The organism is Microbacterium aurantiacum, from assembly GCF_021654035.1.
GTDB lineage: Bacteria > Actinomycetota > Actinomycetes > Actinomycetales > Microbacteriaceae > Microbacterium > Microbacterium aurantiacum.
The window spans coordinates 114,298-226,241 of sequence record NZ_JAJPDW010000002.1 but is presented as its reverse complement, the minus strand read 5'-3'; the positions used below and the strand labels follow the sequence as shown (position 1 = coordinate 226,241).

104 protein-coding genes, 4 tRNA genes and 4 pseudogenes (2 of these 112 only partly in view) are annotated in these 111,944 nt (G+C 70.5%); 44 read left to right on the top strand and 68 right to left on the bottom strand.

Annotated elements, in window-relative coordinates:
- On the bottom strand, window positions 1–580 hold the 5' portion of the coding sequence (locus tag LTL01_RS06555) for an RNA polymerase sigma factor (RefSeq protein WP_236967899.1). 26 nt of this gene lie to the left of the window's left edge; 580 of the gene's 606 nt are visible here — the first part of the coding sequence; its start codon is at window positions 578–580; the stop codon falls past the left edge of the window.
- Window positions 581–682: 102 nt separating this feature from the next.
- On the opposite strand from LTL01_RS06555, the gene LTL01_RS06550 reads away from it, so the two are divergent.
- A complete protein-coding gene (locus LTL01_RS06550) occupies window positions 683–1,423 on the top strand; it encodes a type 1 glutamine amidotransferase family protein (protein WP_236967898.1) in 741 nt (246 codons plus the stop codon).
- A 33-nt stretch (window positions 1,424–1,456) separates the two neighbouring features.
- Here LTL01_RS06550 and LTL01_RS06545 read toward each other — a convergent pair whose 3' ends face one another.
- From LTL01_RS06545 to xylA, 7 genes are all read right to left on the bottom strand, one after another.
- The gene (locus tag LTL01_RS06545) at window positions 1,457–2,260 is read right to left on the bottom strand and encodes a TspO-related membrane protein (RefSeq protein WP_236967897.1); all 804 of its coding nucleotides are present in this window, start codon (window positions 2,258–2,260) and stop codon (window positions 1,457–1,459) included.
- Between the two features lie 63 nt (window positions 2,261–2,323).
- Window positions 2,324–2,824 (bottom strand): glutaminase, encoded by a 501-nt coding sequence (locus LTL01_RS06540; RefSeq protein WP_236967896.1) that lies wholly within the window; start codon window positions 2,822–2,824, stop codon window positions 2,324–2,326.
- A complete protein-coding gene (locus LTL01_RS06535; protein WP_236967895.1) occupies window positions 2,821–4,023 on the bottom strand; it encodes a cation:proton antiporter in 1,203 nt (400 codons plus the stop codon). Before LTL01_RS06535 ends, LTL01_RS06540 begins: the two co-directional genes overlap by 4 nt.
- 30 nt (window positions 4,024–4,053) lie before the next feature.
- On the bottom strand, window positions 4,054–4,752 hold the full coding sequence (locus LTL01_RS06530; protein WP_236967894.1) for a GTP pyrophosphokinase: 699 nt from the start codon (window positions 4,750–4,752) through the stop codon (window positions 4,054–4,056).
- Between the two features lie 23 nt (window positions 4,753–4,775).
- Entirely contained in the window at window positions 4,776–5,657 is an 882-nt protein-coding gene (locus LTL01_RS06525; RefSeq protein WP_236967893.1) for a transposase, read from the bottom strand.
- 78 nt (window positions 5,658–5,735) lie between these two features.
- Window positions 5,736–7,049, bottom strand: a complete 1,314-nt coding sequence (gene xylB, locus LTL01_RS06520; protein WP_236967892.1) for a xylulokinase — start codon at window positions 7,047–7,049, stop codon at window positions 5,736–5,738.
- A 1-nt stretch (window position 7,050) separates the two neighbouring features.
- Complete coding sequence (gene xylA / locus LTL01_RS06515; RefSeq protein WP_236967891.1) at window positions 7,051–8,259, bottom strand: xylose isomerase; 1,209 nt, start codon at window positions 8,257–8,259, stop codon at window positions 7,051–7,053.
- Between the two features lie 116 nt (window positions 8,260–8,375).
- Here xylA and LTL01_RS06510 point away from each other — a divergent pair, with 116 nt between their 5' ends.
- Window positions 8,376–9,380: a LacI family DNA-binding transcriptional regulator gene (locus tag LTL01_RS06510; protein ID WP_236967890.1), complete on the top strand. Its 1,005-nt coding sequence runs from the start codon at window positions 8,376–8,378 to the stop codon at window positions 9,378–9,380.
- 92 nt (window positions 9,381–9,472) lie between these two features.
- Here the strand turns inward: LTL01_RS06510 and LTL01_RS06505 are convergent, their stop codons facing one another.
- Window positions 9,473–9,766 carry a cupin domain-containing protein gene (locus tag LTL01_RS06505; RefSeq protein WP_236967889.1) on the bottom strand — a complete coding sequence of 98 codons (294 nt, stop codon included), beginning with the start codon at window positions 9,764–9,766 and terminating at the stop codon, window positions 9,473–9,475.
- A gap of 178 nt (window positions 9,767–9,944) precedes the next feature.
- Between LTL01_RS06505 and LTL01_RS06500 the strand changes: the two genes are divergently transcribed.
- Both LTL01_RS06500 and LTL01_RS06495 read left to right on the top strand, forming a co-directional pair.
- Window positions 9,945–13,322 carry an endo-1,4-beta-xylanase gene (locus LTL01_RS06500; RefSeq protein ID WP_236967888.1) on the top strand — a complete coding sequence of 1,126 codons (3,378 nt, stop codon included), beginning with the start codon at window positions 9,945–9,947 and terminating at the stop codon, window positions 13,320–13,322.
- A gap of 59 nt (window positions 13,323–13,381) precedes the next feature.
- A complete protein-coding gene (locus tag LTL01_RS06495; protein WP_236967887.1) occupies window positions 13,382–14,611 on the top strand; it encodes an ROK family protein in 1,230 nt (409 codons plus the stop codon).
- On the opposite strand, the gene LTL01_RS06490 is transcribed toward LTL01_RS06495, so the two are convergent.
- Entirely contained in the window at window positions 14,583–15,581 is a 999-nt protein-coding gene (locus LTL01_RS06490) for a LacI family DNA-binding transcriptional regulator (RefSeq protein WP_236967886.1), read from the bottom strand. The two genes, LTL01_RS06495 and LTL01_RS06490, sit on opposite strands and share 29 nt — an antisense overlap.
- A gap of 168 nt (window positions 15,582–15,749) precedes the next feature.
- On the opposite strand from LTL01_RS06490, the gene LTL01_RS06485 reads away from it, so the two are divergent.
- The 6 genes and pseudogenes from LTL01_RS06485 to LTL01_RS06460 all read left to right on the top strand — a co-directional run.
- Window positions 15,750–17,042, top strand: a complete 1,293-nt coding sequence (locus LTL01_RS06485) for an ABC transporter substrate-binding protein (RefSeq protein WP_236967885.1) — start codon at window positions 15,750–15,752, stop codon at window positions 17,040–17,042.
- Window positions 17,043–17,044: 2 nt separating this feature from the next.
- Window positions 17,045–18,058 (top strand): carbohydrate ABC transporter permease, encoded by a 1,014-nt coding sequence (locus LTL01_RS06480; RefSeq protein WP_372461306.1) that lies wholly within the window; start codon window positions 17,045–17,047, stop codon window positions 18,056–18,058.
- A 5-nt stretch (window positions 18,059–18,063) separates the two neighbouring features.
- Window positions 18,064–18,948 (top strand): carbohydrate ABC transporter permease, encoded by an 885-nt coding sequence (locus LTL01_RS06475; RefSeq protein WP_236968185.1) that lies wholly within the window; start codon window positions 18,064–18,066, stop codon window positions 18,946–18,948.
- A 49-nt stretch (window positions 18,949–18,997) separates the two neighbouring features.
- Window positions 18,998–21,346: a beta-xylosidase/alpha-l-arabinosidase gene (locus LTL01_RS06470; RefSeq protein WP_505187744.1), complete on the top strand. Its 2,349-nt coding sequence runs from the start codon at window positions 18,998–19,000 to the stop codon at window positions 21,344–21,346.
- 126 nt (window positions 21,347–21,472) lie between these two features.
- Window positions 21,473–22,876, top strand: a complete 1,404-nt coding sequence (locus LTL01_RS06465; protein WP_236967883.1) for an aspartate aminotransferase family protein — start codon at window positions 21,473–21,475, stop codon at window positions 22,874–22,876.
- A gap of 74 nt (window positions 22,877–22,950) precedes the next feature.
- Window positions 22,951–23,253 (top strand): annotated as a pseudogene (locus LTL01_RS06460) (DUF7882 family protein); the annotation flags it as partial.
- A 183-nt stretch (window positions 23,254–23,436) separates the two neighbouring features.
- Here LTL01_RS06460 and LTL01_RS06455 read toward each other — a convergent pair.
- Entirely contained in the window at window positions 23,437–23,754 is a 318-nt protein-coding gene (locus LTL01_RS06455) for a DUF7882 family protein (protein ID WP_053546461.1), read from the bottom strand.
- 125 nt (window positions 23,755–23,879) lie between these two features.
- Between LTL01_RS06455 and LTL01_RS06450 the strand changes: the two genes are divergently transcribed.
- Window positions 23,880–24,956: an SDR family NAD(P)-dependent oxidoreductase gene (locus tag LTL01_RS06450; RefSeq protein WP_236967882.1), complete on the top strand. Its 1,077-nt coding sequence runs from the start codon at window positions 23,880–23,882 to the stop codon at window positions 24,954–24,956.
- A gap of 16 nt (window positions 24,957–24,972) precedes the next feature.
- On the opposite strand, the gene LTL01_RS06445 is transcribed toward LTL01_RS06450, so the two are convergent.
- The 9 genes and pseudogenes from LTL01_RS06445 to LTL01_RS06405 all read right to left on the bottom strand — a co-directional run bounded on the left by LTL01_RS06445 (window position 24,973) and on the right by LTL01_RS06405 (window position 32,459).
- Window positions 24,973–26,535, bottom strand: a complete 1,563-nt coding sequence (locus LTL01_RS06445; RefSeq protein ID WP_053546463.1) for an SLC13 family permease — start codon at window positions 26,533–26,535, stop codon at window positions 24,973–24,975.
- Between the two features lie 93 nt (window positions 26,536–26,628).
- Window positions 26,629–27,801: a cystathionine gamma-synthase gene (locus LTL01_RS06440; RefSeq protein ID WP_236967881.1), complete on the bottom strand. Its 1,173-nt coding sequence runs from the start codon at window positions 27,799–27,801 to the stop codon at window positions 26,629–26,631.
- A 41-nt stretch (window positions 27,802–27,842) separates the two neighbouring features.
- Window positions 27,843–28,859: pseudogene (locus LTL01_RS06435) on the bottom strand (PLP-dependent cysteine synthase family protein); the annotation flags it as partial.
- 482 nt (window positions 28,860–29,341) lie between these two features.
- A complete protein-coding gene (locus LTL01_RS06430; RefSeq protein WP_236967880.1) occupies window positions 29,342–29,557 on the bottom strand; it encodes a hypothetical protein in 216 nt (71 codons plus the stop codon).
- A gap of 86 nt (window positions 29,558–29,643) precedes the next feature.
- Window positions 29,644–29,907 carry a hypothetical protein gene (locus tag LTL01_RS06425; protein WP_236967879.1) on the bottom strand — a complete coding sequence of 88 codons (264 nt, stop codon included), beginning with the start codon at window positions 29,905–29,907 and terminating at the stop codon, window positions 29,644–29,646.
- The gene (locus LTL01_RS06420) at window positions 29,894–30,226 is read right to left on the bottom strand and encodes a DUF7882 family protein (protein ID WP_236967878.1); all 333 of its coding nucleotides are present in this window, start codon (window positions 30,224–30,226) and stop codon (window positions 29,894–29,896) included. The genes LTL01_RS06425 and LTL01_RS06420 overlap by 14 nt, the downstream gene beginning before the upstream one ends.
- A gap of 163 nt (window positions 30,227–30,389) precedes the next feature.
- Window positions 30,390–30,692 (bottom strand): hypothetical protein, encoded by a 303-nt coding sequence (locus LTL01_RS06415; RefSeq protein ID WP_236967877.1) that lies wholly within the window; start codon window positions 30,690–30,692, stop codon window positions 30,390–30,392.
- Between the two features lie 7 nt (window positions 30,693–30,699).
- A complete protein-coding gene (locus LTL01_RS06410) occupies window positions 30,700–31,875 on the bottom strand; it encodes an alcohol dehydrogenase catalytic domain-containing protein (protein ID WP_236967876.1) in 1,176 nt (391 codons plus the stop codon).
- 131 nt (window positions 31,876–32,006) lie between these two features.
- Window positions 32,007–32,459, bottom strand: coding sequence for an SRPBCC family protein (locus LTL01_RS06405; protein ID WP_236967875.1), 453 nt, complete (start codon window positions 32,457–32,459; stop codon window positions 32,007–32,009).
- Window positions 32,460–32,656: 197 nt separating this feature from the next.
- On the opposite strand from LTL01_RS06405, the gene LTL01_RS06400 reads away from it, so the two are divergent.
- Together LTL01_RS06400 and LTL01_RS06395 are read left to right on the top strand one after the other, a co-directional pair.
- Window positions 32,657–32,968, top strand: a complete 312-nt coding sequence (locus LTL01_RS06400; protein ID WP_053546474.1) for a hypothetical protein — start codon at window positions 32,657–32,659, stop codon at window positions 32,966–32,968.
- Between the two features lie 41 nt (window positions 32,969–33,009).
- The gene (locus LTL01_RS06395; protein ID WP_236967874.1) at window positions 33,010–33,213 is read left to right on the top strand and encodes a hypothetical protein; all 204 of its coding nucleotides are present in this window, start codon (window positions 33,010–33,012) and stop codon (window positions 33,211–33,213) included.
- Window positions 33,214–33,247: 34 nt separating this feature from the next.
- Here the strand turns inward: LTL01_RS06395 and LTL01_RS06390 are convergent, their stop codons facing one another.
- Together LTL01_RS06390 and msuE are read right to left on the bottom strand one after the other, a co-directional pair.
- Window positions 33,248–34,207, bottom strand: coding sequence for an intradiol ring-cleavage dioxygenase (locus LTL01_RS06390; protein ID WP_236967873.1), 960 nt, complete (start codon window positions 34,205–34,207; stop codon window positions 33,248–33,250).
- Between the two features lie 114 nt (window positions 34,208–34,321).
- Window positions 34,322–34,951 carry an FMN reductase gene (msuE, locus tag LTL01_RS06385; RefSeq protein WP_236967872.1) on the bottom strand — a complete coding sequence of 210 codons (630 nt, stop codon included), beginning with the start codon at window positions 34,949–34,951 and terminating at the stop codon, window positions 34,322–34,324.
- Window positions 34,952–35,168: 217 nt separating this feature from the next.
- Here msuE and LTL01_RS06380 point away from each other — a divergent pair, with 217 nt between their 5' ends.
- On the top strand, window positions 35,169–35,513 hold the full coding sequence (locus tag LTL01_RS06380) for a hypothetical protein (RefSeq protein WP_236967871.1): 345 nt from the start codon (window positions 35,169–35,171) through the stop codon (window positions 35,511–35,513).
- A 44-nt stretch (window positions 35,514–35,557) separates the two neighbouring features.
- Here the strand turns inward: LTL01_RS06380 and LTL01_RS06375 are convergent, their stop codons facing one another.
- Window positions 35,558–36,379 carry an ABC transporter permease gene (locus LTL01_RS06375; protein WP_236968183.1) on the bottom strand — a complete coding sequence of 274 codons (822 nt, stop codon included), beginning with the start codon at window positions 36,377–36,379 and terminating at the stop codon, window positions 35,558–35,560.
- 65 nt (window positions 36,380–36,444) lie between these two features.
- Window positions 36,445–37,419 carry an ATP-binding cassette domain-containing protein gene (locus tag LTL01_RS06370; RefSeq protein WP_236967870.1) on the bottom strand — a complete coding sequence of 325 codons (975 nt, stop codon included), beginning with the start codon at window positions 37,417–37,419 and terminating at the stop codon, window positions 36,445–36,447.
- 145 nt (window positions 37,420–37,564) lie between these two features.
- On the opposite strand from LTL01_RS06370, the gene LTL01_RS06365 reads away from it, so the two are divergent.
- Complete coding sequence (locus LTL01_RS06365; protein WP_053546478.1) at window positions 37,565–38,134, top strand: NADPH-dependent FMN reductase; 570 nt, start codon at window positions 37,565–37,567, stop codon at window positions 38,132–38,134.
- 14 nt (window positions 38,135–38,148) lie between these two features.
- Window positions 38,149–38,505 carry a TraR/DksA family transcriptional regulator gene (locus LTL01_RS06360; protein WP_236967869.1) on the top strand — a complete coding sequence of 119 codons (357 nt, stop codon included), beginning with the start codon at window positions 38,149–38,151 and terminating at the stop codon, window positions 38,503–38,505.
- Window positions 38,506–38,564: 59 nt separating this feature from the next.
- Here LTL01_RS06360 and LTL01_RS06355 read toward each other — a convergent pair whose 3' ends face one another.
- Window positions 38,565–39,743 (bottom strand): MalY/PatB family protein, encoded by a 1,179-nt coding sequence (locus LTL01_RS06355; protein WP_236967868.1) that lies wholly within the window; start codon window positions 39,741–39,743, stop codon window positions 38,565–38,567.
- A gap of 259 nt (window positions 39,744–40,002) precedes the next feature.
- Between LTL01_RS06355 and LTL01_RS06350 the strand changes: the two genes are divergently transcribed.
- On the top strand, window positions 40,003–41,442 hold the full coding sequence (locus LTL01_RS06350; RefSeq protein WP_236967867.1) for an LLM class flavin-dependent oxidoreductase: 1,440 nt from the start codon (window positions 40,003–40,005) through the stop codon (window positions 41,440–41,442).
- Between the two features lie 51 nt (window positions 41,443–41,493).
- Here the strand turns inward: LTL01_RS06350 and LTL01_RS06345 are convergent, their stop codons facing one another.
- The 9 genes and pseudogenes from LTL01_RS06345 to LTL01_RS06305 all read right to left on the bottom strand — a co-directional run bounded on the left by LTL01_RS06345 (window position 41,494) and on the right by LTL01_RS06305 (window position 51,930).
- Window positions 41,494–43,053 (bottom strand): glycoside hydrolase family 32 protein, encoded by a 1,560-nt coding sequence (locus tag LTL01_RS06345; RefSeq protein ID WP_236967866.1) that lies wholly within the window; start codon window positions 43,051–43,053, stop codon window positions 41,494–41,496.
- A 38-nt stretch (window positions 43,054–43,091) separates the two neighbouring features.
- Entirely contained in the window at window positions 43,092–44,522 is a 1,431-nt protein-coding gene (locus tag LTL01_RS14840) for a glycoside hydrolase family 32 protein (protein WP_308195174.1), read from the bottom strand.
- Window positions 44,519–45,508 (bottom strand): LacI family DNA-binding transcriptional regulator, encoded by a 990-nt coding sequence (locus LTL01_RS06335; RefSeq protein WP_236967864.1) that lies wholly within the window; start codon window positions 45,506–45,508, stop codon window positions 44,519–44,521. The genes LTL01_RS14840 and LTL01_RS06335 overlap by 4 nt, the downstream gene beginning before the upstream one ends.
- 15 nt (window positions 45,509–45,523) lie before the next feature.
- Window positions 45,524–46,432: a carbohydrate ABC transporter permease gene (locus tag LTL01_RS06330; RefSeq protein WP_372461305.1), complete on the bottom strand. Its 909-nt coding sequence runs from the start codon at window positions 46,430–46,432 to the stop codon at window positions 45,524–45,526.
- Window positions 46,432–47,310 carry a carbohydrate ABC transporter permease gene (locus tag LTL01_RS06325; protein ID WP_236968182.1) on the bottom strand — a complete coding sequence of 293 codons (879 nt, stop codon included), beginning with the start codon at window positions 47,308–47,310 and terminating at the stop codon, window positions 46,432–46,434. The genes LTL01_RS06330 and LTL01_RS06325 overlap by 1 nt, the downstream gene beginning before the upstream one ends.
- Before the next feature lie 97 nt (window positions 47,311–47,407).
- Window positions 47,408–48,741 (bottom strand): annotated as a pseudogene (locus LTL01_RS06320) (ABC transporter substrate-binding protein).
- A gap of 91 nt (window positions 48,742–48,832) precedes the next feature.
- Window positions 48,833–50,305 (bottom strand): glycoside hydrolase family protein, encoded by a 1,473-nt coding sequence (locus LTL01_RS06315; RefSeq protein ID WP_236967862.1) that lies wholly within the window; start codon window positions 50,303–50,305, stop codon window positions 48,833–48,835.
- 791 nt (window positions 50,306–51,096) lie between these two features.
- On the bottom strand, window positions 51,097–51,246 hold the full coding sequence (locus LTL01_RS06310; protein ID WP_236967861.1) for a hypothetical protein: 150 nt from the start codon (window positions 51,244–51,246) through the stop codon (window positions 51,097–51,099).
- A 60-nt stretch (window positions 51,247–51,306) separates the two neighbouring features.
- Window positions 51,307–51,930 (bottom strand): TetR/AcrR family transcriptional regulator C-terminal domain-containing protein, encoded by a 624-nt coding sequence (locus LTL01_RS06305; protein WP_236967860.1) that lies wholly within the window; start codon window positions 51,928–51,930, stop codon window positions 51,307–51,309.
- Window positions 51,931–52,050: 120 nt separating this feature from the next.
- On the opposite strand from LTL01_RS06305, the gene LTL01_RS06300 reads away from it, so the two are divergent.
- The 4 genes and pseudogenes from LTL01_RS06300 to LTL01_RS06285 form a co-directional block, all read left to right on the top strand.
- Window positions 52,051–52,518, top strand: a complete 468-nt coding sequence (locus LTL01_RS06300) for a DUF6326 family protein (protein ID WP_236967859.1) — start codon at window positions 52,051–52,053, stop codon at window positions 52,516–52,518.
- Between the two features lie 8 nt (window positions 52,519–52,526).
- Window positions 52,527–53,732 carry a CPBP family glutamic-type intramembrane protease gene (locus tag LTL01_RS06295; protein WP_236967858.1) on the top strand — a complete coding sequence of 402 codons (1,206 nt, stop codon included), beginning with the start codon at window positions 52,527–52,529 and terminating at the stop codon, window positions 53,730–53,732.
- Window positions 53,733–53,791: 59 nt separating this feature from the next.
- Complete coding sequence (locus tag LTL01_RS06290) at window positions 53,792–54,529, top strand: CPBP family intramembrane glutamic endopeptidase (RefSeq protein WP_236967857.1); 738 nt, start codon at window positions 53,792–53,794, stop codon at window positions 54,527–54,529.
- Window positions 54,530–54,650: 121 nt separating this feature from the next.
- Window positions 54,651–54,899, top strand: a pseudogene (locus LTL01_RS06285) (hypothetical protein); the annotation flags it as partial.
- 137 nt (window positions 54,900–55,036) lie between these two features.
- Here LTL01_RS06285 and LTL01_RS06280 read toward each other — a convergent pair.
- Together LTL01_RS06280 and LTL01_RS06275 are read right to left on the bottom strand one after the other, a co-directional pair.
- A tRNA-Ser gene (locus LTL01_RS06280) sits at window positions 55,037–55,127 on the bottom strand.
- 101 nt (window positions 55,128–55,228) lie between these two features.
- The gene (locus tag LTL01_RS06275; protein WP_236967856.1) at window positions 55,229–55,753 is read right to left on the bottom strand and encodes a pyridoxamine 5'-phosphate oxidase family protein; all 525 of its coding nucleotides are present in this window, start codon (window positions 55,751–55,753) and stop codon (window positions 55,229–55,231) included.
- A 122-nt stretch (window positions 55,754–55,875) separates the two neighbouring features.
- Between LTL01_RS06275 and LTL01_RS06270 the strand changes: the two genes are divergently transcribed.
- From LTL01_RS06270 to LTL01_RS06260, 3 genes are all read left to right on the top strand, one after another.
- Window positions 55,876–56,694: a universal stress protein gene (locus LTL01_RS06270; RefSeq protein WP_236967855.1), complete on the top strand. Its 819-nt coding sequence runs from the start codon at window positions 55,876–55,878 to the stop codon at window positions 56,692–56,694.
- Between the two features lie 94 nt (window positions 56,695–56,788).
- Window positions 56,789–58,423: a sensor histidine kinase gene (locus tag LTL01_RS06265; protein ID WP_236967854.1), complete on the top strand. Its 1,635-nt coding sequence runs from the start codon at window positions 56,789–56,791 to the stop codon at window positions 58,421–58,423.
- Complete coding sequence (locus LTL01_RS06260) at window positions 58,420–59,067, top strand: response regulator (protein ID WP_236967853.1); 648 nt, start codon at window positions 58,420–58,422, stop codon at window positions 59,065–59,067. The genes LTL01_RS06265 and LTL01_RS06260 overlap by 4 nt, the downstream gene beginning before the upstream one ends.
- Window positions 59,068–59,097: 30 nt before the next feature.
- On the opposite strand, the gene pdxH is transcribed toward LTL01_RS06260, so the two are convergent.
- The gene (gene pdxH, locus LTL01_RS06255) at window positions 59,098–59,748 is read right to left on the bottom strand and encodes a pyridoxamine 5'-phosphate oxidase (RefSeq protein ID WP_236967852.1); all 651 of its coding nucleotides are present in this window, start codon (window positions 59,746–59,748) and stop codon (window positions 59,098–59,100) included.
- 145 nt (window positions 59,749–59,893) lie between these two features.
- Between pdxH and LTL01_RS06250 the strand changes: the two genes are divergently transcribed.
- Both LTL01_RS06250 and radA read left to right on the top strand, forming a co-directional pair.
- Window positions 59,894–60,844, top strand: a complete 951-nt coding sequence (locus tag LTL01_RS06250; RefSeq protein WP_053546515.1) for an L-lactate dehydrogenase — start codon at window positions 59,894–59,896, stop codon at window positions 60,842–60,844.
- 46 nt (window positions 60,845–60,890) lie between these two features.
- Complete coding sequence (gene radA / locus LTL01_RS06245; protein ID WP_236967851.1) at window positions 60,891–62,255, top strand: DNA repair protein RadA; 1,365 nt, start codon at window positions 60,891–60,893, stop codon at window positions 62,253–62,255.
- Window positions 62,256–62,516: 261 nt separating this feature from the next.
- Here the strand turns inward: radA and LTL01_RS06240 are convergent, their stop codons facing one another.
- The 4 genes from LTL01_RS06240 to LTL01_RS06225 form a co-directional block, all read right to left on the bottom strand.
- Window positions 62,517–62,921 (bottom strand): dehydrogenase, encoded by a 405-nt coding sequence (locus LTL01_RS06240; protein WP_236967850.1) that lies wholly within the window; start codon window positions 62,919–62,921, stop codon window positions 62,517–62,519.
- A 54-nt stretch (window positions 62,922–62,975) separates the two neighbouring features.
- On the bottom strand, window positions 62,976–63,653 hold the full coding sequence (locus tag LTL01_RS06235) for a hypothetical protein (protein WP_236967849.1): 678 nt from the start codon (window positions 63,651–63,653) through the stop codon (window positions 62,976–62,978).
- A 55-nt stretch (window positions 63,654–63,708) separates the two neighbouring features.
- The gene (locus LTL01_RS06230) at window positions 63,709–64,212 is read right to left on the bottom strand and encodes an amino-acid N-acetyltransferase (RefSeq protein ID WP_053546522.1); all 504 of its coding nucleotides are present in this window, start codon (window positions 64,210–64,212) and stop codon (window positions 63,709–63,711) included.
- A 79-nt stretch (window positions 64,213–64,291) separates the two neighbouring features.
- Window positions 64,292–66,820, bottom strand: a complete 2,529-nt coding sequence (locus LTL01_RS06225) for an ATP-dependent Clp protease ATP-binding subunit (RefSeq protein ID WP_236967848.1) — start codon at window positions 66,818–66,820, stop codon at window positions 64,292–64,294.
- A 204-nt stretch (window positions 66,821–67,024) separates the two neighbouring features.
- Here LTL01_RS06225 and LTL01_RS06220 point away from each other — a divergent pair, with 204 nt between their 5' ends.
- Window positions 67,025–67,645 carry a hypothetical protein gene (locus LTL01_RS06220; protein WP_236967847.1) on the top strand — a complete coding sequence of 207 codons (621 nt, stop codon included), beginning with the start codon at window positions 67,025–67,027 and terminating at the stop codon, window positions 67,643–67,645.
- Window positions 67,642–67,869: a helix-turn-helix domain-containing protein gene (locus LTL01_RS06215; RefSeq protein WP_236967846.1), complete on the top strand. Its 228-nt coding sequence runs from the start codon at window positions 67,642–67,644 to the stop codon at window positions 67,867–67,869. Before LTL01_RS06220 ends, LTL01_RS06215 begins: the two co-directional genes overlap by 4 nt.
- A 112-nt stretch (window positions 67,870–67,981) precedes the next feature.
- Here the strand turns inward: LTL01_RS06215 and LTL01_RS06210 are convergent, their stop codons facing one another.
- From LTL01_RS06210 to LTL01_RS06195, 4 genes are all read right to left on the bottom strand, one after another.
- Entirely contained in the window at window positions 67,982–68,959 is a 978-nt protein-coding gene (locus tag LTL01_RS06210) for a putative endonuclease domain-containing protein (protein ID WP_236967845.1), read from the bottom strand.
- A gap of 269 nt (window positions 68,960–69,228) precedes the next feature.
- The gene (locus LTL01_RS06205) at window positions 69,229–69,975 is read right to left on the bottom strand and encodes a hypothetical protein (RefSeq protein WP_236967844.1); all 747 of its coding nucleotides are present in this window, start codon (window positions 69,973–69,975) and stop codon (window positions 69,229–69,231) included.
- A 79-nt stretch (window positions 69,976–70,054) separates the two neighbouring features.
- Window positions 70,055–71,521, bottom strand: coding sequence for a cardiolipin synthase (gene cls, locus LTL01_RS06200; protein WP_236967843.1), 1,467 nt, complete (start codon window positions 71,519–71,521; stop codon window positions 70,055–70,057).
- A gap of 52 nt (window positions 71,522–71,573) precedes the next feature.
- Complete coding sequence (locus tag LTL01_RS06195; RefSeq protein WP_236967842.1) at window positions 71,574–71,777, bottom strand: hypothetical protein; 204 nt, start codon at window positions 71,775–71,777, stop codon at window positions 71,574–71,576.
- A 119-nt stretch (window positions 71,778–71,896) separates the two neighbouring features.
- Between LTL01_RS06195 and LTL01_RS06190 the strand changes: the two genes are divergently transcribed.
- Window positions 71,897–73,066 (top strand): DUF4192 family protein, encoded by a 1,170-nt coding sequence (locus tag LTL01_RS06190; protein ID WP_236967841.1) that lies wholly within the window; start codon window positions 71,897–71,899, stop codon window positions 73,064–73,066.
- Between the two features lie 19 nt (window positions 73,067–73,085).
- On the opposite strand, the gene lysS is transcribed toward LTL01_RS06190, so the two are convergent.
- From lysS to tilS, 12 genes are all read right to left on the bottom strand, one after another.
- Window positions 73,086–74,612: a lysine--tRNA ligase gene (lysS, locus tag LTL01_RS06185; RefSeq protein ID WP_236967840.1), complete on the bottom strand. Its 1,527-nt coding sequence runs from the start codon at window positions 74,610–74,612 to the stop codon at window positions 73,086–73,088.
- Between the two features lie 82 nt (window positions 74,613–74,694).
- The gene (locus tag LTL01_RS06180; protein ID WP_236967839.1) at window positions 74,695–75,402 is read right to left on the bottom strand and encodes a DUF2520 domain-containing protein; all 708 of its coding nucleotides are present in this window, start codon (window positions 75,400–75,402) and stop codon (window positions 74,695–74,697) included.
- Window positions 75,399–77,096: a PH domain-containing protein gene (locus LTL01_RS06175; RefSeq protein ID WP_236967838.1), complete on the bottom strand. Its 1,698-nt coding sequence runs from the start codon at window positions 77,094–77,096 to the stop codon at window positions 75,399–75,401. Before LTL01_RS06175 ends, LTL01_RS06180 begins: the two co-directional genes overlap by 4 nt.
- Window positions 77,093–77,650 (bottom strand): PH domain-containing protein, encoded by a 558-nt coding sequence (locus tag LTL01_RS06170; protein ID WP_236967837.1) that lies wholly within the window; start codon window positions 77,648–77,650, stop codon window positions 77,093–77,095. Before LTL01_RS06170 ends, LTL01_RS06175 begins: the two co-directional genes overlap by 4 nt.
- Window positions 77,651–77,657: 7 nt before the next feature.
- A complete protein-coding gene (locus tag LTL01_RS06165) occupies window positions 77,658–78,173 on the bottom strand; it encodes a DUF3180 domain-containing protein (protein WP_236967836.1) in 516 nt (171 codons plus the stop codon).
- Entirely contained in the window at window positions 78,170–78,703 is a 534-nt protein-coding gene (gene folK / locus LTL01_RS06160) for a 2-amino-4-hydroxy-6-hydroxymethyldihydropteridine diphosphokinase (protein WP_236967835.1), read from the bottom strand. The genes LTL01_RS06165 and folK overlap by 4 nt, the downstream gene beginning before the upstream one ends.
- Window positions 78,700–79,074 carry a dihydroneopterin aldolase gene (gene folB, locus LTL01_RS06155; protein ID WP_236967834.1) on the bottom strand — a complete coding sequence of 125 codons (375 nt, stop codon included), beginning with the start codon at window positions 79,072–79,074 and terminating at the stop codon, window positions 78,700–78,702. Before folB ends, folK begins: the two co-directional genes overlap by 4 nt.
- The gene (folP, locus tag LTL01_RS06150) at window positions 79,047–79,868 is read right to left on the bottom strand and encodes a dihydropteroate synthase (protein ID WP_272877850.1); all 822 of its coding nucleotides are present in this window, start codon (window positions 79,866–79,868) and stop codon (window positions 79,047–79,049) included. Before folP ends, folB begins: the two co-directional genes overlap by 28 nt.
- A gap of 11 nt (window positions 79,869–79,879) precedes the next feature.
- A complete protein-coding gene (gene folE, locus LTL01_RS06145; RefSeq protein ID WP_236967832.1) occupies window positions 79,880–80,467 on the bottom strand; it encodes a GTP cyclohydrolase I in 588 nt (195 codons plus the stop codon).
- Window positions 80,468–80,476: 9 nt separating this feature from the next.
- A complete protein-coding gene (ftsH, locus tag LTL01_RS06140; RefSeq protein ID WP_053546536.1) occupies window positions 80,477–82,486 on the bottom strand; it encodes an ATP-dependent zinc metalloprotease FtsH in 2,010 nt (669 codons plus the stop codon).
- Between the two features lie 168 nt (window positions 82,487–82,654).
- The gene (gene hpt, locus LTL01_RS06135) at window positions 82,655–83,206 is read right to left on the bottom strand and encodes a hypoxanthine phosphoribosyltransferase (protein ID WP_053546537.1); all 552 of its coding nucleotides are present in this window, start codon (window positions 83,204–83,206) and stop codon (window positions 82,655–82,657) included.
- A 45-nt stretch (window positions 83,207–83,251) separates the two neighbouring features.
- Window positions 83,252–84,247, bottom strand: a complete 996-nt coding sequence (tilS, locus tag LTL01_RS06130; protein WP_236967831.1) for a tRNA lysidine(34) synthetase TilS — start codon at window positions 84,245–84,247, stop codon at window positions 83,252–83,254.
- Window positions 84,248–84,406: 159 nt separating this feature from the next.
- Here tilS and ppa point away from each other — a divergent pair, with 159 nt between their 5' ends.
- Complete coding sequence (ppa, locus tag LTL01_RS06125; RefSeq protein ID WP_053546539.1) at window positions 84,407–84,940, top strand: inorganic diphosphatase; 534 nt, start codon at window positions 84,407–84,409, stop codon at window positions 84,938–84,940.
- Window positions 84,941–85,037: 97 nt separating this feature from the next.
- Here ppa and LTL01_RS06120 read toward each other — a convergent pair whose 3' ends face one another.
- The gene (locus tag LTL01_RS06120; RefSeq protein ID WP_236967830.1) at window positions 85,038–86,504 is read right to left on the bottom strand and encodes a M23 family metallopeptidase; all 1,467 of its coding nucleotides are present in this window, start codon (window positions 86,502–86,504) and stop codon (window positions 85,038–85,040) included.
- Window positions 86,505–86,724: 220 nt separating this feature from the next.
- Here LTL01_RS06120 and LTL01_RS06115 point away from each other — a divergent pair.
- The 3 genes from LTL01_RS06115 to LTL01_RS06105 all read left to right on the top strand — a co-directional run bounded on the left by LTL01_RS06115 (window position 86,725) and on the right by LTL01_RS06105 (window position 87,054).
- Window positions 86,725–86,797, top strand: a tRNA-Glu gene (locus LTL01_RS06115).
- A gap of 28 nt (window positions 86,798–86,825) precedes the next feature.
- Window positions 86,826–86,899: transfer RNA gene (locus LTL01_RS06110), tRNA-Asp, on the top strand.
- 82 nt (window positions 86,900–86,981) lie between these two features.
- Window positions 86,982–87,054: transfer RNA gene (locus tag LTL01_RS06105), tRNA-Phe, on the top strand.
- A 44-nt stretch (window positions 87,055–87,098) separates the two neighbouring features.
- On the opposite strand, the gene LTL01_RS06100 is transcribed toward LTL01_RS06105, so the two are convergent.
- The gene (locus LTL01_RS06100) at window positions 87,099–88,148 is read right to left on the bottom strand and encodes an alpha/beta fold hydrolase (RefSeq protein ID WP_236967829.1); all 1,050 of its coding nucleotides are present in this window, start codon (window positions 88,146–88,148) and stop codon (window positions 87,099–87,101) included.
- Between the two features lie 150 nt (window positions 88,149–88,298).
- Between LTL01_RS06100 and LTL01_RS06095 the strand changes: the two genes are divergently transcribed.
- On the top strand, window positions 88,299–89,105 hold the full coding sequence (locus tag LTL01_RS06095) for a siderophore-interacting protein (protein WP_236967828.1): 807 nt from the start codon (window positions 88,299–88,301) through the stop codon (window positions 89,103–89,105).
- Window positions 89,106–89,112: 7 nt separating this feature from the next.
- Here the strand turns inward: LTL01_RS06095 and LTL01_RS06090 are convergent, their stop codons facing one another.
- The 3 genes from LTL01_RS06090 to LTL01_RS06080 form a co-directional block, all read right to left on the bottom strand.
- Complete coding sequence (locus LTL01_RS06090; protein ID WP_236967827.1) at window positions 89,113–90,192, bottom strand: NADH:flavin oxidoreductase/NADH oxidase; 1,080 nt, start codon at window positions 90,190–90,192, stop codon at window positions 89,113–89,115.
- A 65-nt stretch (window positions 90,193–90,257) separates the two neighbouring features.
- Complete coding sequence (tatA, locus tag LTL01_RS06085) at window positions 90,258–90,509, bottom strand: twin-arginine translocase TatA/TatE family subunit (RefSeq protein WP_053546544.1); 252 nt, start codon at window positions 90,507–90,509, stop codon at window positions 90,258–90,260.
- A gap of 258 nt (window positions 90,510–90,767) precedes the next feature.
- A complete protein-coding gene (locus LTL01_RS06080) occupies window positions 90,768–91,283 on the bottom strand; it encodes a glycine cleavage system transcriptional repressor (protein ID WP_236967826.1) in 516 nt (171 codons plus the stop codon).
- Window positions 91,284–91,346: 63 nt separating this feature from the next.
- On the opposite strand from LTL01_RS06080, the gene LTL01_RS06075 reads away from it, so the two are divergent.
- The gene (locus LTL01_RS06075) at window positions 91,347–92,501 is read left to right on the top strand and encodes a xylanase (protein ID WP_236967825.1); all 1,155 of its coding nucleotides are present in this window, start codon (window positions 91,347–91,349) and stop codon (window positions 92,499–92,501) included.
- Window positions 92,502–92,556: 55 nt separating this feature from the next.
- Here the strand turns inward: LTL01_RS06075 and LTL01_RS06070 are convergent, their stop codons facing one another.
- Window positions 92,557–93,699 (bottom strand): glycosyltransferase, encoded by a 1,143-nt coding sequence (locus LTL01_RS06070; RefSeq protein ID WP_236967824.1) that lies wholly within the window; start codon window positions 93,697–93,699, stop codon window positions 92,557–92,559.
- Between the two features lie 64 nt (window positions 93,700–93,763).
- Here LTL01_RS06070 and LTL01_RS06065 point away from each other — a divergent pair, with 64 nt between their 5' ends.
- On the top strand, window positions 93,764–94,018 hold the full coding sequence (locus LTL01_RS06065) for a glutaredoxin domain-containing protein (RefSeq protein WP_236967823.1): 255 nt from the start codon (window positions 93,764–93,766) through the stop codon (window positions 94,016–94,018).
- Between the two features lie 68 nt (window positions 94,019–94,086).
- A complete protein-coding gene (gene kynA / locus LTL01_RS06060; RefSeq protein WP_236967822.1) occupies window positions 94,087–94,935 on the top strand; it encodes a tryptophan 2,3-dioxygenase in 849 nt (282 codons plus the stop codon).
- A 106-nt stretch (window positions 94,936–95,041) separates the two neighbouring features.
- Here the strand turns inward: kynA and LTL01_RS14660 are convergent, their stop codons facing one another.
- On the bottom strand, window positions 95,042–98,185 hold the full coding sequence (locus tag LTL01_RS14660) for a S8 family peptidase (RefSeq protein WP_272877814.1): 3,144 nt from the start codon (window positions 98,183–98,185) through the stop codon (window positions 95,042–95,044).
- A gap of 158 nt (window positions 98,186–98,343) precedes the next feature.
- On the opposite strand from LTL01_RS14660, the gene LTL01_RS06050 reads away from it, so the two are divergent.
- From LTL01_RS06050 to LTL01_RS06035, 4 genes are all read left to right on the top strand, one after another.
- A complete protein-coding gene (locus tag LTL01_RS06050; RefSeq protein ID WP_236967821.1) occupies window positions 98,344–99,216 on the top strand; it encodes an amidohydrolase family protein in 873 nt (290 codons plus the stop codon).
- A 7-nt stretch (window positions 99,217–99,223) separates the two neighbouring features.
- On the top strand, window positions 99,224–100,489 hold the full coding sequence (locus tag LTL01_RS06045) for a kynureninase (protein ID WP_372461303.1): 1,266 nt from the start codon (window positions 99,224–99,226) through the stop codon (window positions 100,487–100,489).
- Window positions 100,490–100,569: 80 nt separating this feature from the next.
- A complete protein-coding gene (locus LTL01_RS06040; RefSeq protein WP_236967820.1) occupies window positions 100,570–102,363 on the top strand; it encodes an aldehyde dehydrogenase family protein in 1,794 nt (597 codons plus the stop codon).
- Complete coding sequence (locus LTL01_RS06035; RefSeq protein ID WP_236967819.1) at window positions 102,360–104,000, top strand: GMC family oxidoreductase; 1,641 nt, start codon at window positions 102,360–102,362, stop codon at window positions 103,998–104,000. The genes LTL01_RS06040 and LTL01_RS06035 overlap by 4 nt, the downstream gene beginning before the upstream one ends.
- A gap of 83 nt (window positions 104,001–104,083) precedes the next feature.
- On the opposite strand, the gene LTL01_RS06030 is transcribed toward LTL01_RS06035, so the two are convergent.
- The 3 genes from LTL01_RS06030 to ypfJ all read right to left on the bottom strand — a co-directional run bounded on the left by LTL01_RS06030 (window position 104,084) and on the right by ypfJ (window position 107,776).
- Complete coding sequence (locus LTL01_RS06030; protein WP_236967818.1) at window positions 104,084–105,610, bottom strand: DEAD/DEAH box helicase; 1,527 nt, start codon at window positions 105,608–105,610, stop codon at window positions 104,084–104,086.
- Window positions 105,611–105,917: 307 nt separating this feature from the next.
- A complete protein-coding gene (gene pip / locus LTL01_RS06025) occupies window positions 105,918–106,910 on the bottom strand; it encodes a prolyl aminopeptidase (RefSeq protein WP_236967817.1) in 993 nt (330 codons plus the stop codon).
- Window positions 106,907–107,776, bottom strand: a complete 870-nt coding sequence (gene ypfJ, locus LTL01_RS06020; protein ID WP_236967815.1) for a KPN_02809 family neutral zinc metallopeptidase — start codon at window positions 107,774–107,776, stop codon at window positions 106,907–106,909. Before ypfJ ends, pip begins: the two co-directional genes overlap by 4 nt.
- Before the next feature lie 75 nt (window positions 107,777–107,851).
- On the opposite strand from ypfJ, the gene LTL01_RS06015 reads away from it, so the two are divergent.
- From LTL01_RS06015 to LTL01_RS06005, 3 genes are all read left to right on the top strand, one after another.
- Window positions 107,852–108,892, top strand: coding sequence for a malate dehydrogenase (locus LTL01_RS06015; RefSeq protein ID WP_236967814.1), 1,041 nt, complete (start codon window positions 107,852–107,854; stop codon window positions 108,890–108,892).
- Window positions 108,893–110,638 carry a cation:proton antiporter gene (locus LTL01_RS06010; protein ID WP_053546556.1) on the top strand — a complete coding sequence of 582 codons (1,746 nt, stop codon included), beginning with the start codon at window positions 108,893–108,895 and terminating at the stop codon, window positions 110,636–110,638.
- 66 nt (window positions 110,639–110,704) lie between these two features.
- Complete coding sequence (locus LTL01_RS06005) at window positions 110,705–111,232, top strand: recombinase family protein (RefSeq protein ID WP_236967813.1); 528 nt, start codon at window positions 110,705–110,707, stop codon at window positions 111,230–111,232.
- 9 nt (window positions 111,233–111,241) lie between these two features.
- On the opposite strand, the gene LTL01_RS06000 is transcribed toward LTL01_RS06005, so the two are convergent.
- Window positions 111,242–111,944, bottom strand: partial view of an ATP-binding cassette domain-containing protein gene (locus LTL01_RS06000; protein WP_236967812.1) — the end only. Its footprint extends 1,652 nt past the window's final position; the window shows 703 of its 2,355 coding nt (coding positions 1,653–2,355); its start codon lies beyond the right edge, outside the window — the gene reads right to left on this strand; the stop codon is at window positions 111,242–111,244.

Sequence of the window (111,944 nt, the reverse complement as noted above, 5' to 3'; positions counted from 1 at the left end):
CCAGCGACGAGCGGAGTTTGGTCAGGCACCGGCCGCGGGTGGGGCCGATGGATCCGATGGGCATCGCGAGGTCTTTCGCGATGCGTGCGTAGTCAGGGCGGTCGTCGAACGCGATGATGCGCAGCAGCCTGCGGCACCGTTCGTCGAGGGTCGCGAGAGCGCGCCACAGCCGCCGCGAACGGTCGGCGTCGACGGCGACGTCCTCGGCGGAGTCCGCCACGGGCAGCCGCTCCTCGAGCGCCGGCGCGTCGGTGGCGTCGGCTCGGCCGTGGGCCTTGCCGACCTTCCACGCCTCGCGTCGAGCGCACATGGCGAGCCACCCCGAGATCGCCTGCGGGTCCTGGATCGACGCGTGGGTGCGCACGAGCGTCAGCCACGTCGTCTGCACGACGTCCTGAGCGAGGGCGTGGTCGAGGCCGTAGGAGCGCACGATGTGCCACAGCGGCGGGGTCATGAGCCGGACGAGGTCGTCCATCGCCCGCGCGTCGCCGTCTCGCCACCGCACGAACAGCGCGGCGGCGCGTTGCCACCGAGCGGGTTCCGCAGGGTCGACGGAGGTCTCGGCGCCGGGTTGCGTCATGACGACCATTGTGTCCACACGACCACAGAGAGCGGAAGGCGCGGACTGATACATGACACCCCCGAGGATTTCCCGGCACCGCGCCGACCTAGACTTTCAGGCATGACCTCCGCGAAGCTCCTCTACGTGTGCGTGCGTCCGCAGGCGGATGCCGCGGCGGCGGAGTACGAGTCGTTCCGTAGCGCGATGCGCCTGCCGCCGGAGCACCTCGATCGCGTCGACCTCGTGCGCGAGCTGCTTCCCGACGATGTGGTCGACCGGTACGCGGGATTCGTCGTCGGCGGGAGCCCCTACAACGTCGCCGACCCGGAGGAGACGAAGACCGAGCAGCAGCGCGCCGTCGAGGCGGGCCTCGAGCACCTCGCGCAGGCCGCCGCCGATGCGCGTCTCGCCGGCATGTTCACGTGCTTCGGCATCGGGGTGGTCACGCGCCTCCTCGGGGGCGACGTCACCCGCGCCTACCCCGAGGGCACCGGTCCGGTCGCGGTCGAGGTGACCGATGCCGGCCGTCGCGACCCGCTCTTCGGCCCGCTCGCCTCCCGCTTCACCGCGCTCACCGCGCACAAGGAGGGGACGGGCGCTCCCCCGCCGGATGCCGTGCTCCTCGCTACCGGTGAGGCATGCCCGGTGCAGGCCTACCGGGTCGGGACGCACCTCTACGCGACGCAGTTCCACCCCGAACCGACTCCGGCCGACTTCGTCGAGCGGATGAAGGTGTACCGGAACGACGGCTACTTCGACGCCGACGCGTTCGACGCGACCGCGGACCGCGTGCTCGCGGCATCCGTCACCGAACCCCTGCGACTGCTCCACGCGTTCGCGAAGGCGTTCGGCGAGGCCTGACGCGGGCCTGACGCCGCGCACCGGCGGAGCCGATCAGGCGCCGGCGTTGCTCACCTGGGCGGCGCGGTCGATGACCGTTCCGACGAGCGGCACCGCGATCACGATGACCGCGACGACGATCGCGGCGATCCCGACGACGACGGACTGCGGTTCCGTCAGCAGCCGCCCGACGGCGAGCCACGACAGTCCCCACGACAGCGCCAGCCCCGGGGCGATGCGCCAGCGGCTCGCCCACGCGATCCCGACGCCGATGACGGCGACGACCGCCAGCACGGCCACCGCGACGATCTCGCCGGCGGCCTCCCACTCGGCCGGCGCGGTCACGGTCAGCCACGCGGTGGTGTTGGCGACGGTGGCCAGCGACACCCAGCCGAGGTGGAGCCCCGTCCCGCCGTCGATGAGCAGGGAGTCGAGCACGCCGCGACCCGGCTCGGTCACGGTGCGGCGGAAGGTCACGCACAGCGCCACGAGCAGCAGCACGATGCCGGCGACGGTGAGCGGCAGCGTCGTGAACTGCGCGAGCACCAGCCACAGGCCGTTCAGCACCGCCGTGATCGCAACGAGCCACCCGATCGCGCGCTGACGGTCACGCGTGCGCTGGGAGGGCAGGGCCTGCCAGATCGCGTAGGCGATGAGGAGGATGTAGATGACGCTCCAGATCGAGAACGCCGGCGTCGCCGGGGCGAGGAGCGAGGCATCCGCGTCGAGGGCGCCGTCCTGGAGGTCCTGCACCGGGGTGCCGCCGAAGGCGCCCGTTCCCACCGCCGCGGCGATCAGCATGAAGACGACCGCAGCGATCACGACGATCTGGCGGAGGAGGTCGCGAGGGGCGTTCATTCCCTGAGAGTACGAACGGATGCCGCCCCCGCACGCCCCTTGACAATGCGACGCCCGAAGGGATCAGACGTTGCCGGCGGCTCCGGGCGGGTCCAGCAGCAGGCCGATGCGGTCGGAGAGGTAGGTCTCGAGCGGCATCCATCCCCCGGCGGCACTCCACCGGATGCTAGGGATGCCGTCGCGCATCGCGAGCGGTCCCGACGCCCCTCCGGCCTCGACCGCGGCGAGGTCGATCGGGATGTAGTCGATGTGCAGCGTCGCGCCCTCAGCGAAGCCGCCCCGGAAAGCGGCGGCCTGGAGGGCGGCGCGCTCGCGCTGCGCCTCGGCGGTGAACCCGCGCCGCACTTCGGCGCGGGAGCGGAGGATGTCGCCGACCGCCGCGACCTCGCGGTCGCCGATGAGCAGCGTCCCGACGTGCCAGGCCTCCCCGCGCGGGACGATGCGCGGCGCCCTCCCCACACCGAGGAACCGCTTCGGGATGATCAGCTCCCCGAGGCCGTCCCGCGGGATCGGCGCCAGACGCTCGCGAGCGCGGTCGAAGAGCGCGTCGACGGAGACGGTCACAGGAGGTCGTCCTCGACCGGCGCGGTGGCGCGCCGCACCCGCTGGCCGCGTACCGCCATGCCGATGAGGGGGAAGAGGAGGACGGTGAGCATGCCGGCGCCGATGAACATCGCGGCCTGCCCCGAGGTGAGCACGCCCTCGTCGACGCCGATGCCCATCACAGCGACGATGATCGGAAGACCCGTCGCGCCGAAGAACCCGACGGCGACGCGCTCCCGCCGATCCGCCTCGGCCGGGGCCGCGAGCGAGGCGGGAAGTCCCCGCACGATCAGGAGCGCCAGCGCGATCGCCGGGACGCCGAGGAGCAGGATCGGCTGTTGGAGCAGAGCCTGCAGATCGAAGGTCACCCCGGTGTAGACGAAGAACACTGGGATCAGGAGGCCGAAGGCGACGGCCTCGACCTTGCTCTCCACCGCCTCGCGGGCCGGCTCCGCGGCATCCCGCATGATCAGCTGCCAGACGATGCCGGCGGTGAACGCGCCGAGCAGGATGTCGAGGTCGAGCACGATGCTGACGGCCACGAGCGCGGCGAGGATCAGGAAGATCACCCGGATCGCGAACTGGCCCGACGTGTGCAGCGTCGCGTCGACGAAGCGGTGCATCGCCCCGCGCGGGAGGCGGAAAGCCAGCCAGATGGCGAGGGCCGCGAGCAGGGCGAACACCGCGAGGACCACGGTGGACAGTCCCGGGTCGCGCCCCCCGAGGAAGATCGAGATGGCGATCAGCGGCCCGAACTCCCCCACCGCGCCGATGGCGCCGATCGACCGCCCGAACGGGGTGCGGAGGTCGCCGCTGTCGCGGAGGATCGGCAGCAGCGCCCCGAGCGCCGTCGACGACAGGGCGATGCCGATGACGATCGCCGCCTCGCCGGGGTCGAGCGTCCAGCCCAGGGCGACGCCGAGTCCGAGGCTCAGGAGCCACCCGAGGCCGGCGCGACGACCGATGCGCCCGCGGAAGGATCCGAACGCGATCTCGGTGCCCGCGACGAAGAAGAGCATCGCGAGGCCGAACTCCGCCAGCGCCGCGATGTAGGGGCCGGGAACGGCCCAGCCGAGCAGACTCGGTCCGATCAGGATGCCGAGCATGAGCTCGAACACGACGATGGGGATCCGCACCCACCGGCCGAGACCGCGAGCGATCAGCGGCGCGAGCACCGCGACCAGCGGGATCAGCAGCAGCGTCGGCTCGAGGTCGTCCACGCGTTCAGAGTAGCGACCGCGAGGTTGCCGTCACACCGTGTGCACGGGCCCGATGCCACCGCCGCGGATCTCGCGGTGGAGCCGCTCCATCCGCGCGTCGAGTTCCGCGGCGCTGTGCGCGGCATCCCGCAGGCTCTCGGAGAGCTCGGACGGGATCTGCGCGTCGTACTTGTAGTAGATCTTGTGCTCGAGGCTCGCCCAGAAGTCCATCGCGATGGTGCGGAACTGCACCTCCACCGGCACGTCGAGGCGTCCGGTGGAGAGGTAGACCGGCACCGAGACGATCGCATGGAGGCTCTTGTACCCGTTGGCCTTGGGCTGGGCGATGTAGTCCTTCACCTCGACGAGGTGCACGTCGTCCTGCGCGGTGAGCAGGTCGAACAGGCGGTAGGCGTCGGCGGTGAAGCTGCAGGTGATCCGGACGCCGGCGATGTCGGTGATCGCCCGGCGGATGGAGTCGAAGTCGGCCTCCACGCCCTTCCGCTGCACCTTCTCGACGAGGCTGTCGGGGCTCTTCACGCGCGAGGTCACGTGCTCGATCGGGTTGTAGTCGTGGAGGAGGAGGAACTCCTCGCGGAGGATCGCGATCTTCGTCTCGATCTCACGGAGCCCGAAGCGGTACCCCATGAGGAAGCGCTGCAGCTCGTCGCGCATCTCGCGGAGCTCCGCCGGAGAGATGGTGAGGGTCGTGTGGTCGGGGTCGAACGCGTTCACCGCGGGGCTCGCCATGCCTCCCACGCTACGGATGCCGGCTACGAACCCGCTGGGAGCGCCTCGCGCGCGGCCTCCGCAGCGCGGGCGGCGCGCGTGACGGCGGTGGTCAGCTCCGCGTGCTCGGCTTCGGCCTCTTCCGTCTCCGCGCGGGCGACCTCGGTCTGCGCCTCAACGTCGTCCAGGCTCCGCCGGAGCTCGTCGGCGCGCTCGCGGAGGTGCGCGAGTCGGGTGCGACGCCGCTCGAGGTCGGCCTCGGCCGCGGCGAGACGGCGCTCGGCGTCCGCCTGGGCGCGGTCTGCCTCGCGCGCGGCGCGCTCGGCGGCCTTCCGCGCCCGACGCTCGGCGAGATCGTCAGGAGGCGGCGGCGCCGGCGCGACTCCTGGGAGGGATCCCCCGACCGCATCGGCGAGGTCGGCGGGATCGAACCCGCCCGCCACCAGCGGGCGGACGAGGCGTCCCGTCATCACCGCCGTGGCGGCCGCGGCATCCATCACGGCGGCGTTGATCGTGGCGGCGATGTCGTCGCGCGCACTCGCGCTGACGGTCACCCCCGCGTCCTCCGCGAGCGTCACGGCTTCGCCGGCGAGGGCCTGGACGAGGCGGCGACGCTGACGGCCGAGTTCGGCGAGGGCGGCGGCATCCGCGTCGTCCTGCGCTTCGCGGAGCGCCGCCGACAGGGTGATCGCCTCGGCGAGACGTCCGTCGCGGACGGCGAGGGAGACCACCCACGCGGCGACGGTGGGCTTCCGGAGCTCCCGCACGCGGGCGGCATCCGCGCGTCCGAGGTGTGCCGCACGATCGTTGCGGGCGGCGGTGAAGCGCTCAGGTGGGAGGGCGTAGAGCTCGGCGGCGATGGCGTCGATGTCGGCCCCGGACGCGGCGTCACCGGAGTCGGTGTCGGCATCGCGGGTGCGGGGCATGGTCCCATTCTGCGCGGCGGCGCCGCGCCTGACCACCCCCGCCCGGTCACCCTCGCGGATGCCGGGCGGGGACGATGGTCAGTCCTGAAGGACCGCGGCGGCCTGCCGCGCGGCGCCCAGCGCGACGTACTCGCCCGGGTCGGGCACCTCGACGGGCACGCCGAGGACGAGGGGGGCGATGCGGCGGACGGCCTCGGACTGCGCCCCGCCGCCGACGAGCAGCGCCCGCTCGATCGGGACGCCGAGGGCGCGGAGGGCGTCCATTCCGGCCGACAGACCCGACAGCATCCCCTCGACCGCCGCGCGCGCGAGGTTCTCGCGCGTCGTGGAGGCCAGCGTCATCCCGGTGAGCGACGCGGTCGCGTCCGGGAGGTTAGGGGTGCGCTCGCCTTCGAAGTACGGCACGAGCGCGAGTCCGCCGGCGCCGGGCTCGGCGGCGAGCGCGAGGCGCGAGAGCTCGGCGTGGTCGACCGCGAGGAGGCCCGCGATCGCGTCGAGCACCCGCGCGGCATTGAGCGTCGCCACGAGCGGGAGGTAGCGGCCGGTGCAGTCGGCGAAGCCGGCGACCGTCCCGGAGGGATCGATCGTCCGTTCCTCGCTGACGGCGAAGACCGTGCCGCTCGTTCCGATCGACACCACGGCGTCGCCGGGGCGGGCGTTCAGGCCGAGGGCGGCGCCGGCGTTGTCTCCGGCTCCTCCGCCGACGCGTCGGCCGGCGGCATCCGTCACCCATTCGGTCGGTCCGAGCACGCGCGGCAGCTGCGCGTCCCGCCCGAGAGCCGCCACGAGCAGGTCGCGGTCGTACTCATCGCCGACGGATGCCGCGGGCCGGAAGTATCCTGTGCCCGAGGCGTCCGAGCGGTCGGTGACGAGCTCGGAGAGGTCGGGGCCGCGCGGCGACTCATCGACCGGACCGAAGCCGCGCAGGCGCCACGTCAGCCAGTCGTGCGGAAGCGCGACGGCGGCGACGCGGGCGGCATTGTCGGGCTCGGTGTCACGGAGCCACCGGAGCTTCGTGATCGTGAACGACGCGACCGGCACGAGGCCGGTGCGCTCGGCGAGCGCCTCGGCCCCGAACTCGGCGATCAGGTCGGTCGCGGCCTGCGCGGAGCGGGTGTCGTTCCAGATCAGCGCAGGGCGGATGACCCGCCCCTCGGCGTCGAGGACGACCATGCCGTGCTGCTGACCGCCGATCGCCCACGCGGCGATGTCGGCGTCACCGCCGGCATCCGCGATGGCCGCTTCCAGGGCGCGCCACCACGCGGCGGGGTCGACCTCGGTGCCGGGCGGGTGCGACGCGCGTCCTTCGCGCACGATCGCACCCGTCTCGGCATCCGTGATGACGACCTTGCATGACTGGGTCGACGAATCGACCCCCATCACGAGCGTCATGTCAGCCGCGTGCTCCCATGAGGTGCTCGGTCGCCAGCTGCTGCAGGCGGACGAACCCGAAGCCCTTGCCGCCGAGGTAGACCGACGGGTCGAAGTCCTCGTAGGCGGAGCGGTCGGCGAGGAAGTCGTCGTACGACTCGCCCTCGTTCAGGGTCGGGACCGACAGCTCGTCGACGCGGGCGGCGGCGAGCGCCTCCTGCACCTCGGGGTCGGCGCGGAAGGCCGCGGCGCGCTCCTTGAGCAGCAGGTAGGTGCGCATGTTGGCCGCGGCCGAGTCCCACACGCCGGTCTCGTCCTCGGTGCGCGAGGGCTTGTAGTCGAAGTGACGGGGGCCGTCGTAGGCGGGGACGCCGCCGGGGCCGCCGTTCTCGAGCAGGTCGACCAGCGAGAAGGCGTTGTGCAGGTCACCGTGACCGAACACGAGGTCCTGGTCGTACTTGATGCCGCGCTGGCCGTTGAGGTCGATGTGGAAGAGCTTGCCGTGGAACAGCGCCTGCGCGATGCCCGCGGTGAAGTTCAGTCCCGCCATCTGCTCGTGGCCTACCTCGGGGTTCAGGCCCACGAGTTCGGGGCGCTCGAGCGAGTCGATGAACGCGATCGCGTGGCCGAGGGTCGGCAGCAGGATGTCACCGCGGGGCTCGTTGGGCTTCGGCTCGATGGCGAAGCGGATGTCGTAGCCCTTGTCGGTGACGTAGTCGCCGAGGAGGTTGACGGCCTCGCGGTAGCGCTCGAGGGCCGCCCGGATGTCCTTCGCGGAGTCGTACTCGGCGCCCTCGCGGCCCCCCCACATGACGAAGGTCTTGGCGCCGAGCTCGGCACCGAGGTCGAGCTGACGGAAGACCTTGCGCAGCGCGAAGCGACGCACGCCGCGGTCGTTGGAGGTGAAGCCGCCGTCCTTGAAGACGGGGGCCGAGAAGAGGTTGGTGGTCACCATCGGCACGGTCATACCGGTGTCGGCGAGAGCGCCCTTCAGGCGATCGATCTGCGTCTGACGCTCGGCGTCGCTCGAGCCGAAGGCGAAGAGGTCGTCGTCGTGGAAGGTGAGTCCGTACGCGCCGAGCTCGGCGAGCTTCTCGACCGCGTGGACGACGTCGAGGGCGGGGCGGGTCGGCCCGCCGAACGGGTCGGCTCCGTTGTAGCCGACGGTCCACAGACCGAAGGTGAACTTGTCGGCGGGGGTCGGGACAGGGCCCGAAGCCTGGGTGGTCATGGCGCTCCTTCGCGGTAATTGTTGCGGTTAACAACGTATCTCACGATCGGCTTCGCGTCCATCCCTGTTCCCACGCGGGTTCGGGGCTCGGATACCGCCGGGGCTAGCATTCTTAGATGCCCGAGAAGACGCGCGTGACCCTCGCCGCGATCGCGGCCGAGGCGGGCGTCTCCCTCGCGACGGTGTCGAAGGTTCTCAACGGGCGCGCGGACGTCTCCGCCGCCACCCGCGAGCGCCTCGAGGAGCATCTGCGGCGGAACGGCTACACACGGCGCAACGCCAGCCAGCGCTCCGAGTACATCGAGCTCGTCTTCCATGAACTCGAGCCGAGCTGGTCGGTCGCTGTCATCGAGGGCGTCGAGGAAGTCGCGGATGCCGCGGGCCTGTCCGTGGTGCTCAGCGTCAGCGGTGACCGCCACTCGCCGGCATCCGACTGGATCGACGGTGTGCTCCGCCGGCGTCCGCTCGCCGTCGTGCTGGTCTTCAGCGACATCCCTCCGCGCTATCGCGAGAAGCTGCGTTCACGCGGAATCCCGTTCGTCATCCTCGACCCCGCAGGCGATCCGGCATCCGACGTCCCCGCGGTGGGATCGGCGAACTGGGCGGGCGGACTCGCCGCCACCCGGCACCTCATCGAGCTCGGGCACACCCGGATCGCCGCGATCACCGGACCCGAAGACATGATGTGCTCCCTCGCCCGCGTCGACGGCTACCGCTCGGCGATGAATGCCGCGGGGCTCGAGATCGACCCCGACCACATCCGCTTCGGCGACTTCCTCCCCGGCGAGGGCGAGCGCCACGGCGCCGAGCTGCTCGCCGGCCCGAATCCGCCGACGGCAATCTTCGCCGGCAGCGACCTTCAGGCGCTCGGGGTGATCGCTGCCGCCGCAGCGCGGGGTCTTTCCGTGCCCCGCGATCTTTCGGTCGTCGGCTACGACGACATCGCCCTCGCGAAGTGGATGAGCCCCCAGCTGACCACCGTGCACCAGCCCCTCCGCCGCATGGGCGAGGAGGCGGCACGCCTGGCCCTCCGCATCGCCGACGGTGAGCAGGCCGACACGATGCGCATGGACCTCGCCACGCACCTCATCGTGCGCGGCAGCACCGCCCCTCCGGCCTGACGGCCCGGCGGGAAACACGTCGGCGGTCGTCTGGACGCGGCACGGGTGCCGGTCGATCTCGTTCCGTCCGCCAGGGCCGAGCGAGCGAGAGGTCAGTTCTGGCGGATGATCGTCAACATCATCCTCGACGGCTCGGTGGCGCGCACGGCATGAGGCACCCGGGCGTCGAGGTGGATGAGACCGCCGGGCAGGAGCTCGACGGTCTCCTCCTTGGTCGAGAACTCCAGGCGACCGGCGAGTCCCTGCACGAGGATCGGGCCGGGCGCGGTGTGCTCGGCGAGCTCGGCGCCGGTATCGAGAGCGAAGACGATGACCCTCGCGCCGGTGCCTGCAACGGCAAGCTTCGAGGTGCGTCTGCCGGCCTCGATCTCCACCAGATCATTCACGTTCGCAATGACAGATAGTCCCATGGCACCCATCGTGCGGGTTCGGTGCCGCATCGACAACCGTCGCGATCTTTCGAAACTTGCGGGGCGTTTTCGTAACAGTTCCGTAACGGGGTGCCGTCGACGCCGCCTCGCGGATTAGTTTGCGAAGACCACAAACTACGCGAAGGAGCGTTCTGTGAATCGACATCGGGTTCGATGGGGCGTCGCCGCCACTCTCACCACCGCCGCCCTGATCGTCGCCCCCCTCGTACCCGCCGCCGCGGAGGACTCCGTCCTCTCGGCCGTGGACTTCGAGGACGGCACGATCGGGGAGTGGGTTGCGAGTGGAGGAGACGACTCCACCCTTTCCGTGATCGACCTCGACGGCAGCAAAGTGCTGCAGGTCGCCGATCGCAACGCCGACTTCGTCGGCATCCAAAGCCCCCTCGGCATCTTCGAGGCCGGCGCCACCTACGACCTGTCCGCCCGCGTGAAGCTCGCCCCCGAGACGCCGGCCACCTCGGCCCGCCTGGTGATGAAGCCCGCGTACGAGTGGATCGGCAACACCCCGGTCTCGGCCGACGCGTGGACGACCATCGAGGGCAGCTACACCGTGCCCGAGGGCGCCGACACGTCCGAGCTGCAGCTCTACATCGGCACGAGCGACATCACCGACGTCCCCGCCTACACCTACTACGTCGACGACCTCGAGATCGTCCACGTCGGTGGCGACACCGGCGGCGGCGATGACGGGGGCGGCGACGGCGGAACCCCGCCGAGCGACACCGCCCTGTCAAACGACTTCGAAGAGGGACTCGGCGGATGGGGCCCCCGCGACAGCGGCAGCGGCGCACCCGTCGTCACCCTCGTGGACGACCCGGTGTTCGCCGGCACCGGCGCGGCCGCCCTCACGGAGCGCACCTCGCAGGGCTCGGGCTTCGGACACGACATCGCGTCGCTTGAGGCCGAGACGACCTACGAAGTCTCGGCGCAGGTACGCTTCGGTGCGGGTCAGCCCGCGGCCCCGGTGTGGATGACGCTCGAGCGCACCTTCGAGGGCGCGACGACGTACGCCACGCTGGCGCAGTTCACCTCGGTGACGAACTCCGGCTGGACCGAGGTGCGGGCATCCTTCCCGCTCTCCGCGTTCGACAGCGGCCGGCTCTACTTCGAGACCGACTACAACGGCACGAACACCTCCGACCTGTACTTCGACGACATCGTCGTCTCGGTGCCGGAGCCGGCGGTCATCGAAGACATCACGCCGCTGATGGACACCCTCGACATGCCGGTGGGCGTCGCGATCGACCGTCGCGAGACCACGGGCGTGGCGTCCGAGCTGCTGCTCTGTCACTTCGATCAGGTCTCGGCCGAGAACCACATGAAGCCGGATGCCTGGTACGACGCCGAGGGCAACTTCCGCGCCAACCCCGAGGCGGACGCGATCATGCGCTTCGCGGCGGACAACGACCTGGACGTCTACGGCCACGTGCTCGTGTGGCACAGCCAGACCCCGGCGTTCTTCTTCCAGGCCGAGGACGGCTCGCCCCTCACCACCAGTGAGACCGACCGCCAGATCCTCCGCGACCGGATGCGCACGCACATCTTCAACATCGCCGAATACCTGGCTGACACGTACGGCGCCTACGGCGGGGGCAACCCCATCACGGCGTGGGACGTCGTCAACGAGGTCGTCTCGGACAGCTCGGAGTTCGAAGACGGTCTGCGCCGCAGCGAGTGGTACCGCATCCTGGGTGAAGAGTTCATCGACCTGTCGTTCCAGTACGCCGACGAGGCGTTCAACGAGGAGTTCGCCGCCCCCGGCAGCGACCGCCCGGTGACGCTGTTCATCAACGACTACAACACCGAGCAGTCGGGCAAGCAGACGCGCTACCTCGCTCTCATCGAGCGGATGCTGTCGCGCGGCGTGCCGATCGACGGTGTCGGCCACCAGTTCCACGTCAGCCTCGCGATGCCGGTCTCGGCGCTCGAGGGTGCGCTGGAGCGCTTCACGGGCCTGGGCCTCACCCAGGCGGTCACCGAGCTCGACGTCACCACCGGAACCCCGGTGAACGACGCGCTCCTGGTGGAGCAGGGCTACTACTACCGCGACGCGTTCCGCGTGTTCCGCGACTACACCGACGAGCTGTTCAGCGTCACCGTGTGGGGCCTCACCGACGGCCGCAGCTGGCGCTCGGGCAACGGCGCACCGCTGCTGTTCGACGACCGCTACCTCGGCAAGCCCGCCTACTACGGCGCGGTGGACGAGGAGCTCCCCGCCCGTCAGCGGAGCGCCTTCGTCTTCGGCGGCTCGGTGCCGCTGACCGACGACGCGGCATCCGCTCTGGAGTGGTCGCTGCTGCCGCTGCTGCCGGTGGAGTCGATCGCGCAGTTCCAGATGCGCTGGGAGCCCGACGAGGCGACCGTGCTGGTGAAGGTCGACGACACCACGGTGCAGGATGCCGACGGCATCGACCTGCAGCTCGGCGACACGGTGTACTCCGTCGCACGATCGGGCGAAGGCGACCGCGAGGCCGTCGTCACCGAGCGCGAGGGCGGCTACGACGTCGTCACCACCGTACCGCTCGAGGGTGCACAGGAGGGCGACACGCTCGCCTTCGACGTGCGGGTGCGTGACGGCGAGGCGACGCAGGGCTGGAACACCACGGGCCAGACCGGCATCATGACGCTGGTCGAGCCGGTGTCGTACCTGGCGATCCCCGAAGCCGCCGAGACTCCGGTCATCGACGGCGAGATCGAGGCCGGATGGGATGCCGCACCGTCGGTCTCCACCGACCGCCAGGTCTCGGGCACGGGCGGGGCGACCGCCGAGGTGCGCACGCTCTGGCAGGGCAACAACCTGTTCGTCCTCGCCGAGGTCACCGACCCGATCGTGGACGTCACGGGCTCGGACCCGTGGATCCAGGACTCGGTGGAGTTCTACCTCGACGCCGGCAACGTCAAGAACGGTTCCTACCGCTACGACGACATGCAGGTGCGCATCAACGCCGACAACACGCTGTCGTTCGGCACGGGAGACGAGCCGTTCCAGCGCGCACGCGTGGAGTCGACAGCGGTCCGGGTCGACGGCGGGTACGTCATCGAAGCGCGTCTGAGCCTGCTGGATTCCGGCGGCGAGGGCACGTTCCACGGCCTGGACTTCCAGGTCAACGACGCCTCCGAGGGCGCACGCACCGGCATCCGCAACTGGGCCGACCCGACGGGAGCGGGCTACCAGTCCACCGCCCGCTGGGGCGTGGCGCAGCTCGTGGCCGCCGACAGCGTCGACCCGACGGATCCCACGGACCCGACGGATCCGACCGACCCGGTCGACCCGGTCGACCCGGTCGACCCGACGGACCCGACCGACCCGGGCACGCCCGGCACCCCCGGTGGCTCGGATGACGGCCCGGCGGTCACCTCCCCGGGCTCCGGCTCCGGCTCCGGCTCGCACCTCGCCACCACCGGCGTGGAGCTGCCCTGGGCCCTGGCCCTGCTGGCCGCCCTGTCGCTCCTCACCGTCGGCGGCATCGCCGTCCGGCGCGGGACGACGCTCCGGCGGATGACCAGCTGACCCGGTCATCGGGCCCGGCGAGACACGTGCTCGCCGGGCCCGATGCCTACACTGGTGCGATGAATCTCATGGGGCCGGGCGGCCGCCAGCGGAACCTGGCGTCGGTGCTGGGCCTCCTCCACCGGAACGGCCCCCTCTCCCGCGCGGCCCTGACCGACGCCACGGGCCTGAACCGCTCCACCATCGCCGACCTCGTCGGCGAGCTCTCCCGCTCGGGCATCGTCGAAGAGCGCGCCCCCGATCCTGCCCGCCGCGTCGGACGCCCCTCCCCCATCGTCGCGATCGATCCGCGCGTAGTCGCCGTCGCGGTCAACCCCGAGGTCGATGCGATCACCCTCGCCGTCGTCCGGCTCGATCAGAGCATCGTCCTCCGCGAGCGCCACGAGGTCCCCCGCGCCCCCGCGCCGGAGGAGACCGCGCGCCTCATCGCCGATCGCGTCGCCCACTGGCGCGCGAACACCATCCCCGACGCGCTGATCGTGGGCATCGGCCTCGCCGTTCCCGGCCTCGTGCGGGCCTCCGACGGCCTCGTCCGCGATGCCCCGCACCTGCACTGGCGCGACACACCGCTCCGCGAACTGGTCGAGGATGCCGCGGGCCTTCCCACCCGCGTCGGCAACGACGCGAGCCTCGGCGCCATGGCCGAGCACCTCTTCGGCGCGGCGCGCGACGTCGGCGACGTCGTGTACCTGAACGGCGGCGCGAGCGGCATCGGCGGCGGACTCATCATCGGCGGCATCCCCGTGGGCGGAGCCGACGGGTACGCCGGCGAGTTCGGCCAGAATCGCCCCGGCATCGCCGACGAGAACGACCGCCGCGCCACCGGCGGCGTCCTCGAGGACGAGGTGAGCCGCGCTCGGCTCCTCGACGCCGTCGGCCTCGAGTCGGCCGACGAGCCGACGCTCGCCGCCGCCGTGGCCGCCGCGGTGGCCGGAGACGACCCCGACGACCCGATCCGCTGCGAGGTCGAGCGGCAGCGCCGCATCCTGGCGACAGCGCTCGGCAACGCGGTGAACGTGCTGAACCCGTCGGTCGTGGTCCTCGGCGGCTTCCTCGCCACCCTCGCCGAGGTCGACGTCGCCGACCTGCGCGATCGCGTGCGGGGGCAGGCCATGCCCGCCTCCACCGAGTCCCTCGAGCTGCGGTCTGCGTGCCTCGCCGAAGACCGCCTGCTCATCGGGGCCGCCGAGCTCGCCTTCGCCAGCATCCTCGCCGATCCGGCTCTGCCGACCAGCGCGGAGGATGCCGAGCGAGACCTCGTCAGCGGGGCGGCGCCGTCGTCTCCCTGACGATCAACCGCGTCGCCAGTCCGATGTGGGTCGATTCGGGCGTCTCGCCGTTCATGAGCGCGACGAGGAGACCGGTGGCGGTGGCACCGAGAGCCTGCATGGGCTGACGCACGGTCGTGAGCGCGAGCGACCCCTGCGTGGCGTCGGGGATGTCATCGAAACCGACCACCGAGAGATCCCGCGGCACGGCGATGCCCAGGCGCGCGGCGACCTCGATCACCGCGAGGGCGGACAGATCGTTCGCCGCGAAGACCGCCGTCGGGCGATCGGCGGATTCGAGCAGCAGCCGCGCCTGCTCCCGCACCGTCTCGGGGTGGTACATGCCCACCCGCACCAGTGCGGGGTCGTACGCGATGCCGGCATCCGAGAGCGCCCGACGGTAGCCGGCATCGCGCAGGATCGACGACCGCAGATCCGGGCGTCCGGCGATGAACCCGATCCGCCGGTGCCCGAGCTCGATGAGGTACCGCGTCGCCTCGCGCGCCCCGGTGAAGCTGTCGGACTCGACGGTGGGCAGGTCGGCACGGCCGGTGTGCGGGTCGACGGCCACGATCGGCACCTCCGCGGTGACCCCGAGCACGGTGGGCGTCACCATGATGACCCCGTCGATGAGGGTGCCGCTCAGGCGACTGAGCGAGCGATGCTCCCACCCCTCGCCGTTCGGCTGCCGGGAGCCGCTGTAGGCGAGGAGGTCGTAGTGGGTGTCGCGGAGAGCGCGTCCCACGCCCTTCATGATCTCGGCACTGAACGGCTCGAAGTCGGCCACGAGCACGCCGATGACCCCGGTGCGCCGCGAGCGCATGCTGCTCGCCACGAGGCTCGATTCGTACCCGAGCTCGGCGACGACACGGAGCACGCGCTCGACGGTGTCGGCGGCGACGCCGTAGCGGCCGTTGACCGCCTTGGACACGGTCGCCGGCGAGACACCGGCCGCCTTGGCGACGTCGGTGATGGTGGGACGCATACTCATGAACGCTGATCGTAGCCCGGATTGAAAATGATTTCGAAAACGTTTGACATTGTTGGAAAGCCCGCGAAAAATGAGATCCGCCCGAGGGGTCCACCCACAGCAATCGGGCGTTCGCAGCGCACCTCGAGGATCGAGCGTGCACCTCAACGAAGAGAACAGGTGAGTCACATGAAGGCCAGAAGATTCGCAGCGGGCGCCGTGTCCCTGCTCGCCGGCGCGCTCGTATTGAGCGCCTGCACCGGCGGCGGCGGAGACGGGGATGCCGGTGACGGCAGCGTCAGCATGACCCTGTGGCAGAACTCCACGACCGGTCCCGGTCAGGCGTTCTGGCAGAACGCGATCGACACGTTCATGGAAGAGAACCCGGGCGTCACGATCGAGATGCAGTCGGTCCAGAACGAAGACATGGACGGCCTGCTCCAGACCGCCCTCAACGCCGGCGACCCGCCGGACATCTTCCTCCAGCGCGGTGGCGGAAAGCTCGCCGACATGGTCAACGCCGGTCAGCTGAAGGACCTCACGGACCTCATCTCCGACGATGTCCGCGCCGAGATCCCCGAGGGCTCCTTCGCCGCGGAGACCTACCAGGGCCAGGTCTGGGCGATGCCGCTGTCGGTTCTGCCCGGAGGCTTCTTCTACAGCGAGGACGCGTTCGCCGCGGCCGGCATCGAGGAGACCCCCGAGACGATCGCCGAGCTCGAGGACGCCGTCGAGGCCATCAAGGGCACCGGCATGGAGCCGATCGCCCTGGGTGCTCAGGACGCGTGGCCCGCCGCGCACTGGTACTACTTCTTCGCGATCCGCGAGTGCAGCCCCGAGGTCATCGAGGAGACCGGCGACAGCAAGGACTTCAGCGACGAGTGCTGGACGCGCGCCGCCGAAGACCTGCAGGAGTTCGCCGCGATCGAGCCGTTCAACCAGGGCTTCCTGACCACCCCGGCCCAGCAGGGCGCCGGCAGCTCGGCGGGTCTCATCGCGAACCGTCAGGCCGCGATGGAGCTCATGGGCGCGTGGAACCCCGGCGTCATCGCCTCGCTCACGCCCGACGAGCAGCCCCTCCCCGACCTCGCCTGGTTCCCCTTCCCCGAGATCGAGGGTGGCGAAGGCCTCCCCGGCTCGATGATGGGTGGCGTCGACGGCTACTCGTGCGCCGCACAGGCTCCGGACGAGTGCGCCGACTTCCTGAACTTCGTCGCCAGCGCCGAGCAGCAGGAGCTCTACTACGAGGCCTTCCAGTCGCCGCCGGTGAACACCGTCGCCCAGGAGGCCGTCACCGAGCCCTACCTGCAGCAGATCCTCGAGGCGTACAACAACGCCCCGTTCGTCTCGCAGTGGCTCGACACCGTCCTCGGCCAGAACGTCGGCAACGCCCTGAACGTGGCGGTCGTCGACATGCTCGCCGGGAACAGTGACCCCGAGCGCTTCCTCCAGACCGTCAACGCGGCGGGCGCGCAGGGCTGAGCATGTCCACACGCGAGATGTCCTCCACGGACTCCGATCTCGCGCAGCACGACGGGGGCGGCGTCACGTCGCCCCCGTCCGTGCGGCGGGGTAAGAGTCGTCCACGCGGCCTGGGTTGGTCCGGTCGCCTGGAAGTCCTCCTCATGGTCGGCCCCGCCGTCGTCTTCTTCGTCGGGTTCGTCATCTTCCCGGTCATCATGGCCGCCTACTACGGGTTCTTCCGCTGGTCGGGCTTCGGCCCGGCGATCGACTTCGTCGGCCTCCGGAACTACTTCGTCATCTTCAGCGACCCGAACTTCCAGGCGGCCCTCGGGCACAACGTCTTCATCGTCGTGATGTCGCTGATCATGCAGGGCCCGGTCGCGATCCTGCTGGCGCTGCTTCTCAACCGCAAGATGCGCGGTCAGTCCGTCATCCGCGTCCTGATCTTCGTCCCCTACGTCATCGCCGAGGTCGTCGTCGGTACGGGCTTCAGCCTGCTGCTCGCGACCCGCGGCGCCCTCAACGACTTCCTCGAGAACGCCGGACTCGGCTTCCTCGCCTCCGACTGGCTGAGCGACCCGGCCATCGCCATCTGGACGCTCATGGCGATCCTGACCTGGAAGTACGTCGGCTTCGCCGTCATCCTCTTCCTCGCGGGCTTGCAGAGTGTTCCGGAGGAGCTGTACGAGGCCGCCGCCATCGACGGTGCGTCCTACTGGCAGATCCAGCGGCGGATCACCCTGCCGCTGCTCGGACCCACGATCCGCATCTGGGCGTTCCTGTCGATCATCGGCGCCCTGCAGCTGTTCGACCTCGTCTACATCATCTGGGGCCAGTACGTCGCCTCCGTCGCCGGGACCAACACGATGGCCATCTACATGGTCGCCACCGGTCGCAACGCCGGCAACTTCGGCTACGGCAACGCGGTCGCCGTGGTCATCTTCCTCATCTCGCTCGTCGTCGCCCTGGTCTACCAGCGCTACGTGCTGCGGCGCGACACCGCGGGCGCGATCACCGAAAGGGGTGCCGGATGAGCACCATGACCATCACCACCCGTCGCGCCGCCGACAAGCGTCGGGGCGGCATCCGGCCCGCTCCCGGCCCGAAGCTGCCGTGGGGTCCGCCGAGCGTCTACTTCATCGCGCTCGTGGTCATCGGACTCATGCTCGGTCCGGTGCTGTACATCATCATCGGCGGGTTCCGCAGCAACTCCGAGATCACCGTCAGCCCGTCCGGGTTCCCGACCGAGTGGCGCTGGGAGAACTACGCCAGCGTCCTGACGGCCCCGCAGTTCTGGACGCAGGTGGGCAACTCGACGATCGTCGGGCTCGCCACCACTGCCGGCGCGGTCGCTCTCGGCCTCATGGCCAGCTACGTCATCGCCCGGTACAGCTTCCGCGGACGCGGCGCGCTCTACGCGCTCTTCGCCGCGGGACTGATGTTCCCCATCACGGTCGCCATCACCCCGCTGTACATCGTCATCCGCAACCTCGGCCTGATGAACAGCCTCCCGGGCGTCATCCTGCCGCAGATCGCGTTCGCACTCCCGGTCACGATCATCATCCTGGTGCCGTTCCTGCGGGCGATCCCGGACGAGATCCAGGAAGCGGCGTACATCGACGGATGCGGACGCCTGGCGTTCTTCTGGCGCATGGTGCTGCCGCTGGCGATCCCCGGCGTCATCACGGTGTCGATCCTCGCCTTCATCGGCAGCTGGAACGCCTACCTCCTCCCGCTGTTCATCCTCAACAACGAGGCGGCGTTCACGCTGCCCCTCGGTGTGCAGCAGTTCTCCTCCCAGTACTCCGTCGACACCGCCCGTGTGCTCGCGTTCACCTCGCTCTCGATGCTCCCCGCGCTGATCTTCTTCAGCCTGTTCGAGCGTCGGATCGTCGGTGGGCTCACCGGCGCCGTCAAGGGCTGAGCGCCGCATCCGCTCGCGAAGCGCCTCGGCTCGTCAAGAAAGCAGAATCGTGACAACTCCCGCCGTTCCGGCATCCCCTCGCGTCCTCGAGCTCCTCGGGCGCATGACCATCGAAGAGAAGGTGGCCCAGCTCGTGGGCTTCTGGATCGACCAGGGCGACGACGTCGTGGCGCCCATGGCCGGCGAGATGAAGACCTCGACGCGCTTCGAGGACGCCATCACGGACGGCATCGGCCACTTCACCCGCGTCTACGGGACACGTCCCGTCGACCCGCAGGCGCGGGCGGAGTGGCTGTGGGCCGAGCAGCGGCGCCTGCAGACCGAGACGCGTCTCGGCATCCCCGCGCTCGTGCACGAGGAGTGCCTCACCGGCCTCGCGGCGTGGAAGGCCGCGACGTTCCCGACGCCGCTGGCGTGGGGAGCGGCCTTCGACCCGGATGCCGTCGAGGAGATGGGGCGGCTGATCGGCGCCTCGATGCGTGAGCTCGGCATCCACCAGGGCCTCGCCCCGGTGCTCGACGTCATCCGCGACCCCCGCTGGGGCCGGGTGGACGAGTGCATCGCCGAGGATCCCTACGTCGTCGGCACGATCGCGACCGCGTACGTCCGCGGACTGCAGGATGAGGGCGTCCACGCCACCCTGAAGCACTTCGTCGGCTACTCGGCGACCCAGGCCGGACGCAACCACGCACCCGTCCACGCGGGTCGGCGCGAGATCGAGGACGTGTTCCTCCCGCCGTTCGAGATGGCGGTCCGCGACGGCGGCGTCCGCTCGGTGATGAATTCCTATGCCGAGATCGACGGCGTCCCCGTCGCCGCGTCCCGCGAGTACCTGACCGAGCTCCTCCGCGAGCGGTGGGGCTTCGACGGCGTCGTGGTCTCGGACTACTTCTCCGTCGCGTTCCTGAAGTCCATGCACGCCGTCGCCGCCGACCTCGGCGAGGCCGCGCAGATCGCTCTCGAAGCGGGCATCGACGTCGAGCTGCCCACCGGGGACGCGTTCCTGGCGCTGGCCGATCGCGTCCGCGACGGCATCCTCGCTCCCGAGGTCCTCGATCTCGCCGTGACGCGCGTGCTCGTGCAGAAGGAGGAGCTCGGCCTCCTCGACGCCGATTTCTCGACCCCGCCGACCGACGTCGACCTGGACACCCCCGCCCACCGAGCGCTGGCGCGACGCCTCGCCGAAGAGGGGACGGTGCTCCTCACCAACGACGGCGTGCTGCCCCTCGCCCCGGACACGCGTCGCATCGCGGTCGTCGGTCCCAACGCCGACAGCGCCGAAGCGCTCATGGGCTGCTACTCGTTCGCCAACCACGTCCTGGCCCACCACCCCGGGACCGAGATGGGCTTCGAGATCCCGACGGTGCTCGAGGCGCTGCGCACCGCGTTGCCGGATGCCGAGATCACCCACGCCGTCGGCTGCGCGGTCGAGGGCGAGGACACCTCCGGGATCGCCGAGGCGGTCGACCTCGCCCGTGGCGCGGACGTCGCCGTCGTGGTCGTCGGCGACCGCGCGGGCCTGTTCGGGCGCGGCACCGTGGGCGAGGGCAACGACGTCGAGTCGCTCGATCTCCCCGGCGCCCAGCGCGCGCTGGTGCAGGCGGTCGCGTCGACCGGCACCCCCGTCGTGATGGTGATGCTCACCGGCCGTCCCTACGCGATCGCGTGGGCCGTGGAGGGCGAGGGGCGCCCCGGCGCGGTCGTCCAGGCGTTCTTCCCGGGCGAAGAGGGCGGCACCGCACTGGCGCGGATCCTCACCGGCGCCGTGTCGCCGTCCGGGCGCCTCCCCGTGTCGCTCCCGCGCTCGGCGGGTGCGCAGCCGTACTCGTACCTGCATCCGCTCCTGAGCGGCCCGTCGGACGTCACGAGCGCCGACAGCACCCCGGTGCTCCCGTTCGGACACGGCCTCAGCTACGCCTCGTTCCGGCACGAGGACCTCACGACGGATGCCGAGGTCGTCGCCGGACGGAGCTTCCGCGTGGCCGTCACCGTCCGGAACGACTCCGCCGTCGCCGCCGACGACGTCGTGCAGGTCTACGGCCACGACCTCGTGGGGAGCATCACGCGTCCCACCGCGCAGCTCCTGGCCTACCGCCGCGTCGCACTGCAGCCGGGGCAGTCGATGCGCGTCACCTTCGAGGTCCCGACGCAGCGGCTGGCGTTCAGCGACCGCTCCTACACCCGCATCGTCGAGCCGGGCGAGGTCGACCTGTGGGTCGGGCCCTCCAGCGCGGTGCGCGAGACCACCGCGCGCATCACGATCACCGGCGACGTCCACCGCGTGCACGCCGATGACCCCCGGGTCGCGACATCCGTGGTCTCCTCCCTCCCCCGCACCGCCGACGTCGATTCCGACGCCGTGCCGGCGGGTTCGCCGATTCCCGTCTCCGTCGGCTGACCCGCCCTTCTCCGCTCGTGGCCCCGGCGGACGGTTCGCCGGGGCCACGAGCGGAACCGGACGATCCGTCCCACCGGGGCCGAGAGCGCGCGGGTATCGTCGGGAGGAAGCGAAGGAAGGCCCACCATGTCGATCTCCACCGACCGCCGCCCCCGAACCGAAGCCGAACTCCAGCAGATGGCGAAAGACCACCTGTGGATGCACTTCGCGCGCCAGTCGGTGATGACCGACGGCCCCGGTGTCCCGATCATCGTCAAGGGCGAGGGCCACCACATCTGGGACTCACAGGGCAAGCGCTACATCGACGGTCTCGCGGGCCTGTTCGTCGTCGCCGCCGGACACGGCCGCAAGCGGATCGCCCAGGCCGCGGCGAAGCAGGCGGAGGAGCTCGCGTTCTTCCCCATCTGGTCGTACGCGCACCCCGCCGCGATCGAGCTCGCCGACCGCATCGCCGACTACGCGCCCGGCGACCTCAACAAGGTCTTCTTCTCCACCGGCGGCGGTGAAGCCGTCGAGACCGCGTTCAAGCTCGCCAAGTACTACTGGAAGCTGCAGGGCAAGCCCACCAAGCACAAGGTCATCTCACGCTCCGTCGCGTACCACGGCACCCCGCAGGGCGCCCTCGCCATCACCGGCATCCCCGCGATGAAGGAGATGTTCGAGCCCCTCACCCCCGGCGGCTTCCGCGTCCCGAACACCAACTTCTACCGCGCCGGCGACATGGGCGCCCCCACCGGCAGCCTCGAGGAGTTCGGCGTCTGGGCGGCGGACCGCATCGAGGAGATGATCCAGTTCGAAGGCCCCGACACCGTCGCCGCCGTCTTCCTGGAGCCGGTGCAGAACTCCGGCGGATGCTTTCCCCCTCCCCCCGGATACTTCCAGCGGGTGCGGGAGATCTGCGACAAGTACGACGTCCTCCTCGTCTCGGACGAGGTCATCTGCGCCTTCGGTCGGATCGGCCACATGTTCGCCTGCGACGCCTACGGCTATCAGCCCGACATGATCACCTTCGCCAAGGCCGTCACGAGCGGCTACTCCCCGCTCGGCGGAACGGTGATCAGCGACCGGATCTACGAGCCCTTCGCCCACGGCGACCGCGCGTTCTATCACGGCTACACCTTCGGCGGTCACCCCGTCTCGGCCGCCGTGGCGATGGAGAACCTCGACATCTTCGAGGAGGAGGGCCTGCCCGAGCGGGTGCGCGAGAACTCCCCCCTGTTCCGGCAGACGCTGGAGAAGCTCACCGATCTCCCGATCGTGGGCGACGTGCGCGGCGACGGATACTTCTTCGGCATCGAGCTGGTCAAGGACAAGGCGACGAAGGAGACGTTCGACGACGACGAGTCCGAGCGGCTCCTGCGCGGCTTCCTCTCCAAGGCCCTCTTCGACGCGGGCCTCTACTGCCGCGCCGACGACCGAGGCGACCCGGTCATCCAGCTGGCCCCGCCGCTGACCATCGGGCCGAGCGAATTCGTCGAGATCGAGCAGATTCTGCGGAGCGTCCTCACCGAGGCGTGGACCCGCCTGTAACGCTTCGGAGACACGTGTCCAAAAGCGTCCGCGGATGCCGCGCGGGATGCCCCCGGGGGGTTTAGAGTTCATCCGTGGGAACCATTTACTACGGCGGGTCGGACACCCCGATCCACATCGAAGACCGCGCTCTGGCGCACCTCAAGGTCGTCATCGCCACGAAGCTCCGTCGCGACGAGACCTTCACTCTGTCGTGGACGCATCCTGACGATCAGCCGCGGGGCCGGAGCACGATCTGGTTGCACCCGGCGATCCCGCTGCGGTTCGTCTTCGACGATCCGGAGCCCACGGAACTGAGCCGCGAATGGATCGAGGAACTCGCGAACTCCGCCAACTCCTCCGGGGGCGTCGCCCTCGTCGCCGAGCACTTCGACACCGGGCCCGTCCCGATCGTGTCCGACGCAGCCGCCGACGGCGCGGGAGTCATCTCGGGCGACGGCGGCGTGAACCTCGGCAACGTCGAGGTCGACCACCTCGAGATCGACAAGCTCAGCGTCGAGAACATCTCGCGCGGCGAAGGACAGATCGAGAGCTGACGCGCGTGTTGCGCGCCCCGGGGGTCAGCCGCGCTCGGGGGTGTCGTCGGCGGGCGGCTCGGGCAGGATGTGCAGCCCGTGCGGGCCGCTGGCCGCGAGCATCATCGCCTCCACCCAGTGACGGTTGATGCGCGGGTTGCGGCCGCCGTAGAAGTGGAACTGCATCGGCACGGACGGGTGCATCCAGAAGCTGCGTCGCCCCGATCCGTCACCCATCTCGGCGTCGAACATGAACGACTCCGACCGGCGCAGCTTGTTCATCACCACGATCCGCAGATGCGCCAGCGTACGGTCGTCGATCTCCACCGACGTCGCGGTGGAGTCGTAGATGAACCTGCCCATGGGATGAGCCTATTGCGGGGATCCCCCACGGGCGACCGGGCGGACGGAACCTCTACCGGCACCGACGCGATCCGCGTAGCGTCGGATCAGGCCGGACGATGTGGCCTCGACGACGAGGAGACCCCATGGGCACCCCCAGACCGCTGACCGCCGACACCTCCATCGCCGACTGGCTCGCCGATCCCGTCGGCAATGCGATCCTGACGGATCTGCTCGCGCAGGCCGGGCAGACGCCGGATGCGTTCAAGCCGGTACGGCGATTCGCCATCAAGCGCCTGGTCTCGCTCAGCCGCGGCGCCTTCACGCAGGAGATGCTCGACGAGATCGTCCGCCGCGCGCAGGCGGGCGAAAGCCCGGCGGGAACGATCGGCTCCGGGGCCGATCGTGCCGCGACCGCTCCGGCGCCGGACGCTCCCCCGACCTCCGCCGCCTCCGCCCCCGCGTGGGCGGAGCGGGTGGATCTCGGACGATTCTCGGGGCGGACCGTCATCGTCACCGGAGCAGGCTCGGGTATCGGCCGCGCCACGGCATCGCGCGTGGCGCGCGAGGGCGGGCGCGTCATCGCCGTCGACGTGAGTGCCGAGCGCTTGGACGACCTCGCCGCCGCTCTTCCGGACTCGGACGTGATGCCGCTCGTGGCCGACATCACCGACGACGCCGACGTCGCCCGGATCGTCGAAGCGGCCGGCGACCGGATCGACGGTCTGGCGAACGTCGCCGGGATCATGGACGACATGACCCCGGTCGGCGAGGTGTCGGATGTGGTGTGGCAGCGCGTCTTCCGCGTCAACGTCGACGGCACCATGAAGCTCATGCGCGCGGTCATCCCCACCATGCTCGCCCAGGCGGCGGGATCCATCGTCAACGTCGCCTCGGAGGCGGCGCTGCGCGGCTCGGCGGCGGGAGCGGCCTACACCGCGTCGAAGCACGCCGTGGTCGGGCTGACGCGCTCGAGTGCCTTCGTCTACGGTCCGAGCGGCATCCGGGTGAATGCCGTCGCCCCCGGTCCGACGATCACGAACATCGAGGCGTCCTTCGCGTCTCCGCTGGCCGCCGAGCGGATCCAGACCGCCATGGTGGTGATGCCCGACCCCGCCGAGGCCGAAGCGGTCGCGGCATCCATCACTTTCCTCCTCTCGGACGACGGCGTGAACGTCTCCGGCGCCATCCTGCCGAGCGACGGAGGATGGTCGGCCGCGTGAGACGCGGGCGGGCGGCTCAGAAGGGCCAGATCAGCGGCACGTAGAAGACCGCCATCAGCAGGAAGAAGATCGCCAGCGGCACGCCGAGGCGCCAGTAGTCGCCGAACCGGTAGCCCGCCGGTTCCATCACCATGAGGTTCGCCGGCGTCGCGATCGGGGTGAAGAACGCCGCGGCGCCCGCCACCGTGAGCGCCATCATGAACGGCTGGATCGACAGGTCGAGACTCATCGACACCGCGGCGGCGATCGGCGCGACGATGAGGACCGTCGCGGCGTTGCTGATGAGCTGACCGAGCACAAGCGTGAGCACGCACAGGGCGAACAGCGCCACGCGCGGACCCGAGTCCCCCAGGAGGCTGAGCAGCCAGCCGGCGACGAGGTCGGCGGTGCCGGTCTCGAAGACGGCGGTGGAGAGCGGGATCATCCCGGCGATGAGGATCACCGTCGTCCACGACACCGCCTGGTAGGCCTGGTTCACGCTGACCGCACGCGTGACGACAAGCGCGCCGGCGGCAAGGAGCGCGGCGGCCGCGGGCGGGACGAGACCGGTCGCGAGGAGCACGATCATGAGGCCGAGGATCACCAGCGACCGCCGCGCACCCCGCCCGAGCGGCACCGAGCGCCGGAGTCGGTCCGGCGCGTCGACGGCGAGCATGCCGGGAAGCGCGGCGTGCCGGACGAGGTCGTCCCACTCGCCCTGCAGGAGGAGGACATCGCCGATCTGCAGCACGAGCTCCTGGCCGCGCGCCGGTTCGTCGCCGCGACGCACGGCGAGGATCACGAGATCGCCGCCCGGGGTCTTCATCCCGGGGGCGATCCGTTCCCCGATCAGCGGCGAACGCGGCCCGACGACGATCTCGGTCACACCGCTCTGCGGACCGAGGATCGTGCCGGTGTCGAGGGTCAGGTCGTACTGCTGCCGGAGCAGCCGCGCGTGGCGGGCGAGGTCCACGGGCATGAGCGCCCCCTCGCGCACCGGCAGCAGCCGATCGCCGAGGAGGAGCAGGATCGCGATGGTCCCGATGACCAGCGGAATCCCGACGAGCGCGAACTCGGCGTATCCGAACGCACGGCCGCCGTTCTGGGCGGCGAAGTCCGACACGATGATGTTCACCGGCGTCCCGGTGAGGAGGAGCAGCGACCCCGCGGAGGCGGCGAAGGCCAGCGGCATCAGCAGCCGCGAGCTCGGGATGCCCGCGCGGGCGGCGACGACCACGACCAGTGGCAGGAGGGCCGCGACCGCCCCGTTGATGCTGATGAACGCGGTCAGCACGGCGACGAGGAGCGAGATCACCCCGACGAGGATGCCGCGGCGCGTGCCCGCCCGGCCGATGACCTTCTGCCCCGCCCACGCGGTGACCCCCGACGAATCGAGCGCTTCGCTCACGACGAAGAGCGCGGCGATGAAGAGGACGGTGGGATCACCGAAGCCGGCGAGCGCCTGCGGCAGGGTGAGGACACCCGTGAAGAACAGCGCGAGCGCCACGGCGACTGCGACCACCGCGAGCGGCACGCGGTTGCTGATGAACGCCACGACCGCGACCGCCAGGATGACGAGGGTCGCGATGATGGGGTCCATGCCCTCAGCATGCCATCGCGCGCGCGGCGGCGTGGCGGCCGCGCGCCGGGACTACTCCGGACCGCGGCCGCGGCGTGTCAGAGGCTCAGCGCGTCAGAGACCGGCGAGCGCGGCGTCGAGGTCGGCGAGGAGGTCCTCGACGCTCTCGATGCCGACCGACAGCCGCACGAGGCGCTCCGGAACGGCGAGCTCGGTGCCGCGGACGGAGGCGTGCGTCATCTCATCGGGGTAGTTCATCAGCGACTCGACACCGCCCAGCGACTCGGCGAGCTGGAACAGCCGCGTCGACTCGGCGAAGCGGCGCGCCGCCGCGGCATCCGCCAGCTCGAGAGACACGATGCCGCCGAAGCCGGACATCTGCGAGGCGGCGAGCGCGCGGCCGGGGTGGCCGGGGAGGCCCGGGTAGTGGACGGCGGCGACGCGCGGGTCGGCGGAGAGATGCTCGGCGATCCGCTGCGCGCTCTCGGAGTGGCGTCGCATCCGCAGCTCGAGGGTCTTGATGCCGCGCGTGGTGAGCCACGCGTCGAGCGGCCCCGAGACGGCGCCGACGGCGAACTGCAGGAACTTCGCCTTCTCGTACAGCGCGTCGTCGTTGAGGACGAGCGCGCCGCCGACGACGTCGGAGTGCCCGCCGAGGTACTTCGTCGTCGAGTGCACCACGACGTCCGCGCCGAGGGCGAGCGGCTGCTGCAGCGCCGGCGAGGCGAAGGTGTTGTCCACGACGACGAGGGCGCCGGCGTCTTGTCCGAGCCGCGCGAGACCGGCGATGTCGGTGATGCGGAGCATCGGATTGCTCGGGGTCTCGACCCAGACGATCTGGGGCGCGCGTTCGGCGATCGCGGCGGCGACGGCATCCAGATCGCTCATGTCGACGACGCGGAGCTTCACGCCCCAGCCGCCGAGCACACGGGAGAGCAGGCGGTACGTGCCGCCGTAGACGTCGTTGCCGAGCAGCACCTCGTCACCCGGGACGAGGGCGGCGCGCAGCAGCGCGTCCTCGGCGGCGAGACCGGACGAGAACGACAGGGCGTGCGCGGCGCCCTCGAGTGCGGCGAGCTGGGTCTCGAGTGCGGTGCGGGTCGGGTTGCCGCTCCGCCCGTACTCGTACCCCTGGCGAAGTCCGCCGATGCCGTCCTGCGCGTAGGTGGTGGAGAAGTGCACCGGCGGGATGACCGCGCCGGTGGTGGGGTCGAAGGCCTGGCCGGCATGCACGGCGCGCGTGCCGAATCCGCGCTCGCGGGAGTCGCTTTCGTGGGTGTCGCTCATGCTCGGTCTCCTTCGCCTGCGGGGGCGGCTTCGGTCTCGGGGTGGGGGTCGGTCGGGAGGGAGGGGATGCGGCCCGGGATGTCGGATGCCGGGATGACGGCGTCCGGATCGAAGCCCTGCGCGCGCATCCAGTCGTCATCGAAGATCTTGCTGAGGTAGCCGCGGCCGTGATCGGGGAGGAGCACGACCATGACGGCCTCGGCGGGGAGCGTGCGGGCCGCGCGGAGGGCCCCGACCACCGCCATGCCGCTGGAGCCGCCCACGAAGAGGCCTTCCTCGCGGGCGAGACGACGGGTCATCGCGAACGACTCGGCGTCGCCGACGCGGTGGATCTCGTCGACGATCGTCGGGTCGTAGGCCTTCGGCCAGATGTCCTCGCCGACGCCTTCGACGTGGTACCCGTGGACGGGACCGCCGGAGTACAGCGACCCCTCGGGGTCGACGCCGACGATGCGGACCGTGCCGCCGGACGCCTCGCGGAGGTAGCGACCGGTGCCGGTGATCGTGCCGCCGGTGCCGACGCTCGCGACGAAGTGCGTGATGCGCCCGTCGGTGTCGCGCCAGATCTCGGGGCCGGTGGATTCGAAGTGGCTGCGGGGGCCGTTGGGGTTGTCGTACTGGTTCGGCTTGAAGGCGCCGGGAATCTCCTCGGCGAGACGGTCGGACACCTTGTAGTACGACTGCGGGTCGTCGGCCTCCACCGCCGTGGGCGTCACCACGACCTCGGCGCCGTAGGCCCGGAGGATCGCCCGCTTGTCCTCGGCGACCTTGTCGGGCACGACGAAGACGCAGTTGTAACCCCGCTGCTGTGCGATCAGCGCCAGCCCGACGCCGGTGTTGCCGCTCGTGGCCTCGACGATCGTGCCGCCCGGCTTCAGGAGTCCGTCGCGCTCGGCGGCGTCAATGATGTTGCGGGCGATGCGGTCCTTCGCGGACCCGCCGGGGTTGGCGTGCTCGATCTTGGCGAGCACGGTGGCGGAGATGCCCTCGGTGACGCGGTTCAGTCGGACGAGGGGGGTGTCACCGATGAGATCGATGACGCTGTGGGCGTAGCGCACGGTGGTTTCCTGAGGTGTCGGCGCCGAAGGGCGCGGTCGTCGGGTTGCGGAAGAAAAGGGTGAAGCGAGCGCTTCAGAGACAGCAACGACGACAACGACAGGTCAGCACGCGCGATAGTCTAGCCCGCCCCGCGGGCACGCGCGACCGTCCCCCGTCCGCTCGCCCGTACCGGCTCCAGCGCGGGCCGAACTCCTCAGATCCACCGCGTGCGCCCGCGCACAGGCCGGGTTGCGGCCGGCTCGGCGACGTTTGTGAGGAGTTCGGCCCGGCGAAGCACCCAGCCCGGACCCGGCCGGTGCCGTGCGGACGGCGGTGCCGTCGCCGCTCCGGCGCGGGCGCGGCGCGGGCCGAACTCCTCAAATCCACCGCGTGCGCCCGCGCACACGCCGGGTTGCGGCCGGTTAGGCGACGGTTCTGAGGAGTTCGGCACGCGAGACCCGCGAGCCGACGGCGGCCGCGGGATCGCGCTGGGCGGGGCGGGTCAGTCGGCGGCGTTGATGTCGAAGTCGACGAAGCGCTGGTCGTCGCTGGTGAGGTGGGCACGCAGGGGGACGCGGATGCCGAGGGCACGCTCGATCTCGGCGCGGACGTGACGGCTGAGGTCATCATCGGGCGCGCCGCGCACCTCGTGGCGCGCGCTGACGCTGAGATAGGGCCACCAGTTCTCGATCGGCGGCAACGGGAGTTGCTCTTCCATTCGACCTCCTGACCGCCAGTCTGCGCGCGTGTCACCTGGAACGCGGAGGGGGTTGACAGCCTCTCCGCTCGCGCCTCGTCCTGTGCTCAGAGATGGACTTCGTGCCCCTCGTCGTCCCACATCTCGCCACCCGAGACTTCGGGGGCGTCGTCGGGGATCGGGATGAGGGCGAGCGGCACTCCTGCTGAGATCAGGAGATAGGACGGACGAGGCTCCCCCTCCCCGTCGTTGACCTGCAGCCAGTGGGTGCCCTGTGCCAGTCCGGTGAGGATCTCGTCCTGCAGCTCGGTGAGCGACCGCCCGCCGACGCTGTAGTGGTCGCCGCCGTAGGCGATGTCAATGCGTTTCATCGGTGGCCCCCTTCGGTGCGACGTCCATCGGCTCAGGGACGAGGTAGAGCCCGGCGGGCGAGTTGGCGGTGTAGGCGAGCGCGTCGATCCACGCCATGTTCAAGCGTGGCTTGCGACTGCCGTAGTACTTGTACACGAGCGACGAACGCGGATGCACCCACACCGTGGTGCGACCGTCACCGATGCTGGAGTCGTCCTTCCAGGTGAAATGGAACGGTTCGCCGCGGCGCAGCTTCGCGCCGATCACCAGCTGCAGGTGTGCGAGGGTGCGGTCTTCGAAGTCGACTTTGACCGACCCGTCGTAGATGAACTTGCCCATGAGGATCCCCTCGATGTCCAGAAACCGGGCCCGCGGTGTGCGAGAAGCGATGCGAAGAGCAGCCCGGGGTGTTTCCGTCGACGATGGCAGGCCGGGAGCGGGGGCACCATCCTGTTGACGCAGGGCACCCAGCGGGCTAGGCCAATGGGCGCGCACGTCCGCGTCAGGTGGCGGGTCGCCGCGTGAACGGCGGGCGGGCGGGGATCGGGGCGGGCTTGCGACCGGGGCGGATCGCCTCTCCCGTGGCGAGCTCGGCGGCATCCGTGAAGATGTCGTCGAGGCGCCGATAGTGGCGCACGACGCCACCGGCGCGCACCCAGGCGGCGTCATAGCCGCCGCCCTCGGGCTGTTCGATGTAGGCGACCACTTTAGAGGGATCGCTGGCGGCCGCCGACCGGTCGCACAGACGCCACGAGCGCGCGCTCAGAGCCTCCAGCACCAGGTGGCGGACGGGTTCGGTCTTCATGGGATCCTCATGTCGGTTGCAGGACGACCTTGATGCACCCGTCGTCCTTCTTCTGGAACTTCTCGTAGAGATCCGGGGCCTCGGCGAGGCCGGCCCGGTGGGTGACGAGGTCGTCGAGACCCAGCGGGTCGTCGTCGGCCTCGGCGTAAGGGCGGAGATCGTCGATCCACCGCTTGACGTTGCACTGGCCCATCCGCAGCGTGAGCTGCTTGTCGAACATCGTCTTCATCGGCATGACATCGCTGTCGCCGACGTAGACGCCGCTGATGGAGATGGTCCCGCCGCGACGCACCATGTCCACCGACGTGTGGAGGGCAGCGAGACGGTCGACGCCGGTGTTCTCCATCACAGGTCGTGCGAGCGCGTCCGGAAGCGCCGCGGTCACGGCATGCGCGGCGTGGGCGAAGGGACTGCCGTGCGCCTCGAGTCCGACCGCGTCGATGACGGCATCCGCTCCTCGGCCCTGAGTGTGGGCGATGACGCGCGAGACGTCGTCGTCGCCCTCCCAGGCCTCCACGCCGTGCCGGACCGCCATCGCGCGACGCTCGGGCACCGGGTCGATGCCGATCACGCGGTGCCCGCGCTGCACGCCGATGCGCGCCGCCAGCTGCCCGACGGGACCGAGGCCGAGCACCACGAGAGTCGACGGCTCGTCGAGACCGGTGTACTCCACCGCCTGCCAGGCCGTGGGAAGGATGTCGCTGAGGAACAGGTAGCGCTCGTCGGGAAGGTCGGTGCCGACCGGGATCGTGTTCTCATCGGCGAGCGGCACGCGGAGGAGCTCTGCCTGCCCACCCGGCACCTGACCGTAGAGCTTGGTGTACCCGAAGAGCGAAGCCCCCGTGCCGTACTGATCGTTCTGCGTCGTCTCGCACTGCGACTGCAGGCCGCGGCGACACATGAAGCATCGTCCGCACGCGATGTTGAACGGCACGACGACACGGTCACCCGGTCGGAGGGTCACCACGTCGCGGCCCACCGCCTCGACGATGCCCATGGACTCGTGGCCGAGAATGTCGCCGCGGTCGAGGAACGGGCCGAAGAGCTCGTACAGGTGAAGGTCCGAGCCGCAGATCGCGGTGGAGGTGATGCGCACGATCGCGTCGGTGGGTTCTTCCAGCCGAGGATCGGGCTCATCGGTGACGGCGACATGACGTCGCCCCTGCCAGGTGACTGCCTTCATAGGCGAAGCCTCTCCCGCGCACCTGACAACAGTGGAGGGGGTTGACAGGCGCGAGGGGGGAGGCGTACCCGCGCGCCGCGCACGCGACGATGCCCGTCCCGAAACCGGGACGGGCATCGTCGACCTGCGACTCAGGAGATGTCGCCGCGCCAGGCGCCGGTCTCGTCGCCGCGCGACTCGATGAACTCCTTGAAGTTCTTAAGGTCCTTCTTCACCGCGTGGTCGTCGAGTCCGACGAGGGCGCCGATCTTCTCGGCCACGCCCTCGGGCTCCCAGTCGAGCTGCACGGTGACGCGCGTCTCGTTGTCGGAGAGTCGGTGGAACGTCACGACGCCCGCGTGGTGCGCTTCGCCCTCGACGGTCGCCCAGGCGACACGCTCGTCCGGATGCTGCTCGCTCACCTTCGCGGTGAACTCGCGCTCCGCGCCGGCGATCTCGACGACCCAGCGCAGGGTCTGGTCGTCCAGCTGGGTGATGGACTTCACGAAGCTCAGGAACCGGGGGAACGTCTCGAACTGCGTCCACTGGTTGTAGGCGGTGGACACGTCGACATCGACATCGACGGTTTCGATGATCTGGGTCATTGCGTGACCTTCCTCTCGTTGGGATTGCCATGCTTCCCCCCGCGCCGCTCGCGACGCAGGGGGTTGCCTTCGCTCGCCGCGAGTGTTATCGCGCTCGCGGATCCGGATCGGCGTTAGCGGACAGCGCCCCGGCAGGCAAGCCCCTCGGCTGTCGCGGCGACAGTGCCGAGAGTGGGCGGAGAGGAAAGGAGGGACGCATGCGCGACCCCGACACGAACGAGACCCTCACCTCCGCGCTGCGCGGCACCGATGCGACCGCCGACGACGGGTGGGATGCCGCCCAGGCGGAGTGGGAGGCGTCCGATCGCGACATCCGGGAGGCGCCCGCCGACGAGGAGACGGCGACGGGCGCAGACCCGGCCGAGCTGCCTTCGCCACTCGACGAGGTGCCCGCCGAGGACCTCCCCGGCGCGAGCGCGCTGCCCGAGTCGCAGGGCGCCGATCCGGCCATGATCGACCTCGGTCCCGACGGCGAGGGCGACCTGTCGCCCGGCGACGACATGCGCTGAGCGCGCCCGGCGACATCCGCAGATCCACGAGAGGACATGCCATGACCCACCACGACCGCCCCGACGAGCACACCTCCGACGGCCACAGCGCTGACGGCTACGACAGCGGCACCGGGGATCCCGGCACCGACCGCGCCTCGATCGCCGAGACGCCGCCCGAGGACGTCGCCGGTCACCCGAGCCAGGCCGAGGGCGAAGACCCTGATGCCACGGTCCAGGGAGAAGACCCGGACCTCGGCGTCTGACGACGGCCGACAGAGCCCGGGCGGCCCCCGCGTCTCACGGACGTCCGGGGGCCGCTCCGGCGCTCGGCGTGGTCGCGGTGTCCACGCGCACCACGAGCGATGCGGCGTATCCGGCTGAGGCGTCGCCCGTGACCGTCGCCATCTGCAGCGCCCCTCCGTCCTCGCCGAAGACATTGTCGGAGGTCAGGCTCACCCCGGTCAGGTTCCTCGCGGATCCGTCGTACGCCGGCAGGGCGTAGACCGTCTCGAGCATCGCCTGCGGGAGCGCGAGCTGCGATGTCGCGATCGCATTGCCGGCATCGGTGATGGACGCGGCATCCGGGTACACCTCGAAGTGGATGTGCGGCCAGCGGCCCGCGTAGCACCCCGGGACGATCGTGGTGAAGGTGACCTGCCCGTCGGCATCGGTGACCTGAACGCCGCGCAGCCAGGTCTCGCCCTCGACCCCGTCGGAGTACATCGAGTACCGCCCCTGGGCGTCGCAGTGCCACGCGTAGACCGCGACGCCCGCGAACGGCGCGTCGCCGGACGCCATGTCGGTGATGCGCAGCGTCACCTCCGCCGGCACCCCCTCGACCACGGCGGTGCCTCCGAGGCTCGTGCGGAGGTCGCGGCGGATGATCCCGGACTGCTCCAGTACGTCCGGACCGTTGGACCCGTCGCCCGGGTAGGGGCCGGCGGTCTCGTCCGGGATCTCCCCGGCGGGAAGGACGGCGGATGCCGAGGGCGTGGACGTCGGTGTCGTGGTCCCCGCCGCCGAAGGGGTGGCCGATGCCGATGGCGTTGCGGCCGAGGTGGCGAGCGGACTGCACGCGGCGAGCGCGACCGCTCCCGCCCCGAGACCCGCGAGGCCGAGGATGCCGCGCCGACTGAGGAGGGTGCCGAGGTCGAACCCGATGCCCTGGTCGACGACCTCGTCGTCGGGTCGCGCGAGCAGCCTGCCCTCGTACGCCGGGCCGTCGGGGGTGTCGTCGGGGTCGGGGAAGCGGTTCATCTCGGTCTCCTGTCGTCGGCGAGGACTTCAGGATGCGCGGCGGTCTTTTCGGCGCCGTAGGGCGGACCTATGAACGCGCTATGGATGCCGGGCCACCGGCGTCGCGCTCGTTGATCACCAGGTCGAGATGCGATCCGACGGGCGTGCCCGGCCGCCGTGCTCGAGGATCGGCAGCGCCCGCTCGACGGCGAGGTCGATCCGGTCGGAGACGGCGCCTTCGCGGAGCGTGTAGCCGTCGAAGTCCGACGTGCTGGCGTAGACGCCGAGCGGAAGCGTGAGCGCCTGGAAGAACCCGAACAGCGGACGCAGCTGATGCTCGATGATGAGCGCGTGCCGCTCGCCGCCGCCGGTCGCCGCCAGGAGCACGGGGCGCCCGACGAGTGCGTACTGCTCGACGAAGTCGAACAGGTGCTTGAACAGGCCCGTGTACGACGCGCGATAGACGGGCGTGCCCACGACGAGGAGGTCGGCGGTCTCGATCTGCTCGAGGGCGTCGCGGGCGTCGGGCGGCAGCGCTTCGCGCGTCAGCGCCCCGGCGAAGGCCGGCCCGATGGACGTCACTTCGATGAGTGAGCTCTCGACGTCGAGGTGCGCGCCGACGCGGCGGAGGATCTCGGCGATCAGAGCGGTGGTCTTGCTGGGCTCGTGAAGAGAACCGGACACGCCCACCACCCGCAGGGCGCGGCGAGGCGCGAGGGCCGGGGGCGCGACGGGGGTCGCCGGCAGGGTCGGAGTCGTCGTCATGCCCCGACGGTACGTCCGGATGCCGCTCCCGCGCGCGTCCGATGACACGAAACGTCGCAGAGCGACACGCGGCGTCATGCTCCTGCGTGCTCCGCATCGCCGCCTCGCGCGGGTAGCGAACGCGCGTCCGGCCGTCAACCCCGAGGCCGGAGACACCCTGTCTGGATATCGTCAGACCACAACGGAGAGTACGGAACGGCACGGAAGGCGGGGCGCGATGAGCATCATGTCGGAGGCTTCGCTGGATCGGGTCGACATCACCGGCTCACGCTCTGCACCATCGCACCCGCGGATGCCGGAAGCACACGTGGAACGCCTCGCGGACGACGTCTACGTCGTCACCCTCGCGGATGATGCCATCGGCTTCATCGAGGTTGCGGCCCGCATCTATGTCGCGTCTGTCGGGCCGCGGCGCGACCGCGCCCTCGAGTGCGCGCAGACGCATTCGCTCGACACGGCGGCGCTGGCGATTGCCGAGATCCACGGGACCACGGTTGCCGACGCCGCGACGACCCGGGCGCGGCGAGTTACGCGCGCACTGTATCGCCCGCTTCCGTGCTGACGACACCGTCCTCACCCTTCTAGCGGGTCGCGGCACCCGTCCGGTCAACGCGACAGCGTGGCGAACTTCCGAATCGACAGCGGCACGAAGACCGCCAGCAGCACGATGACGCCGATGATCACCGTGGCGATCGGGTACTGCGCCGGCCATGCATCGCCGACGGGCGTACCGGGCGGAACATTCCCGAACAGTTCGCGCGCCGATTGCACGAGCGCGGACACGGGATTCCACTCGGCGAAGATACGCAACGGAGTCGGCAGGTTCTCGCTGGGGACGAAGGCGTTGGAGATGAACGTGAGCGGGAAGAGGATGAGGAAGGAGGCGTTGTTGATGACCTCCGGGCTCTTCACCGCCATCCCGAGGAACGCCATCACCCACGAGAAGGCGTAGGCGAAGAGCAGGAGGAGCGCGACGCCGGCGAGGAACTCGGGGAACGAGGAGTTCACCCGCCATCCGACGAGGAGCCCCGTCCCCATCATCACCAGCACCGACAGCGCGTTGATCACGAGGTCGCCGTTGGTGCGCCCCACGAGCACCGCCGCACCGCTCATCGGCAGGGTGCGGAAGCGGTCGATGATGCCGTCCTTGAGGTCCTGCGCCATCGCAGACCCGGAGTAGGTCGACCCGAACACGACGGTCTGGGCGAAGATGCCGGCCATGAGGAAGGACGTGTAGCCGTCGCCCGGGATGTCGATGGCGGCGCCGAAGACGTAGGTGAAGAGCAGGACGAACATGATCGGCTGGATGAGCGAGAAGAGCAGGATCTCGGGCACCCGGATGATCTTCATGAGGTTGCGCCACGTGGTCACCCACCCGTCGCTGAGGAACCTCGACAGCGGCGTCCCCGCCTGGGGACGGAGGGTCATCGACGACGTGCGGGCGGTGCCGGCGCCGGCACCGCCGCCGGTCCCCGCGGCGGATCGCGACTCGCTCATGCCGCCGTCTCCTCGGCGTCGTTCTCGGCCGCGCGCCCGGTGAGCTGGAGGAAGACGTCGTCCAGCGTCGGCCGCCTCATTCCGGCGTCGTGCAGGGCGATGCCGTCGCGGGATGCCGCAGCGACGATGGCCGCGAGCGCGGCGGGCCCGTCGTCGACGGGCACGACCCACGTGCGCCCTCCCGTCACCACCGGTACGCCCGATCCGTGCGCGGCGAGGATCGCGCGCACGGCGTCGCCGTCAGCGTCGTCGACGAGGGTCAGCGCCACGCGCTGCCCGCCGACGGACGCCTTGAGCTCGTCGGCGGTGCCCTTGGCGATGACCTTGCCGTTGTCGATGACCGATATCGAGTCGGCAAGCCGGTCGGCCTCTTCGAGGTACTGCGTGGTCAGCAGCACCGTCGTGCCGTCGGAGACCAGGGTCTGGATGACGTCCCACAGACCGAGGCGGCTGCGCGGGTCGAGGCCCGTCGTCGGCTCGTCGAGGAACAGCACGGGCGGGTTGATCACCAGCGCACCGGCGAGGTCGACCCGACGACGCATGCCACCGGAGTAGCCCTTGACCGGGCGGTTCCGCGCCTCGGTGAGGTCGAACAGCTCGATCAGCTCGGTCGCCCGCTGCCGGGCCACGCGACCCCCGAGGTGGTAGAGCCGACCGACCATCAGGAGGTTCTCGAAGCCGGTGAGGTTCTCATCCACGGCGGCGTACTGCCCGCTCGCGCCGATCATCCGGCGAATGCGCTCCGGGTCGGCCAGGACGTCGACGCCGTCGATCGTCGCTGTCCCGGCATCCGGTGTGATGAGCGTGGTGAGCGCCTTGACCGTCGTGGTCTTCCCCGCCCCGTTCGGACCGAGCAGCGCCGTGACGGTTCCGCGCGGCACATCCAGGTCGAGTCCGTCGAGCGCGCGGACCACCGGCGCGCCTTTCGGCGTATAGGTCTTGACGAGCCCTCGGGCTTCGATGAACGCCATGCGCGTGATGGTACTCCCGGCGTACGACACGGTGTTGACGGCCGCCGACACCCCCGCATAGCCGCACCTCCGCGCACCGCGCAAGACCCTTCCCCTCGGCATCCGTCGCCGACAGGCTGGGGCACACGCTGCAGAGAGGAACCCCATGACCACGCACACCGTCGGGTACTTCGTCGGAAGCCTGTCGTCGACATCGATCAACCGCACCCTCTCGAAGGCGCTGATCCGTCTCGCGCCGCCGGAGCTGGAGTTCCGTGAGATCCCGATCGGCGACCTGCCGCTGTACAGCCCGGACTTCGACGCCGACTACCCTCCCGTCGCGACCGCCCTCAAGGATGCGATCGCCGACTCGGATGCGGTGCTCTTCGTCACCCCCGAGTACAACCGGTCGATCCCGGGAGCGCTGAAGAACGCGATCGACTGGGCGTCGCGCCCGTGGGGGGAGAACTCGTTCGACCACATCCCGGCCGCCGTCATCGGGGCCTCGATCGGCCAGATCGGCACCGCCGTCGCGCAGCAGAGTCTCCGCGGCGTGCTCAGCTTCTGCAACGCCCGCCAGATGACGAGCCCCGAGGCGTACATCACCTTCTCGGAAGAGAAGTTCGGCGCCGACGGCGAGGTTCACGACGAGGGGCTCGAGGGGTTCCTCCGCGATTACATGACCGAGTTCCGCGACCACATCGAGCGGGTCCTCACCGTGCTCCCGCGCGACTGAGGGAACGGGAACGGATGCCGGAACCCGACGGCCCTGCCGCGCACCTCGAGCGGGCGCGGCGTGATGCGCAGTCGCGCCGAGACGACCTCGACGCGCAGATCGCCGCGTTGCGTCGTGCGCGCACCGGCGAGTCGGACGACGACGAGCACGACCCGGACGGAGCCCCGCTGTCCGGGGAATGGTCGCGACTCGAGGGACTGCGCGCGGAGGTCGATCGCGAGCTCGCGGACATCGACGCGGCGTTCGACCGCGTCGCCGACGGCACCTACGGCATCTGCCGCGACTGCGGCCGTGCCATCCCGGCCGGGCGCCTCGAGGTGCGCCCCACCGCGGACCGCTGCGTGGCCTGCGCGAGCGCATCGGGAGGGTGAGCGACGCCCCCGCGTCGCAGCGTCGAGAACCATCGCCGCGGCTGCACCGGCGCGGTGGATCATTCCGCGGCTGCACTGCGAACTGCCGCACCCATGGCGCGGACAGCGTGTGCGAGAACCGGCCGGGGCGTGGCGAAGACGATCCGTGCGAAGTCGTCGAAGCCCCGACCCAGGAGCGCACCTTCGGTGAGGATGACGCCGGCGTGCTCACGGAAGAACGCCGCCGGAGGACCCGGGATGCTGAGGGCGGACGTGTCGATCCACCCGATGTACGTCGCCTCGGGCACTCGGTACAGGGCGCTCGGGAGGTGCTCGGCGATGAGGTCGCGAAGCTCGTGCCGTTCCTCATCGAGGTACTCCACCACTCCCTCGAGCCACGGGCGCCCTTCGCGGTACGCGGCGATGGCCGCGACCACCCCGAGCGTGGCGGCCCCGTGCTGCACCGCGAATCCGAACCTGCGATAGGCCGCCTGATCGGCCTCGTTGGAAGTGATCAACTGCGCGGTCTTCAACCCGGCCAGGTTCCACGCCTTCGATGCGCTCGTGCCCGTGATCGTGTGCGCGGCCGTCGCCTCGGACAGCGACGCATACGGCACGTGCGGGACCCCGCCGAACCTCAGCGGAGCGTGGATCTCGTCGGCGAAGACGCGTCCGCCGTGTCGCTCGACGATCGCGGCGAGCGCCGTCAGTTCCGCACGGGTCAACACCGTGCCGGTCGGGTTGTGCGGATTGCAGAGGACCAGCGTGCGCGCCCCCGCGGCGAAAGCCTCGTCGATCCGGTCCAGATCATGCTGCCATCGCCCGTCCACGGTGATGCCGGGCACCTCGACGACGGGGTGTCCGATCGTCGGCAGATAGGTCAGGAACGGCATGTACGCCGGCGTAGGGACGATGACCGCCGATCCTGGGGGCGAGTACTCGGTGACGGCGACACCGAGCGCCGCCATGACGTCGGAGACGGGGTGAACCCGCTGCGGGTCGATGTCCCACGCGTACTCGGTCCGCATCCAGTCCGCCGTCGCTTCGCCGAGTTCGGCGGCGAGCGGCGGCGATAAATATCCGAGGATGCCCTCGTCGACGGCGCGGTGGAGGGCGCGCGACACGGGAGGGGCGACACCGAAGTCCATCTCCGCGACCCATGCGCCGACCGCCCCGGGGTGCAGGCTCCACTTCCGACTCTCCGGCCGATCGAGGCGAGCCCGCTCGATCCGATCAAACGGGTGTGCGCCAACAGTCATCGAAGATCCCTACCTCAGGCGAATTCCGGTCCCTCGACCATCCCCCTCCGCCCGCGGGCCTGCAACTTCGGCGTAATACGAGTACGTACGACCCCGTCGCCGGCCGCCCCCGCTCCGGACCGTCACCATCCCCGCAGAACGGACGACGGCGCGACGTTCACCCTCGAGGTACAAGCGGGTTCGTGACGGTGCGTTACGCCGCGCGTCGCCGCGTGACGCCGCCCGCGACACCGTCGCCGCGACTCGGCACGATGGCGGCATGAGCACGCACGACAGCGCATCCGCGACCGAGGCCGCCGCCCCCGCGGGCGCGAAGCGACAGATCCGGTTCAACGCGTTCGACATGAACTGCGTCGCGCACCAGTCCTCCGGCCTCTGGCGTCACCCCGACGACCAGTCGCACCGCTACAAGGAGCTCACGTACTGGACCCATCTCGCCCAGCTCCTCGAGCGCGGCACCTTTGACGGCATCTTCATCGCCGACGTCCTCGGCACCTACGACGTGTACGGCGGCACGAACGAGGCTGCGATCCGTCACGGCGCGCAGGTTCCGGTGGCCGACCCGCTGCTCCTCGTCGGCGCGATGGCGCTGGCCACCGAGCACCTCGGCTTCGGCATCACCGCCGGCACCGCGTACGAGCACCCGTACCCCTTCGCCCGACGGATGTCGACCCTCGACCACCTGACGAACGGCCGCGTCGGCTGGAACGTCGTCACCGGATACCTCCCCAGCGCCGCGCGCAACATGGGGCACGACGACCAGCTCGAGCACGACGACCGCTACGACCACGCCGACGAGTACCTCGAGGTGCTCTACAAGCTGTGGGAGGGCTCGTGGGAGGACGACGCGGTCCAGCGCGACCGCGAAACCGGTGTCTTCACCGATCCGGCGAAGGTCCACGAGATCGGCCACTACGGCAAGCACTTCACCGTTCCGGGCATCCACATCTCCGAGCCGAGCCCGCAGCGCTCCCCCGTGATCTACCAGGCAGGCGCCTCGCCGCGCGGCGTCGCATTCGCCGCCGACAACGCCGAGGCGATCTTCGTCGCCGCCCCCACGAAGGAGGTGCTGCGGTCGACCGTCGCCCGCATCCGCGACGCCCTCGAGGCGGCCGGCCGCGACCGGTACTCGGCCCGCATCTACACGCTGCTGACGATCATCACCGACGAGACCAGCGAGAAGGCGCACGCGAAGCACCGCGACTACCTGCAGTACGCGAGCGCCGAGGGGGCGCTGGTGTTCATGAGCGGGTGGATGGGCATCGACCTGTCGCAGTACGACCTCGACGAGCCGGTCGGCAACGTGAAGTCGAACGCGATCCAGTCGGTGATCGCGAACTTCGCCGAGTCCGCTCGAAACGGCGAGGAGTTCACCGTCCGCGACATCGCCGAGCGCGGCGCCATCGGCGGGCTCGGACCGCTCATCGTCGGCTCGGGCGAGGAGATCGCCGACACTCTCCAGGAATGGGTGGAGGAGACGGATGTCGACGGGTTCAACCTCGCCTACGCCATCACCCCCGGCACCTTCGAGGACGTCGTCGAATACGTGATCCCCGTGCTCCGAGCGCGCGGCATCTACCCCGACACGTACGCACCCGGGACGCTCCGCGAAAAGCTCCACGGCCGCGGCGACCGCCTCCCCGACGAGCACCGTGGCGCCCGCTACCGGGTCGGTGCGCGCGTCGGCGCGGGGGCCTGAGCGGGGGGGGGGCTGGCCCGCCGGAGTCAGTGTTGGGTCAAGCGTCGGATCTCACACCGAACTGACGTACTCGCGAATCGTGATCCCCGTGAACTGCGCAGAGCCGCCGTCCGTGTAGAGCGAGATACCGGTGTCGCTGTCGAGGAAGTGCACCTGCTGCGACAGCACCGTGTGCCCCGCGTTGACGAACACCTCGACGCTCTGTCGGTCGACGAAGATGCGCAGATGCATCGAGCGCGCGTTTGGATCGATCGGCGCGGCCGCCCGGGTGTACGGAACGAGGCTGTAGCCGCTGCGGTCGGACGGACCGCGGTCGACATACACATCGGCTCCGTACTTCCCGATGTTGGTGTGACGCAAGCCGTCCGCCGAGCGTCCGACGGACACCCCGACGTTGGTGGCGTCTGTCCAAGAGACGTCGAGCTCGAGTTCGTATGCGCGTCCTGCCCAGGGCAAGACTGCGCTGCCGTTGACCGTGCGATCGGGAAGCGTGAGCGTCGAAGCCGCGTGATCTTCGAGCGCAGCGATCGGACTGCTGAGCAGGCTGTACCAGCCGCCTGGCTGACGGTCGAGGCGCAGCTCCCGCACGATGGAATTCTGCCCGTTGTAGCCATCGGTGACGTCAGTGGGCACATCGCGGGCAGCGTACTTCCAGTTGTTCATCCAGCCGATTGCGAGCCGACGAGTCTCGGGATTCTCCTTCATGGGCCACGTGACCGCGCCGTACCAGTCCCACCCCCAGTCCAGCCATTGGGGCGTGAGGTCGTCTGCGACGAACCGGGTACCGTCCCATTCGCCCATCCAGTACGCGTAGGTCATCGGGAGTCCAACGTCGTACGCATCCATGCTCGCGCCCAGCACCCAATGGCGGGTGCCGTCATCGGCGGTCATCTCGAAGAGGTCGGGGCACTCGATGCCGCCGAGCTGCGGGGTCGGGTAATCGAAGTTGCTGCGCCAGACCCAGTCCCGCAGGTTGGGCGACGTGTAGAAGCCGGCGTACCGGGCGCGCCCCAATGCCATCACCCACTCGGCGCGAGATGCGTCCCAATGCACCTTGGGGTCCCGACACCATTCCGCGTTGTCGATCTCGGCGGGCGTCTGCGCCGCACGACCATCTGTGTTCACAAGCACGGGATCCGGGAGCATCGTGAACGAGAACCCGCCATCGGTCGACCAGTAGAGGTACTGCTCCTGATAGCGCCGAACGCCGTCCGTGGGGCGCGTCGCCAGCGCGATGACGGCGCCGGCTCCGAACCCGGCCGTGTTCGCGTCGTCGACGACGAGACATCCGGACCAGACAGGGACGCCGTCGGTGAGGGGCATGACGGTGCCGTGGTGGGTGAAGCTCACGCCATCGGTGGTGGTGTGATCCCATCCGCCGGGGCCGTTGTTCACGTCGGAGTGCAGATAGTAGAGCTGGTACTGCCCGCCCGAGACGATGGGTCGCTGTGGGTCGCAGAGCCAAGCCGTCGGTGGGGTCATGTGGTAGACGGCGCGCTGCGATGCCTGGACGGCAGAGGCCGCGAGGGGCGCGTGCCCGGCGAGTGCAAACCCCAGAGCACCGATTCCGGCTCCCTGCAGAAGAGTGCGGCGAGAGATGTCGAACGTCATGACGATCACTTCCTTGTGATGAATGGGATGGAGCAAGGTCAGGCGCGGGCGGTGACGATTCCGGGCTCGATCGCGTCCTGGCGCGCGCCGACCTCGGCGACGCGCAGGGTCAGGCTGTCGAGGGCTCCTGGCACGTCGGCGTGCGCGGTCAGGGTGATGGACTCGCCCTCGAGCGTGACGAGGATCGAGACGGTGGTCTCGCCGCCGTCGGCGAACACCTCCAGGAGCGGTCCATCGAGGCTCACGAAGAGTCGCCCCTCGCCGGGGGATCGGCGCAGTGGAGCCCCGCTGCTGGATGGGAAGTCGGTGTGCAGTGCGCGCGCCGCTGTTCCCCCGCGAGTCACGGTCAGCTTCGCGTTCGCCGGGTCGCAGACGATGTGAACGTTTTCGTCGCCATCTCCTGTCAGGCGGAGCAGGACGCCACCGGCGGGGAGGGAGGTCCAGCCCACCTCGATCAGCGCGTGGGGGATGAGCGTGATCGGCTCCGAGGGGGCGCGGAGTGTCGCGTGGGAAAGGTGACCTTCAATGGACGCCACGGGATGCTGCACCATGCGCGGCTGGCCTTCGACAGTGCGGAGAGCTAGTCTCCGCGGCAGCGACATCGCACCGCGCCACGTGGCCGCGGGCACGGCGTGGGCGTACCGCCAGTTGCTCATCCAGGCGAGCAAGATGGCTTCGCCATCGGGCGCACTGTCAAAGGTGACGCCCGCGTAGAAGTCCCGGCCGTGGTCGAACCGGTCCAACTGCTCGCGATCAGGGATGAAGGTCTCCCCGTCGAAAGAACCGACGACGTAGTGCATCATCGAGCCCACCGGATCGGGATCTGTACCGACCGGGTTGGTACTGAGCAGCAGGACCCAGCGCGTCTGCGCCGGGTCGCCGTCCTGCGGCAGGAGAACGAGATCGGGGCACTCCCACACGACGCCGTCGGGGCCGAGCGGACCGAAAGAGCCGGTCTCGCGCCACGTCCGTAGATCGTCCGAGGCGTAGAAGAGCACACGGCGCTCCACCGCCTCGACGGCGACCATGACCCAGCGCTCGCGGCCCGACTGAGAAGGCACACGCACGACCTTGGGGTCACGGAAGTCGCTCGAGCGGCGATCGAGCACCGGGTTCCCGGAATGCGGAATCCACGTCTCGCCGCCGTCATCGCTGACAGCGAGCGATTGCGCCTGGATGCCTCGTGCATACGCACTGGTGTAGATCGCGGTCAGTGTGCCGTGGTCATCGACCACCACCGAACCGGAGTAGACCTGCTCCCTGTCGTCGTAGCGCAGCGCCACCGGATGAGCTCGCCAGTGCTCGAGGTCGACGCTGCTGGCGTGGCCCCAGCTCATGTTCCCCCAGTCGATGCCCTCCGGGTTGTGCTGGAAGAAGGCGTGCCAGACCCCGTCGACGTGGACGAGTCCGTTCGGGTCGTTCATCCAATTGCGCTCGGGCGTGAGATGGAACCGCGGGCGAGGGATCACAGCGAGGCCCTCACGACCGGAGGGCACGTGACATGCAGGCGATCGGATCCGGTGATGGTCTCGAGGCCCAGAAGGGTTCGCACACCCGCGGCACCGATCTCGTAGTGGGGAAGGGCCACCGTCGACAGCGGCGGCCGGAGGTGCGCTGCGATGACGTCCTGATTGTCGAAGCCCATGACGGCCATGTCTTGCGGAATACGCAGGCCGCGCTCCCGGAGACCGTCGTAGAGTCCCATCGCTACACGGTCGTTGTGACAGAAGACACCCTCGGCGCCTGAGGCGATGACCGCAGGCGCGATAGCGTAGCCGCCTTCCTGCGCCGACTCCGCTTCGAACACGAGCGAGGAATCGTAATCGATGCCGGCTGCGGCGAGCGCCGACGCGTACCCGGCGAGCCGGCCCGTCTGTGCAGGCGAGGGCGTCGTCGTGTTCACCATGGCGATCCGACGGTGCCCGGCGGCGATGAGCTCCTCAGTGGCGGTCCGGCCGCCCTGCTCCTCGTCGGGCACGACCGCCGGGTAGGCGTCGTCCTCGGAGTAGCAGTTGACGAGCACCGTCTCGGTCTGCTTCAGCAAAGCCGGCACCTCGATCTCACGGTGGTACCAGGTGGAGTAGAGGATGCCCCGGACCTGATGTTCGAGCATCATCGCGATGGCATCGTTCTCCGCGGCGGCATTGCCCTCCGTGTTCGCGACGAGCAGCACGTAGCCGTGTCGCCATGCCTCATCCTGCGCGCCGTGGATGATCTGGCCGGCGAACGGGGTCGTGGCGATAGCGTCTGCGACGAGACCGATGAATCGCGAACCGCCTTGCGAGAGCGTCTTGGCCAGTGCGTTGGGCCGGTATCCGAGCTCCGCGACCGCGTCGAGCACGCGCCGCCGCGCGTCGTCTCCGATGCGCGCTCCCGGCTTGTCGTTGATGACGTGCGAGACGGTCGCGACCGAGACATTGGCCGCACGCGCCACATCGCGCATTGTGATGCTCATCAGTGAGTCACCTATTCATCCTTTGGTAGCTCCGCTTTCCAGGCCTGCGATCATCGCCTTGTTCAATACGAGGAAGACCAGCAGCAGCGGTGTGACGGTGACGCACACCGCCGCGAAGGTGGCGGTCCAGTCGGTGTTGCCCATCGCTCCGATGTAGTTTTGCAGCCCCAGGGGGATGGTCTTCAGCCCGTCCGAGAGCACGAAGGTGTTCGCGAAGATGAAATCGTTCCAGATGAAGATGCTGTTGACGAGTACGACTGTGATGATCGTGTTGACCGACAGGGGCGCGGTGATCTGCAGGAAGATGCGGTACGGACCCGCACCGTCGAGCGAGGCGGCTTCGTACAGCTCGCGCGGGATGTACTCGTAGAACGACGAGAACAGGTACACGCCCATCGGCAGGGAGAAGGCGGCGAGCGGAAGGATCATCGACACGTGAGTGTCGAGCAGCCCGATCTGGGCATAGTCGATGAACAGCGGCACCAGCGCGATCTGCACCGGGACGATGATTCCGAGGAGGAAGACGGAGCGCACGAGCGAGCTGAATCGGAATCCCAGAACCTGCAACGCGTAGGCGGCCATCATCCCGGCTACGACGATGAGTGCGCTCGCACCCAGGGTGACGATCAGGCTGTTGGCGATGTTGAGCCAGAGGTTCCCCGTCTCGAAGGCGCGCGCATAGTTGTCGAGCGTGAACTCCGACGGGATGGCGAAGGGATCTCCGCCGGCGAAGTCCGCCGGGGTGCGGAAGCTTGTGAGGAACAACCACGCCAGTGGGTAGACCTGGACGATGACGATGAGCACAACTGTCACGGTGAGGATCGTCCGCTGTACACGCAGGCGGGGTGAACGATGCGGTTTGCTCGGACCCGCTTCCGGCACGGAGGCGGACGACACCACGGGCGGGGTCAGAATCGTTGACATCACGCGTCCTTTCGACGCAGGAGCAGGAAGATCAGGCCGACGGCGACGAGGCACTCGATGACGATGAAGACCGAGATCGCACTCGCATAGCCGTAGTCGGTGTGGACGAAGGCTGTCTTGTACATGTACGTCGTGAGCAGCTCGGATGCCTGGCCCGGTCCTCCGTTGGTCAGGAGATACGGGATGTCGAAACCTCGGAGGGCGAACGTCGTGGCCATGACCGTGGTGGTGATCCACACGGGACGGATGTAGGGGAACCGGATGCGCCAGAACGTCTGCCACCACGACGCCCCGTCGAGGCGGGCAGCCTCCTCGAGTTCCTTGGGAACCGCGAGGAGCGCCGCGTAGATGATCAGCATGTACAGACCGGTGAAGCGCCACCCCTCTGGGATCGACACGGCGACGAGCACCGTCTGCACGTTCGACAGCCACGCCGTCTGCAATCCTTCGAGGCCTACGAACGCCAAGAGCTGGTTGAGCAGACCGACCGGCTCGAGCGAGTAGATGCGGACGAAGAGGAAAGCGATTGCGACGGTCGAGATGACCGCGGGCAGCAGGTAGAGCGTCTTGACCAGTTCGCGGGCTCGGGGAAGCGCGGTGAGGAGCCCGGCGACGGCGAGCGCGCCCCCCAACTGCAGCACCAGGCAGATGGCGAGGTAGCCGAGGGCGTTGCCGAACGCCGTCCAGAAGACGTCGTCGCGCGTGAACATCTTGATGTAGTTGTCGACGCCGACGAAGACGAGGTCGGTGATCCCGTCCCACGAGAACAGGCTCAGGACCAGCGACTGGACGATGGGAAGCAGCACGGCAGCGCCGTACAGCAGCAGCGGGGGGACGAGGAAGACGACGACGGACAGCCCGGACCGGCGGGGCAGCATCGAGGTGCGCAGACCACTCTTCGTCGCCGGTCGAGTGCCGGACCGGTCGGCCCGGGGCGCCGCCCCAGGCCGACCGGTCACCATGGTGGTCGCCATGTCAGCCGACGTTCTCCGTGAGCGCGGCGTCCATTGTCTCGATGAACTCGTCCGGCGTGATGTCGCCCTGCACCAGCAACGTCAACTCCTGCTGGAGGCGGGTGTTGGTGGCCGGGTCGAGCTGCGTGTCCCAGGGCATCGCGATGGCAGGGCCGACGTTGTCGGCCTGCTCGATAGCGCGAGAGTAAAGCGGCGTGGCATTGTCTGGAATTGTCGTGTCGACACCGACAGTGGGCGAGAGGGCGCCGCTCTCGGCCACCATGCTGGGGTATCGCTCGAGCGCGTAACGAAGGAAGTCGCGGACGAGCGGGTCGTAGGTGCTGGAGTTGACCGCCATACCGATGCCGGACGGAGTGACGTACTCGTTGTCGGCTGTCACCGCGCCCTCGATCGTGGGGAGGGTGAAGTAGTCGATCGCATCGCGCACTCCGGCGTCGAGGTTGTCGGTCGCGAGGTTCGTCAGCTCCCACGTACCGATGTTGTAGACGGCGGCGCGGCCGGACGTGAACTGAGCTTGGGCGTCGGCGTAGCCGGTGGATGAGAATCCCTCTTGGAAGCAACCCGCCTGACCGAGGCCGTACAGCCACTCGGCGGCGGCGCGACCCGGCGCGTCGGAGAACGACGCCTCGCCGACTTTGAGCTCCTGAACATACTCGGGCCCGGCCTGACGGAACGGGTAGTACGCCATGTAACGCTCGAGCGGCCACCCGTCGGCGCCGTCGAGGGCGATGGGGGTGATGCCCTCCGCCCGGAGGGCCTCGCACATCGGCGCGAAGTCGTCGAGGGTTGAGGGCACCTCGACACCTGCCTGGTCGAAGAGGTCGCTGTTGTACCAGAAGAACTCCAGCTGGAATTCGAACGGCACCATGTACAGCGAGCCGTCGTCGAAGCGCTGGTAGTTGAGCGCCGCCTCGCGGTAGTCATCGGCGAACCCGAGGTCCTCGAGCAGCAGATCGACGTCGACCATCCGTCCCTGCTCAGCGAGCTTCTGCGCGAAGGGGGTCGCGTCGGTGTCGAACAGCTCGGGTAGCCGGTTGGCGGCTGCCAGAGTCTCGTACTTCTGGATGTAGGAAGGGCGATCCGGCGTCGTGATGAGTTCGAGCTCGAACCCGGGTGCTCGGCGGCGTACTCTTCCGCTATCTGCTCCATGGCGGTGATGACGCCGCCGTCGGCGGGCCGCGAAAGGAGCCAGGAGATCGCACGAGGCTCGATCTCGCCCTCGGGGTCGACGTCGGTGGGGTCGCCGGCTCCGCTGGAGCTCCCGCACCCGGTGAGTACGAGAGTGACGGCAGCGGCCAGGGCGATCCCGGTCGCGATGCGCTTGGTGGTGAACATGTGTGGAATCTCCATTGATCTCAGGGTTACGGGTGGAGGGGGTGTCAGGTGAAGGCGGATCTGGGCTCGACGAGGAGGCGCCGTGAATGGTTCAGGCTGTCGTGGCGAGAGGGACGGGCACTCGTGGTCGGGCCTCGTCGGCCGCGCCAGGCGCGCTGACGACGAGATCAGTCACGATCACTGTTCCCTCTCCGACGAACGCGCCGACGTGTCCGGCGGTGCGGTCGTAGAGCCGAGTACTGAGGCTCACCGCGTCGTCGACGGTCGCGACACAAAGGTCGCCGTCGACGATCACCTCGAGTCGGTGTTCTCCCGGCGGGAGGGCAACCGGCCGCTCGAGCTCCACCGCGAAGGGAACATCGCCCGAGATCTGCCACTGCTCTCCCCCGGTGGTTAGACGGGGCCATCGGTCGAATACGAGGCGCCCCCGCTTCGGTTCGAGCCGTAGCGCGTACGCCTGATCGCCGTCCGCCGTCGCGCGGAGCAGAAGGCCGCACTCGGTGGTGTTGGGGGCGATGTCGAACCGGGCGTCGACGCGGAACGACCGCGGAGCATCCTCGGGCAGGATCAGGTCGGCGTAGCCATCGGGAGCCGAAAGAACCGCACCAGAAGTCAACGCAGCGATGCGATCGTCGAACGTCGCGGCCAGCTCGCGCGGTGGGTGGAAACGAAGCGTCCCGTCGGTGTTCTGCTCTGCCTCCAGCACGGCGAGGGTCCCGGCCCACTGCCACGCGCCGTCGTCGGTGTCGCCCTCGCGAGTGGAGATCCACCCGAAGAAGAAGCGCCTATCACCGCGCGCTGCCGACTTCGCCGCATAATAGGCGCGGCCATCGATCGTGTCGTTCTCGGGAACGCGCCACGGCCCGTGAAGATCGCGCGAGATACGGTACCGGGTCATGAACGAATCGCTGAACTCGGACCAGACGAGATACCACCAGCCGTTCCACTCGAACACCTCAGGGCACTCGTGGGCCAGATAGCGGCGCGGATCCCAGAATGGCTCGACCGGTTCCCACGTTCGCAGGTCGTGGGATACGCACTGCGCAATGACTCCTCGGCGCCGCGCGGGGCCCTCGACGTGGCGGGCGGTCACGAGCATCCGCCACACTCCGGCATCCGCGTCGCGGAAGACGTAGGGATCGCGCCAGTCTGCCGTCTCGTAGCCCGGGGTCGCTCCGAAAGTGTGCTCCGGGTGTCGCTCCCAGGTGTCCATGCCGTCGCGGCTCGTTGCGTGCAGCACGAGCTGGAGAGGGAGGCCGTCGGCACCACGGCGGTCAGGATTCTGTCCTGTGTAGAAGACGTGGTGCACGCCGTCGTCGTCAACGACGATGCTGCCGGTGTAGACATTGAAGTCAGGGCTGTCCGGCCCTCCGGATGCCAGCGCGATTCCCGTCGCGCGGAAATCGACGAGGTCGTCGGAGACGACGCGGTGCCATGGCATGCCGACCTTGGGCACCTGGCGCGACTCGTGCAGATAGAAGAGATGGAACGTGCCGTCTTCCTGCCAGGGAATGACGTCACCGACCCAAGCCTGGGGCGGGCGGAAGAACCCTCGCTGGTTCATGGACTTCCTCATCGTCGAGCATCGGAACGCCACATCACCTCGTGCAGAGGAGATGTGGTTAATCGGTTACGCAGTGACCGTAGCAGCGCTTAGGAGGAGTGGTCAAGGGGTTAACCAAACATGAATGGCTCCGTGCGCGCGGGGTCTACCCCGACGCGTACGCCCCCGGGACGCTCCGCGAAAAGCTCCACGGCCGCAGCGACCGCCTCCCCGACGAGCACCGGGGCGCCCGCTACCGCGTCGGTGCGCGGGTAGCGGCGGGGGCCTGACAACGGCGGGAATCAGACCCGGCCGCGGTCAAAACGCGGGAGATACAGGCTTGGGAGCGGTCACCGCATCGTTCGCGCCACGAGATCTCCCGCGTTCTCGACGGCTCCGGCCGCCGCGAGGCGCACAAGCAAAGAAAAAACCCCCGGATCCCGGGGGCTTTTCTGGCGGTGACGGTGGGATTTGAACTCATGTCCCCCGGTGTTTCGCGGGCGTGTCGGCTCACTCTGGCCCATGTTTACGCGGATCTCGAGCTTTCGCAGATGTGCCGGGAAGGTCGAGTGATGACGCGTTTTTTCTCAGGGCTGCACCCGCGGGACGACATGTGAAGCCGACGTCGCAACACATCCGCCCCCAACTAGCCGCAACGTGTGCGGCGGTTCCAGATCCGGCCCGAGGCTGACCCGCCGTGGAACCGAACGACGAACTCGTCGCAGACATCGAAGGCTTCACCGTCGCACCGCGCAGCACTCAAACGCTCCGTGGAGCCTGACCCGGTTTCGCGGACGGTTCTTGTGTGTTGATCATGCCGCGATCTCGGCGGCGGTGTGAAGGGCTTCGTAGTCGGCGGGGCTGAGATCACCGAGCGAGGTGTGCCGGCGGCGGGGGTTGTAGAAGGGGTCAAGGAACGCGCCCTGATATCCGCCGACTGGAGACGCGAGAGAAGCGTGCATAGTGCACGCTAACGCACCAGCTCACCCCACGAACGCCGCGGCGAGCCGCGCTCCGGAGTCCTATGCGACCCGGGTGGCGCCGAGTTGAGTTTGGATGGCGTCGAGGATGAGGGTGAGGCCGTTGTCGAACTCGCTCGCATAAGCGTAGTCGCCGCTGTTCAGCAGTTCGGTCAGTGACCGTGCGAGGTTCGGGTAGGCGCGCGGGTCGGGTGAGACGGTTGCCGCGAATTCAGCTTCTGCGCCCGGGCTGGGCGGGAACGGGAGATTGGTCTCACTGAGCGCAAAGCCGTAAACGAAGGCATCCACGGTTGAAAATGCGAGCGTCGCCAGTGGAGCGGTGAAGCCGGCGGCGAAGAGCCATCCGAGGACCCTGTCGTGATGAGTCAGCAGGGCCGCGCTCGGCGCAGGACGTGATTCGATCATCGCGATCGACCACGGGTGCGCGACGAATACGGCGCGGGCAGATCTGGCGCGCGTCTCCATGGCCTCTCGCCATGGAGCGTCCGGCGGGGGAAGCTCGATCTTGGCGACGGCCCATTCGGCGAGCGCGTCGAGGAGAGCATCTTTGCTCGAGACATGGTGATAGAGCGACATGCCCTCCACTCCGAGCTCGCCGCCCACGCTCCGCATCGAAACGCTGGCGAGACCGGATCGGTCGGCGACAGCTGCTGCGGCAGCGATCACGCGTTCCCTGGTCAGGGTCCCTCGTCGGCTCATTGTGACATCTTTGCGTAACTTACGGTCGTAAGAGTAGGATCTGGCCGGCAAGCCTTACACGTGTAAGTTTAATCTCAAGGAGCCCGTATGACCGTCGACCACTCTTCCCCGTCCCGGCCGCTCGATCCGAGAGTCCGGCTCGCCGCGCTCTGGACGAGCGTCATGTTCCTCGTCGCGTTCGTCGACATCTTCGCGTTCTACCGCGCTGACCTCCGGGAGCAGATCGAGGCAGGACGCGCTTTCGTGTTCACCATCAACGAAGCCTTCATGTTGGGCATCGTTCTGTACGTCGCAGCGCCCTCACTGATGGTCGCCGCGTCGGTCCTGATCCCGCGCAGGGTCAATCGGTTGATGCAAATCGTGGTCGCGGCAGTGTTCGCCCTCACGATCATCGGCGCTGCGATCGGCGAGTGGAGCTACTACCTCGTTGCCAGCGGCATCGAGCTCGCACTCCTCGCAGGGGTCATCGCCGTCGCGGTCCGATGGAAGGACACTCCACTGGTCGCGGCGCGAGACCTCGCGGCAACCCGAACCTCCCGGGACGCGCGAGGGTGAGCCCGCGAGTGACCCGCTCACGACAAGCGCGCACGTTCCTCACCATCACCTTCAGCGCTGTCCTGCTGCTGTGCCTCCCGGCGCTGCTCGGCGTCGATGCCGACTACCTCGGGGTTGCCACGCCTCTTGCGCAGTGGATTCCCGCACTTGCGGTCATTCTTGCGGTCAGACCCGTGCGCGGCAGCCGAGCCCTACGAAGCTTGTGGCGCGCCTCACCCTTCGGCGGGGCACGCACCTGGATCGTCATCGGGCTCATCACGGCCGCCATCCTCGGTGTCGCCGCGACGCAGATCGTTGTGGGCGTCGCCGTGGGCGTCGTCTCGTGGTCACCCGATCCCGCCCTCGGCGAAACCGCTTTGCTCGTTCTCCCCGTGGCGCTGCTCGCCCTCCTCTCCGCAACAGGTGAGGAGTTCGGCTGGCGGGGATTCCTCTGGACCCGCGTCCGAGGGAATCGTGGGTTCTGGTGGACCGCTCTCGCTATCGGTGCCGTCTGGGCGGCCTGGCATCTCCCACTGCTCGTCGCATACGGCGCTCAGGGAGACCTGTCTTGGCGAACCGTGCTCGGAACGACGGTCGACCTCTTGGTGGCCTCGCTCGTCCTCGGCGCCGGGCGCGAGCTTTCCGGGAGCGTGTGGCCGGCTGCATGGGGCCATGCACTGGTCAATTCCGTCCTCGTCTTCGCGTCGACTGCCTTCGTCACACCCGCGACGCAACTCCCCGATCCAGCGTTCTGGGTGTATAAGGCTCTCGGCTGGGCGGCGTGGGTGGGCGCGGCGGTGGGGATGCTCGCTTTCCGACGGCGCCTCCTCATCGCACCCGTGCGAGACGTCACCGGGCGCAGCCTCGACGAAACCGAGGATGCGCTGCTGGAAGCGATGCGCACGAGCGATGTCGACGCCCTACGCGCTCTGCTTGCCGAGGATCTGCGCTTCCGCCTGCCCGACGGTTCAGTGGTCGATCGCGCGGCCGATCTGCACGCACACGCGTCCGGAGCACTGAGGTTCCTGCAGATCGAGGAAACGCATCGAACGACGGAGCAGCAGAAAGGGAAGGGGAGCACAGTGTCGCGGTCGCGCGTTCACGTTGTCGACCGCGGGCGCTTCGCGGAGGCGACGATGACCTATCGCCGTTCGTGGGCGATCGTCGGGGGCCGCTGGCAGGTCGTCGCGGGCAGCGCCGAGGTTGTGACCGACGAGGAAGCGGTGGCACCGTGACTACTTACGCTGAAACACCTCCTCCGCCCACTGCGCGCAACTCCGACTGCCAGTACACGGTGCAGCAGGTGCTGGGGATCTGGGCCGCTGCGACGATCCCGATGGCAGCACTTGCGTGGATAGTGTGGCCGTCTTTGAGGAACGGCACCGACCTGAACCCGGGGATGCTCTATTGGCTCCTCATGGTGACGGGAATGATGTGGCAGTTCGTTCTGGCAGTCGTCATCCTCTACCGCGAACTAGGAACTCTGCGCTGGTCCGTCGTCGCACCGCGCATCTGGGCCCAACAACCCAGGAATCCTCGAACCGGGCTGCGCTCCCCCCGCTCATGGTGGGCAATCCTGCCGATCACCGCCCTGTTTGCCGCGCTCACCCTGACCGGCGACCTGCTCACCCCCGTCTTCGACGGCCTGGGTTGGATCGCCCCAGCAGGCACCGAACTGCGACAGCTCGCAAGCCCGGAGTTCAAAGGACAGTGGTGGATTCTCGGCGTCGCGCTCGTGAGCTTCGCTTTCAACTACGTGCTCGGCGAGGAACTACTCTTCCGCGGAGTCCTGCTGCCCAAAATGCGAGGGGTATTCGGTAAGTGGGATTGGCTGGCAAATAATGCTCTCTTCACGGCCTATCACCTTCACAAGATCTGGGCTCTGCCGCTGATCTTTCTGACTAGCCTCCCCTTCAGCTGGGCCGCGCGGCGCTACCGCACGATCTGGTTCTCGATCATCCTCCACAGCATCGAAGGGGTAGTGGTGTTCGTCATGATCTACGCCGTCGTCAGTGGCATCCTCTTCGCGTGACGGTTCAGACGGCGCTTCGTACGCGGTGAAGGATGTGGATGGCGCTCTCCGCTGAAAGAACCGTGCTGCGATGAATGCGTCAGGCTCGGGCGAGTAGAGCATCCCTGCTTCGCAAGTAATCGCAGCGAGCCTCGCGATCAGCGCCGGCGCAAACGTGAAGGCCATTCAGAGAATGCTCGGTCACGCTAGTGCGGCCATGACGCTCGACACCTACGCAGACCTCTTCGATGACGACCTTGACTACGTCGCCCAGGCACTGAGCCGAGCACGAGACAGCCAACGGACGATCATGATCGGCGAGGCCGGCTTCGGACGCCCGACAAGCCTTCGTGGGTGGCCGGAACTCGGCCCCGGCCAGCACTCTCGCTGACCGTCTTCGAGGCACGCAGCCCTCACGCGCGCCCGGTGGGAAAGCCAGTCTTTCTCGCTTCTTTCTCACTTGGCTTCCAAGAGCAAGAAGAAACCCCCGCGATCCCAGTGTTTCCAGGGTTCGACGGGGGTTTCAGGTGGCGGTGACGGTGGGATTTGAACCCACGGTAGGGGGTTACCCTACACAACTTTTCGAGAGTTGCACCTTCGGCCGCTCGGACACGTCACCGCCGACCAGCTTACGACACACCGCCGGATGTCGCGAACTCGGACGCCCCGACCGCTCCGCCGGCGGCGTCCCGGGCCGCCGGCGGAGCGTCTTCGCGGGTGTCATCGCACCCGCGGGGACCCCGTGATCTGCTCTGCCCCCTGCGGAGCTGTCGCGGGGAACACGCGGAACCGGCGTCCCGAAAGCCGGTTCGGCGTGATGCGCACGAAGTCGTGCTTCGGCGTCGGAGAAGAGGAGACGAGATCGAGGATCCCGGACGCCTCGATCTCGTCGTCGCGGTCGAGGCGCGCCGCCTGTCCCCGCACGACGACGCTCCAGCGGCATCCGTCATCGAGGCCGTCCGTCTCGAACGCCACCTGCGGCCGTGCGGCGAGCGCCGCGAGTTTGGACCCCGGGCCGGACCGGACGTAGAGACAGCCGTCGTGGACGGTGAAGTCCACCGGATACAGGTCGGGCGCACCGTCGACCGCGACGAGCGCCAGGCGTCCCACACCACCGCCCTGAAGCAGTGCCCAGCAGTCGCGTGCGCGCAGGGTCTCCACGGCGTGCGCGGCGAGGCGGGCCGGCTGCGGCGCGGCGGTGAGTGCCGCGTGGGCGGCGGGAGGGGCGGTGCGGGTGGCGTCCATGGCGTTCTCCTCGCGTCGATCACAACACAGGACCGTGCTACCGGGAAGGGCCGAAGGTCCCTCCGCGCACCCGGGACCTTCGGCCCTCGGCAGGCGGATCCGCCGCGCGTAGCGTCGCGGACATGCGCACCATCACCCTCGGGTACGACGACGGCCCCGCCGCTCGAACCGCGCTGGACTGGGCCGCCCGTCGAGCCGCGCGTGACGGCTCCGAACTGCACATCACGACCGTCACGAGCCTGATCGGCGCGGACACGCGACGCGTCGACCGGATGCTGGAGAACGCCATCCGCCGGGTGCGCGACATCGCCCCGGGCGTCCACGTGGAACCCCACCGGATCGACGGATCGATGCCGAAGGCGCTGGCCGAGGATGCGCGCAGCGCCGATCTCGTCGTGGTCGGCATCCGTCGCGGGTCTCCGGTCAAGGCGGTCCTGGCGGGCAAGCCCCTGCGGCTGATCGCGCACGCGCACGGTCCGGTGGCGTTCATCCCCGAGGACTGGGCCCCGAACGACGAACCGGTGACGGTGGGGATCGACGATGACGCGTCGTCGCAGTCGGCGATCCTCCTGGCTGCGGCGGAAGCGGATGCCGCGGGCGCACCGCTGCGCGTCGTCCACGCGTGGTCGATGCCGGTGCCGACGCTCGAGGGGTCGGTGGCCCTGCTCTCCTCGCCCCTGCAGGTCAAAGACCAGCACCGGCGGATCCTGAAGGATGCCGTGCAGCGAGCGCGGGCCGCGGCATCCGGACTCCGGATCGAGGACGTCCTGGTCTCCTCCGCCCCGACGCCGGCGCTCGCGCATCAGGCGCCGCTGTCGTCGCTCCTCGTCCTCGGCACGCACCGACGCGGGGTGGTCACCGGCGGCCTCCTGGGTTCCGTCGCGCAGGATCTGCTCGGGCGCGTCTCGACGCCGGTCCTCATCGCGCCGAATCCCCGCTGACGACACCGCCCCCGAACAGCACGTCACCCCTGGCTAGACTCGCCCCACGAGGTCCCGACACGACACACGCCGAGACGCCGACGGGAGGCCGGGCATGGATGCCGCCGACGAGAGCTTCTCCCAGCGACGCCTCGGCGACCTCCTCCGCGTGAGCAGCTCCGTCGTCGAGCACCTCGACCTCGAGGAGGTCCTCGGCCGCATCGTCGAGGCGGGGATGTCCTTGGTCGGCGCCCGATACGGTGCGCTGGGGGTGCTCGGCGACGACGGCACGCTCACCCGGTTCGTCCACCGCGGCATGCCGGTGGACACCGCACGTCGCATCGGCGACTTCCCGCGGGGCCATGGCATCCTCGGCGCGGTCATCGCCGCCTCCGAGCCCGTGCGTCTCGGCGATCTCGCCGCCGACCCGCGGTCGGTCGGCTTCCCCGCCCACCACCCGCCGATGCACTCGTTTCTCGGCGTCCCCGTGCGCGTGCGCGACGCCGTCTACGGCGACCTCTACCTCGCCGAGGCGGATGCCGGACGCTTTACGGATGCCGACGAGAACCTCGTCGTGTCCCTCGCCGCGATCGCGGGGATCGCGATCGAGAATGCCCGCCTGTACGAACGGGCGAGGATCCGCGAGGAGTGGAGCGCCGCCATCGCGGACGTCATGGGCGCCCTGCTCGACGTCCGCGGAGACGACGCGCTGGAGGTGATCGTCGACCGGATCGCCCCGCTCGTCGACGCCGACCTCGTGACGCTCGCCGTCCCGACGACGGATGCCGACACCCTCGGGATCGTCGCCGCGCGCGGCGCCGCGGCCGAGGCGCTCCTCGGTCGCGAGCACGACGTCAACGCCACCGCAGCGGGCCGCGCGATGACCTCGCGGCGCGCGGTGAGCGCCCCCACCCAGCCGGCGGATGCGGTCTTCCCCGGCCAGGCCGCGCAGGGCCCGACCGTCGCCGTTCCCCTGCTCGCCGGCGACGAGGTCCTCGGCGTGCTGACCGTGTCGCGCGCTCCCGGGGCGGCGGCGTTCACCGACGCCGACCTGGAGATGGCGTTCGTCTTCGCCGGCCAGGCGGGCGTGGCGATCGAGGTCGTCCGCGGCCGGGACGACCGTCGCCGCCTCGAGCAGGCCGACGACCGCGCCCGCATCGCGCGCGACCTGCACGATCACGTCATCCAGCGCCTGTTCGGAGCGGGCCTGTCGCTGCAGGCCCTCGCCCACCGGCATCCGGAGGCCGCGGACGACCTCTCGACGCAGATCGACACCCTGGATGCCGCGATCCGCGAGATCCGGACCGTCATCTTCGCGCTCGGCAGCGCCGGCGGCGCGGGACGCGGGGGCGCCCGCGACCGCCTCCTCTCGGTCGCGACCGAAGCGGGGCGCCCGCTGGAGACGAGCCCGCGCGTGAGTTTCCGCGGCCCGGTGGACAGCCTCGTCCCCTCCGCCCTCGTCGACGAGCTCACCGGCGTCCTCCGCGAGGGACTCACGAACGTCGCGAAGCACGCGGATGCCCGGACCGTCGACGTCACCGTCTCCGCGGACGACGCCGGCGTCCACCTCGAGATCCGCGACGACGGGCGCGGCATCCCACCGCACAGCCGCCGGAGCGGGCTGGCGAACCTCGCCGAACGCGCCCGCCAGCGCGGCGGCGCCTTCGACGTCGCGTCGTCGGCGGCGGGCACGACGCTGCGATGGAGCGCGCCGTTGACCGTACCGGAAAGAGAAGAGATCACCCGATGACCCGTGTCTTCCTCGTCGACGACCACGAGATCGTCCGCCGCGGCATCGCGCAGCTCGTCGACGCCGAACCCGACCTCGACGTCGTCGGCGAGGCCGGCGACATCGCCGAGGCCCTCCGCCGCATCGAGGCCACAGCTCCCGACGTCGCCGTGCTCGATGTCCGCCTCCCCGACGGCAGCGGCGTCGACCTCTGCCGCGAGGTGCGGTCGCGGCATCCGCACATCGCGTGCCTCATGCTCACCGCGTACGACGACGACGAGGCCCTGCGCTCGGCCGCCCTCGCGGGCGCGAGCGGCTATGTGCTGAAAGACATCCGCAGCGCCGCCCTCGTCGACGCGATCCGCGCGAGCGCCGCCGGACGCACCGTGCAGTCGGCGCAGGCGCTCCGCACCGCCGCGCAGGCCGCCGCCGCCGCCCCGGTCACCGGGAGCGCACCGGCGTCACCGGATGCCGACCTCACCTACCGTGAACGCCAGGTGCTCGACCTCATCGCCGACGGCCTCACCAACCGCGAGATCGGCGAGCGGCTCGGGCTGGCGGAGAAGACGGTCAAGAACTACGTCAGCGGGCTGCTGGCGAAGCTCGGCATGGTCCGACGCACTCAGGCGGCGGTGTACGGCGCGGAGCACCGGCGCGGGATCTGACCGGCGCGGGGGCTGAGTGTGGGGCGACCCTCACGGCTGCCGCCGGAACGACCTCCACGGCGCATCCGGTCCGTCCCGGGAGAAGACGATGCGGTCGTGCAGGCGCGACTGCCGTCCCTGCCAGAACTCGATCTCCGTCGGCACCACGCGGTACCCGCCCCAGTGCGGCGGGCGCGGAACGGTCTCATCGTCCGGGAAGCGAGCGGATGCCGCATCCATCCCCGCCTCCAGCTTTGCGCGCGAATCCACCGGCTGCGACTGGTCGCTCGCCCACGCCGACAGCTGCGATCCCCGGGGCCGGGAGGCGAAGTACGCGTCGTCGCGGTCGGCGTCGAGCGGGGTGGCCTCGCCGAGCACGATGATCTGGCGCTGCCGCGCGTACCACGGGAAGAGGAGCGAGACGCGGGGGTTCTCGGCGAGCGCGCGGCCCTTTCGCGAGGTGCGGTTGGTGAAGAACCACAGCGCCCCGTCGTCGTCGACCCCGCGCAGCAACACGGTGCGGGAGGTCGGCCGGCCTGCGGCGTCGACCGTGGAGACGACCATGGCGTTCGGCTCAGGCAGATCCGCGGCATCCGTCAGCCACCGGTGGAAGAGCTCGAACGGGTCGGCGTCACGGGCGTCGTCGCCCAGCGCGTCGAGCGCGTAGTCGAGACGGTGGGCGAGGGGGTCCTCGGCGGACATGCGGCGCTCCTCCCCTCCCGCCGGCGCCTCCGTCCGGCGCGAGTGGACCCATCGTAGAGCGCGGTGCCGACGCCGGGGCCGACGCGGGCCGGGGAGGGACGTTCGTCCCGCCGCGAGCGCCCGTCGGCCCTGCCAGACTGGTGTCATGACTGTCATCGAGAACTCGAAGGTCACCGTCGTCGGAGCCGGCAGCGTCGGCTCCAGCACCGCGTACGCGGCGCTCATCCGCGGTTCGGCCCGCCACGTCGCGCTGTACGACATCGCCACCGAGAAGGTGGAGGCCGAGGTCCTCGACCTCGCCCACGGAACGCAGTTCACCGGCACGAGCGACATCACCGGCGGCAGCGACATCTCCGTCGTCGAGGGCTCGCACGTCGTGGTGATCACCGCCGGCGCCAAGCAGCACCCCGGGCAGACGCGCATCGAGCTCGCGGGCACGAACGCCGGCATCCTCGGGTCGATGATGCCGCAGCTGCTGGAGGTGGCCCCGAACGCCATCTACGTCATCGTCACAAACCCCTGCGACGTGCTCACGGTGCTCGCGCAGGAGTCCACCGGGTTGCCGACCGAGCGGATCTTCGCCTCCGGCACCGTGCTCGACACCTCGCGCCTGCGGTGGAAGCTCGCCCAGCGCGCGGGGGTGTCGACCTCCAGCGTCCACGCCTACATCGTCGGCGAGCACGGCGACACCGAGTTCCCGCTGTGGTCCAAGGCAACCATCGGCACCGTCCCGATCCTCGACTGGGTGACCCCGCGCGGCGACCGCATGACGGTGGAGGAGCTCGACAGCATCGCCGTCGACGTCCGCGACGCCGCGTACAAGGTCATCCAGGGCAAGGGTGCGACGAACTACGCCATCGGTCTCTCGAGCGCGCGCATCATCGAGGCGATCCTGAAGGACGAGCACGCCGTCATGCCGGTCTCGCCGGTCCTCCAGGGCTTCCACGGGATCGACGGCGTCGCCCTCTCCGTCCCGAGCGTCGTCAGCGCCGCCGGCGCCCGCCCCGTGATCGAGACCGCGTTCGCGCCGAACGAGCTCGAGCTGCTGCACCGCAGCGCCGAGGCACTGAAGGGCGTCGCCGACTCGCTGCGCTGACCCGCGGCATCCGGCCGGTGTCGGGGGCGCCGCCTACGCTGAGGGGATGGCGACCAAGCGCACCCCGACCGCTCCCTACCGGTGCACCGAATGCGGGTGGACGACCGCGAAGTGGGCGGGGCGCTGCGCGGAATGCCAGCAGTGGGGAACGGTCGTCGAGGCCGCCGAGCAGACCGGCATCCTCCGCGCCGTGACGCCGGTCGCGCCCGGTGCGGCGCGCGCCGCCCAGCCCATCACCCGGGTCGAGACCTCCGACACTCCACGCCGCACGAGCGGGGTCGGCGAGTTCGATCGCGTCCTCGGGGGCGGCATCGTCCCGGGCGCGGCGATCCTCCTCTCGGGCGAGCCGGGGGTCGGCAAGTCGACGCTGCTGCTCGAGGTCGCCGCGCAGTCCGCGCGCTCCGGGCGCCGCGTGCTCTACGCCAGCGCCGAAGAGTCCACCGCCCAGGTGCGTCTGCGCGCCGAACGGACGGGCGCGCTCCACGACGAGCTGTATCTCGCCAGCGAGACCGACCTCGCGACGATCCTCGGGCACATCGACGAGGTGCAGCCGCAGCTGCTCATCGTCGACAGCGTGCAGACGGTCGCATCGGGGCTCTCCGACGGCATGGCCGGTCAGCCGGCGCAGGTGCGCGAGGTCGCCTCCACCCTCATCCGCATCGCGAAGGACCGAGGCCTCCCCGTCATCATCGTCGGCCACGTCACGAAGGACGGGACGATCGCGGGTCCGCGCGTCCTCGAACACCTCGTCGACGTCGTCTGCCACTTCGAGGGCGACCGGCAGACCTCGCTCCGGTTCATCCGGGCGCTGAAGAACCGCTTCGGCCCCACGGACGAGGTCGGATGCTTCGACATGACCGGGGACGGCATCGCCGAGGTCCCCGACCCGAGCGCCCTGTTCCTGGGACACGGCCAGCCCGAGCCCGGCACCTGCGTCGCGATCGCCCTGGAGGGGCGCCGCGCGATGCCGGTCGAGGTTCAGGCCCTCACCATCAGCACGGGCGCCCCGAACCCACGCCGTATCGTCAACGGCGTCGATGCCGCACGTGTGGCGATGGTGCTGGCGGTGCTCGAGAAGAAGGCCGACATCGTCACGTCGAACCAGGACGTCTACGTCTCCACCGTGGGCGGCATCCGCTTCACCGAACCCGCCGCCGACCTCGCCATCGCGATCGCCGTCGCGGGAGCGGTGTTGAACCACGCCACCCCGCGAACCCTCGCCGCGGTCGGCGAGCTCAGCCTCGCCGGCGAAGTGCGCCCGGTGTCGCAGGCACCGCAGCGGCGCGGCGAAGCGGCCCGCCTCGGCTACACCGACGTCATCGACAACCGTTCCGGCACCCTGCGCGCCGCCCTCGGCGACGTGCGGCGGCGTGTGCGATCCCGCCCCGGGGAAAACGCGCCGGGCTTCTGAGGCCCTGCCTCAGAACGGCGAGACGACGAACAGCTCGAGGCCGCGGCATCCGTCCGGCAGGCAGAGCCGCGGCGAGCGTGTCAGCGCCGTGCGCGATAGCGACGACGACGCTGGCTCGGCAGTGTGCCGAGAGCGATCGGCACCGCGAGACCGGCGGCACAGACAAGAGCGACCATGACGAACTCCACCCCGCGAGAGTAGGCAACCGCGGCGCGATTGTCGAGTCCGGCGCGCGAACATGACGTCCGCGGCGATTTCCGCTCAGGCCTCGAGGGCCGCCAGAAGGTCGGTCGGCGCCGCCTGGAGCGGGTGAGGGCCGGCGATGTCGAAGAACACCGTCGTGATGACCTCGCCGTGGGTCGCGAGGAAGTCGCGCAGCCACAGCGGCGAGTGCAGGCCGACGTGGGGAGGAAGGGTCGCGGGCTTGTGCGCGGCATCGCTGAAGAGGAGGAGCGCGACATCCCCCGTGGCGGGGTCGCGATAGGTCCAGACCTCGCCCGAGTCGCGCGGGTCGTCGCGCGAGCCCGGACGCAGGAGCGGCACGACCGTCGGACCGTGGCGGAGGGCGAAGGCGACCGCGGCCATGTCCTGCGTCTGCAGGGCGTCGGTCAGCTGCGTGTTGCGGAACTCGGCCGAGACGTCCTTCGGCTTCTTCTTCTTGGCCATCCCCCCAGCGTAGACGGCACGCGGGCGGGCCCTCCGGGGGTGGCGACCGTCAGGTCAGTAGAGCAGGAACTGCGCCGAGTCGGTCGACGGGATGCCGCCGATCTCGACGTCGAGGTGGTACGACGCCCCTCCCGCGGGCGCCTGGGCACGATCGGTGTCGCAGGTGTCCTGGGCCGACCGCGTGCGGTCCCACGCGACGGGCTCTGCGGAGGTGACCGTCTGCCCGGCGGCGAGGAGCACGACCATGTTGCTGGGCTCGGCCTGGCAGTCGGTCGATCGCCACCAGACGTCCTCGCCGCTGGAGACGGTGAACACCTGCGCGCTCGTGCCGACATTCAGGATGCAGTCGTCACCGGTGTTGGTGAGGCGGATCGACAGCTGCGGCTGCTCCCCCGACCCGTAGGCGTCGCGATCGGTGACGGCCTCGACGGTGACGTTGCGGGCAGCGCACGCCGGGGCGACCGGCGTGCCGGACGGCGTCGGGGTGGCTGCGGGATCCTCCGGGGCGGCGGTGGAGTCCTGCGCGTTCGATTCGGGAGCGGGGAGCGCGTCGGCGCCGTCGACGGACTCGCTCGCGGCGGGATTCTCCCCCGCGGATGCCGCGCCCTGCCACGGCTGCGCGATGAGGAGCCAGACGACCGCGACCACCGCGACGAGCGCAAGGAGCACGACCAGGCGCCGCCGGCGGTAGACCGCGGGCGACGGACGCTTCCGAGGCTGCGAACCGCTCATGCCCTCCAGCGTAGGTCGGTCGGGCGCGGCATCCCGCGCGGCGCGCGGCCGGCTGTCAGAGGCGCTTCAGCATCCGCGTGTTGCCGAGCGTGTTCGGCTTCACATGCGCGAGGTCGAGGAATTCCGCCACACCTTCATCGGGGGAACGGATGAGCTGCGAGTACACGTCGGGGTCGACCACCTGCTCGCCGATCGGGGCGAACCCGCGGCGCTGGAAGAACTCCACCTCGAAGGTCAGGCAGAACAGCCGCGTGATCCCGAGCGTGCGCGCCGCGTCCTCGAGCTTCTCCACGATGACGCGGCCGACGCCGCGATGCAGCCACTCGTCGACGACGATGAGCGTGCGGATCTCCCCGAGGTCCTCCCACATGACGTGCAGGGCGCCGCAACCGATGAGGGTCCCGTTCTCGTCCTCGGCGACGACGAACTGCTGCACCGCCTCGTAGAGCACCACGAGGTCCTTGCCGAGGAGGATCCGGCGCTGCACGAACGGCTCGAGCATGCGCTGGATGCCGCGGACATCCCGGGTCGTGGCCGGCCGGACCGTGAAGTCGCTCATCTGCCCAGCCTACGGTTCGCGTGCGCCGAACGAGGAAGGGGCGGATGCCGCAGCATCCGCCCCTTCCCGTGTCAGCGTGTCAGTCGCTCGTGATGGCGAGATCCGGCGTCACGGCGATGTCGGGGTTCGTGCCGACGCCGATCGCGACGCGGTCACCGCGCGGGCCGTGCTCGAACGCGAACTCACCGTTCTCGACGTCGACCTTCACGTGGTCGCCGGGCTCGAGCTCGCCGTGCAGGATCTTCTCGCTGAGGCGGTCCTCGATCTCGCGCTGCATCGCACGACGCAGCGGCCGGGCGCCGAGGGCGGGGTCGAAGCCGATCTCGATCAGCTTGTCCTTCGCGGAGTCGCTGAGCTCCACCGTCATGTCGCGGTCGAGCAGACGCTCGCCGAGGCGCTTGGTGAACAGACCCACGATCTCGCGCAGCTCGGGCTTGCTCAGCTGCGGGAAGACGATGATGTCGTCGACGCGGTTCAGGAACTCGGGCTTGAAGTTGCGCTTGAGCTCCTCGTTGACCTTGCCCTTCATCCGCTCGTAGGTCGTGCCCTGGTCGCCCTCCACCTGGAAGCCGACGGGGCCTCCGGCGATCGCCGACGAACCGAGGTTCGTCGTCATGATGATCACGGTGTTCTTGAAGTCGATCACGCGACCCTGACCGTCGGTCAGGCGACCCTCTTCGAGGATCTGCAGCAGCGAGTTGAAGATGTCCGGGTGGGCCTTCTCGATCTCATCGAACAGCACGACCGAGAACGGCTTGCGGCGCACCTTCTCGGTCAGCTGACCGCCCTCTTCGAATCCGACGAATCCGGGAGGGGCACCGAACAGACGCGAGACGGTGTGCTTCTCGCCGAACTCCGACATGTCGAGGGAGATCAGGGCACCCTCGTCGTCGAAGAGGAACTCGGCGAGCGCCTTGGCGAGCTCGGTCTTTCCGACACCCGTGGGGCCGGCGAAGATGAACGAGCCGGAGGGACGCTTCGGGTCCTTGAGGCCGGCGCGCTGACGACGGATCGTCTTGGACAGCGCCGCGATCGCCTCTTCCTGGCCGATGACACGCTGGTGCAGCGCCTTCTCCATGAAGACCAGGCGGCTGGACTCCTCCTCGGTGAGCTTGAACACCGGGATGCCGGTCGCCTGGGCGAGCACCTCCGCGATCAGGCCCTCGTCGACCACCGCGTGGGTGGCGACGTCACCGCTGCGCCACTGCTTCTCGAGGCGCAGACGCTCGGCGAGGAGGGACTTCTCCTCGTCACGCAGCGACGCGGCCTTCTCGAAGTCCTGCTCCTCGGACGCGACTTCCTTCTGCTCGCGGACCTTGGCGATCTTCTCGTCGAACTCGCGCAGCTCCGGAGGGCTCGACAGGATGCTGAGGCGGAGGCGGGCGCCGGCCTCGTCGATCAGGTCGATGGCCTTGTCCGGCAGGAACCGGTCGGAGATGTAGCGGTCGGCGAGGTTCGCGGCCGCGACGATCGCACCGTCGGTGATCTGGACCTTGTGGTGCGCCTCGTAGCGGTCGCGCAGACCCTTCAGGATGTTGATGGCGTGGGGGAGGCTCGGCTCGGCCACCTGGATCGGCTGGAACCGACGCTCGAGCGCGGCATCCTTCTCGAAGTGCTTGCGGTACTCGTCGAGGGTGGTCGCACCGATCGTCTGGAGCTCACCGCGGGCGAGCAGCGGCTTCAGGATCGACGCGGCGTCGATAGCACCCTCGGCGGCGCCCGCACCCACGAGGGTGTGGATCTCGTCGATGAAGACGATGATGTCGCCGCGCGTGCGGATCTCCTTCGTGACCTTCTTCAGGCGCTCCTCGAAGTCACCGCGGTAGCGGGACCCGGCGATGAGCGAACCGAGGTCGAGGGAGTAGAGCTGCTTGTCCTTCAGCGTCTCGGGGACGTCGCCCTTCACGATCGCCTGGGCCAGGCCCTCGACGACCGCGGTCTTTCCCACACCGGGCTCACCGATGAGGACGGGGTTGTTCTTCGAGCGACGCGAGAGGATCTGCATGACCCGCTCGATCTCCTTCTCGCGCCCGATGACGGGGTCGAGCTTGTTGTCGCGGGCGGCCTGGGTGAGGTTGCGGCCGAACTGGTCGAGGACGGCCGAGCCGCCCTGGGGTCCGGATGCGCTCTGCTCGCCGGCGCCGGCGGCGACGCCCGCGGGCTCCTTGCCCTGGTAGCCGGAGAGGAGCTGGATGACCTGCTGGCGCACCTTGTTCAGGTCGGCCCCGAGCTTGACCAGCACCTGGGCGGCCACGCCCTCGCCCTCGCGGATGAGGCCGAGGAGGATGTGCTCGGTGCCGATGTAGTTGTGGCCGAGCTGGAGGGCCTCGCGGAGGCTGAGCTCGAGCACCTTCTTGGCGCGCGGCGTGAAGGGGATGTGACCGGTGGGCTGCTGCTGGCCCTGACCGATGATGTCCTGCACCTGCTCGCGCACGGCGTCGAGCGAGATGCCGAGGGACTCCAGCGCCTTGGCGGCGACTCCCTCGCCTTCGTGGATCAGGCCCAGCAGGATGTGCTCGGTCCCGATGTAGTTGTGGTTGAGCATCTTCGCCTCTTCTTGGGCGAGGACGACCACACGACGGGCACGGTCCGTGAATCTCTCGAACATCGGCTTCACTCCTTCGGGCTCAGAGCCACAGGGCGCACTTCCGGGCGCTTGTATCGAGGGTAACGAGCAGGCGGATGCCGCATGCCCGTGTTCGCCGTGGGCATACCGTCGCGGGCGGATGCGGCATCCGAGGGTTGACTTCGTATCGAAAATCGATAAGTTAACGATTGTCGTTAATAACGTTCATCGATATGGAGGTGCGAGATGTCCTCGTCTGCAACACCCGGCGCCCTCTCGGGAGCCGACCGCGTGGGCGTGGTGGTGCTGATGGGAGCCGGGGTGATCCTCGCGGCGATCACCGTCATCGGCGCGGTTATCCGGCTCTCGGAGGCGCTCGGCGGCGGCGCCATCGAGGTCATGGCCGAGTTCGCCGGCACCCCCGCGCAGGCGCCGATCGGCGTGGACGGCGCTCCCGTGACGGTCGGCCTCGACACCGCGGTGCTGAGCGTGCCCGACCTGCCGTCGGCCTCCATCGCGGCCTTGGCGGCGCAGCAACTGGTCCTCATGACCGTGGTCATCGTCGTCACGGCGATGCTGGTGCTCCTCTCGCTCGGCATCCTGCGCGGGGTGGTGTTCAGCAAGCGGCACACCGTCTACGTCGGGACCGCATCGGTCGCCGGCTTCCTGGGGATCTCCCTGTACCCGTTCTTCGGGAACATGGCCGCCAACGGCGCCTTCGCGGCGCTGTCGGACGGCACGTTCGAGAACGTGATCCTGACGGTCCAGCCGCTCACCTTCATCGTCGCGGCGTTCGTCGCGGCACTCGCGACCACCGTCTTCTCCGTCGGGGCGAGGCTGCAGCGAGAGACCGAGGGCCTGGTGTGAGCCCCGCCGAGGACGAGGGCCCGAGCGGCATCCACTGCCGGCTCGACGAGCTGCTCGCCGAACGCGGGATGACCCTCACCCGCCTGTCGGAGCTCGTCGGGGTGTCCGTGGTCAACCTCTCGGTGCTGAAGAACGACCGCGCCCGCGCGGTGCGCTTCTCCACCCTCGCCGCCATCTGCCGAGCCCTCGACTGCGAGGTAGGCGACCTCCTCGCCCGCGCCTGACCCCTCCCTCCTTCTGTTCCTTCCGTTCACTTGTCGCCTCTTGCGGGTGCGAGGGCGCGACACCCGCAAGAGGAGACAAGTGAACGGAGGGGACGGGATGGGACGGGGGGGGTCACATCGAGTGACGGCGGACGGCGCCAAGCACACGGGAGCGCACGCGGGCGATGAACGGGCCGCGGAGGGTGTCGAGATCGCGCTTCGTCACGCGCATGATGCTCCAGCCGAGATCCGCCAGCATCTCGGCGCGGCGGATGTCCTTGGCCCACTGCTCGGCATCCGTCATGTGATGCTCGCCGTCGTACTCGAAGCCGAGCAGAAAGTCGGGGTAGGCGAGATCGATGTTCGCGACCAGGTGACCGCCCACGAGGACGGGCCAGTTCAGCTCGGGCTCGGGAAGTCCGCCGTCGCGCACGAGAACGAGACGGGTCCGCGTCTCCTGGGGCGACCATGCCCGGGTGCGCACGAGGGGGAGAGCCTCGCGGATCCGCAAGACCCCGGGCCGACGACCCACCTCGACCGCGCGCCGGAGGTCGTCGATGGTCGCGAGCGGAGGGGGGTCGGCATCCCGCTCCGGCATCCGCACGAGGGCGTCACCGAGGATCACCAGCTCATCCTCTGAGAGCACCTGCCCCATCATCGCCCACGTCGATGCCGGCGACGTCAGGCGGATGCCGTCGACCGGCGCGGTGACGACCTCCGCCCAGCCGGGGGCGATGGAGCGCCCGCGGACACCTTGGGTGCGCGACGCACGATCCGGAAGGAAGACGCCGACGTCGAGAGGTCGCTCAACAAGGCCGCCCGCCCCATCACGGTGCCGCAGCAGTCCGGGCGGAATCGGACCTCCCCAGAGGACGCATGCGGTGGCGAGGCAGAAGAACTGCGACGCCGGCATCACCTCGGCGTACTCCCGCACTCGGCGACGCACCGATGCCCGTGCATCGTCGCTGGTGTCGGTGTGAAGAGTGCGGACCCCTCGGAACGGCGTGCGCAGATCAGAGGCGCGCAGTCGCGAAGCGGGCACACCGGCATCCCGCGCCGCCGCGACGGAGAACGGACCGGTGACGCCGTCGGGGAGCGGGGAACGTTTCACGCTGCGAGATTGACAGCGCCGAAGCGCGCAAACGCTCCTTCAGACACGTTTGGTGGAGAACCGGCGGCGAGCACCTCCTGTGGAGGACCCGCGCCCCTGTTCACTTGGCGCCATGTGCGGGTCCGAGGCTGCAACACCCGCAGGACGCGACAAGTGAAGACAGGGCGCCGGGTGGAGCCGCCGGCTCGGCGGCGCGGGGCGCGGGGCGCGGGATGCGGAGCGCGGGACGCGGGATGCGGGATGCGGGGCGCGGGGCGCGGGGCGCGGGGCTAGTTCGAACCCAGGATGGGCGTGCGGGCGTCGGCGAACTCGGGCGAGCCGGTGAGGACGAGCTCGACGCCGTCGTCCGCCTCCACCCCGTCCACGACGAGCACGGCGGCGCGCGGAGCCATGTCCATCGTGCAGACCTGGTCGGCGGGTGGCTCCTCGACGGTCGCGGTGACTTCGGCGGGGCCCGTCGCCACGACCTCCTGGAACACCGGCGGGCAGCTCGACGAACCCCAGGTCAGGATGACGAACTGGCCGTCCGTGTCGGTCCAGCCCGCGCTCGGCGCGTACTGCGTCTCACCCCCGGGGCCGGCGAGCCCGGTCACCCCGTCGAGCTCGACCTCCCCCTGGTACCCCTCGCCGGTGACCACGATGTCGAGGTCCTCGGCGGGATCGACCCCCTCGGGAACGCCCACGAGACTCACGCGCGGCACGAGATCCCGCGTGCACGCGGTGTTCTCCGGTTCGACGAGCGTCACCGTCAGCACACCGTCCGCGAACGTGGGCTCCTCGGCCATCGGAATGCACGTCGACGAGCCCTGGGTGACGATGCCGATCGACCGGCCGTCGTCGAGCCACGCGGCGTCGACCTCGACCGTGACCGGCGCCGACGCATCCGGGGCCGGTGCCGGCTCCGTCGTCGCACCCCCGGTGCCCCCGGTTCCCGCCGGCGTTGCACATCCCGCCAGCGCCAGGGCAAGAGCCGAGGCCACCCCGAACCCGGAAAGGACCATCCGCCGTCGCGTCATCTCGTTCGCCTCTCGATCGCGCCGGATGCCGCGGCCGCGGCATCCTCCTCTAGAAGGTGTCACCCGCCGCCGGATCGTCTCACTGCAGTGCGGAGGTCAGCCGGGCGAGGTTGTCGAGGACGGTCGAGCGCAGCGGCTGCCGCATCCACTCCTCGAGGGTGAGCTCCCGCGAGAGCGAGCGGTAGGTCGCCTCGACCTTGCGCATCTCGTCGATGAACTCCTCGCCGCGCACGAGCATGGAGATCTCCATGTTCAGACCGAACGAGCGCATGTCCATGTTGGACGAGCCGATGATCGCGACCTCGTCGTCGATCGTCATGGACTTCGAGTGCAGGATGTACGGCTTCTGGTACATCCAGATCTTCACGCCCGCGCGGAGCAGCGCCTCGTAGTAGCTGCGCTGCGCGTGATAGACGAGGGCCTGGTCGCCCTCCTCCGACACGAAGAGCTCGACCTGGATGCCGCGCTGGCACGCCGTGGTGACGGCGAGGAGCAGCGCCTCATCCGGGACGAAGTACGGGCTGACGATGATGATCTTGGTCTGGGCGGCGTAGAGGAGACCCGCGAAGAGCTTGAGGTTGTTCTGGAATTCGAATCCGGGGCCGGAAGGGATGATCTGGCAGTCGAGGTCGCCCGGTCCCGACTCGACCGAGAACAGGTCGATCTCGTCGGTGAGGATCTCGTCGGTCTCGCTGTACCAGTCGGAGAGGAACACCGCGTTGATCGAGGCGACGACCGGTCCTTCGATGCGCGCCATGAGGTCGACCCAGTGCAGCCCGCGCTTGATGTTCTTCGGCAGGTTGTAGGTGGAGTCGGTGACGTTCTGCGATCCGGTGAAGGCGACGCGACCGTCGACGACCAGGAGCTTCCGGTGGTTGCGGAGGTCGGGCCGCTGATACTTGCCCTTGAGCGGCTGCACCGGGAGCATGAGCTTCCAGTGCGCGCCCATCGCGTCGAGCCGTCGAAGGGTCTGCTTGTAGAACGGCTTGCCCCGGTTGGCCCAGTGGTCCAGCAGCACGCGCACGACGACGCCGCGCGCGGCGACCTCCTCCAGGGCGCGGAAGAAGTTGTCGGTCGCGGCATCGGACTGGAGGATGTAGAACTCCACGTGCACGTAGCGCGTGGCCTCGCGGATCGCGTCGGCCATCGCGTCGAGGCTTTCCTGGTAGTCCGCGATCAGCGTCGCACCGTTGTCGCCCGCCAGCGGCATGGCGCCGAGGTTGCGGTTCAGCGTGACCAGCGAGGTGAACCAGTCCGGCGCATCAGGCCGGAGTGTGCCGAAGTCGAGCGAGGCGCTCGTGTCGTGGATGTACTCGTTGATGTCGCGCTGCTTGCGGCGGCGCTTGCGCGGAAGCCGCGGGTTGCCGATGAGGAGGAAGAGGAACACCCCGACCAGCGGGATGAAGTAGATCGCGAGGAGCCACGCCATCGCCGCCGTCGGGCGCCGATTACGGGGGACGATGATGATCGCGGTGACGCGGATGACGATGTCCACGACGAAGACGACGATGACCCACCAGGTCGCGTCGATCGTGACGTTGGTCACCCGTCCCCCCTTCCGCGCCGCGCGCGTGTGCCCAGCGTAGTGGGCGGGGGGCTCAGCGCTCGGACGCCGTCGCGGATGCCGCGGGTTCGCGGGGCGGGAGACCGCGCTTGGCGCGTTCCTGCGCCTCGATGCGGGCGTAGCTCTTGCGCTCGTTGCGGTCGGCGCGGATGACGCTGCGCAGCACGAAGAAGAACACCCCTGCGACGACGATGGTCGGCAGAAGCGACCAGGTCACCGCGAGCCAGAAGTTCTCCACCTGTACAGGATACGCGCCCGCTCCTCCCCAGGTGCCCGGATCCGGAGGGATCGACCCCCAGAGGCACGGATGCTGTGGACAGACCGATCCTGTCCGGCGCCCGCCCGCATCCTCGATCCATGACAACCACCGTGACCGTCGGCGACCCCGCCGGGTTCCTCTCCCTCGTCCCCCACCTGATGGGTTTCGCGCCGTCGCGGAGCCTGGTCGTCGTGCCCTTCACCGGCGGTCGAAGTCTCGGAGTCATGCGCGTGGACCTGCCCGGCGGCGAACACGACGCGGTCGACCGCGTCTCGGCGACGGTCGTCGGCATGGTGTGCCGCGTCGCCGGCGCCGACGGCCTGGTGCCCATCGTCTACACCGACGAGCGATTCGCGGATGCCGCGGGGATGCCGCATCGCGAGCTGCTCGATGCCGTCGCCCGCCGCGCCGACGCGTGTGGTCTCGCCCTGCCCGACGCGCTCGTGGTGGCCGCGGACGGCTGGGGATCCACGACGCTGGAGCCGCTGCCGCCCGAGGGTCTGCCGCTGGAACGGATCGACGTGGACGCCGCGGCCCCGCGCGACGCCCCCGCCCTCCGTACGGACGGGGTGAGCGGCGCGGAGCTTCCTGCGGTGTCATCGGCCGAACGCGCACGCATCGCGCAGGCCCTCACCGGCCTCCACCGCGCGCTCCGGATCCTGTGCGGCGGCCCGGCCGCCGGCGACGACAGTCCGGCGGAGACCGACGATCCGGACGATGTCGCCTGGGCACGCGTCGACCCGCAGTCGCTCATGGCCGCGTGCGCGCTCGACGACGTCCCGACCCTCTACGAGGACGCCCTCGACTGGGATCCCACCGCACTGGACGCCGTGCCCGCCGCGACGCTGCTGTGGTGCCTCGCGCGGCCCTCCCTGCGCGACGTCGCCCTCGTGCAGTGGTGCAGCGACATCGAGGGCGGCGACGAGGCTCTCGAGGCGCAGCGCCGGTGGGAATCGGGCGAGGAGTACCCGCCGCACCTCGCGATGCACCTGTGGGGCGAGGGCGCGCAGCCCCAGCCCCGCCGACTCGTCCGCGCGCTGGAGGTCGTGCGCCGGCTCGCGGCGTGCGCCCCGCCGGACGCGCAAGCGGGAGCCCTCGCGGTGTGCGCCTGGCTCGCGTGGGCCCTGGGGCGCTCGACGCACGCCGAGGTGCACGCGCGCCACGCCCTCGACCTCGATCCCGAACACGGGCTCGCCGAGATCGTGCTCTCGTTCGTCGCGGCGGGGCATCTGCCCGACTGGGCGTTCCGTGCCGTCGGGCGGCGTTGACCCGGCGAGACCGCCGGTGCTACTTGACCAGCGGGAAGAGGATCGTCTCGCGGATGCCGAGGCCCGTGATCGCCATCAGCAGCCGGTCGATCCCCATGCCCATGCCGCCGGTCGGGGGCATGCCGTGCTCGAGTGCGCGGAGGAACTCCTCGTCGATGCGCATCGCCTCGAGGTCGCCCCGGGCGGCGAGCTTGGCCTGCTCGACGAACCGCTCGCGCTGGATGACGGGATCGACGAGCTCGGAGTAGCCGGTGGCCAGCTCGAAACCGCGGACGTACAGGTCCCACTTCTCGACCACGCCGGGGATCGAGCGGTGCTCACGGACGAGCGGGCTGGTGTCGAGCGGGAAGTCCATGACGAACGTCGGGCGCGTGAGCGTCGGCTTGACGAAGTGCTCCCACAGCTCCTCGACGAGCTTGCCGTGGATGGGGTGCGGCGGGAGCTCCACGCCGTGCTCCTCGGCGAGGGCGACGAGGTCGTCGTACGGCGTCTCGGGCGAGAGCGTGCGGCCCGCCGCCGCCGACAGCGAGTCGTACATCGAGAGGCGATCCCACTGGCCGCCGAGGTCGTACTCGGTGCCGTCCGCCCACGTCACGGTGGTGGATCCGGCGACCGCGACCGCGGCGTTCTGGATGAGCTCCTGCGTCAGGTCGGCGATCCCCCGGTAGTCGGTGTACGACTGGTAGGCCTCGAGCATCGCGAACTCGGGGCTGTGCGTGGAGTCGGCGCCTTCGTTGCGGAAGTTGCGGTTGATCTCGTAGACGCGGTCGATTCCGCCCACGACGGCGCGCTTCAGGAAGAGCTCTGGCGCGATCCGCAGGTACAGATCGGTGTCGAAGGCGTTGGAGTGCGTGATGAACGGGCGGGCGGAGGCACCACCGTGCTGCACCTGGAGCATCGGCGTCTCGACCTCAACGAAGTCGTGGGCGGCGAACGTGGAGCGGAGGCTGGCGTTGACGGTCGAGCGGGCGACGACCGTCTCCCGCGCCCGATCACGGACGATCAGGTCGAGGAAGCGCGAGCGCACGCGGCTCTCCTCGCTCAGCTCGCTGTACATGTTCGGCAGCGGCAGGATCGCCTTCGCCGCGATCTGCCACGCGGTGACCATGATCGACAGCTCGCCGCGGCGGCTGGAGATGACCTCGCCCGTGACCGAGACGTGGTCGCCGAGGTCGACGAGCTCCTTCCACGCCTGGAGCGACTCCTCGCCCACCTGTGCGAGGGAGACCATCGCCTGGACGCGGCTGCCGTCGCCCGACTGGAGCGTCGCGAAGCAGAGCTTGCCGGTGTTGCGGCTGAACACGATGCGGCCCGCGACGGACGCGGTCACGCCGGTCTCGGCACCCGCCTCGAGGTCGCCGAAACGAGCCCGCAGGGCCGGGATCGTGTCGGTGACCGGGACGGTCACCGGGTACGCACCGCCCGCGGCATCCGCTCGTTCGCCGATGAGGCGCTCGCGCTTGGCCAGGCGCACCGCCTTCTGCTCGAAGACGTCCTCTTCGGTCGGCTCGGGCGCGGGGGCGGCGTCGGGTGCGGTGTCAGACATGTGGGGGCTCCTCGGAAGACCGGGCAAGTCTACCGGCGGGCGACCCGTGGACCCGCGCCGACGGATGCCGCGGCCCGCGCGTTCAGGACTCGCTCGGCGGCTCGGCATCCCGCGCGGCGCGCGAGCCGGCGAGCGCGTGATCGATCGTGGAATGCACGAGAGAGGAGAGGTAAAGACCCGGCTCCGGCACCCCCGCACGGGAGAGCAGACCGGTGGACTGCCGGACGATCTCTCGGGAGAAGGTCGTCGCTGTGGCGATGCCTTCCGCGTAGGCCGCGCGGTCCTCCTCGGCGATGACGACGGGTTCGCACCCCATCTCGACCGCGAGGGCCTGGGCGATGGGCAGGACCGGCCCGGGTGCCGTGACCGCGGCGAAGGCGCCGTGCAGCTGCCGGAGGTCCATCGAGGTGCCGGTGAACGCGATCGCGGGGTGGATGGCGAGGGGGATGGCCCCGCGTGCGGCCGCATCGGACAGGATGCCGACCCCCGAGGCCGGGTCGGTGTGGAGGACGAGCTGCCCGGGCTGCCAGGCCCCGGTCTCGGCGAGCCCGCGCACGAGCCCGGGGAGCTCGGCGGTCGGCACGGCGAGGACGACCAGTTCGCTGCGCCGCACGACCTCCGGAGCATCGAGGACCGGTACGTCGGGGAGGATCGCCTCGACGCGTTCACGATCGGAGCCCGAGGTGATGCCCACGAGCGCGTGCCCCGCGCCCGCGAGCGCCGCACCGAGCACGGGCCCGACGCGGCCGGCGCCGACGATGCCGACGCCGAGGCGGCCGTCGCGGTTCACGACCCGCGCTCCGGATCAACCGGTGCCTCGAGGTACTCCGCCCATCGGTGCGACCGGTCGTCACCCGCCGCGGCGACGGCGGCGTGCGCGATGTCGTCGAAGGCGGCGACGGCTTCATCGCGGTCGATCGCCCCGAGCGAGGCGTAGACCGGACCCGACACGATGTGCGCCCGGAGCCCGGCGACCCGCAGGGCACGGTCGAGGGGGCCCTGATCGATGCCGATCGACTGCAGACGCGCCAGCGGCACGATCGCGAGGCGACGCCAGATGAGCCCGCGACGCAGGAGCAGCAGGTCCGGGGTGACGCGGAAGCCGTTGCGTCGCCACGACAGGGGCCGCAGCGGCCACGCGCGACGCGGGGAGGTCCGGAACCCGTCCGGGGCGGCATCCGTCGCTTCGGCGTCGTCCTCACCGACAGGAGCCGGTCGACGGCCGGGCCCGACCATCCCCTGCGTGACGATCATGTGCCACTCGTCCGCCGGCACGCCCGGCTGCAGCAGCCGCAGAACACGCTCGACGTCGGCGGCCGTGCCGACCGGGAGTGCGGTGGTGAACTGATCGGCCGAGGTGTCGGCGGCGTTGCGTCCGCTCAGGCGGTTGATCCGGATCGCCCACCAGCCGAAGGGGCGCCACAGAATCGGCTGTGTGATCTCGACCGCGTGGATCCGCCCCGGCGGCACCGTCTCGGTGATCGTGGTCAGCAGGCCGAAGGTGATCCGCACGCCGTCGGGTGTCGGCGCGATCGAGTACCGCAGCGAGCGGATGATCGAACGCACCCAGTAGGCCCCGACACCGATGAGACCCGGCACGATCGCGAACAGCAGCCACGGGGTCCCGCGGACGGCGCCGATGGACACGGCGACGACACCGACGATCAGCATCACGGTGGTCGGGCTGATCACGTGCGACAGGATCAGTCGCGCCACCGGGATGTCCACCACCGATTCCGGTTCGGCGACGGGGGCCTCCTCGCCCTCGACGAGTCCGGTCAGCCCTCGCGAGACCGTCTGACCGAGCGCCGCGACCCGCGAACCGGCCGCCTCGCGCCGTGCGCTCTCCTCCGCCAGCCGCTGCCCCGAGGCCAGGCGCAGGATGTCGGCGCGGACCGCCTCGGAGTTCTCGGTCGAAAGGTACTCCAGGCGCACGTTGCCGTCGGCTCCGGCGCCGATCACCTCCAGCTTCGCCATCCCGAGCAGGCGCGCGATCATCGGCCGCGTGAGGTTGACGCCCTGCACGCGATCCAGCGGAGCACGGCGCTGCGTGCGGAACAGGATGCCGCTGCGCACCTCCACGTCGTCATCGGTGATGCGGAAGGTGTGGAAGCGCCAGGAGAGGTAGAACCCGCCGACGAGGACGGCGAGCACCCCGACGACGATGAGGAGCGCGACGAGGTAGAGGTTGTTGTCGATGACGAAGTCGACCGGGTCGCCCTGCATGTCGACATCCACGCCGTCCTCACCGGACCATGGGAAGAAGATCGCGATCAGCCGGTCGCGGAGGTTCGCCACGACGATGCCGATGACGACGAGGAGGAAAAGTCCGCCGCGCAGCAGCGGAGTGAGGGGGTGCAGCCGGTGCCACTCGCCGTCGCTGAGCGGTGAGCGCACGAGCGCGGGCGGCGGGGCGCCGGGGCCCGCGCTCGGTGCCGCGCCCGGACCCGCGTCCGGATCGACGTTCGGATCGAAAGCGGTCATAGGCCGGTGCGCCGGCTCTCGGCGACCTCGACGAGGTGGTCGCGCAGCGTGTCGGCGGTCTCCTGCGGCAGCCCCGGGATCGTGACGCCGGTCGCCGCGGCGGCGGTGACGAACTTCAGCTGGGCGATGCCGAACGCGCGGTCGAGCGGACCGTGCGTGATGTCGACGAGCTGCATGCGGCCGTACGGGACGGCGACGAAACGCTGCCACAGGATGCCGCGGCGGAACACGAGGTCGTCCTCGCGCAACCGGTAGCCGATCGCCCGCGCCTGGCGCGGGAGGATCGCGAGCGTCCACACCATGATGACCGTGAAGATCCCCCCGGGGATGTACGCCCACAGCTGCCCGAAGGCGAGCGCGAGGACGAGGGTCGCCGCCACGGCGAGAAGGAGGACGACACCCGAGGACAGGAGCTGCACCCACACGTAGCGGGGTGAGATCTGGTGCCAGACGCCCTCGGCGAGCACGAGCCGCGACGCCGAGCGGGACTCGACGATGCGGTCGAACGTCTCGGGCTCGGCGGTCGGCGCCGGCGCCGTGGTCGACGCGGGCACGGCGGTCTCAGTGGGTCGGTTCGCCGGGTCCGGCTCCGAGGGGGTCGTGGGGACCGGGGCCTCCGGCTCCGGGCTGTTCGTCATCGTCGTCCTTCCGGATGGTGCACAGGTGCTCGGCCACGAGGGCCGCCGCGATGAGGACCGCGCCGCAGACGGCGGTCGCGATGAGCGTGCCCACCGAGCCTACCGACGGCGCCACCGGGAGCGTCGCACGGAAGGCCAGGAGCCCCAGACCGAATCCGCCGATCGCGGCGCCGACGATGCTGGAGGCCTTGGCGAGCATGGCGATCCGGAGCGCCCGGAAGGGATTCAGCGCCGCCCGCCCGCGTCCGCGTGTCGCCTGGCGGATCGGCACGGCGAGCACCACCACGACCGCGCCGAGGAGGAGCAGGAGGATCGGGAGCGACACCATGGGGGTGAAGGTCGGCCGCCCGGTCGCGGTCAGCACCTGGTTCAGCACGAACCCCGCGGCACCGCCGAGCACCGCGGCGACGATCAGCACCCCCGCCCCGGTGCGGTTCATCGCCGGTTCCGGAGGTCGGCCAGCAGGGCGTCGACCCGGCCGCGACCGGGGAGGACGGCATCCGGATCCAGAGCGAGCCACGGCTCGAGCACGAAGTCGCGTTCGGCCGCGCGCGGGTGCGGCAGGAGGAGTGCGGGGGCGTCACTGCGAACGTCGCCGAAGGCGATGAGGTCGAGGTCGAGGGTGCGGTCGCCCCACCGCTCGCGGCGGACGCGCCCGTGGCGCGCCTCGATGGCGTGGAGGTACCCGAGCAGCACCGTCGGCGCGAGGCGGGTGCGGACGATCGCGACCGCGTTGAGGTAGGCCGGGGCCTCGGCATCCGGCCCGTCCAGCGTGACCGCGACGGACTCGACCGCCGGCGAGACGCGGATCCCGTCGACGAGCGGCAGGCGACGGATGTCGGCCGCCGCGGCCTCGAGCGTCTCCACGCGGTCGCCGAGGTTGGCGCCGAGCGCCACGATCGCCGTTTCGACGGGGCGATCCGGGCGAGGCGGATCCGTTGGGATGCCGTCGGCCAGGCGCCGGCTCATGCCGCGGCCCGGGAGCGTGCGATGGTCACCGAGACGTCGTCGAAGTGCAGGGCGATGGGCGCCTGCGGCTTGTGCACCGTGACCTCCACCCGCGCGACGCGGTCGTCGGCGAGCGCGACGTCGGCGATGCGCTGCGCGAGGGTCTCGAGGAGGTCGACCGGGTCGCCCGCGACGACCGCGGCGACGGATGCCGCGAGCTCGCCGTAGTGGACGGTGTCGGCGACGTCATCGCTCGCGGCGGCGGGGCGGGTGTCGAGGTCGAGCCGGAGGTCGACGACGAAGTCCTGTCCGTCGCGCTTCTCGTCGTCGTAGACGCCGTGGTATCCGAAGACCCGGAGCCCGCTCAGCGTGATGCGATCGGCGACGTCCATCGGTGATCTCCCTTCCAGCGTTCGGCGATGAGGAGCGCGTCGCGGGTGGCGGCCACGTCGTGGACGCGCACGCCCCACACCCCGACCTGCGCGGCCAGGACGCTCGTGACGGCGGTGGCGAGGTCGCGCCTCTCGATCGACGCGTCGCCGGGATCGTCCGCGAGCGACTCGGCGAGGAAGCGCTTGCGGCTCGTGCCGACGAGGACTCGTGGGCCCATCGCGACGATGCGCGACAACCCGCGCAGCGTCGCCCAGTTCTGCTCGCCGCGCTTGCCGAACCCGATGCCGGGGTCCACCAGCACCCGCGCGGGCGGGATGCCGGCGTGGGCCGCGGCCTCCATGCGGGCGCCGAGCTCGGAGACGACCTCGCCGACCACGTCGTCGTACTGGGCGCGGGCGTACATCTCGGACGATGGCCCCCGCCAGTGGCCGAGGATGACGTCGGCACCGGACTCCGCCACGGCGGCCAGCATGTCCGGGTCGGCGAGGCCGCCCGAGACGTCGTTGACCAGGCGCGCCCCGGCGGCGACGGCGGCGGCCGCCGTGGAGGCATTGAGCGTGTCGATGCTGACGACCGCCCCCTGCCTCGTCAGCTCCGCGATCACCGGCAGCACCCGCTCCTGCTCGACCTCGTGGGTCACCCGCTCGGCCCCGGGCCGGGTGGACTCTCCGCCGACGTCGAGGATCGCCGCGCCCTCGGACCGCAGGCGTAGCCCGTGCGCGACGGCGGCTTCGGCATCCAGGAAGCGTCCGCCGTCGCTGAACGAATCGGGGGTGACGTTCACCACGCCCATGATGAGCGCCGTCACGGGCGCGCTCCGAGGAGGAGGACGACTTCGGCGCGGGCGGCGGGTTCGGCGAGCGCGCCGCGTGCCGCGATGGTGACAGTCGAGGCGTCGGGCTGGCGTTCTCCGCGCATCGTGAGGCATTCGTGCGCGGCGTCGAGGACGACCAGGACGCCCCGCGCGTCGAGCTTCGCGGTGATGACGTCGGCGATCTGTTCGCCGAGGCGCTCCTGCACCTGCGGGCGGGCGGCGAGGATGTCGACCACCTTCGGGAGGGCACCGAGGCCGACGACCTGCTCACCGGGCAGGTACGCGATGTGCGCGTGCCCGCGGAAGGGCAGGAGGTGATGCTCGCAGACCGAACGGAAGAGGATGTCGCGCAGCATCACCGCACCCGAGGGCAGCGTCTCGGGAGCAGGGCCGCGCGAGACCGAGATCGTGTGGGCGAGGGGCGCCGCCGGGTCCTCCCCCACGCCGCCGAAGAACTCGGCGTAGGCGTCGGCGACCCGCTGCGGTGTGTGCTTGAGCCCGGGGCGATCGGGGTCTTCCCCGATCGCCTCCAGCAGGTCCCTCACCAGAGCGGAGACCCGTTCACGATCGACGGCCACGCACCGAGCCTATGCGGTCGCGGGGCGCGCCTGACCGGACGGCTGCCGCGTGGCGGCCTTCTCGGGCTCGCCCTCCGGCGCCGCCTCGACGGATGCCGCGACATCGACGGGCACGGCGCGCTTGGGCACCTCGACCGGAGGCTGCTGCGAGACCGGACGGTCGTTGCTGGAGAGCCACTGCGGGCGCGGGGTGAGCTTCTGCACGTCGGTGAAGATCTCGGCGAGCTCGAGGTGGTCGAGCGTCTCCTTCTCCAGGAGCGCCAGGGCGAGGCGGTCCAGGACGTGGCGGTTGGCGTTGATCACGCGGTAGGCCTCGTCGTGCGCCTGCTCGATGAGGGCGCGGACCTGGGCGTCCACGCGCTCGGCGATGCGCTCGGAGAAGTCGCGGCCGTGCCCCATGTCACGGCCCATGAAGACCTCGCCGGAGGACTGCCCGAGCTTGACGGGTCCGACATCCGTGGTCATGCCGTACTCGGTGACCATCTTGCGGGCGATGCTCGTCGCCTTCTCGATGTCGTTGGAGGCACCGGTGGTGGGGTCGTGGAAGACGATCTCCTCGGCCACGCGGCCGCCCATCGCGTACGCCAGCTGGTCCTGGAGCTCGTTGCGGGTGACGGAGTACTTGTCATCGAGCGGCAGCACCATCGTGTAGCCGAGCGCCTTGCCGCGCGGGAGGATCGTGACCTTCGTGACCGGGTCGGTGTGGTTCATCGCGGCCGCGGCGAGCGCGTGACCGCCCTCGTGGTACGCGGTGATCAGCTTCTCGCGGTCCTTCATGACGCGGGTGCGGCGCTGCGGGCCGGCGAGCACGCGGTCGATCGCCTCGTCGAGGGCACGGTTGTCGATGAGCTGGGCGTTGGAGCGCGCCGTCAGCAGGGCGGCTTCGTTCAGGACGTTCGCGAGGTCCGCACCGGTGAAGCCGGGTGTCTTCCGGGCCACGACCTCGAGGTCGACACCGTCGGCCAGGGGCTTGCCGCGTCCGTGCACCTCGAGGATCTGCTTGCGGCCCTTGAGGTCGGGCGCGTCCACGCCGATCTGTCGGTCGAAGCGTCCCGGGCGCAGGAGGGCGGGATCGAGGATGTCGGGGCGGTTCGTCGCGGCGATGACGATGACGTTGGCCTTGGGGTCGAAGCCGTCCATCTCGACGAGCATCTGGTTCAGGGTCTGCTCGCGCTCGTCGTGACCGCCGCCCATGCCGGCGCCGCGGTGGCGACCGACCGCGTCGATCTCGTCGATGAAGATGATCGCGGGCGCGCTCTCCTTGGCCTGGTTGAACAGGTCGCGGACGCGGCTCGCGCCGACGCCGACGAACATCTCGACGAAATCCGAACCCGAGATCGAGTAGAACGGCACACCCGCTTCACCCGCGACCGCGCGGGCGAGGAGCGTCTTGCCGGTTCCGGGAGGGCCGTACAGCAGCACGCCCTTCGGGATGCGGGCGCCGACGTTCTGGAATTTCGTCGGGTCCTTGAGGAAGTCCTTGATCTCCTCGAGCTCCTCGATCGCCTCGTCGGATCCGGCGACGTCGGCGAAGGTGACCTGCGGCATCTCCTTCGTCACGAGCTTCGCGCGGGACTTGCCGAACTGCATCACCCGGCTGCCGCCGCCCTGGGCGGAGGACAGCAGGAACCAGAACAGCAGACCCAGCAGCAGGATCGGCAGGAGGAGGGAGAGGAAGCCGTCGAACCACGTCGCGCGGGGGACGACGTCGTTGAAGCCGTCGGTCGGGGAGGCGGAGTCGATCGCGCGCACCACCTCGTCGGCGCGGGCGGAGACGTAGTAGAACTGCACCTCGGTCGCGCCGTCGTAGGCGTCGGAGAGGGTCATGTCCACGCGCTGGTCGCCGTCGGTGTTGACCACCTCGGTCACGGTGTCGCCGCGGAGGAGCTCGAGGCCCTCCTGCGTGGTGATCTGCTTCGCGCCCCCGAGGCTGGAGATGAGGGAGAACCCGACGATCAGCAGGAGTCCGATCACCAGCACGTAGAACAGCGGGTTGCGCGCGATCTTCTTGAAGTCCATAGTCGGGCGTGTGCCCGGTCCCTTCGTCGGCCGACGTCCTTCCGGGGGCACCACGCCCCGGCGACGGTGCGTTCAGGGTATCCCGCGGCGCCTATGCCCGGCCTGAACATTCGCCGGTGGCGAAATCGCCGGGCCCCTCCGGGCGGATCCCGGCCGAGCGGATGCCGGTCAGGAGTAGACGTGCGGGGCGAGCACCGCGACGTCGCGGAGGTTGCGGTAGCGCTCGTCGTAGTCGAGGCCGTAGCCCACGACGAAGTCGTTGGGGATGTCGAAGCCGACGTAGCGGCAGTGGACCTCGACCTTGGCGGCATCCGGCTTCCGGAAGAGGGCGAACACCTCCACCGACGCGGCTCCGCGGGAGGAGAAGTTCTCCAGCAGCCAGCTGAGGGTGAGGCCCGAGTCGATGATGTCCTCGACGATGAGCACGTGCTTGCCTGACAGGTCGGTGTCGAGGTCCTTCCGGATCTGCACGACACCGCTCGACTTGGTGCCGGCGCCGTACGAGGACACCGCCATCCAGTCCATGGGCACGAGGGTCGGGAGGGCCCGCGAGAAGTCGGCCATCACCATGATCGCGCCCTTGAGGACGCCGACGAGCACGAGGTCCTTGCCCTCGTAGTCGGCAGCGACGGCGGCGGCGACCTCGTCGAGCTTGGCGAGGATCTCCTCCTCGGTCGCCAGAACGTCGGTCAGGTCGTCGGAGATGTCGGCCGCGCGCATCCCCCGAGTCTAAGGAACGGACGCCGGTTCGGCGACGGGTGCGCGTCAGCGGGCGGTGACCTCGATGCGACCGCCGACGCGGGCGGCGCGGCATCCGGGGAGATCGATGGGCCCCTGACCCGTCCAGTGGGTGACCAGACGCGCGACCTCGAGGGTCTGCGCGCGAGTGAGGCTCTGATGGAACTCGGCGGCCACGACGTGGCGGATGATGCGATGGCGGAGGGCGGCCGGGTTGGCCGCGAGCGCCGCCACCGACACCGCGATCCCGGCTTCGGCCGGCTCGACGATGTCCTCGATGGTCTCGGCGATCATCTCGTCGAACGCCGCGGCGTCCTCGCGCAGCTGCGCGGCCGTCCGGGCGAGGGCCACGGCGATCCCGGGGCCGATCTCGGCCTCGAGCGCCGGCAGCACCCGCTCACGCACGCGCACCCGCGCGAATCGGTCGTCGGTGTTGTGGGGGTCGTCCCACCACGACAGTCCCTGAGCGGTGCAGGCGGCGCGGGTGGTCTCGCGGCGCACGTCGAGAAGTGGCCGGACGAGGGGAACGCCGTCGAGGTCGGAGACCGCCGCCATCCCCTGCAGGCTCGCGGCTCCCGACCCGCGAGCGAGCCCCAGCAGCACCGTCTCGGCCTGGTCGTCGAGGGTGTGTCCGGTGACGATCACCGCAGGCGCGCGCTCGGCGGCCTCGGTGCGGAGCGCCCCGTACCGCGCCGACCGGGCTGCGGCCTCCGGGCCGCCCTCATCGCCGACGTCGACACGGACGACACGGACGGCGAGGCCAAGGCCGCGGGCCCTCTCGGCAGCGGATGCCGCGACCGCCGCCGAGGCCTCCTGAAGACCGTGATCGACGATGACGGCGAGGGCGTCGCGGCGGGCGCGCGGCGCCTCGAAGGCCACCGCCGCGGCGAGGGCGAGGGAGTCGGCGCCGCCGGACAGCGCGACGACGACCGTCGCTTTCGGGTCGAGGTCGGCCAGAGCCGCGCGCACCGCCCGCCGGATCTCGGCGACGGCGGGATGAAGGCTCGGTCGTCGCTCGTCCACGCGCCCACGCTAGCGGCCCGCGCCGTCGAGAACGCGTGACGGAGGCGCCTTTCGGCCACCGGCCGCGCGCCGAACCCCCCGGATCCCCCGCATCTTCGACGGATCGAGGCCGACGGTAGGCTGATGCGCGGCATTCACCCCTCTTCGAAGGAGACCAGCATGGGCGCATACGACGCCGTCATCGAGATCCCGCGCGGCAGCCGCGTGAAGTACGAGGTCGACCACGGCACCGGCCGGGTGTTCCTGGACCGCGTCCTGTTCACCCCCATGGGCTACCCCAGCAACTACGGGTTCTTCGAGAACACCCTCGGCGAGGACGGCGACCCGCTCGACGTGCTCGTGCTGCTCGACCGCGACCTCTACCCCGGCGTCCTCGCCAAGGTCCGCCCGGTCGGCGTGCTCAAGATGAGCGACGAGGCCGGCGGCGATGACAAGGTCGTCGCGGTCCTGGCCAAGGACCCCCGCTGGAACCACATCCAGGACGTCGACGACATCGACGAGTGGACCCGCAACGAGATCAACCACTTCTTCGAGCACTACAAGGACCTCGAGCCCGGCAAGTGGGTCAAGGTCGACCAGTGGGCGAACGCCGCCGAGGCCGAGCGCCTCGTGGCCGAAGCCTTCGAGCGCTTCGACGAGCACGAGGGTCGCACCAAGACCCAGGGTGAGGGCGAAGCTCCCACGACGCTCTGATCGGCATCCGATCGGGAAAGGGGTGACCGGCGCGAGCCGGCGCCCCTTTTTCTCCCGCCGATCGCAGGCGTCGAACCTTCCGCAGACGCGGCGACGCTCAGACCCAGACGCCCCGGGCGGCGAGGAAGTCGATGGGGTTCACGGTGCCGCCGTTGACGTACGCCTCGAAGTGCAGGTGGCAGCCGAACGAGTTGCCGGTGTTGCCCTCGGCGGCGATGAGCTGCCCGGCGCCGACGCGCTGGCCGTAGCCGACGAACAGCCCGCCCGAGCGGATGTGGGCGTAGCCGGTGCTGATGCCGCCGCCGTGGTCGATCTTGATGTAGTTGCCGTAGCCGCCGTTGTAGCCGGAGTAGACCACGGTGCCCGCCGCGGCGGCGTAGATCCCTGCGCTGCAGCCGGCCGCGAGGTCGACGCCGTAATGGAAGTTACTGGAGCAGTAGCCCGATCCGCACTGCACCGACCGCGGTCCGTACCCGGACGTGCGCCACCCGGCCGACGGGCGGGCCCAGCCGTTGCCGCCGCCTCCACCGCCGCCGCCGGAGTTGCCGCCGCCTCCACCGCCGCCGCCGGAGTTGCCACCGCCTCCGCCACCGCCGCCGGAGTTGCCCCCGCCGTTGCTGGCGGCCTGCTCGCGCTCACGCTGCTCGCGGGCGAGACGCTCGCGCTCGAGGCGGGCGAGGCGCTCGGCCTCCTCCCGCGCACGGCGCTCGGCTTCTTCGCGGGCCTTGCGCTCGGCCTCCTCGCGGACGCGGACGCCCTCTTCGTACTCAGCGACGGTCTTGCTCGTGGTGTCGCGGAGCGCGGCCAGCTGCGCTTCGAGGCGGACGCGGTTGCTCTGCTCGGCCTGCAGCGCCGCCTCCGCGGCCGCGGCAGCCTGCTGCGAGGCGACCATCTTCTCTTCCGCGATGCGCTGCAGACGGTCGCGCTCGGCGCGCTGCTGCTTCGCGAGGTCGCTGAGGTTCTGCGCGGAGTCCCGCGCCGTGATCGCCTCGGCGTACACGGCCTGGTTCCGCTGGATCAGCTTGTCCATCGTGCCGAGGCGCGACAGCAGATCGTCGGCGGATGCCGCGGACCCGGCGAAGAAGAGCTCGAGGGAGGTGTCGTCGCCGCCCTGGCGGTACAGCTGCGCGGCGACGCGCCCGGCCTTGTTGGCCGCATCGACGGCGGCCGCCGCCTGCGTGTCGGCCTCGGCCTGGAGCTGGTCCGCGCGGTAGGCAGCGGCGAAGTACTCCTGCTGCGCGACGTAGAACTCGTCGGCGAGGCGCTCGGCCTCGGCGCGCTTGGCGGTCACGTCATCGGCGAGCGAACGGATGAGGCCCTCGATGCGGGAGATCTCGCCGCGCTTGGCTGCTTCGTTCGCGCGCGCACGCTTGACGTCGTCCCACGTCGGGTAGTCGGCGGCGAAGGCGGCCGGCATCATCGGTCCCGCGAGGGTGCCGAGGGTCACCGCGCCGATCAGGCCGAGCCCGAGGGCGTTGCGGCGATTGACCACGGGCCAGAGGCGCGCGCGCTCTGCGGCAGTGGGGGCGCAGCCGCAATCGTCTGATGCGTCGTCGGAGTGCACGGCAACCTCCCTCCCGCGTCGCAAACATCGATCACACTAGCAACACACGTCACTTTCGCAACGGTTTTTTCCGGCACAACCGACGTCGGGACGCGGCATCCGCGAACTCAGTGTGCGCCCCCCACGGCCCTTTTTCGGGGTGCACACGCCCTCGATTGGCGCATCGGCCGAAGATTACGTATGCTTGGGCGTCGGTAAGCGTGAGCCTCCGGGTTCGCTCGGCCCCATCGTTTAGCGGCCTAGGACGCCGCCCTTTCACGGCGGTAGCACGGGTTCGAATCCCGTTGGGGTCACTCTCCGCACATATAATTGAAAACGTATGGCCCTGTAGCGCAGTTGGTTAGCGTGCCGCCCTGTCACGGCGGAGGTCGCGGGTTCAAGTCCCGTCAGGGTCGCTCCGAGCGACAGGCCCTTTGTGAAAAGAGGGCCTTTCGTCTAGGACGTGGCATTGCGTCGTTCACGATACGGATGCCACGCGGCTCTGTAGCTCAGTTGGTAGAGCGTTCGACTGAAAATCGAAAGGTCACCGGATCGATGCCGGTCGGAGCCACACGGATGACCGTTACAGTCATCCCAGGAACCCTCGCGTAGCTTCTACATCGCGGGGGTTTCGTCTTTTCCGGAAGGACGCTCGGTCGCCGTCGCCTTCTCGGCACCCGCGGCGCGACGCGGATCCCGACCGGACCGCGAGTAGGCGCTCCACAGGATGCGGGCGTGCCGCTCCTTCGCCCGCTCGACACCTGCCTCGTCGCCACGCGCGGCGGACCACCACTCCGCGAATCGCTCGCGCAACGCACTGAGGACGATGTCCACACCCGCATGCGGCGGCGGCGGAACGACCGCCTTCTCGGCCGGCATCCGTCCCTTCGGAGCGATCGCGTCGTTCGCGTGTCGCACGACGAGGTCGGCCGCTCCGATGGCGTGGGCGTTGATGATCGAGTGCGCGGCTCCCCGGATCTCCCACCGGCGGGCGTCCCGCGCAGCCGCGACCAGGCGCGAGTGGAATCGCCGGGGCGACGTCGGGTCGAACTCGCCACGGATCAGCAGGACGGATGCGGCGACGAGCGGAAGCCGCTCGATCAACCGGTACCGCAGGAGATGCGGAAGCACCCGCGCGAAATACACGACGCCGCAGAGGATGTACGCCGACAGCGCCGTCATCGCCAGATGGAAGGTCTCGCGCGTCGCCGACTGCGCGAATCGCAGGGCGACGAGCGGCAACGACGACTCCCGGTCGTTGACGACGGGGCTGACGAGGACGGCGTGACGCACCTCGGGACGACGGATCAGCACCTCGGTGACCACCTGCGTCCCCATCGAGTGACCGATGATGACCGGATCCACCAGGCCGTAGTGGTCGAGGACCTCCTCCACCCGATCGGCGAAGAACGCCGCCGTCGGCTGATCGCCGGGCCGCGGCATCCCCGCGAAGCCCGGCAGATCGAGGGCGAACACGTCCCCGCTCTCGGCGAGGGTCGGCGCGAGGAACTCGAAGTACGTCGCCGCGACGCCGACGCCCGCAACCAGGACGAACGGCCGCCCGGCGTCCCCGGAGGTCGTCTGGACGCGCGTCACGCGCGTGAGACGGCGGCCGTCGCCGACATGCTCGACGTCGACGTCGGGAGCATCCTCTGTCGCGGGCATGCGTCCAGGATGCCAGGAGCGCGCGAGCTGCCGTCCATTGCGCAGCGCCCGACCCCGGGGCGGCGAAGCGACGGTCGTCGTACACTCGCCAAGGCCGCACCCATCGATGCCGCCCGCAAGCGCGGGCAGGGCCCGCACGGAGGAGCTCCCATGCCGACCACGCTCGTCGTCACCGCGACGTCCTGGACCACCCCCGTCGTGCGGCGCGTGCACTTCCGCTCCGACGACCTGTCCGCGTTCGCGGGCAGCCGCTTCACCGATCGGTACGTGAAACTCGTCTTCCCCCGCCCGGGCGTCGTCCTGCCGGAGGGCGTGGACGTCCGCGCCATGCGGGGAGTCGTTCCGCCCGAGGACATGCCGATCGTCCGCACGTACACGGCGCTGTATCCGGATGCCGAGGCCGGAACGCTCGCGATCGACTTCGTCGTCCACGGCGACGAGGGGATCGCCGGCCCCTGGGCGGCGCGCGCCGAACCTGGCGACACCCTGGTCGTGAACGGCCCCGGAGGCGCGTACGCCCCCTCCCCCGAGGCCGACTGGCACCTGCTCGTCGGCGACGAGTCCGCACTCCCGGCGATCACCGCGGCCCTCGAGGCGCTGCCCGGCGATGCGGTGGCCCGCGTCATCCTGCAGCTGGAGCAGCCCGGACACGAGCCCGAGCTGCCCCTCCCCGACGACGCCGAGGTCGTCCACCTCTACCGCAGCGAGCCGGCGACGGATGCCGATCCGCTGCTCGCCGCCGTGAAGGCGCTGGAGTGGCCGGAAGGCCGCGTCCACGCCTTCGTGCACGGCGAAGCGGCGGAGGTCATGCACGGCATCCGTCCGTATCTGTACGGAGAACGCGGGCTGACCCGAGGCCAGGTCTCGATCTCGGGCTACTGGCGGCGCGGGCGGACCGAGGAGGGCTTCCGCGAGTGGAAGCAGCAGCTCGCCGCCGCGGAGGCGCCGACGGCCTGAACCGGCGTCAGGCGAAGCCGCGCGTCAACTGCGGCGGCGTCGCCGACAGATCGGCATCCAGGTCCCGCGCCGCGCGCAGGGCGAAGTGCGGGTTGCGGAGCATCTCGCGGCCCGACAGGACGACATCCGCCTGTCCGGTGACGAGGATCTGCTCGGCCTGCGCCGCGCTGTCGATCATCCCGACCGCGGCCGTCGGCACTCCCGTCTCCGCTCGGATGCGGGCGGCAAAAGGCACCTGATAGCCGGGGCCGACCGGGATGCGCGCGTCGGCGACGTTGCCGCCGCTGGAGATGTCGACGAGGTCGGCGCCGTGCGCGGCGACGAGGCGCACGGCTTCCACCGTCTCGTCGATCTTCCAGCCGCCGTCGGTCCAGTCGGTCGCCGAGAACCGGACGACGAGGATGAGGTCGTCCCCGATCGCCGCGCGGACCGCGTCGACGACCTCGAGGAGGAGGCGCACGCGATTGTCGAACGAGCCGCCGTAGGCATCGGTGCGGTGGTTCGACAGCGGCGAGAGGAACTCGTGCAGAAGGTATCCGTGCGCGGCGTGCACCTCGACGAGGTCGAACCCGGCATCCTTGGCGCGGGTGGCCGCCGCGGCGAAGTCGTCGACGACCACCCGGATGCCGCTCTCGTCGAGCGCGCGGGGCTCGGCGAGCCCGGGGAAGGCGATCGCGCTGGGGGCGACGGTCTCCCATCCGCCGTCGGCGAGGGCGACCGATCCGCGGGTGTCGTCCCACGCCCGGTGGGTGGAGGCCTTGCGCCCCGCGTGGGCGAGCTGCACGCCGGCGGACGCACCGCACGCGTGGAGGGCGTCGACGATGCGCGCGAGCGCGTCGCGCTGCGCGTCGTTCCACAGGCCGAGGTCCTGGGGGCTGATCCGCCCCTCGGGGCTCACGGCCGTGGCCTCGGTCAGCACCGCACCCGCCCCGCCGTGGGCGAAGGACCCGAGGTGGACCAGGTGCCAGTCCGTCGGCATCCCGTCGCGCTCCTCGGCGGAGTACTGGCACATCGGCGCGACCCACAGGCGGTTGCGGACCGTGCGGCCGCGCAGCGTCAGGGGGGTGAACAGGTGACGGTTCCGCATGGCGCTCCTCCGGCGGCCCGATCGGGGTCGGGCACCCGCTCGATCGTAATCGCGGCGGATGCCGGTCAGGCCGTCGAGGGCGGAGGCGGTGTGGAGGAGACCCGGGGCTGCGGCTCGGCGGAGCTCTCGGCCGTCGCCGTCGAGGGCGCGTCGGGTGCGAGGGTGGGCGCCGTCGCTCCTTCGCGGAGCTCGGACTTCAGGATCCGCGCGGACTGCCCGGCGCTCTTGGCGAGGGCCGGGAGCTTCCCGGCGCCGAAGAGCAGCAGGATCACGACGAGGATGAGGACGGCGTGCCACCCGGTGAGGTTGTTCAGCATGTGTGTCTTCCCGGACTCGGGCGCGGCCGGCCCGGGCCGCCGCCGCAGGTGAGACCCACCGGCATCCCGAGTCGCGCACGCGCGCAGAGGAAGCGTACGCCCGCGCCGCCCCGCCGCCGCCCTCCCACGGCTATGCGTTTGCCCCGAACCCGCCGCCGGGCACAGCGCGGGCCGAACTCCTCCGATCCGGGCCCGTGGCGCGCCGAAACCCACCCCCGGGCCCGTTCCCGCCCGAGACTGAGGAGTTGGGTACGGGGGTCAGTCCTCGAAGGCGACGTCGACCTGGAGGTCGTCGGCGAGGCGCTCGATGCGGGCGGCGACGTCGGCGACGTCGACCCCGGCGGGCACGCGCGCGACGACGGTCGCCTCGAACAGCCGACCACCGGCCATGGCGGCGTCGCGGGTCTCGGTCGACATGCGCTCGATGCTGACGCCCTGCGTCCCGAGCGCGGAGGAGATCTCGTGCACGATTCCGGTGCGGTCGTTCCCCAGCACGGTGAGGGAGATCCGCCGCCCCGTCTCGTCGCGCCCCGACGTGGCGCCCCCCGCGTGCACCGCGACGGACAGCAGCCCTTCGAGCACGGACAGCGCCTCGCGCAGCTCGTCCGTCCGGGCCGCGGGCACCGAGACCTCGATGATCCCCGCGAACGCCCCCGAGAGCTCGGCGAGCGCGCTGGTCTCCCAGTTGCCCCCGTGCGCCCCCACGATCTCGGCGACGGTCGCCACGAGACCCGCCCGATCGTCGCCGACCACGGTGAGCACGAGGGTTGTCATACGATCAGCGTAGCCACGCGCGGGGCCGGACCACAGGCCCCGTCGACGGCGAAGGGGAACCGCATGGAGAGCACCAGAACCGGAGCGCGCCGGCGCCGCGTCTCCGCCCGGGTCCGGCGTCGCCGGGCGCTGGTCGCCGCGATCGGCGCGGTCGTCCTGGTCGGCGGCGTGACGTGGGGCGTCATCGCCCTCACCTCCCCGCGCGCGGACGAGCCTACGGTGGCCGCCACCTCCACCCCGGTACCGTCCCCCACCCCGACGCCGACCCCCCTCACCCCCGAGGAGGAGCTCCTCGCCACCACCGACGACCCGGCCGCCTGCGCCGTGTCGTTCGCGGGCGACGAGATCGCGGCCGCACCGATGCTCCAGATCGCCGGCACGCTCTACGCCGCGCTCCCCATCCCCGACCGCGAGGGCTACGCGTTCGCCGGCTGGTACTCCACCGCGGAGGATGCCGCGGCCCGCGCCGTCCCCGCCCGCGTCAACGGGTCCGAGCTCGTCGCGTGCGACGACCGCCGCGTCACCCTCCACGGCGCGTGGATGACGGCGGAGGAGAACGTCGCCGCCGCCACGCGCGTGCCGATCCTGATGTACCACCAGTTCACCGAGCGCCCCGAGGGCGAAGACCACTGGCTGCGCGGGAACTACGCCTACATCGGCGACTTCGACGCTCACATGAACCACATCGCCACGACCGGCTTCTACCTGCCGACGTGGGATGAGCTCTCGGCCTTCATCGACGGCCGCCTGTGGCTTCCCGAGCGGTCGGTGATCGTCACCGACGACGACGCCGACCAGACCTGGTTCGACCTGGCGGTGCCCGTCGTCGATCGCTACGGCGTCCTCTCCACGTCGTTCATGGTGACCGCCTACCGGCAGGATCCCGCGCCGTCGTCGTACGTGCTCCGCCGCTCGCACACGCACGACATGCACCAGGCGGGAGATGACGGCCAGGGGCGCATCGTGAACTGGGGGATCCCGGAGATCATCGCCGACATGCAGGCCTCCGCCGACGTCCTCGGCGTCAAGGAGGTCGTCGCCTACCCGTTCGGCCACTACAACGACACCGCCAAGGAGGCGCTCCGTCAGGGCGGCTGGGAGATGGCGCGCACGATCGAACCGGGCACCGTCGCCATCGGCACCGACAAGCTCGCCCTTCCAGTGGTCCGGATCGATTACGGCATGGGGCTGGATTCGCTCGTCTCGCTCATCGGCTGACCCCGCCGAACCCCCGCGAACCCCGCCACAACCCCGCCAACGCCGGCGAACGCGCTCAGAGCTCGCCGGGGCTCATCGCCTGCTCGTCGACCTGCTCGACGAAGCGGCGTGCGCGCGAGGGCGCGGCATCCTTCCGCGGTGCGTAGACGACGAGCGAGTGGAAGACGAAGCGCACGACGAAGGCGACCACGAGGGTGATCGCGGTGGCGAGCACCGCCGAGATGTGCCAGGTCTCGACCATGAGCGCCATGATCGGGATCCGCACGAGCGCCTCCGCGTTGTTGAACCCGAAGGACTTCGCGAAGCGTGACCAGACACCGGATGCCGAGTGCTTCATGTCGTGGAAGACGAAGCGCTCCATCAGCAGGAAGTTGCCGATGATGGTCACCTCGGCGCCGACGACTGCGGCGATGACATAGTCGACGCCGAACTGCGTCAGCGCCCACACGATTCCGAGGTTGGCCACCGCGCCGATCCCGCCGATGACGGCGAACAGCGACATCTTGCCGAACCGCAGGGCGGTCAGCTGCGCGAGGAAGTGCAGACCCTGGCGGAACGACGCCTTGGATTCGCCGGCGTGACGCCCCGCGAAGTCGAAGGGCACCTCCGCGATCCGCAGGGGACGGCGGGCGAGGATCTCGAGCAGGATCTTGAATCCGCGGGGCTTGAGCGTCGCGGCGTCCACCGCGCGGCGGTCGACCACGAAGAACCCCGTCATCGGGTCGGTCACCTCGTGCAGCCGCACCGGGAACATCGCCTTGGTCACCGAGGTCGACACCTTCGACACGAGCACGCGCGTGCGATCAGCGAGGCCTTTCGACGTGCCGCCGCCCGCGTACCGCGACGCGATCACGACGTCGACGTCGCCGACGGCGAACCGGTCGCGCAGCTCGGGGATCTTCTCCGGCGGATGCTGCAGGTCGCCGTCGATGACCAGGCACGTGTCCCAGGTCGCGGCCGTCATTCCGGCGATGACGGCGCCGCCAAGCCCTCCGCTGGGCGCCTCGCGGTGGATCAGGCGAACCGGCAGGGCAGCCGCCCGGGCGACCTCGGCGATGACGTCCGGGGTGTCGTCGGTGCTGTCGTCGACGAAGACGATCTCGGTGTCGGACGTGTCGACGACCGCCGTCACACGGCGGACGAGTTCCGCGATGTTCGGCGCCTCGTTGAACGTCGGGACGATGATCGAGAGCGGCATCGCCCCTATGTTCGCACGGCGCGAACCGCCCCCGACACCGCGCAGGCTGGGCGAGAATGGGGGGATGAGCTCGAAGACCATCACCATGTTCGGCGCGGATTGGTGCCGCGACTGCATCCGCACGAAGAAGCAGCTCGACGAGCTGGGTGTCGAGTACACCTACGTCGACCTCGTCGCCGATCCGGCATCCGCCGACGTCGCGCGCGACATCTCCGGCCGCACGAACATCCCCGTCGTGCTGTACCCGGACTCCTCGCACCACGTCGAGCCGTCGAACGCCGACGTCGAGGCGAAGCTGCGCGAGCTCTCCCTCATCTGAGTCGCGCCGCTCCCTGCTCGCCCCGCCGCCCCGGTGACGGATGCCGCGGCCGGTCGTAGTCTGGCCGGATGGGCGTCGAGGACAACACGCGGAGGATCGAGGAGACCGTCGTCACCGACTTCTCCGACCGGATGAGCTACGGCGGCTACCTCCGCCTCGATGCGCTGCTCTCGGCGCAGGAGCCCCTCAGCGAGCCGGAGCATCACGACGAGCTGCTGTTCATCATCCAGCACCAGACGACCGAGCTGTGGCTGAAGCTCGTCCTTCACGAACTCGGCGAGGCCGCGCGCCTGCTCCGGGCCGATGACCTGCCGCCGGCGCTGAAGTGCATCGCCCGGGTGAAGCACATCCAGAAGACCCTCACCGAACAGTGGTCGGTGCTGGCCACCCTCACCCCTGCGGAGTACGTGCAGTTCCGCGACGTGCTCGGCAACTCCAGTGGCTTCCAGTCGGCGCAGTACCGCGCGATCGAGTTCACCCTCGGCAACAAGAACGCCGCGATGGTGCGGGTCTTCGACGCCGATCCCGCGGCGCGGGCGCTCGTGCAGGGGGCGCTCGAGGCCCCGAGCCTCTACGACGAGTTCCTCCGTATGCTCGCGCGGACCGGCTACGACATTCCGGCTGCCGTGCTCACGCGCGACGTGACCCGCGCGTGGACGTTCTCGGAGGAGCTCGTCCCCGTCTTCACCGCGATCTACGCCGACCCGTCGGCGCACTGGGCGGCGTACGAGACGTGCGAGGAGCTCGTGGACCTGGAGGACAACTTCCAGCTGTGGCGTTTCCGCCACCTGAAGACCGTCGAGCGGATCATCGGATTCAAGACCGGCACCGGCGGTTCGAGCGGCGCCCCGTTCCTGCAGCGGGCACTGGAGCTGACGTTCTTCCCCGAGCTGTTCGCCGTCCGCACGTCGTTGTAGACGCGACCGCAACCGCGCCGGTACCGGCCGGAAACCCGGAACGGGCCGGAAACCCGGAACGGGCCGGACCCTGAGGTCCGACCCGCTCCGGGGGGGGTTCCGAGCGTCAGCCGCGCACCTCCACGAGGGAGAAGTCGTCCTTCGCGGCGCTGCGGTTCAGCAGCAGCAGTCCGGTCTGGGTCGACTCCCCCGCGGCGGGGTTGGCGGTGACGTCGAGCTTCACGCGGTCGCGCGGGCCGACCTCGGTCGTGGCCGGGACGAGGTACTTCTCGCCGCCGACGGTGAACCGCTGTCCTTCGATGGAGTCGGTGACGGCTCCGGTGAAGTAGTTGTCGATCGCCAGGACGGTGTACGAGAACGTCTGTCCCGCCTGGAGCCCCAGCGCCGCCAGCGGCGCCGTGAGGATCTGGGTGGACGAGTCGAACCCGCCGTCGGTGTAGTAGAACGCCGACGCCGCGTTGGTCGCGAGGTCGAGCACGTAGACGACCGACTGCCCGGTGAGGCCGAACCCTCCGGCCTCCGCGTTGTAGACGACGTAGTCGTCCGTGCCGTCCTCGTCGACGTCGACGTACACGTCGAACTCGGCGGGGTAGGTCAGCACCGTCCGGCGGTCGTAGGTCGCCACGGCGAACTGGACGACGTCGTCGACGGTGCGGACGCCGGTCGCGGCGAGGTCGATCCGTGCCGCGTTGCTCCCCGGCGTGCCCGGGTCGCCCTCGGCCGGCTTCGGCTGACGCTCGCTCGTGCCGGTCAGCGCGAACATCTCCACGCCGCCCGTGCCGACGCGCGAGTCGTTCTTGAGCGTCAGGTCCGCCTCGCCGCGCCGGTCGAGCTTCACGCTCTTGGGGGCGGTCACCTCGGCGGCCTTCCGCGGAAGCACCGTCCAGCCGACGTGCAGCTCCTCGTCGCCCGAGGTCGCGGTGATCCAGCCGTCGAACTCGGGACCGTTGAGGGCCGAGCCGTCGCCGATCGCGCCGGCCGAGTCGAACGGCCAGTCCTGCAGCCGCGCGCCGTCGATCGTGACGCGCACCGAGACCTTCTTGCTCTGCCCGGCGGCGACGGTGACGTTGCGCGGGCTGATCTGCAGGTCGACCGCGCGGCTGGCCGCATCGGTCTCGTCGCGGAAAGCCGCCGCCATGTCGTAGCGCTTGCGCTCATTCGACGTGTTCGTCAGGGTCAGGTCGACGGTGAAGCGCTCCGACCGCGTGACCGACGGGATGCCGAGCCCGACGTTGCCGCCGGTGCCGGCCGTCGTCAGCACACCCACCGCGTCCGCCGCGGGGAGCGCGCGGACCTCGCCCGCACCGACCCGCGAGATCGGGGTGGCGATGAAGCCGTCCGCTGTGGGGGTGCGGTTGGAGGAGTCGGCGCCGTTCAGCAGGCGCGCCTTGACCTGGGCCGGGGTGGCGTCCGGGTGCTTCTGCAGCACGAGCGCGGCCACACCCGAGACGACCGGGGCGGCTCCGGAGGTTCCGCCGAAGTTCGTCACCTCGGTGCCGGTCTGCGTCTCGGCCGACAGCCACGCCCCGGGAGCGCCGATGTCGGGCTTCGCGCGGAGTCCGGTGACGGTGAGACCGCGGCTGGAGGTGCCGACCATGGTGTTCGTCAGCGGGATGGCGGATGCCGGGTCGATCGTGACTGTGACCTCACCGGCGCCGAGCGCGGCGACGAGGGCCTGACCGGCGGCCTGGCTGATCGTGAAGGTGGGGACGACGACCGGCTCGGCGCTGCCGAAGCTGAAGCTCGGCGGGTCGCCGGGGGCGTTGTTGAAGATGACCACGGCGACGGCTCCGGCGGCCTGGGCGAACACGGCCTTGTCGGAGACGTTGCAGACACCGCGCTGGATGAGCGCGATCGACCCCTCGGGGAAGCCCGCGAAGGCCTCGTTCGAGCATCCGACGCCGCCGTCGTCTCCGGGTCGCACCAGCGGCGCGGAGATGACGCCCTCCGGCACCGGCGACCAGGCCTGGTGCACGGCGTTGCTGATCGCGTCGCCGCTGGAGGGATCGAGGACCCACTGCAGGTCGTCGGGGAGCGCCGTCTGGGCGACGCTGATGACGCCGGGCGCCGAGGAGGGCGAACCGACGATGAAGGGGCGGTCGGCGGAGTTGCCCGCCGAGGCGACGACGACGATGCCGGCGCGGACGAGGTTGTCGGCGGCGAGGGACGAGTCGTCCTGGTCCTGGCCGTAGGAGGAACCGAGCGAGAGGTTCACGATGTCGACGGCGTCGGAGATGTCGCCGTCGCCGTTCGGATCGAGCGACCAGTCGAGGCCCTGGAGGATCGCGACGCCGTTGCACGAGGTCGACACCGCCGAGCACACCTTGACGCCGTAGAGCTCGGCTCCGGGGGCGATGCCCTGGTGCGCGCCGTCGGCGGAGCGGCCGGCGATGATGTCGGCGACGTGGGTGCCGTGGCCGCCCTCGGGACCGCTGTCGATGGGGTTGCTGTCGGGGATCACGTCGCCGTTCGGCCAGACGTCGCCGACGAAGTCGTAGCCGCCCTTGACCTTGGGGGCGTCGGGGCCGAAGAACTCCGCGCAGACGCCGGTGACATCGGCATCCGCTCCGGCGAAGCACTCCTCGACGACCTCGGGCGTGCCCGGGCCGCCGAGGTTGCGGTGCGTGAAGTCGATGCCCGAGTCGAGGACCGCCACCCGCACGCCCGCGCCGTCGATGCCGGCGTCGTGGAGGGGCCGCGCCTGGACGTAGTCGATCGCCTGCGAGAGGCTCCCCGACGCGGTGTCCTGCGGAAGCTCGTGCTTCTCGTAGCGGTTGAGGGGGTTCACCGAGACGACGCCGTCGATCGCGGCGAGGGTCTCCAGCTGCGCGGCGTCGACCGAGACGACCACGACGTTGGCGGCGAGCTGGGTGCGTCCGATCTCGGAGGCGCCGAGGTTCGCGGCCTCGGCGAGGAATCCGTCCTGCTGGGTGGCGACGACGTCGCGGGTCTCCTGCTGCACGGGCTCTGCCGGCACGTCCCCCTCGGCGAGCGCGCCGTCGGCGACGACCTCGGCGATCGCGGGCTGATCCAGGCGGACCGTGACCTCGACCTGACCGCTCGCGCGCTGCAGGCTGTCGGCGACACCGCGGGGAAGCGGCGTCTCGAACGTGTCCGAGATCGAGCCGTCCGGGACGGGCTCGGGCCCGCCCTCGACCGCCCACGCGGCGGGCATCGCGCCCAACGAGAGGATCGGGACGGCGGTCGCGATGACCACCCCCGCGAGGAACCTGCGTCGTCTGTGACCCATGACACTCCCTTTTTTCTGCGGAAGGATTCGCCGCTCCCGTGTACCGATCCGGCCTGATGCGTCGGCGGCGCCGCACCGGGTGGGCGCGGCGCGATAACCGTAGGCAGAGGGTGAGACAACCTCAAAGGTTCCTGAGAGCTTTCTCATACACTGACGCGATGGCCTCCGCCGGCACTCTCCTCCCGCCCTTCATCGACCATCACGTGCACGAGCATCTCGTCGATACGACGGTTCTGAACGCCGGCGGGATCGCCGGCTGGGTGGACCTCGGCGGGGATCCGACACGCCTCGCCGCCGCACGGGCGACGATGCGGCATCCGGCCTACGCGGGCGCGTTCCTCACCGCGGTGGGCGGCTATCCCGCCGGGCGCGCGTGGGCGCCGGGCGGTGTCGTCCGGGAGATGACGGATGCCGCGGACGCGGCCGTCGCGGTCGCGGAACAGGCCGCGTCCGGCGCCTCGCTCATCAAGATCGCCCTGAACGCGCGCTCCGGACCGGTTCCGGATGACGAGATCCTCCGCGCCGTCGTGGCCGCAGCCCGTACGCGTGGTCTCCCGGTCGTCGCGCACGTCGAGGGCGAGGGGATGACGCGGCGCGCGCTCGATGCCGGGGTGGACGCCCTCGCGCACACCCCGTTCGACGATCACCTCGACGACGAGCTCCTCGCCCGCGCCGCCGCGCAGACGCTCTGGATCTCGACGCTCGCGATCCACGTGGCCGGCTCCCCGGCGGCGGCGACGGCGACGGCGCACCTCGCACGGTTCCATCGTGCCGGCGGCCGCGTCCTCTACGGCACCGACCTCGGCAACGGAGATCTGCCGCTCGGCGTGAACGCGACCGAGATCGAGCGGCTCCGCGCGGCCGGCATCCGCGGCGATGCGCTCGTCCGCGCGCTCAGCGATCCGTGGCCGCTCCCCCACGCGCCCGCCGGAGTGGGTACGGTCGTTCCGGATGCCGTCACCGGCGGCATCCGCGAGACCGATGCCGCCGTCGCCGCCCGTTTCGCCCGGGCGCGCGTGGTGAGGATGTGAGGACCCCGTGACCAGGACCGCGACCCCGCCCGCGACCGGACCGGACGACCTGGACCGCCTGGCCGCGCGCCTGGACGCCGCCGACCCGCTGGCGGGGTTCCGCGACCGGTTCGTCGGGAGCGAGACGTCGCTGGTGTACTTCGACGGCAACTCCCTCGGACGCCCGCCCCGCGCGACGCTCGAGCGGTGGGAGCGGTTCGGTCTCGAGGAGTGGGGCGGACGCCTCATCCGCGGCTGGGACGAGTCGTGGATGGAGCTGCCCTTCACGATCGGCGACGAGATCGGCCGCACCGCCATCGGCGCGGCATCCGGGCAGACGGTCATCGGCGACTCCACGACGGTGCTGCTGTACAAGCTGATCCGGGCGGCGTTCGACCACCAGCACGGGCTCGACCCGCGCCGCGTGGAGATCGTCGTCGACCGCGACAACTTCCCCACCGACCGCTACCTCGTCGAGGGGATCGCCGCCGAGCGGGGCGGGCGCATCCGGTGGATCGACGTCGACACCGCCGCGGGTGTCGAGGCCGACCAGCTGCGCGCCGCGGTCGGGCCGGAGACGGCGGTCGTGGTGCTCTCGCACGTCGCCTACCGCTCCGGCCACCTCGCCGACGTCGAGACCCTTACGCGCATCAGCCACGACGCCGGCGCCCTCGTGCTCTGGGACCTCTGCCACTCGGCGGGTTCCGTGCCGGTGGAGTGCGACGCGTGGCGGGTCGACATCGCGGTCGGCTGCACCTACAAGTACCTCAACGGCGGTCCGGGCTCGCCCGCCTTCGCCTATGTCGCCCACCGCCACCAGGCGGCACTGGCGCAGCCAATCCAGGGGTGGATGGGCGCGGCCGACGTCTTCGCGATGGGCCCCCGCTACCGCCCGGCCGACGGCATGCGCCGGTTCCTGTCGGGCACCCCGCCGATCGTCGGGATGCTGGCGATGCAGGACACCCTCGCGATGATCGCCGAGGCGGGGATCGATGAGATCCGCGCGAAGTCCATCGCGCTCACCGAGTTCGCGGTCGAGGCGACCGAGGAGCTCCTCGCACCCCTCGGGGTCGGGATCGCCTCGCCGCGCTCCCCCGCGCACCGCGGCGGCCACGTGACGCTCTCGCACCCCCGCATGCGCGAGGTGACCCGCCGCCTGTGGGAGCGCGACGTCATCCCGGACTACCGCGACCCCGGAGGACTCCGGATCGGGCTCTCGCCCCTGTCGACGAGCTTCGCCGAGACCCTCGACGGCATGCGCGAGATCGCACGGGCGGTGGCCGAGGTCGGCTGAGCGCGGCATCCGGTCCCCGTCCTCCTGAGACGACGTCTCACCGCGCGGGTACACTGACGGCACGCACGAAGGAGCGCGTCATGCCGCAGGCCTCTCACCTCGCCGCCCCGTCCGCCTCAGCCACGGTGGCCGGACTCACCGACACCGAGCGGGCTACCGTCGACGCCGCCCTCGACGGCCTCCGGCGCGGGGCGCGGACCTGGCGGCACCTGACGCTCACGCAGCGCGCACGGCTGTTCGACCGGCTGCACGACACCATCGCCGCGGGCGCGGAGGAATGGGCGGATGCCGCGTCCCGGGCCAAGGGCCTGGACCCGGGGCATCCGTCCCGCGGCGAGGAGTGGCTCTCGGGTCCGTATGCCGCGCTCGTGGCGACGGCCGCGTACGCCCGGACGCTGCGGACGCTCGCCCGCGGCGCCTCCCCCCTCGACGACGTCGCGCTCGCGTCCGCGCCGGGCGGGCGGGTCCGGGCGCACGTGTTCCCGGGCGACCTCTCGGACCGGCTCGTGCTGTCGGGGTACACCGGCGAGGTGTGGTTCACGCCCGGCACGACCGCGGCCGACGCCCGCCGGCGGGCAGGCCTCGCCCAGCGCGACCCGCAGGCTCCCGGCGGCGTGGGACTCGTCCTCGGCGCGGGCAACATCACCTCCATCCCCGTGCAGGACGTCTTCACCGAGCTCCTCGCGCACAACCGCGTCGTGCTGCTGAAGCTCAACCCCCTGCAGGATGCCCTCCTCCCGATCCTCCGTCAGGTCCTGGCGCCGCTCATCGCCGGCGGGTACCTGCGGATCGTCCGTGGCGGCGGCGCGGTCGGCGCCCACCTGACCGCCCACTCCGGCATCGACCACGTGCACATCACGGGAGCGGCCGAGACCTTCGACGCGATCGTCTGGGGTCCGCCCTCGGGTGCGACCACCCGGCGACGGCGCGAGGGACGCCCGAAGCTAAAGGTCCCCATCTCCGCCGAGCTCGGCGGAGTCTCGCCGATCATCGTCGTCCCCGGCCGGTGGAGCGCCGCCGACCTCCGGTTCCAGGCCGAGCACATCGCGACGATGCGCCTGCACAACGCCGGCCACAACTGCATCGCCGGCCAGGTGGTGATCCTCAGCGCCGACTGGCCGCAGCGGAACGCGTTCCTGAAAGAGCTCCGCCGCGCCCTCGCCGTCGCCCCCGCGCGGCCGGTCTGGTATCCGAGCGGCGCCACGAGCGTGGCCGCCGCCGCGGCATCCTTCCCGCACGCCCTCCGCGTCGGGGGCGAGCGCCTGCTCGTCGAGCTCCGGCCGGACGACGACGCGACGCCGATGGAGCAGACGGAGTACTTCGCCCCGGTCCTCGGCGTGCAGACCCTCGCCGGAGACGGGCAGGAGTTCCTCGACCGCGCGGTCGCGTACGCGAACGACCGGCTGGCCGGGTCGCTCGGGGCGAACCTGCTGATCGATCCCGAGACGGAGCGGGCGCTGGGGAGCGGGTTCGAGGAGGCCGTCGCCGCGCTCCGCTACGGCGCGATCGCGATCAACACGTGGACCGGGTTCGTCTTCCTCACCCCGACGCTCACGTGGAACGCGTTCCCCGGCGGCACACTCGCCGACATCGGCAGCGGCACCGGAGTCGTGCACAACGCCCTCCTCCTCGACGACGTCGAGCGCTCGATCGGGCGGGCGCCGTTCCGGCCGTTCCCGCGGTCGCTGCCCACCCTCCTCCCGGGCCGGGCGGGGATCTTCTCCGTCCTGCCGAAGCCGCCGTGGTTCGTCGGCGCGCGCACCGGGGCATCCGTCAGCGCCGGGTTCACCCGGTTCCGGGCGCGCGGAGGACTCCGCTCGATCCGCGCGATCGGCGGACTCGTGCCCACGTTCCTCCGGGCGCTGCGCGCATGAGCGACACCGGGCGGGGCGACCTCGTCGCCGATGTGGTCGTCGTCGGCGCGGGCTCGGCCGGTGCGGCCCTCGCGGCGCGCCTCACCGAGGATCCGCGACGCACGGTGCTGCTCCTCGAGGCCGGCCCCGTCGACCGGGCGCCGGAACTGCACGTGCCCGCCGCGTTCTCGCGCCTGTTCCGCGGCCCCTACGACTGGTCGTACGACACCACGCCGCAGGAGCACCTCGCCGGGCGCCGCGTGTACTGGCCGCGGGGCCGCACACTCGGCGGCTCGTCGTCGCTCAACGCGATGATGTGGGTGCGCGGGTTCGCCGCCGATTACGACGAGTGGGCGGATGCCGCGGGCCCCGCGTGGTCGTGGGAACACCTGGCACCCCTCTTCCGGCGCGTGGAGCGGACCGACGACCCGGCGGATCCGACGCAGGGCGCCGACGGGTCGCAGCACGTCGAGCACCAGCGCGACCCCCGACCGCAGACGGCGGCGTTCCTGGCCGCCGCGGTCGAAGCGGGGCATCCGGTGACGCCGGCGAACCTGCCCGCCGGGCAGGGTTTCAGCCAGACGATGGTCACCCAGCACCGCGGCGCGCGGGCCTCGACCGCCGACACGTACCTCCGCCCCGCACGCGGGCGCCCGAACCTCCGCATCGTGACCGACGCGCTCGTGACGCGCGTGCTGTTCGACGACGACGCCGCCGGCGGCCCCCGCGCGACGGGCGTGTACGTCCGGATCGACGGCGTCACCCGTCGCGTGACCGCACGTGAGGAGGTCGTGCTCGCCGGCGGCGCGATCAACACGCCGCAGCTGCTTCTCCTGAGCGGCATCGGTCCCGCCGACGCGCTCGCCGGGCTCGGCATCCGCCCCGTGGTGGACGCCCCGGAGGTCGGACGCAACCTGCAGGACCACCTCGTCGCGGGGCTCGCGCCGGCCGCGCACGGCGGCACGCTGCACACCGCCACGCGCGCACGTCACCTCGCGCCCTTCCTCGCGCGGCGGCGCGGGATGCTGACCTCGAACGTCGCCGAGGCGTACGGGTTCGTCCGGACCCCCGTCGCCGACGAGGCCGGGATGGCCGCGGATCTACCCGACATCGAGATCATCTTCGCGCCCGTCCCGTACGTCGGGGAGGGGCTCGTGCCGACACCCGGGGAGGGGCTCACGGTCGGAGCGATCCTGTTGCGTCCGCGGAGTCGCGGAGAGATCCGACTCGCCTCGACCGACCCGACCGGGGCGCCCGTCATCGACCCGCGGTACCTCAGCGATCCCGACGGCGTCGACGAGCGGACGATGCTCGCGGGTCTCGCCGAGTGCGAACGGCTGCTGCGGATGCCGTCGCTCCGCGCCGTCACGACCGGCGGATGGATCCAGCCCGACGGCGGCGACGCGATGACCGCGGCCGAGCGCGCCGAAGCGTCACTCCGGCACCACTCCCACACGCTCTACCACCCGGTGGGCACGGCGCGGATGGGGACGGATGCGGCATCCGTCGTCGACCCCGAGCTCCGGGTGCGCGGCGTACAGGGGCTGCGCGTCGCCGACGCCTCGGTGATGCCCGTCGTCATCCGCGGGCACACCCACGCTCCGAGCATCGTCATCGGCGAGCGCGCCGCGGACCTCCTCGCGTCGACCAGCCGCTGAACGCAGACTGCGCCGGGAGGCACCGTCGAAACGGCGTCTCCCGGCGCAGGATGCGTGGGTCGGAGAAGGAGCGGGTGCCCGGGTCAGCGCCCGGTGCGACGGCCCCGGCCGTTGTCGCGCACGACGGAGCCGACCATGAGCTTCCCGCCCTGGGCGCCGCCGCCGGAGGCCCGGCGTCCGGTCGAGCGGGGGTTGCCGGAGGGAGCAACGGAACGCTCGGCGGGAGCGTGCCCGGTGCGCGTGGCACCCGACGTCTGCGCGCGGTCGGAACCGCCGGCGCCCTGGGGACGACGGCGACCGCGGGAGGCCCCGCCGGATGCCGCACCGGCACCGGATCCGGACTCGCCGCGCGCCGCGCGCTTGCGCTGCGCGTTCGCGCCCTGGCTGCGTCCGCCACCCTGAGGGGCGGCGACGACGGGCTCGGGCTTCACGTACGCGGCGACCTCGCCGACGAGCTCGGCCACGACGGCATCCGTCGCGGTGACCTGCACCGGGGCGACGCTGATCTCGGCCTTGCGCAGCAGCTGCGTGACGTCGCGACGCTGCTCGGGAAGGACGACGGTCACGACCGCGCCCTCGGCGCCGGCGCGGGCGGTGCGGCCCGAACGGTGCAGGTACGCCTTGTGCTCGGTGGGCGGGTCGACGTGGACGACGAGTTCGACGTCGTCGACGTGCACGCCGCGGGCGGCGACGTCCGTGGCCACGAGCACGCGGGCGGCGCCCGACGAGAACGCGGCGAGGTTGCGGTCGCGCGCCGGCTGCGACAGGTTGCCGTGCAGGTCGACCGCCGGGATGCCCTGCGAGGTGAGCTGCTTCGCGAGCTTCTTCGCGTGGTGCTTCGTACGGGAGAAGAGGATGCGGCGACCCGTGCCGGAGGCGAGGGTCTTCACGAGGTCCTTCTTCGCGTCGGCGTCGGCGACGGTGAAGACGTGGTGGGTCATCGCCGCGACCGGGGAGTGCGCCTCGTCGACCGAGTGCAGCACCTGGTTGCGGAGGAACCGCGCGACGAGCTTGTCGACGCCGTTGTCCAGCGTCGCGCTGAACAGCAGGCGCTGTCCCTGCGCGGGGGTCGCGGCGAGGATGCGGGTGACGACCGGCAGGAAGCCGAGGTCGGCCATGTGGTCGGCCTCGTCGATGACGGTGATCTCCACGGCGTCCAGGTGCGCGAAGCCCTGGCGCATGAGGTCTTCCAGGCGCCCGGGGCAGGCGACGACGATGTCGACGCCGGCGGCGAGGGCCTGCACCTGACGGTTCTGGTTCACGCCGCCGAAGATCGTCGTGGTCACCAGGCCCGTCGCCGCGGCGAGCGGGGCGAGGACGGCGTCGATCTGCGTGGCGAGCTCGCGCGTGGGGGCGAGGACGAGGCCCAGGGGGCGGCGTCCGCGACGCGCGGGTCCGGTGCGGCGCTCGGCGATGCGGGCGACGAGGGGCAGCGAGAAGGCGAGGGTCTTGCCCGAGCCCGTCTTGCCGCGGCCGAGGACGTCGCGGCCGGCGAGGGTGTCGGGAAGGGTGTCGGCCTGGATCGGGAAGGCCGTGGTCTTGCCGTCCGCCGCGAGGGCGTCGACGAGGGGCTGCGGCACGCCGAGCGCGCCGAAAGTCATTTCGGTCATGGGGATGTCTCCGGCGCGCACTGGCGCCTGGGGTCGGTGGCCGGGATCGGATTTCGATCCCGGGTCGCCGCGTGAATGTCATCGGCCGACGGCATCCGCTACGGGAGAGCGGATGCGGGCGAGAGAAGCGTTCTAACGACGCAAGAAGCGCGAGAATCGCGCTGCAAGGTCTCCGACACTACCAGCACACGGCTGGACGTCGGCGGCGAGCACTCCCGGGAGGACGCCGATCAGTGGTGGAAGACCTCGTTGTGCAGCGACGGCATGGGGGCCTGGAGGCGGCGAAAGACCAACCCGGCCCCCGACCTCACCCCTCGGAGGTGACGGCGTCGTCCGCGAACCGGTCGGTCGCCGCCCGCAGCGCCGTGGCGATCCCGGGTTCGGATGCCGCGTGCCCGGCATCCGAAACCACGACGAAGTCGGCCTCGGGCCACGCCCGGTGGAGATCCCACGCGGTCATCATCGGGGTGCAGACGTCGTAGCGTCCCTGCACGATGACGGCCGGGATGCCGCGGAGGATCCGGGCGTTCTCGATGAGCTGCCCCTCGCGGAACCATCCCTCGTGGACGAAGTAGTGGTTCTCGATCCGCGCGAAGGCGACCGCGGTGTCGGGGTCGGTCATCGCCGCGACGAGTTCCGGGTCAGGACGGAGGGTCAGGGTCGACGCCTCCCACCGGGTCCAGGCGAGGCCCGCGGGGCGGTGGACCGCGGGGTCGGGGTCGAACAGCCGCCGGTGGTACGCCTCGATCATGCGCGAGCGCTCCAGCACCGGGATCGGCGCGATGAAGTCCGCCCAGAGGTCGGGGAACACCGCCCCGGCGCCGCCCTCGTAGAACCACTCCAGCTCGTGCCGGCGCAGCGTGAAGATCCCGCGCAGCACGATCTCGGTGACCGCCTCGGGGTGCGTCTGCGCGTACGCCAGGGCGAGGGCGCTCCCCCACGAGCCGCCGAAGACCTGCCACCGGTCGATGCCGAGGTTCCGGCGCAGCAGGTCGATGTCGGCCACGAGGTGCCACGTGGTGTTGTGGCGGAGGTCGGCATCCGGCGCGCTCGCGTGCGGCGTCGACCGCCCGCATCCGCGCTGGTCCAGAAGGATGATGCGGTACCGCTCGGGGTCGAAGAAGCGGCGGTGCCAGGGCGAGGTCCCCCCGCCGGGGCCGCCGTGGAGGAACACCACGGGCTTGCCGTCGGGGTTCCCGCTCTGCTCGTAGAAGACGCGGTTGCCGTCGCCGACGAGCAGCTCGCCGGTGTCGTACGGCTCGATCGGCGGGTACAGGATGCCGTCGAGATGGGCCGTCACAGCTGGCTCCCGTCCACGGCGAAGGTGTCGCAGGCCGCGGGGCCCTCACGGTAGCCGGTCTGGAACCAGCCCTGCCGCTGTTCGCTGGAGCCGTGGGTCCAGGTCTCCGGCGAGACGCGTCCGGTCGAGACCTCCTGGATGTGGTCGTCGCCGACGGTCGCGGCGGCGTTCAGCGCGTCCTGGATCTGCGCCTCGGTCGGCGCCTGGAGGAACGGGGTGCCGTTCTCGTCGACCTGCTCGCTCATCGCACCGACCCAGGCACCGGCGAGGCAGTCGGCCTGGAGCTCCAGGCGGACGCCGTTGCTGTCCGGTCCGCTGTCGCCGGGCGGGTACTGCTCGAACACACCGGTGATGTACTGCACGTGGTGGGCGTACTCGTGCGCGAGGACGTAGAGCTGCGCGAGAGGGCCGCCGGTGGCGTCGAAGCGTTCGCGCAGCAGCGAGAAGAACGTCGGATCGATGTAGACGGTCTCGTCCGCGGGACAGTAGAAGGGCCCGGTCTGGTTCGACGCGGTGCCGCACGGCGTCGAGGTCGAGCCGTCTACGATGATCGGGGTCGGCGGGCGGTACCCGCGGAGCTCGCCCTCCCAGTACTGATCGACGGCGAGGGTCGCCGCGGCGAGCCGGCAGTCGTCGCGGGCATTGGCGTCGGCGCCCGTGTCGCACTCGGCGATCTCGCTCTCGCCGCCCGAGGCCTGCCCCGAGTCGGTGGGGAGGAATCCCGAGAAGTCGCCGCCGGTGAAGAGGTTGAGCAGGAGCACGGCGATCACTCCGAGGCCGGCCACGCCGCCGCCCGCGATCGCGACGCCCCGTCCCCGCCGTTTGGCGGAATGACCGCCCACGCGGGCGTTGTCGTTGAACGTCATGGGTTGACGGTACAGCCCCCCCGCGTCCGCGCACGCGGACCCACCCGTGCGCACGCGGATGAGTAGGCTCGCACCATGGTGCGCGACGCGACGACGATCACCCTCACCGGCGCCGGAGGGCAGATCGGATACGCCCTGCTGTTCCGCATCGCCGCGGGCGAGATGCTCGGCACCGACCGCCCGGTGCGTCTGCGTCTGCTCGAGATCCCCCAGGGCCTCCGCGCGGCCGAAGGCGCAGCCCTCGAGCTGCAGGACGGCGCCTTCCCTCTCCTTCAGGACGTCGAGGTCACCGACGACGCGCGGGTCGGGTTCGACGGCGCCGACATCGCCCTCCTCGTCGGCGCCCGCCCCCGCGGACCGGGCATGGAGCGCGCCGACCTCCTCGCCGCGAACGCCGGCATCTTCGGGCCGCAGGGTCGAGCGATCGCCGAGGCCGCCGCCCCCGGCATCCGTGCGGTCGTGGTCGGGAATCCCGCCAACACCAACGCCCTCCTCGCCGCCGCGGCGGCGGCGCCCGAGATCCCGGCCGAGCGCTTCTCGGCGCTCACGCGACTGGACCACAACCGCGCGGTGGCGCAGATCGCCGGCGTCCTCGAGGTCTCCCCGGCCGCGGTCGACGGGCTGATCGTCTGGGGGAATCACTCCGCGACCCAGTTCCCCGATGTCGCCCACGCGCGCGTGCGGATGCCGGACGGCGAGCGCCCTGTCCTCGACGCCCTCGCCGAGCGGTTCGGCGGCGGGGATGCGGCGCAGACGTGGCTGGACGAGACCTTCCTCCCGCGCGTCGCCCGCCGGGGTGCGGAGATCATCGAGGTCCGCGGCTCGTCGTCGGTGGCCTCCGCGGCGCACGCCGTGATCCAGCATGTGCGGGACGAGCAGCTGGGCACCGACGGCCGCCGGACCTCGGCGGCGATCGTGTCGCACGGCGAGTACGGCATCCCGGAAGGCCTGGTCTGTTCGATGCCGGTCGTGTCTCCCGGTGTGTCCGGGTCGGACGGTGGCTATCGCGCCGTGGAGGGTCTCGCCCTCGACGACCGCGGACGAGCGCTGCTGCGGACCTCCGTCGACGAGCTGGTCGCCGAGCGCGCCGCGGTCCGCGATCTCGGGGGGCGGTAGGTGGGGCCCACCGAGATCGTCCTGGCGGCGATCCTCGGCGTCCTCGTCATCACCCTCGCCACGGCCCTCGCGCCCCGGCTCGGCATCGCGGGGCCCCTCGCGCTCGTGATCATCGGGATCGGAGTGAGCCTCCTCCCGTTCGTCCCGCCGATCGAGGTCGACCCGGAACTGATTCTCGTCGGCGTCCTCCCACCCCTGCTGTATTCGGCGGCGGTGTCGATGCCGGCGATCGAGTTCCGCCGGGATTTCCGGCCCATCGCCGGCCTCTCGGTCCTGCTCGTGGTCGTCAGCGCCGTGGTCCTCGCCCTCTTCTTCCAGGCCGTCATCCCGAGTCTGGACTTCTTCCTGGCCCTCGCCCTCGGGGCGATCCTCAGCCCCACGGATGCCGTGGCGACCTCGATCGTCAAGCGCCTGGGCATCTCGCGGCGCGTCGTGACGCTGCTCGAGGGCGAGAGCCTCCTGAACGACGCGACGTCCCTCGTGATCCTCCGCACGGCGGTCGCTGCCGCCGCGATCGGTGCGAGCGCGACGACGACGGTGGAGGCTCCGGACTTCGTCGGGTCGTTCCTGTGGGGCGTCCTCGTCGCCCTCGTCGTCGGCGGGATCATCGGGTGGCTGAACCTGCGCCTGCGGGCCGCGCTTTCGCACTCGGCGGCCGGCACCGCGATCGGCTTCATCGTCCCGTTCGCCGCCTACCTCCCCACCGAAGAGCTCGGCGGTTCGGGACTCGTCGCCGCCGTCGTCGCCGGCATCGTCACCGGGCAGGGGTCGGCCCGGTGGTTCACTCCGGAGCAGCGGCTGTCGAACGAGCTGAACTGGCGGACGATCGAGCTCGTGCTCGAGGGCGCGGTGTTCCTCCTGATGGGACTGGAACTGAAGGAGATCCTTCTCGACCTCCGCGAATCGCCGCAGGGAATCGGCCAGGGGGTCGGCCTCGCCGCGGTCGCGCTCGTGATCATCCTCGCCGTCCGGAGCGTCTACGTCGCCTTCCTCCTCTGGCTCCAGGGTCGACGGGCGCGTCGACGCGGTCGGAGACGGGAACGTCTGGACGATGCCCAGCAGCGCCTGGACGCCGCCGCCGAACGACCACCGCGGCTCAGCCGCACCGACCCCGAGGTCCGTCAGTCCCGGATCGCAGCGGCCCGCGCGCGCGTGTCGCGCATGATGGCGGACCTGGACTACTACCAGGCGACGCCCCTCGGCTGGAAGCACGGCACGATCATCGTCTGGGCGGGGATGCGCGGCGTCGTCACCCTCGCCGCCGCCCAGACCCTTCCCCGCGACAGTCCCGACCGCGCACTGCTCGTCTTCGTCGCCTTCGCCGTGGCGGTCGGAAGCCTCATGCTGCAGGGCTTCACCCTCCGGGCGCTGGTGCGGATGCTGCGGCTGGACGATTCCGCCCAGGATGCGATCACACGCGAGGAGCAGACCCGGATCGACGACGCGCTGCGCCGGGCCGCGGCATCCGCTCTCGAGGAGCCGGGACTCCGCCGTCGCGACGGTTCCCCGTTCCCGGAGCACCTCGTCGAACGCGTCGGCCGGCGCCTCACCGAACCGCCGGACGACGACACCACCACCCTCGCCCGCGATCTGCTCGAGCTGCGGATGGCGCTGATCGACGCGATGCGCGCGCGGCTGGAGGAGCTGTCGCACGGCGGCGAATACAGCACCGCCGCTCTCCGCCACGCCCTCGCTGAGCTCGACGCCGACGAGCTCAGCCTGCAACTGCGGCTCGACGGCGAGTGAGACCCGCCCCGAGGTGCGATCCCCGCGGATCCGGGAGAGAATGGGCGTTCACGTGAAAGGGCTCCCATGAGTGAGATCGGTGAGGCTCCGTCGACGGGGACGGATGCCGTAGTGGACGTCGCCGTGGATGTCTCGGTGCACCGACAGCGCGCGGCCGACGACGCCGTGACCGCGGACACGAGTCCGCTGCACCTCCCGCACCCCGCGGCCGAGTGCCCGAAGTGCTTCACCGAGCTGCAGCAGGATCGGCACTGGTGGCGCGCACGCCCGGCCGGTTCGCGCCTCGTCGGACTCGTGATCTCACGCGATGACATGCCCTCGGTGGTCGCGCAGCGCGATGCGCTGACACGGTTCGGCGTCCCGATCGAGGGGTTCCGGCATCCGTCTCCCGAGATCCTGGAGAGCTGGGAGGAGCGGCTCGTGCGCCTGTTCGGCACGCTGCAGCGCGGTGACGTGCTGGTCGTGGCGAACGTGCACGCCCTCGGCCGCGACATCGACGAGGAGACCCGGACGGTCGCCGAGCTCCATCGCCGCGGCGTCGTCGTGAAGGTCCTCGAGCCGGGCGGCCGGCACCTCTTCGACACCGGGCGCTGAGGGGATCTTTCAGACGCCGACGTACGCCGCGAGGTGCTCGCCCGTGAGCGTCGAGCGCGCCGCGACCAGGGCGGACGGAGTCCCCTCGAACACGATGCGCCCGCCGTCGTGGCCCGCTCCGGGGCCCAGGTCGATGATCCAGTCGGCGTGGGCCATCACGGCCTGGTGGTGCTCGATGACGATGACGCTGTTGCCCGCGTCGACGAGGCGATCCAGCAGCCCGAGCATCGCCTGCACGTCGGCGAGGTGCAGGCCCGTCGTCGGTTCGTCGAGGACGTAGATCACGCCCTTCTTCGCCATCGAGATCGCCAGCTTCAGACGCTGCCGCTCGCCGCCCGAGAGCGTCGTGAGCGCCTGGCCGAGCGTGATGTAGCCGAGCCCGACGTCGATCATGCGGATGAGAGTGGTGTGGACCGCCCCGGTGGGGAAGAAGTCCGCGGCCTCGGTCGCCGACATCGCCAGCACCTCGGCGATGTTCTTCCCGTTCAGGCGGTACTCCAGGACGGTGTCGCTGAACCCGCTGCCGTCGCAGACCTCGCAGAGGGTCTCCACGGTCTGGGTGAAACCGAGGGTGGTGATGATCACGCCGAGGCCGCGGCACGCGATGCACGCACCCTCGGAGTTAGCGCTGAAGAGGCCCGGCTTCACGCCGTTCGCCTTGGCGAAGGCGGAGCGCACGGCATCCATGAGCCCGGTGTAGGTCGCGGGGCTG

What these genes read in the sequence shown, in the direction of transcription:
- LTL01_RS06550 (WP_236967898.1), top strand. Translation starts at nt 683, where the DNA reads ATGACCTCCGCGAAGCTCCTCTACGTGTGCGTGCGTCCGCAGGCGGAT.
- LTL01_RS06545 (WP_236967897.1), bottom strand. Translation starts at nt 2,260, where the DNA reads ATGAACGCCCCTCGCGACCTCCTCCGCCAGATCGTCGTGATCGCTGCG.
- LTL01_RS06530 (WP_236967894.1), bottom strand. Translation starts at nt 4,752, where the DNA reads ATGGCGAGCCCCGCGGTGAACGCGTTCGACCCCGACCACACGACCCTC.
- LTL01_RS06525 (WP_236967893.1), bottom strand. Translation starts at nt 5,657, where the DNA reads ATGCCCCGCACCCGCGATGCCGACACCGACTCCGGTGACGCCGCGTCC.
- xylB (WP_236967892.1), bottom strand. Translation starts at nt 7,049, where the DNA reads ATGACGCTCGTGATGGGGGTCGATTCGTCGACCCAGTCATGCAAGGTC.
- xylA (WP_236967891.1), bottom strand. Translation starts at nt 8,259, where the DNA reads ATGACCACCCAGGCTTCGGGCCCTGTCCCGACCCCCGCCGACAAGTTC.
- LTL01_RS06510 (WP_236967890.1), top strand. Translation starts at nt 8,376, where the DNA reads ATGCCCGAGAAGACGCGCGTGACCCTCGCCGCGATCGCGGCCGAGGCG.
- LTL01_RS06495 (WP_236967887.1), top strand. Translation starts at nt 13,382, where the DNA reads ATGAATCTCATGGGGCCGGGCGGCCGCCAGCGGAACCTGGCGTCGGTG.
- LTL01_RS06490 (WP_236967886.1), bottom strand. Translation starts at nt 15,581, where the DNA reads ATGAGTATGCGTCCCACCATCACCGACGTCGCCAAGGCGGCCGGTGTC.
- LTL01_RS06485 (WP_236967885.1), top strand. Translation starts at nt 15,750, where the DNA reads ATGAAGGCCAGAAGATTCGCAGCGGGCGCCGTGTCCCTGCTCGCCGGC.
- LTL01_RS06480 (WP_372461306.1), top strand. Translation starts at nt 17,045, where the DNA reads ATGTCCACACGCGAGATGTCCTCCACGGACTCCGATCTCGCGCAGCAC.
- LTL01_RS06475 (WP_236968185.1), top strand. Translation starts at nt 18,064, where the DNA reads ATGACCATCACCACCCGTCGCGCCGCCGACAAGCGTCGGGGCGGCATC.
- LTL01_RS06465 (WP_236967883.1), top strand. Translation starts at nt 21,473, where the DNA reads ATGTCGATCTCCACCGACCGCCGCCCCCGAACCGAAGCCGAACTCCAG.
- LTL01_RS06455 (WP_053546461.1), bottom strand. Translation starts at nt 23,754, where the DNA reads ATGGGCAGGTTCATCTACGACTCCACCGCGACGTCGGTGGAGATCGAC.
- LTL01_RS06450 (WP_236967882.1), top strand. Translation starts at nt 23,880, where the DNA reads ATGGGCACCCCCAGACCGCTGACCGCCGACACCTCCATCGCCGACTGG.
- LTL01_RS06445 (WP_053546463.1), bottom strand. Translation starts at nt 26,535, where the DNA reads ATGGACCCCATCATCGCGACCCTCGTCATCCTGGCGGTCGCGGTCGTG.
- LTL01_RS06440 (WP_236967881.1), bottom strand. Translation starts at nt 27,801, where the DNA reads ATGAGCGACACCCACGAAAGCGACTCCCGCGAGCGCGGATTCGGCACG.
- LTL01_RS06430 (WP_236967880.1), bottom strand. Translation starts at nt 29,557, where the DNA reads ATGGAAGAGCAACTCCCGTTGCCGCCGATCGAGAACTGGTGGCCCTAT.
- LTL01_RS06425 (WP_236967879.1), bottom strand. Translation starts at nt 29,907, where the DNA reads ATGAAACGCATTGACATCGCCTACGGCGGCGACCACTACAGCGTCGGC.
- LTL01_RS06420 (WP_236967878.1), bottom strand. Translation starts at nt 30,226, where the DNA reads ATGGGCAAGTTCATCTACGACGGGTCGGTCAAAGTCGACTTCGAAGAC.
- LTL01_RS06415 (WP_236967877.1), bottom strand. Translation starts at nt 30,692, where the DNA reads ATGAAGACCGAACCCGTCCGCCACCTGGTGCTGGAGGCTCTGAGCGCG.
- LTL01_RS06410 (WP_236967876.1), bottom strand. Translation starts at nt 31,875, where the DNA reads ATGAAGGCAGTCACCTGGCAGGGGCGACGTCATGTCGCCGTCACCGAT.
- LTL01_RS06405 (WP_236967875.1), bottom strand. Translation starts at nt 32,459, where the DNA reads ATGACCCAGATCATCGAAACCGTCGATGTCGATGTCGACGTGTCCACC.
- LTL01_RS06400 (WP_053546474.1), top strand. Translation starts at nt 32,657, where the DNA reads ATGCGCGACCCCGACACGAACGAGACCCTCACCTCCGCGCTGCGCGGC.
- LTL01_RS06395 (WP_236967874.1), top strand. Translation starts at nt 33,010, where the DNA reads ATGACCCACCACGACCGCCCCGACGAGCACACCTCCGACGGCCACAGC.
- LTL01_RS06390 (WP_236967873.1), bottom strand. Translation starts at nt 34,207, where the DNA reads ATGAACCGCTTCCCCGACCCCGACGACACCCCCGACGGCCCGGCGTAC.
- msuE (WP_236967872.1), bottom strand. Translation starts at nt 34,951, where the DNA reads ATGACGACGACTCCGACCCTGCCGGCGACCCCCGTCGCGCCCCCGGCC.
- LTL01_RS06380 (WP_236967871.1), top strand. Translation starts at nt 35,169, where the DNA reads ATGAGCATCATGTCGGAGGCTTCGCTGGATCGGGTCGACATCACCGGC.
- LTL01_RS06375 (WP_236968183.1), bottom strand. Translation starts at nt 36,379, where the DNA reads ATGACCCTCCGTCCCCAGGCGGGGACGCCGCTGTCGAGGTTCCTCAGC.
- LTL01_RS06370 (WP_236967870.1), bottom strand. Translation starts at nt 37,419, where the DNA reads ATGGCGTTCATCGAAGCCCGAGGGCTCGTCAAGACCTATACGCCGAAA.
- LTL01_RS06365 (WP_053546478.1), top strand. Translation starts at nt 37,565, where the DNA reads ATGACCACGCACACCGTCGGGTACTTCGTCGGAAGCCTGTCGTCGACA.
- LTL01_RS06360 (WP_236967869.1), top strand. Translation starts at nt 38,149, where the DNA reads ATGCCGGAACCCGACGGCCCTGCCGCGCACCTCGAGCGGGCGCGGCGT.
- LTL01_RS06355 (WP_236967868.1), bottom strand. Translation starts at nt 39,743, where the DNA reads ATGACTGTTGGCGCACACCCGTTTGATCGGATCGAGCGGGCTCGCCTC.
- LTL01_RS06350 (WP_236967867.1), top strand. Translation starts at nt 40,003, where the DNA reads ATGAGCACGCACGACAGCGCATCCGCGACCGAGGCCGCCGCCCCCGCG.
- LTL01_RS06345 (WP_236967866.1), bottom strand. Translation starts at nt 43,053, where the DNA reads ATGACGTTCGACATCTCTCGCCGCACTCTTCTGCAGGGAGCCGGAATC.
- LTL01_RS06335 (WP_236967864.1), bottom strand. Translation starts at nt 45,508, where the DNA reads ATGAGCATCACAATGCGCGATGTGGCGCGTGCGGCCAATGTCTCGGTC.
- LTL01_RS06330 (WP_372461305.1), bottom strand. Translation starts at nt 46,432, where the DNA reads ATGTCAACGATTCTGACCCCGCCCGTGGTGTCGTCCGCCTCCGTGCCG.
- LTL01_RS06325 (WP_236968182.1), bottom strand. Translation starts at nt 47,310, where the DNA reads ATGCTGCCCCGCCGGTCCGGGCTGTCCGTCGTCGTCTTCCTCGTCCCC.
- LTL01_RS06315 (WP_236967862.1), bottom strand. Translation starts at nt 50,305, where the DNA reads ATGAACCAGCGAGGGTTCTTCCGCCCGCCCCAGGCTTGGGTCGGTGAC.
- LTL01_RS06310 (WP_236967861.1), bottom strand. Translation starts at nt 51,246, where the DNA reads ATGCACGCTTCTCTCGCGTCTCCAGTCGGCGGATATCAGGGCGCGTTC.
- LTL01_RS06300 (WP_236967859.1), top strand. Translation starts at nt 52,051, where the DNA reads ATGACCGTCGACCACTCTTCCCCGTCCCGGCCGCTCGATCCGAGAGTC.
- LTL01_RS06275 (WP_236967856.1), bottom strand. Translation starts at nt 55,753, where the DNA reads ATGGACGCCACCCGCACCGCCCCTCCCGCCGCCCACGCGGCACTCACC.
- LTL01_RS06270 (WP_236967855.1), top strand. Translation starts at nt 55,876, where the DNA reads ATGCGCACCATCACCCTCGGGTACGACGACGGCCCCGCCGCTCGAACC.
- LTL01_RS06265 (WP_236967854.1), top strand. Translation starts at nt 56,789, where the DNA reads ATGGATGCCGCCGACGAGAGCTTCTCCCAGCGACGCCTCGGCGACCTC.
- LTL01_RS06260 (WP_236967853.1), top strand. Translation starts at nt 58,420, where the DNA reads ATGACCCGTGTCTTCCTCGTCGACGACCACGAGATCGTCCGCCGCGGC.
- pdxH (WP_236967852.1), bottom strand. Translation starts at nt 59,748, where the DNA reads ATGTCCGCCGAGGACCCCCTCGCCCACCGTCTCGACTACGCGCTCGAC.
- LTL01_RS06250 (WP_053546515.1), top strand. Translation starts at nt 59,894, where the DNA reads ATGACTGTCATCGAGAACTCGAAGGTCACCGTCGTCGGAGCCGGCAGC.
- radA (WP_236967851.1), top strand. Translation starts at nt 60,891, where the DNA reads ATGGCGACCAAGCGCACCCCGACCGCTCCCTACCGGTGCACCGAATGC.
- LTL01_RS06240 (WP_236967850.1), bottom strand. Translation starts at nt 62,921, where the DNA reads ATGGCCAAGAAGAAGAAGCCGAAGGACGTCTCGGCCGAGTTCCGCAAC.
- LTL01_RS06235 (WP_236967849.1), bottom strand. Translation starts at nt 63,653, where the DNA reads ATGAGCGGTTCGCAGCCTCGGAAGCGTCCGTCGCCCGCGGTCTACCGC.
- LTL01_RS06230 (WP_053546522.1), bottom strand. Translation starts at nt 64,212, where the DNA reads ATGAGCGACTTCACGGTCCGGCCGGCCACGACCCGGGATGTCCGCGGC.
- LTL01_RS06225 (WP_236967848.1), bottom strand. Translation starts at nt 66,820, where the DNA reads ATGTTCGAGAGATTCACGGACCGTGCCCGTCGTGTGGTCGTCCTCGCC.
- LTL01_RS06220 (WP_236967847.1), top strand. Translation starts at nt 67,025, where the DNA reads ATGTCCTCGTCTGCAACACCCGGCGCCCTCTCGGGAGCCGACCGCGTG.
- LTL01_RS06205 (WP_236967844.1), bottom strand. Translation starts at nt 69,975, where the DNA reads ATGACGCGACGGCGGATGGTCCTTTCCGGGTTCGGGGTGGCCTCGGCT.
- LTL01_RS06190 (WP_236967841.1), top strand. Translation starts at nt 71,897, where the DNA reads ATGACAACCACCGTGACCGTCGGCGACCCCGCCGGGTTCCTCTCCCTC.
- lysS (WP_236967840.1), bottom strand. Translation starts at nt 74,612, where the DNA reads ATGTCTGACACCGCACCCGACGCCGCCCCCGCGCCCGAGCCGACCGAA.
- LTL01_RS06175 (WP_236967838.1), bottom strand. Translation starts at nt 77,096, where the DNA reads ATGACCGCTTTCGATCCGAACGTCGATCCGGACGCGGGTCCGGGCGCG.
- LTL01_RS06165 (WP_236967836.1), bottom strand. Translation starts at nt 78,173, where the DNA reads ATGAACCGCACCGGGGCGGGGGTGCTGATCGTCGCCGCGGTGCTCGGC.
- folK (WP_236967835.1), bottom strand. Translation starts at nt 78,703, where the DNA reads ATGAGCCGGCGCCTGGCCGACGGCATCCCAACGGATCCGCCTCGCCCG.
- folB (WP_236967834.1), bottom strand. Translation starts at nt 79,074, where the DNA reads ATGGACGTCGCCGATCGCATCACGCTGAGCGGGCTCCGGGTCTTCGGA.
- folP (WP_272877850.1), bottom strand. Translation starts at nt 79,868, where the DNA reads ATGGGCGTGGTGAACGTCACCCCCGATTCGTTCAGCGACGGCGGACGC.
- ftsH (WP_053546536.1), bottom strand. Translation starts at nt 82,486, where the DNA reads ATGGACTTCAAGAAGATCGCGCGCAACCCGCTGTTCTACGTGCTGGTG.
- hpt (WP_053546537.1), bottom strand. Translation starts at nt 83,206, where the DNA reads ATGCGCGCGGCCGACATCTCCGACGACCTGACCGACGTTCTGGCGACC.
- ppa (WP_053546539.1), top strand. Translation starts at nt 84,407, where the DNA reads ATGGGCGCATACGACGCCGTCATCGAGATCCCGCGCGGCAGCCGCGTG.
- LTL01_RS06100 (WP_236967829.1), bottom strand. Translation starts at nt 88,148, where the DNA reads ATGCCCGCGACAGAGGATGCTCCCGACGTCGACGTCGAGCATGTCGGC.
- LTL01_RS06095 (WP_236967828.1), top strand. Translation starts at nt 88,299, where the DNA reads ATGCCGACCACGCTCGTCGTCACCGCGACGTCCTGGACCACCCCCGTC.
- LTL01_RS06090 (WP_236967827.1), bottom strand. Translation starts at nt 90,192, where the DNA reads ATGCGGAACCGTCACCTGTTCACCCCCCTGACGCTGCGCGGCCGCACG.
- tatA (WP_053546544.1), bottom strand. Translation starts at nt 90,509, where the DNA reads ATGCTGAACAACCTCACCGGGTGGCACGCCGTCCTCATCCTCGTCGTG.
- LTL01_RS06080 (WP_236967826.1), bottom strand. Translation starts at nt 91,283, where the DNA reads ATGACAACCCTCGTGCTCACCGTGGTCGGCGACGATCGGGCGGGTCTC.
- LTL01_RS06075 (WP_236967825.1), top strand. Translation starts at nt 91,347, where the DNA reads ATGGAGAGCACCAGAACCGGAGCGCGCCGGCGCCGCGTCTCCGCCCGG.
- LTL01_RS06070 (WP_236967824.1), bottom strand. Translation starts at nt 93,699, where the DNA reads ATGCCGCTCTCGATCATCGTCCCGACGTTCAACGAGGCGCCGAACATC.
- LTL01_RS06065 (WP_236967823.1), top strand. Translation starts at nt 93,764, where the DNA reads ATGAGCTCGAAGACCATCACCATGTTCGGCGCGGATTGGTGCCGCGAC.
- kynA (WP_236967822.1), top strand. Translation starts at nt 94,087, where the DNA reads ATGGGCGTCGAGGACAACACGCGGAGGATCGAGGAGACCGTCGTCACC.
- LTL01_RS14660 (WP_272877814.1), bottom strand. Translation starts at nt 98,185, where the DNA reads ATGGGTCACAGACGACGCAGGTTCCTCGCGGGGGTGGTCATCGCGACC.
- LTL01_RS06050 (WP_236967821.1), top strand. Translation starts at nt 98,344, where the DNA reads ATGGCCTCCGCCGGCACTCTCCTCCCGCCCTTCATCGACCATCACGTG.
- LTL01_RS06040 (WP_236967820.1), top strand. Translation starts at nt 100,570, where the DNA reads ATGCCGCAGGCCTCTCACCTCGCCGCCCCGTCCGCCTCAGCCACGGTG.
- LTL01_RS06035 (WP_236967819.1), top strand. Translation starts at nt 102,360, where the DNA reads ATGAGCGACACCGGGCGGGGCGACCTCGTCGCCGATGTGGTCGTCGTC.
- LTL01_RS06030 (WP_236967818.1), bottom strand. Translation starts at nt 105,610, where the DNA reads ATGACCGAAATGACTTTCGGCGCGCTCGGCGTGCCGCAGCCCCTCGTC.
- ypfJ (WP_236967815.1), bottom strand. Translation starts at nt 107,776, where the DNA reads ATGACGTTCAACGACAACGCCCGCGTGGGCGGTCATTCCGCCAAACGG.
- LTL01_RS06015 (WP_236967814.1), top strand. Translation starts at nt 107,852, where the DNA reads ATGGTGCGCGACGCGACGACGATCACCCTCACCGGCGCCGGAGGGCAG.
- LTL01_RS06005 (WP_236967813.1), top strand. Translation starts at nt 110,705, where the DNA reads ATGAGTGAGATCGGTGAGGCTCCGTCGACGGGGACGGATGCCGTAGTG.